The following is a 111549-nucleotide window of genomic DNA, read 5'->3' as shown; positions in this document are numbered from 1 at the left end:
TTTCAGAACGTTTCAGACGCCGAGTTGCCGCCGCCCTCGACGCAGGACGAGGAAGGACATCTCAACGATGAGGCGTCGACTGACCGGCGCGTTCGTCGCACTAGCGGTGGTCGTGGCACCGGTGGGCGTGGCGAAGGCGGCCAGCTTCAACGTCAAGGACTACGGCGCGAAGGGCGACGGCAAGGCGATCGACTCGGTCGCCATCGACAAAGCCATCGCCGCGGCGTCGGCGGCGGGCAACGGCGTGGTCGAGATCCCGCCGGGCACCTACCTGTCGCGCTCGATCCACCTCAAGAGCAACATCACGATCAACATCCAGCAGGGCGCGCGGATCGTGGCGTCCGGCAGCGGCATCGACGCGCCGGAGCCGAACCCCACCTACCGCAAGTACCAGGACTTCGGGCACAGCCACTTCCGCAACGCGCTGCTGTGGGGCGAGAACGTCGAGAACATCAACTTCACCGGCAAGGGCGTGATCGACGGCGCCAACAAGCTGGAAACCGGTGAGAACATTCCCGCGGGCAAGGGCGACAAGATGCTGTCGCTCAAGTTCTGCAAGAACGTCAACATCACCGACGTGACGTTCCGCGAGGCCGGCCACTTCGCGATCATCACCAACGGCTGCAACGGCATGAAGCTCGACCGCATCACGGTCGACTCCCCTGACGACCGCGACGGCATCAACTTCATCAACAGCTCCAACGTCGAGCTGTCGAACTCGACGATCATCTCCAGCGACGACGCGGTGGCGTTCAAGAGCGACTACGCGACCGGCAAGACCTTCCTGAGCGAGAACAACATCGTCCGCGACTCGACCATCCAGTCGACGGAGAACAACGCCATCCAGTTCGGCTCGGAGACCTGCGGCAGCTTCAAGAACATCCAGTTCCGCAACCTCAAGGTCACCGGCGCCTCGAAGGCGGGCCTCGGCATGGTGTCGATGGACGGCGCGGTCATCGAGGACGTGCTCTACGACAACATCCAGCTCACCAAGACCGCCTCGCCGATCTTCATCCACATCGGCAAACGCGGCCGCTGCCCCGGCAACCCTCCCGCGGGCAAGATCCGCAACATCACCTACCGCAACATCACCGGCACGAACCTGACCGCACCGCGCGACATCCCCGGCGACCCCGAGTACGCGTCGACGATCTCCGGCCGCGCGGAGTCCAAGATCACCGGTCTGACGTTCGACAACGTGCGGCTGACGGTGCCGGGCAACCACAAGGAGTCGGACGCCTCGCGCGTGCCGCCGGAGGTGTCCGGTGAGTACCCGCCGCGGATCTTCGGCGTGCGGCCGGCGTTCGGGTTCTGGATCCGCAACGCTTCCGACGTGAAGTTCGTGAACAGCACTCTGGAGTTCGACAGGGGCGACGGGCGTCCCGCGTTCACGACGGACAGCGTTTCCGGCATCTCCCTGAACGGGGTGAAGGTGGAACGCAGCACCGGCGCGAGCGACCTGCTGTGGCGCAAGAGCAGCGGAATGTCGGTCACGGACAGCACGTCGACGTCGGGGCAGGCGCTGCGGGCGAGGACGAGCTAGTGGCGCGACCCGGAACGTTGGCTGGGTGATTCACGCTCAGCAGGGCACCTCGCGGCACCGCGAATTCGCCCGGCAACGTTCCGGGCCACGCCACTAGATGATGACGCCGACAGCGCCGTAGGTGGAGGCGTCCGCCGCCGCAGACGTACCGGGCAGCTCGCCGTCCGCCCTCCAGTGGGCGGCGAGCACCAGCCCCGGCTCCAGCAGCTTGAGCCCGCAGACGAAGTCCTCCACGTCATGCTTGGTGCGGGGCACGATCTCGGAGCCCATGCCGTCGGACAGGTCGACCAGCTGGTCCACCAGAGCCGGCTCGACGTCCTTCGTCAGGTGCGTCAACGCCAGCACGCTGCCCTCGCACAGGGCGGCTCGGTAGCGCGCCACCATCCCGGCGGGCTCGTCGGTGATGTACGGGAGGATGCCGACCATCAGCACGGCGGTCGGCTTCGTGAAGTCGATCAGGCGGCGCGTTTCCGGGTGGCGGAGCACCGCGCCCACGTCGCGCACGTCGGCTTGGACGATGGCGGCACTCAGGTTGTCGCGCAGCATCGTGCGGGCGTGGGCCACGGTAACCGGGTCGTGGTCGACGTAGACGACGCTGCAGGACGGGTCGATGGACTGGGCGACCTCGTGGACGTTGCCGGCGGTCGGGATGCCGCTGCCGAGGTCCAGAAACTGGCGGATGCCCATCTCCTCCACGCACAGGCGTATGACGCGGCGGGAGAAGGAGCGGATCGTGCGGGCCATCTCGGCTACCGGAAAGCGCTTGATGCTCTCCTCGGCCAGGGCGCGGTCAACCGCGAAGTTGTGCGCGCCGCCGAGGTAGTAGTCGAACAGGCGGGCAACATTTGGGCGTTCTGAATCGCCGTTTGTCGTCACCCGCTTCGGGCCGTCCTGCACTGCGCACCTCACCCTGCTCCCGAGCGGCGCGAACGCTGGCAGCACGGTAACCGGCTACTCCGTTCGTGTCCATCCACCATTTAGTGAACACGCACGGTGATGGCCCCCGGCCGGAGCCGAGGGCCATCGCAGGGTTACCGCTGATCAATCAGGGTGTGTCACACGCCCGCGGTCCGCCGGATCCAGTCGCGGTAGGGGGCGTGGTTGATGCTGGTGTAGTTCGAGACGGTCTCACGGTTCGAGGTCGACGCCACGCCGACCTGACGGCCGTTGGCGAACATCGGGCCGCCGGAGTCTCCACCTGCAGCGATGCCGTCGATGCGGTACACGCTGATCGCGACGCCACCGCGGTAGTCCCGACCGTTGGTGCTCGTGACCCGCGTGTTCGCGACCTTCAGGTAGCGGGACTGGCAGTTGATCTCCGGCTGGTTCCTGCAGGTGGCGCCCCAGCCGTAGAGCTGCACGGTCTGGCCGTTCTGAACGCTCGCGACGAGCGGGGAGAACGGGCCGGACATCGACGGCGTCACCTTGACCAGTGCCAGGTCGGCCGACGAATGCTTGATGACCTGAGTACCGGTCACCATCTCGCCGCCGGACGTCTGGTCCAGGCTGCCCGCGCGGAACGTGTACCTGGCGGAAGTCGACGCCACGCAGTGCTCAGCGGTCAGGATCCACTGAGGTGCGATCTTCGTCGCCGAGCAGTTCTCCCGCCCGTTGGCGAACAGACGCGCCGCGTAGGGGAAGTTCGACGCGTAGCTGCCACCGATGATCATCGGCGACATTTCCGGGTCCTCGGGGGCGGCCGAGGCCGTAGCAGGGGCGAGGGAGAGCGCCGCCAGGAGGGCGCCCGCGATCGCGGTCAACAAACGCATGGTTGGTCACCTCTTGAGTGCAGGGAGTGGTTAAGCAACCACGCACAGCTTCACTCGATCGTGTGACCGTGACCACCCTCCGTTAGTCGGCTTTGTCGCCTTCGTTCACATCGGCGAGGCCCATGGCCCACTGACGACCGTCGCGGGTGAACAGCAGCACGAGCACGACCACGCAGTAGATGCCGCCCAACGAGCCGAGAAGCTGCTGTTCGGACGGCCCGTACGCGTACCAGGCACAGCCCAGAAGCAGCAGCTGCGTGACGATGACGGGCGTGCGCGCGCCGTGGTGACCGCAGAACAACATGACCGACGCGAAGATCACCCCGCCGAACCAGAGCACGAGCACACCGGCGGCCCCGAGTATCGGGGCCGCGGACGGGGCACCCTGAATCACCCGCACGACAAGCGCAACGGCCAGCGCGATCCCGCCCAGGCCCTGCAGCAAGGTGAGCACGGCGGCGGTGCGCACAGCGCGCGGCGGCGCCGGGGTCCCAGTGGTCACAGGAGACCTTTCCTCACGTTCTGTACTGGTCACGGATCGTAGGCCACCCGGTTGGAGGTCTCACTTGGCACGTCCGGCGAGGGAAGATCAAGGGGCCTTCAGCGAGCCGGCGGTCGTCCGGGGTGCACTCGGCTGCGGGCCTACGCGCTGCGAGCGGAAGGGAGATTTGCGCCACTTTCGTGAAGCTGGGGCCACCCTGAGGGAGGACATGCGCGCCGCTGACGGTCACGCACTGTCTTACTCTGCAGTAGTGCGCGCTCTTCTCGTGGTGAACCCGCAGGCGACTACAACCACGCCGGCAGGCCGTGACGTGTTGGCGCACGCACTCGCCAGCGACGTGAAGCTGGAGATCATCGAAACCTGCTACCGCGGCCACGCGGCGGACGCCGCGAGCCATGCTGCGGAGGACGGGTTCGACCTGGTCATCGCCCACGGCGGCGACGGCACGGTCAACGAGGTGGTCAACGGCGTCCTGCGTGGTGGCCCACGGCCCGACAAGCCGATGATCGGTGTCGTGCCGGGCGGTTCGGCGAACGTCTTCGCGGGCGCCCTCGGGATCCCGCGCGACCCCGTCGAGGCCACACACGTCCTGCTTCAGTCGATCGAGCACGGCACCCGGCGCCGGATCGGGCTCGGCCAGGTCTTCGCGGACGTCATCGAGGGCGACAAGAGCCGCTGGTTCACCTTCAACGCGGGCATGGGCCTGGACGCCGACGTCGTCGCCGGTGTGGAGAAGAAGCGGGCCAAGGGCCGCAATGCGAGCCCCGCTCTCTATCTGAGCGTCGCGGTCAGGGCTTATGCGCAGAACGTCCGAAAGCCGCAGCACTTCACCGTCGAAGTTCCCGGAGAGCCGCCGTTCGACGATGTCGGCATGGTGTTCGTCTCGAACACCGACCCGTGGACGTACTTCGGCGACAGGGCGATCCAGCTCAACCCCAGCACGTCGTTCGACGGAGGCCTGGGTCTGAGCGCGCTCAAGACCCTGCGCGTGCCCACCGTCGGCCGCTACATCGCCCAGGTCCTCGCCACCGGGAATCCAAAGGGCGGGAATCTCGTTCGGCGCGACGACGTCGGTTATGTAAGAGTGAAGTGCGAGGAGCCCGCCAACCTCCAGGTCGACGGTGATTTCCTCGGCACGACCACTGCGGTGGAGTTCCGGGCGGTCCCGGACGCGTTGACTGTTGCCGTATAAGCGGCTTGACGGTCCGTGATCGGTTCGTGACTGTCTCGGTACCCACCCGGGATGTACTGCAATCGAGCGACAGCAGAGCGTTAAACCCCAGGTGAACGCTGTCGATCTTTTGGGTGAGTTCACTCACCGGGTCAGTGCTAACCCCTTGACATCCCAGCCGTTCGTGAAAGCATTCACAAGCACCCCAAAACGACCGCTGACAACCGGCGTGCCCTTGTGCGCGCCTAGCTGAGGAGTAGTTCCAATGGACTGGCGCCACCGCGCGATCTGCCGCGACGAGGACCCCGAGCTGTTCTTCCCCGTTGGGAACAGTGGTCCCGCGCTGCTTCAGATCGCCGAGGCGAAGACCGTCTGCCGCCGCTGCCCCGTCGTCTCCGACTGCCTCGCGTGGGCGCTCGAGAGCGGCCAGGACGCCGGCGTCTGGGGCGGGATGAGCGAAGACGAGCGCCGCGCTCTCAAGCGCCGCAACGCCCGTACGCGGGCTCGCAGCAACGCCTGACCAGGCAGTTAGCCGCGAAGTTCAGCTAAAAAAGTAGAGCCCGACACCGTGCCAGGTGTCGGGCTCTTCTTTTGTTTGCACACCCTCCCGCATGACCACGTGAGACCGCTGAGGCTGGTCGTCACGTGTGCACGGCGTTAGTTTAGCGCCGCCCTCTGAGCGGTACGCGCAGGACCGCCTCTGTACCGCCTCGGGGCCTTCGCCGCAAGCTCAACGAGCCTCTCAATTCGGAATCAACAAGGGTCCGAACGATCTGCAAACCGAGACGATCGGTGCGCTCCAGGGAGAAACCGGGCGGAAGCCCCTTCCCGTCGTCGGAGATCGTCACGTCGAGCCACTTGGCGGACCGCTCGGAGTGCACGACGACCTCCCCGCGCTGGCCAGGGGCGTAGGCGTGCTCGAACGCGTTCTGCACGAGCTCGGTCAGGACCATCACCAGCGGGGTCGCGATCTCGGCAGGGACGATCCCGAACCCGCCTTCGCGGCGGACCTTCACCTGGGTCTCGGTGACCGCCACGTCGCTCATCATCGGGATCACCTTGTCGACCACGTCGTCAAGATCGACTCGCTCGTCGACCGACATCGACAACGTCTCGTGAACCAGTGCGATGGAAGTCACACGGCGGACCGACTCGGCCAGCGCCTCCTTCGCCTCCGGGTTCGTCAACCTGCGGCTTTGCAACCTGAGCAACGCCGCGACGGTCTGCAGGTTGTTCTTCACCCGGTGGTGGATCTCGCGGATCGTGGCGTCCTTGGACATCAACGCGCGGTCACGCCGGCGCACCTCGGTGACGTCGCGGCACAGCACGATCGCACCTGCGGCCTGGCCACGTGGCCGAAGGGGCAAGGAACGGAACAGCACTGCGGCACCGCGCCGTGACTCGGCCTCCATGCGCATGGACGGCTGACCGTCCAGTGCCTGCCTTATGCGCTGAGCGACCTCGGTGGCGTCGAACGGGTCCCCGATCAGGCTGCGGGTCAACGGCGCCAGGTGCACGCCGACGAGGTCCGAGGCGTGCCCCATGCGGTGGTACGCCGACAGCGCGTTCGGCGACGCGAACACCACCGCACCGGACGGATCGAGCCTGATCAGGCCATCACCGACGCGCGGACTGGTGTGCACGTCCGGCGACGGCTCGGGCGCGGGGAACGTTCCGTCCGCGATCATCTGGCACAGGTCGGCCGCACTGCCGAGGTACGAGATCTCCAACGGCGACGGCACCCGCGGCACCGCCAGGTTCGTGCTGCGGCTCAGCACCGCGATGACCTGGGCGCCCAGCCGCACCGGGATGGTTTCGCGCCGCACCGGCACACCCAGGTGCCAGCGCGGGTCCTCCTCGCGGCAGATTCGCGACTCGTCGATGGCCCGGCGCAGCTGCGGGTGCTCCTCGGCGGCCACCTCGCTGCCGACGACGTCCTCGGGGTGCGCGGTCGGTGCCGTCGTCGGACGGGCCTGCGCGACGCAGAGGAACTTCTGGTTGTCCAGCGGCACGTACATGAGGAAGTCCGCGAACGACAGGTCGGAGAGGAGCTGCCACTCGGCGACGACCAGCTGGAGGTGGTCGACGGCGGCACCGGAGAGCTTCGTGTGCTCGGCCAGCAGGTCCGTGAGCGTGCTCAGAACTCCTCCATGTCAAGATGTCACTGTGTTCGACTGGTCGGCTGGGCCGACCATTTTGAATCAGTGACCAGCAGGTCGGCCCAGCCGACGTGTGGGTGAAGCAGTTCGATCCTAGGAGACACAGATGTCGAAGCGTGCCCGCAAGCGCCGCGACCGCAAGAAGGGTGGCGCGAACCACGGGAAGCGCCCCAACGCCTGAGTGCTGCGAAAAGGCCTGGTCACCAGCTCGGTGACCAGGCCTTTACGTTTGCGGGCGAGAGCTCAGCCCTCGCTGCGGATCTCCACGATCGTGGCGCGGATGCGCGCCTTCAGGTCCGACGGGGCGAGATCCCCGCCGCACTTGCGCGCGAGCAGCGCCTTGAGGTGCTCCTCCAGCCCGAACTGCTCCAGGCACGGATGGCACTCGTCGAGGTGCGTCTGCAGGGCCTGACGACGCTGCTGGTCGCACTCCTGGTCGAGGAACAACCAGACCTCGGACAGGACCTCTGAGCAATCGGTGTCGTGGGGTTCGCCGCAGTTCATGACCCGTCTCCGTTGTTGCCTCGGAGGAAACCACGCTCACGTGCGACGTCGGCCAGCATGTCGCGGAGCTGGCGACGGCCCCGGTGCAACCGGGACATCACCGTGCCGATCGGGGTGCCCATGATGTCTGCGATCTCCTTGTACGCGAAGCCTTCGACATCGGCGAGGTAGACCGCGATCCGGAACTCCTCCGGCAACCGCTGCAATGCTTCCTTGACGTCGCTGTCGGGCAGGTTGTCGAGTGCCTCGACCTCTGCGCTGCGCAGCCCGGTCGAGGTGTGGCTCTCCGCCTGCGCCAGCTGCCAGTCAGTGATCTCGTCCGTAGGCTGCTGGAGAGGCTGACGCTGCTTCTTGCGGTAGCCGTTGATGTAGGTGTTGGTGAGGATCCGGTACAGCCACGCCTTGAGGTTCGTGCCCTCCGAAAAGGACTCGAACGCCGAGTAGGCCTTGAGGAACGTCTCCTGCACCAGGTCCTCGGCATCAGCCGGGTTGCGCGTCATGCGCAAGGCCGCCGAGTACAGCTGGTCGAGCATCGGCATCGCGTCGCGCTCGAAACGCGCGGCACGCTCCGCCGTCGTCTCCGTTGTGCCGGTGGCGGGCACCGCGCTCCCTTCCCAATGGTCCTGGGTCGGTAGTGATGCTACGCGGGGCCGCTCGAGCATGTTCGTCACCACGTCCTGGGTAACAACGGAAGTGCTGGTAGTAATTCCGCATGGCCGGACGTGGGACGCCCGCCACAGCGCTGCTGGACAAGCAGCGGGTGGCGCACACCTTGCACTCGTACGAGCACGACCCCCGCCACGAGTCCTACGGGCTCGAGGCGGCGGAGGCGCTCGGGCTGGTGCCGGAACGCGTTTTCAAGACGCTCGTGGCCGAAGTGGACGGCAAGCTCGCGGTCGGCGTCGTGCCGGTGACCGCGCAGCTCGACCTGAAGGGTCTCGCCGCGGCGTTGAAGGGCAAGAAGGCCAAGATGGCCGTCGTCGCCGACGCCGAACGCGCCACCGGGTACGTCGCGGGCGGGATCTCCCCGCTGGGGCAGAAGAAGCGGCTGCCGATCGTGGTGGACGAGTCGGCGCTGGGCTTCGACACGATGTTCTGCAGTGCCGGGCGGCGCGGACTCGAGGTGGAGATCGCGCCGGCCGAGCTGGTGCGGCTGACCGGTGCCGTGGTGGCGTCGATCAGCGCCTAGCGTCCGACCCAGGTGGCGATGCAGACCTCGTTGCCCTCGGCGTCCGCCAGCACCCACCAGCTCGGCGCGTGGCTGTCGTCCTTGAGGGTGCCGCCCGCTCGCAACGCTTGCTGGACGCGTTGCTCAGCCTGGTCGTGCGGTACCGACACGTCGATGTGCAGGCGGTTGCGGTCTGTTCGCGGCACGTCCATGTCCTGGAACCAGATGCCGGGTCCCTGCCCGCGCGGGTCGACGACGTCCTCGTCGCCTTCCGGCTCGTACCCGAGCACCGCCAGCCAGAACGGCATGACGCCGGCGCTGACCAGTGCGTCGAGGGTGAGGCCGACGTGCTGGAGCCGGACCGGTTCCGGAGTGGCACCGAGCTCGCGCGCCCTCGCGGAGATGCGCCGGGCCTCGTCGATGCTCGCCTCGGTGAGCGGAAGGCGGACGGTGATGCCGTCCGGCCGGATGTCCGCCGTGTCCGTGACCAGGTGCTTGATCTGGTCGAACGTGCCGCGGAAGTACGCACACGCGCCCGAGGTGAGCACCCGCCAGTCGGCAACGCCCTCGGCCGCGTGGAACTCCGCCGCGGTGATCGGCCTACTCACCGACCTGGCCGTCGATCGCCTCGCGGATCAGGTCGGCGTGGCCGTTGTGCCGCGAGTACTCCTCGATCATGTGGGTCAGGATCCAGCGCAGGCTCGGCACCCGGCCGTCCCGCCACGGCGCACGCTTGGCCAGCTGGCCGAGGTCACCGGTTTCGAGGGCTTCCGCGACGGCCTTGCGGGAGCGGTCGACCTCCTCCTGCCACAGAGCGATCAGCTGCTCCGGGGTGTCCTGAGCGGCGGAGTGCCAGTCCCAGTCGTTGTCGGCCTTCCAGTCGACGCCCGCCCACGGCTCCAGCGGCTCGCGGTCGTGCAGCACGACGTGGAACCACTGCTGTTCGACGTACACGAGGTGCTTGAGCATGCCGCCGAGCGTCATCGACGACTTCGCGGTCGTCGCGTTGAACTGCTCGGCGGTGAGGCCTGCGGTCTTCCACGCGAGGGTGGCGCGCTGGAACTCCAGGAAGCCGCTCAGGGTGGCGAGCTCGTCGCCGTCCATCGGTGGTTCCGGGCGGCCCTGCTCGTCGAAGTCGGTCATGGGCGTGATCACAGCCCATTGCGTACAGTGCCACCAGATGGTTTAGACCATTCAGGGAGGCAGGCATGCGCATCCTCGACCTCGACCGCACCGGGCTCGCCGCCCTCCGCGGCCAGGACCTCACCAGGGCGGTGGCCGCGTCCGAGGGACGGACCATGGTCGCCGAGGTGTTCGCGGATCGCGCCGCGCTGTCGTTCGACGGCCAGACCGGCGTGCACAACGCCGAGCTGATGGCCGCGTTCGGTGCCGACGTCATCGTGCTGAACATGATCGACCGGGTCTGGGACGGCACGACGTTCCGCTTCCCCGGTCTCGGCGAACTGCCCGGCCTGCACGCGCTGGCTGAGAAGATCGGCCGTCCGATCGGCGTGAACCTGGAGCCGGGCACCGTTCCCGAACTGCGCAAGGCCACTCGTGCCAACGCTCAGCGGCTCGCCGACGCCGGTGCCGCGCTCATCGTGCTGACCGCCAACCCCAGCACCGACGGTTCGCTCGGCGGCATGGCCAGGGCGACCGAGGAGATCCGGACCGACGCCGCGCTCTGGGTCGGCAAGATGCACCACGCGGGTCACCCGGAGCCGATCACCGCGCGGAAGCTCGCGAACCTCGTCGACGCTGGCGCGGACGGCGTCATCCTCCCGATCCCCGGCACGCTGCCCGGTGTCACGAGAGAGGCCGCCGCCGAAGCCGTCGCGGCCGTCCACGAGAAGAACGCGATCGTCATGGGCGCGATCGGTACGTCACAGGAAGGCGCGCACACCAACGTTGTGCCGCAGCTGGCCCTGACGGCCAAGGAGATCGGCGTCGACGCGCACCACATCGGCGACTGCTTCCTGCCGGGCATGGGCGACCCCGAGCTGCTCTACGCCTACTCGGTGGCCGTCCGGGGCCGCAGGCACACGTGGACCCGGATGGCGCGCTAGTCCAACGGCCTGAGCACGCGGTCCAGCCACTCGCCGACGGACCGGCCCACGTCCGCGACGGACGCCTTCAGCGAGTGGTCACCCTTCAGCAGCACCACTTCGCGATGATGGCCTCGCGGGGGCAGGCCGAACGGGTCGTTCTCGCCCTGCACGACCAGGGTGGCGACCTCGACACCGTCCAGCTCCGCCAGGCGGGACTTCTCCGGCTTGCCCGGCGGGTGCACCGGGAACGCCAGGCACAGCACCGCCACCGCCTGCCCCTCGACCGACGTCCGGCAGGCCACCCGCGCGCCCGACGACCTGCCCCCGAACACCAGGGGAAGGCCGTCGAACCAGCGCTCGCCCAGGTCGTCGACGACGGACAGCCAGGCGGTGTCGAGCTGCGTGGCCGGTGCGGGGGCACGACGGCCCGCGACGCGGTACGGCTGCTCGATCAGCGCCACGTGCACGCCGACGGCGTTCGCGGCGTGGCACGCGGCGACCAGATCCGGGGCTTCGACGCCACCGCCGGCGCCGTGGCCCAGCAGCAGTGCCGCGCGCGGTTCGTGGGCACAGTGCAGTGAGGCCCGCGCCGGACCGTGCGGGGTGTCCACCAACAGCGTCGTCACGACAGCTCGAACAACGTGGGTGAGGGCTTCTCTTCTTCGTTGAGAGAGACGCGTTCCATCAGAGACGGATTGTTGTTCTTCACGCTGTTCACCGCCATCGACACAGGACGCAACTCCAGCGCGTCGACAATCGAGGGATCCGGGGCCAGCAGCTCGGACGGGTCCTGCGACGTCGGGTCGAGCCACGCCGACCAACGGTCCTGAGGCAGCAGCAATGGCATGCGGTGGTGCACCTCGGTCATCGCGCCGATGGCGTCCGTGGTGAGCACCGCGCACGTGACCGTCGGGACGTCGTCCTTCCACCACACCGACCAGATGCCGGCCATCGCGAGCGAAGCGCCGTCGCCGAGGGTGATGAAGTACGGCTGTTTGCGCCCCTCGCCCGGCTGCCATTCGTACCAGCCGTCGGCGGGCAGGATGCAGCGGCGCTTCATCGCGGACTGCTTGTAGGCGGGCTTCTCCAGCACGCTCTCCGCACGGGCGTTGATCATCTTGGCCGCGCCGGAGAGGTCCTTGGCCCAGTGCGGGACCAGGCCCCAGCGCATCACGCGAATGCTGCGCTCCACCTCGGCAGCGTCTTCTGCGGGTTTGCGCTCGACCACCGCCATGACGTGCTTGGTGGGAGCGATGTTGTAGTCCGCCCCTGGCGCCTCGTCGCCGGTTCCGTCCACCGCGTCGAACTCGGCCGCCAGCAGCGCCGGGTCCTTGGTGGAGGCGTACCTACCACACAAAACCGATCACCTCCGAAGTCGTCATCGTCGCACGTCGGGAACACCTGTGCGAGCCACGCCACCGGCCATGCGGGATCATTCACGCATGACTCAGCACTGGTCAGCCCCCAGCGCAGCCGGCCCAGTCCACGCGACCGTGCCGGTGCCCGGCTCGAAGTCGATCACGAACCGCGTTCTGGTGCTCGCGGCACTGGCCGACGGGCCCTCCGCGGTGCACGCGCCGTTGCGCAGCCGGGACACCGTGTTGATGGCTGCCGCGCTCTCCTCCCTCGGGGTGGGTTTCGCCGATCGCGAGGACGGTGGCTGGGACGTGACGCCCGCCCCGTTGCGCGGACCGGCCGACGTCGACTGCGGCCTCGCGGGCACGGTCATGCGGTTCCTGCCGCCCGCCGCCGCGATCGCCGAGGGTGAGATCCGGTTCGACGGCGACCCGCACGCACGCAAGCGGCCGATGAGCACCGTGCTGGGTGCGTTGCGCTCGCTGGGTGCGGACGTCGAGGGCGACGCGCTGCCGTTCACGTTGCGCGGCACGGGATCGCTGGCCGGTGGCGAGGTGACGATCGACGCGTCGGGCTCGTCGCAGTTCGTGTCGGGGCTGCTGCTGTCCGGTGCGCGGTACGACAAGGGCGTGACGGTGCGCCACGACGGCAAGCCCGTGCCTTCGTTGCCGCACATCGACATGACGGTCGAGACGCTGCGTTCGGCCGGCGTCCGGGTGGAGACCGAAGCGAACCTGTGGCACGTCGAGCCGGGCCCGATCGCCGCGCGCACGTGGCACGTGGAGCCGGACCTGTCGAACGCGACGGTGTTCCTCGCGGCGGCCGCGGTGACCGGTGGCGAGGTGACGGTTCCGCATTGGCCGGCCAGGACCACGCAGGCCGGCGACGCGGTGCGCGACATCCTGCAGCGGATGGGCTGTTCCGTCGAGCTGTCGGACGAGGGTCTGACGGTGCGCGGCCCCGCGAAGCTGTCCGGTCTGGACATCGACCTGCACGACGAGAGCGAGCTGACGCCGACGGTCGCGGCGCTGGCGGCGCTGGCCGAGGGGCGGACGGTCATCCGCGGTGTCGCGCACATCCGCGGCCACGAGACGGACCGGATCGCGGCGCTCGTCAACGAGATCAACGCGCTGGGCGGCAACGCGTCCGAGACCGAGGACGGCCTGATCATCGAACCCGCGCCGCTGCACGGCGGGGTGTGGCAGGCCTACGCCGACCACCGGATGGCGACCGCGGGCGCGATCGTCGGGCTGGTGGTGCCGGGCGTCTCGGTGGACGACATCGGCAGCACGACCAAGACGATTCCCGATTTCCCAGGCATGTGGAACGCCATGCTCACGGAGGCGCGTTGAAGTGAGCAAGCGGGACTGGCGCAAGCTCGACGAGTCCGACGTTCGCGTGCGCCCCGGCAAGGGCACGCGGCCACGCAGCAAGAGACGGCCCGAACACGCCGACGCCGAGAGCGCGATGGTGATCGGCGTGGACCGGGGCCGCTGGACGTGTGCGCTGGAGTCCGGTGTCATCGTCACCGCCATGCGTGCGCGCGAACTCGGCCGCACGCCCGTGGTGGTGGGCGACCAGGTCGGCATCGTCGGTGACACGTCGGGTCAGCCGGACACGCTGGCCCGGATCGTGCGCGTCGAGGAGCGGACCTCGGTGCTGCGCCGGACCGCGGACGACACCGATCCGTTCGAACGCGTCGTCGTCGCGAACGCCTCCCAGCTCATCATGGTGGTCGCGCTGGCCGATCCCCCGCCGCGCACGGGTTTCATCGACCGGTGCCTGGTCGCCGCCTACGCGGGCGGCCTGGAACCGGTGCTGTGCCTGACGAAGTCGGACCTCGCTTCCGCGGACGAGCTGCTGGCGCTGTACACCGAGCTCGACGTGCCGGTGATCGTGACGCGGTTCGACGAGGAGCCAGCCGCCCTGCGCGCCAGGTTGACGGACACGGTGTCGTGCCTGATCGGCCACTCCGGCGTCGGCAAGTCCACTTTGGTCAACAAGCTGGTGCCGGACGCGAACCGGGCGGTGGGCGTGGTGTCCGGCGTCGGCAAGGGCCGGCACACCTCGACGCAGGCCGTGGCGCTGCGGCTGCCGGAAGGCGGCTGGGTCGTGGACACCCCGGGCATCCGCTCGTTCGGCCTCGCGCACATCACGCCGGACGACATCGTGAAGGCGTTCCCGGACTTCGCGGAGGCGGCGGAGGAGTGCCCGCCCGGCTGCGGCCACCTGGGTGCGCCGGAGGACCCCGGCTGCATGCTGGACGAACTGGTGCCGGACGCGCCCGGCCGCCTGACGTCGTTGCGGCGGCTGCTCGCGTCCCGCGCGGGGCTGGACGACCACGCGGATTGAGCTTGCGCCCGTCAGTCACACTTCCGGCGTGAACAGACAGCTGGGGGTTCTCTCGCTGGTGGCCGGGGTGGTGGGGCGTGACGTCCGACCCGCGGAGTCAGACGAGCACCGGTGTCGTGGTGACCGAACCGTCGGCCGACCGGGTCCTCGCGGTGAGCGCCGAGCGGACACCGCCCGGGTACGACATCGGGATGGTCGCTCGCACCAAGACCGTCGCGATCCTGCGAGAGTTGGTGTCGTGATCAGGTACCTGGGACTCGTCGCGCTGGTGGCGTTGACGGCGTGCACCGCGGAACAGCCCGCTCCCCCGAAGTTCGAGGACACCGACCCGTGCACGCTGCTCGCGTCCGGCGACGCGGGCAACCTCAAGGGTGCGGCCAAGGGCGAGCGGGCGTGCGACTTCACGTTCGACTCGCTGACCGTGCGGCTGACGCTGCGGACCGAGAAGTTCGCGGACGCGTCGCAGCCGTTGCTGTCCGACGGTGGCTACGGCGCGGTGGTCAACGACCACCCGATGACCCGCCGTTGCACCGATGAGTCCGGGACGGTGACGTGCGAGGGCGTCGTCGAGGCGCGGGACGGTCAGCTGATCGGGCTGAAGGTGGTCCAGCGCAGCCACGACCTCAACGTGGTCGGACAGGTCACCCAGGGTCTCGCTGCCAAGGCACTGGAAAGGCTGCCGAAGTGAGGCGCTGGCTGCCCTTCGTGCTTCTGCTCACGGGCTGCAGCGCCGCACCGGTGGCGACCGCGCCCTCCAGCACCACGACCGAGACGACAACGACGACGGTCGCCACGACCTCGCCGCGCATCGACACACCGCGCAAGCTCGCCGGCGCCGACCCGTGCCAGATGCTCACCGCCGCGGACCTCGGCGGGACGTTGTTCGGCAGCCCTCAGCCGCACCCGGCCGTCCCGCGGTCCTGCCTGATGCAGGTGGGTCCCGGCACGGAGAAGGACATGATGGTCCTGGTGGCGTTCGGGGACGCTTATGTGCGGCCGGACAAGGCCGTGGAGATGCTGATCGGCGACGGTCACTCGGCAGCGACGTCGTGTGCCGCCACGCCTCAAGGCATGGAGTGCACGACGCTCGTGGCGATCAACGCGACCGAGTCGCTGAAGGTGGTCGTGCGCCTGCCGGACGGCAACGCGGACCAGGTCGCTTCCATCGTGCAGGAACACGCGAAGGATGCGTTCGCCCGAGTGCCTGTCACGTCCTGACGCGCTGTCTCGTCCACTGGTCATGAAGGTATTCGTGATCGGTGCGACGGGTGTGCTCGGACGGGAAGCGGTGCCGCGGCTGCGGGCGGCGGGACACGAGGTGGGGGTGCTGGACCGGCACACGACCTCGATGTTCGACGCAGGGCAGCTCGTGAAGGCGCTCACGGGCTACGACGCCGTCATCAACCTGGCCACCCGCATCCCGCTCACCGCGAAGGCGGTCATGGCCAGTGCCTGGGCGGAGAACAACCGCATCCGCACCGAGGGCAGCGCCGCGCTCGTCGAGGCGGCTCAGCGCGCGGGCGTCGAACGGATCGTGCAGGAGGGCATCTCGTTCGTGTACGCGGACGGCGGCGACCGCGAGCTCGACGAGACAGCGCCCATCGAGCCGGTCGGGCACGTCGCGAGCTCGGTGCAGGCGCAGCGGAACGTGCTCGGGCACCCCGGCGGGGTGTTCCTGCGCATCGGGCTGCTGATGGGCGGCGAGGCCATGTCGCCGCCGGTGCTCGTGGGCGACGGGTGGATGTCGGTCGTGCACCCCGGAGACGCGGCAGCCGCGGCCATCGCGGTGCTGGACGCGCCTCCGGGCATCTACAACGTCGGGTCGCCGGTGTTGAAGCGCGACCTCGGGATCACGCGGCTGCCGAAGTTCATGGGCAGGTTCGCCGCGTCGTTCGAGGTCTTCGCGCGGTCGCAGCGGGTGGTGAGCACGAAGCTCACCGACGCCACCGGCTGGAAACCACGGGTTCAGCCCATGTGCGGATAGGTGTGATCCGTCGGCGGCGCCAGCGTTTCCTTGATGGCACGCGGGCTCGTCCAGCGCTGCAGGTTGTAGATCGAGCCCGCCTTGTCGTTGGTGCCGGAGCCGCGCGAGCCACCGAACGGCTGCTGCCCGACGACCGCGCCCGTCGGCTTGTCGTTGACGTAGAAGTTGCCCGCCGCGAACCGCAAAGCCTTGTGCGCCTGTGCGACCGCCGCCCGGTCGCGCGCGAAGACGGCGCCGGTCAACGCGTACGGCGTGGAGTTCTCGATGGTCTCCATGATGTTCGGGAAGTCCGCGTCCTCGTAGACGTGCACGGCGAGGATCGGGCCGAAGTACTCGGTCGTGAAGATGTCGTGGTGCGGGTCGGTGCCCAGCAGCACCGTCGGGTCGACGAAGTAGCCCACCGAGTCGTCGCACGTGCCGCCCGCCAGCACCTCGACCGAGGTGGACGCGGACGCCATCAGCAGCGCGTCCTTGTGCTTTGCGAACGCGCGGTGGTCGATCACCGCGCCGCCGAACGCCGACAGGTCCGTCACATCGCCGTACGACAGGGACTTCGTGACGTCGAGCAGCCGTTCACGAACCTCGCTCTCCCACAACGACTGCGCGACGTACGCCCGCGACGCCGCCGAACACTTCTGGCCCTGGTACTCGAAAGCGCCGCGAACCAGCCCCGTGACGAGAGCCTTGGGATCAGCGGAAGCGTGCGCCAGCACGAAGTCCTTGCCACCGGTCTCGCCGACGACGCGCGGGTAGGCGCGGTAGTGGTCGAGGTTGCTCGCCATGGTCTGCCACAGCGCCTTGAACGTGCGCGTGGACCCGGTGAAGTGCAGTCCCGCGAAGAACCTGTCCCGCAACGCCACCTCGCTCACCGCCTGGCCGTCACCGGTGACGAGGTTGATCACGCCCGGCGGCAGACCGGCCTCTTCGAGCATCCGCATGGTGTAGTGCGCGGCGAGCTGCTGCGTCGGCGACGGCTTCCACACCACGGTGTTGCCCATCAGCGCGGGCGCGAGCGGCAGGTTCCCGGCGATGGCCGTGAAGTTGAACGGCGTGATCGCCACGACGAACCCGTCGAGCGGCCGGTGGTCCATCCGGTTCCACACGCCGGGGCTGCTCGCCGGCTGCTCCTCGAGGATCCGCCGCCCGAAGTGGACGTTGAACCGCAGAAAGTCGATCAGCTCGCACGCCGAGTCGATCTCGGCCTGCTGCACGGACTTCGACTGCCCGAGAATCGTGGCGGCGTTGAGCGTGTCGCGCCACGGCCCGCTCAGCAGCTCGGCCGCCCTGAGCAGCACCGCTGCGCGTTCGTCGTACGGCAGCTCCTGCCAGCCCGGCGCAGCGTGCTGGGCAGCTCGCATGGCCTCCGCGACATCGGACTTCGTCGCCTGTGCGGTCACACCGAGCACGTGCCGGTGATCATGCGGCTGAACCACGTCGACGCGATCGCCACCAGCCATGCGCTGCTGACCGCCGATGGTCATGGTCAGCTCGTGGGTGATGCCTTCAAGCTCTGAGATGCGCGCCTGCAGACTGGCGCGTTCTGCGCTACCAGGAGCGTAGGTGTGCACCGGCTCGTTGACCGGTTCGGGTGCAGACGTTACGGCGTCCATTCCCCCATCGTGGCACGCGGTAGTAGGGTCCGTCGGGTGGCGCGGGTGACTGGCATCGGCGGGGTTTTCCTGCGTTCCCGAGATCCTGCGCGCCTGGCCGCCTGGTACCGCGACAACCTGGGCGTGCCGATGAGCGAAAAGGGCACCGTCACCTTCCACTGGCTCGACACGGCGACGTCCGAACGTCCGGGCACGACGACGATGGCGTTGTTCGCCCAGGACACCGACTACATCGGCGAACCCCACCAGCGCACCATGCTGAACCTGCGCGTCGACGACCTGCCGTCGTTGATGGCGAAGCTGCGGGCGCGCGGGGTTGAGGTGCTGCCGGACACCGAGGACTCGGAGTTCGGGCGGTTCGGGTGGTGTGTTGATCCGGAGGGGAACCGGATCGAGCTGTGGGAGCCCGCCGAGGGCATGTAAAACCGGGTGCGGCTGGACAGCCCGTGGTGTCTGATCGGCCCTGTGTTGCGAACGCCGGAAGTCGACGAGCTGACCGCGGCCGTGCAGGCCCTCCGCGAGTGGCAGCACGACGACGCGCCCATGCAGCTGCACCCGGGGGACATCGGCTGGGCCTGGCGGCTCGGCGCCGAGGCGACAGCCGCCACGGTCCGCACCTGGAGCCGTGACGGCCGGATCCTCGCGGTCGGTTTCCTGGACCAGCCGGACCTGCTCCGCTTCACCATCGCCCCGGACGCCCACCACGACGAGGAACTGGCTCAGCGGCTCGCCGCCGACGTGAGCGACCCGGCCCGCGGCGTGCTCCCGGCGGGCAAGGTCTACATCGAGTCCCCCAAGCACACCCGCTTCCAGGAGCTGATGTTCCAGAACGGCTGGCAGTCCGACGTACCGTGGACCCCGCTGCGCCGCGACCTCTCGTCGCCGGTCGAAGATCCCGGCGTGGAGATCGAGGTGATCGGCCCCGACCGGGCCCACGTGCACGCCGACGTGATCAGGGCGTCGTTCGAGAGATCGACCTTCACCGCGGACCGTTGGCACAACATGGCGAACGGCCCGTACGAGGACGCGCGCAGCCTCGTCGCCCACGCCGGGAACCAGCCGGTGGCAGCCGTGACCGTGTGGTCGGCAGGCCCCGGCAAACCCGGCCTGCTCGAACCGATGGGCGTGCACCGGGACCACCGCGGCCAGGGCTTCGGCAAGGCCATCACCATCGCGGCGGCGAAAACCCTCCAGGAGCTCGGTTCGTCCATCGCGCTCGTCTGCACGCCGAGTTCCAACGTCGGTGCGGTCGCCACCTACCGGGCAGCGGGGTTCCAGCCGATGCCGGAGGTGTTCGACCAGCGCCGCGACTAGAGGAGTTCGAGCACGAAGGCGAGCTCCTGCGGGGCGTACCAGGCCAGCTCGTGGTCCTCGGCGCTGCCCAGCGTGAACTCGGCGTCCGGGTCGCCCATGTCGGCGGCGTCGACCACCTCGGCGGCCGCTCGGACGTCCTCTTCGGCCTCGGACGTGTCCAGGTGCACGGATGCGACGTCCTTCAGCGTGACGGAGCCGGCGACCTTCACGACCGAGTGGTCGAGGTCGGGGCGCAGCGTCACGTCGTCGGCGTCCACGGCGATGACCGCGCGGCGCGGCTCGGTCTTCTCGTCGCCCGCCAGCAGCCTGAGCGAGGCTCGGGCGGCGTCGAGCATCGCGGCGTATTCGAGCTCCTCGGTGTCGCCCGCCGCGTAGGACTCGCGCAGGGCGGGCGTCAGCGCGAACGCCGTGCCGCCGATCGGGGTCAGCTCGCCGCTGTCGACGAATGTGCGCAGCATCGACACCGTGGCCGGGATGTAGACCCTCATGAACCGCTCGCCGTCCCCATCAGTTCCTCCACCGACTCCTCGACCATGGTCGCGAGAACGTCCACATCGGACATGGCGTCGCGGTCGCCGTTCAGTCCGAAGTAAACACCGCCGTCGTACGACGTCACCCCGATGGCCAGTGCCTGGTTCTTGGCGAGCGGGACGACCGGGAAGATCTCGGTCATTTTCGCGCCCGCCGCGTACAACGGCACCTGCGGGCCGGGAACATTTGTGACGATCACGTTGAACAGGCGGCGCGAGAACGACGAAGCCGCCCGCGCGCCCAGCGCGTGCAGCGTCGGTGGGGCGAAGCCGGAGACCTTCACCAGGGCGTCTGCGGCGACGGACTGGCCGGACTCCTTGTGCGCGCGCATCGCGTGGCTCACGTGGTGCAGGCGCACGACAGGGTTCGGTTCGCCGACCGGCAGGTCGACGAGGTAGGCACTGACGTTGTTGCCCGAGTCCGGGTCGGCGTCGCGGACCGAGAGCGGCGCCATCGCGCGGATGGTGGTGCTGCCGGTGACGTTCTCGCCGCGGCTGAGCAGCCAGTTCCGCAGCGCACCGGACAGAGCCGCGAGCACCACGTCGTTGACCGTGCCGCCGTGTGCCTTGCGGACGGACCGCAGGTCGTCGAGCTGAGCACGCGCGACGGCGAAACGGCGCTGCGGCGACGTGATGCGGACGTTCAGCGGGCTGCCGGGCGCTGGGGTCGCGGCGGTGCGGACGGCGGCGGCCACGGCACCGAAGGCGTTGAAGACCTTCTCGACCGTGGCGACGGTGTCGAGCGCGGCGCTGCGGACGTTCTCGACGAGTTCGCCGGGGCGCTGCACGATGTCGGTGACCGCGTCGGCCACGAGCTGCAGCGAGCTGGGCTCCGGCTGCGGCATCCAGAGGTTCTCGACGTTCGTGCGCGGCGACGGCGACACGTCCAGCATGACCTGGCCGATCTCCAGCGACGCGATGCCGTCGATCATGGCCTGGTGGGTCTTGGTGATGACGGCGGTCTGGTTCTTCGCGAGGCCCTCGACCAGGTAGATCTCCCACAACGGGCGGGAGTGGTCGAGCGGGCGGGACATCAGGCGCGCGACCAGGTCGTGCAGCTGGGTGTCGTTGCCGGGCTTGGGCAGCGCTGACCGGCGCACGTGGTAGGTGACGTCGAAGTCCGGGTCGTCGATCCAGACCGGGCGCGCGATGCGTCCCGGGACGTGCACGACCTTCTGCCGGTAGCGCGGCACGAGGCTCAGGCGTTGCTCGATGAGGTCGACGAGCTTGTCGTAGTCGAATCCCGCCTTCGGCCGTCGGAAGACCGCCACTCCGCCGACGTGCATCGGCGTCGTGGAGTCCTCCAGGTACAGGAACGAGGCGTCCAGCGCTGACAGGCGGTCCGGCATGCCCGCCAGCCTAGTGGCGATCGGGGTCCATGAGTTTTTGAAGTGCGGCACGTTCCACGGGGTCGCGGTCGTGGCGTTCGAGCCGGATGCGCGCCGCCTCCGGGATCGCCTCGCGCGCCTTCGGGTCCACGTTGGCCATGAACGCCTTGAGGAACCGCCACCGCGTGAGCTTCTTGACCGGCGCGAGACGGGCGACGGCCAGCGACACCCAGCTCAGCGCGACGTCGAGCCTGCGGTCGCCCTTCGTGGCGCAGGCCCAGTCGAGGACCACGGGCCCTTCCGGACCGAGCACGACGTTGCCGGGGTGCAGGTCGAGGTGCAGGAGGTCGCCCTCGCCGCTGAGGAAACCGGGCGCCGGGATGACGTCGAGACAGTGGTGGAGCTCGGCCAGATCCCGTCCGAGCTGACCGGCGAGCCAGGGCCTGCGGCCGATCTCCTCGGACATCCGCGGGCCGGGCACGTACTGCATGACGAGCTCGTCGGCGGTGGCCTCGTGCACGCGCGGAACGGGGATGCCGTGGCCGCTCAGGTACACCATCATCTCGGCCTCGCGCCGCAGGTCACGGCCGGTGCGCGTGCGCTTGACGAGCAGGCCGTCGGACCGGATGAACACGTCCGAGTCCTGGCCGCTCGCAATGTGTTGACGTTGCGCGACGCTGCGCATACCTGCCGTCATGTGACGATCATCATTGATATGATCCGAAACACAAGGGCCGAACGGCTCTATCGCACCTCGTCACCCGTTTGAGCCGAGCGTGCCGGGCTCTGTCACCCTCTTGCTGTGGAGATCTCGCCCAAGGACCGTTTCGTCACCGTCTACGGCCGCAAGCCGGTGCTGGAAGCGCTGGACGACCCGGCGTTGTCGGTGGACAAGGTGGTGCTCGCCGACACGGCCCGCGGCCCGGCGGCTCGGGAGATCATCGACGCGGCACGTTCCCGCGGCGTCGCCGTGCAGCGCGCCACCGCGCAGCGCGTGAAGGTGCTGGCGGGCAACGGAAAGCAGGACCAGGGCGTGCTCGCCGACGTGGTCGCGCCCCGCATGAAGCCGCTCGCCCTGGCACTGGAGGAGGGTTCGCTGCGGTCCGTGCTCGTGCTGGACGGCATCACCACGCCCGCCAACGTCGGCATGATCCTGCGCACCGCGACCGCCGCCGGCATCGACGGCATCGTGGTGCCGCGCCGAGGTGTCGCGTCGATCGACCCGCTCGTGGTGAAGGCCTCCGCCGGGGTGGCGTTCCGAGCGCCCGTGCTGCGCTGCGGCACCGCGGCGGAGGCCTCGGCATTGTTGCGCGCGTCAGGCTTTCCGCTTTACGCGTTGGATTCCCACGCGTCCGACACGATTTATTCTGCTTCTTTCGAGGCGCGTGCCGCCTTCGTCCTGGGCAGTGAAACGTCCGGAATCACCGACGACGTGCGTCCGCACATCACGTCGTGGCTGTCGATTCCGATGGCGGCAGGCGTGGAATCGTTGAACGTGGCATCAGCCGCAGCCGTGCTCTGCTTCGAACTGGTGCGCCGCGCTCAGAGCCAATAGACGTGATACCCGTCGACTCGGGGATACCCGAGCAACGACGTGCACACCGCGACCGAGGACGCGCCCCTGACCCGGCCGATGCTGCCGGTCTGGCCCCAGGTGCCCAGGCCGTTGGAGCAGTGGGCGACGGCCCGGAAGCGTCCTGGCCGCCCTTCGTCGCAGAAGACCTCGACGCTGCGCCCGTCCCTCAGGTATTCCTCGTAGCAACCACGCTCCTGCGCCTGGGCGGGTGATGCAATTGCCGTGGCTGCAATGGCGACTGCAACACAAGCGACAATTCTTCGCATTTTCTCCCCTAAGCATTCGGCTACTTGCCCAATTGACGGTAGTGCGCAGCCGAATAATGGACAATTACGCTGCGGGGTGAAACCTCAATCGCAGAGCGCTATCGCTAGCAGGATTTCCAGCTCCTCGAGGGTGGACCGTGTCGACCGATGGTGGACACCGACCATGCCCGCTTCCGCCGCACCCCTGACGTTGATCGCGAGATCGTCGACGAAGACGCACTCGCCCGGTTCGAGGTTCAGCCTCGTCGCGGTGAGGAGGTAGATCTCCGGGTCCGGCTTCGCCAGACCCACCTCGCCGCTGATGATCGTGGCGTCGAAGAGGCCCTGCCACGTTCCCGGCGGCTGCCACCAACCGTCCGCGTTGGACAGCAGGGCGGTTTTCAGACCCTGTTCCCTGGCCTTGCGCAGCGCGGTGAGCAGCGGGGGTTCCGCGGCGTTGTCCTCGCCGGGATCGGTCAGGACGCCGCCGTAGTCGAGCACCAGGGCTTTCAACACCTTGTGGACGGTACCCACTTCCGGGTGGACCGTGTCCCGATGTCGCCTGGTGTCGCGCCTGGTTCGGCATGCCCCCAGTTGTTCGTCGCCTGCCCGCCTACGAGCCGCCGGTCGGAATGCCGGCTGTCATCCCCCGGCCTCGGCCACGGCCGGTCTGGGTTCCGGTACCGGAACCGCCGTCGCCTGAACTGGATGCCGTTCGGTTGGTGTGGGTGGTTCTGGAAGTGCTGGACGGCCGGCGGTCCAGGCGGTTGCTGCGGGAGGTCGCGGTCCCCGGGCTGGCTGCTCGGCTGGGCGGAACGGTCCGGGTGCGGGCCACCCGGATGGTTCGGGCTCCTCGGGTTTGTCATCCGTCTCGGTTCGTCGCGGAGATTTCCGTGACGATTCGGCGGGAGGGCCGGGCGTTTGCCGTCGCGGCTCGGGCTGAGCATCGGAGTGGCCGATGGTGGCTGACCACGTTCTCGGTGCTCGAGTGAAGCAGCCTCCGAAACGACGCGTGGGCCGCGCTCCCGGAGGAACGCGGCCCACGTGGTCGTGCTGCGGTCAGCGACGCTTGTTGCGGTTGCCCTTGGCCGCCTGACGCGCCGCCTCGCGACGCTCCTTGCGGGTGCCGCCCTGCTGGCCGGCACCGTTGGACTCGCCGTGCTGCTCCACGCCGCCGTCTTCCGCCGGGCCGCTGTAGGTCAGGTGCTGCTCGCCGGGGCCGCCGAGGCCCTTGCCGCGCAGGGCGGGCGGGATGGCGTTGCCGCTGGACAACTGGGCCATGGCCGGACCTGCCGGAGTCTGGGCCTGCTGCTCACGCTGCTGCTGGGCCGCTGCCGCCGCGCGGGCACGGGCCCGGGAGCCGCTCTGCGGGGTCTGCGGAAGCGCCTGCGGGGCGGTGCTCAGGGAGACCGGGACCTCGGGCTGCGCGGGCTCCGGTTCTGCCGCTTCCACCTGGAGGTTGAAGAGGAAGCCGACGGTCTCTTCCTTCAACGCGTCGAGCATCGCGTTGAACATGTCGAAGCCCTCGCGCTGGTACTCGATGAGGGGGTCGCGCTGCGCCATGGCGCGCAGGCCGATGCCCTCCTTCAAGTAGTCCATCTCGTACAGGTGCTCGCGCCACTTGCGGTCGAGGACCGACAGCAGGACGCGGCGCTCCAGCTCGCGGGTGGCGCCTTCGCCGACTCGGCTGTCGATGTCGGCCTCGCGGTTGCGGTACGCCTGCAGGGCGTCCTCGACGAGGACCTCGCGGAGGTGCTCGCGAGTGATGTCCTCATCGGACTCGAGGAGCTCGTCGGGGTCCAGCGAGACCGGGTAGAGGGTCTTGAGCGCCGTCCAGAGCTTGTCGAAGTCCCAGTCCTCGGCGTAGCCGTCGGCCGTGGCGCCGTTGACGTACTCCTCCACGACGCTGACGATCATGTGCTCGACCTGTTCCTTCAGGTCTTCGCCCGCGAGGACGCGGTGGCGCTCGGCGTAGATCACCGTGCGCTGGCGGTTCATGACCTCGTCGTACTTGAGGACGTTCTTGCGGATCTCGAAGTTCTGCTGCTCGACCTGGGTCTGCGCGCTGCGGATGGCGCGGGTGACCATCTTGTGCTCGATCGGCACGTCGTCCGGCACGTTCAGGCGCGTCATGACCATCTCGACCATGGACGCGTTGAAGCGGCGCATCAGCTCGTCCTGCAGCGACAGGTAGAAGCGCGACTCGCCGGGGTCGCCCTGACGGCCGGTGCGGCCGCGGAGCTGGTTGTCGATGCGGCGCGACTCGTGGCGCTCGGTGCCGAGCACGTAGAGACCGCCTGCCGCGCGGACCTCGTCGGCCTCGGCCTTGCCGGCGATCGTCAGCTCCTCGACGACCTTGGCCCACTCGGCCTCGTACTCCTCCGGCGTCTCCACCGGGTCGAGGCCGCGCTCGCGCAGCTCGTGGTCGGCGATGATGTCCGGGTTTCCGCCCAGCACGATGTCGGTACCGCGACCGGCCATGTTCGTGGCGACCGTGACGGCGCCCTTGCGACCGGCCTTGGCGATGATCAGCGCCTCGCGGTCGTGGTGCTTCGCGTTCAGGACCTCGTGCGGGATGCCCTTGCGCACCAGCAGCTTCGAGAGGTACTCGGAGCGCTCGACGCTCGTGGTACCGATCAGGACCGGCTGGCCCTTCGCGTGCTTCTCGGCGATGTCGTCAGCGACGGCGTCGAACTTCGCCTCCTCGCTCTTGTAGACGAGGTCGGGCATGTCCTTGCGCTGCGGCGGGCGGTTCGTCGGGATCGGCACGACGCCCAGCTTGTAGGTCTGGTGGAACTCGGCCGCCTCGGTCTCGGCGGTACCGGTCATGCCGCCGAGCTTCTCGTACAGGCGGAAGTAGTTCTGCAGGGTGATCGTGGCGAGAGTCTGGTTCTCCGCCTTGATCTCCACGCCTTCCTTGGCCTCGATGGCCTGGTGCATGCCCTCGTTGTAGCGGCGGCCGGCGAGCACACGACCCGTGAACTCGTCGACGATCATGACCTCACCGTTGCGCAGGATGTAGTCCTTGTCGCGCTTGTAGAGCTCCTTCGCCTTGAGGGCGTTGTTCAGGTAGCCCACCAACGGCGTGTTGGCCGCCTCGTAGAGGTTGTCGATGCCGAGCTGGTCCTCGATGAACTCCACACCGAGCTCGGTGACGGCGACGGTGCGCTTCTTCTCGTCGTACTGGTAGTGGTACGACTTCGACTTCTCCTCGACGACCTCGATGCGGTCCTTCTGGGAGAGCTGCGTGACGTCGATGCCGCGCATGCGCGGGGCGAGCCGGGCGAACTCCGTGTACCAGCGCGCCGACTGCTCGGCGGGGCCGGAGATGATCAGCGGGGTGCGGGCCTCGTCGATGAGGATCGAGTCGACCTCGTCGACGATCGCGTAGTAGTGGCCGCGCTGCACGCACTCGTCCAGGCTCCACGCCATGTTGTCGCGCAGGTAGTCGAAGCCGAACTCGTTGTTCGTGCCGTAGGTGATGTCCGAGTTGTACGCCGCGCGCCGCTGCTCGGGCGTCATCTCGGAGAGGATCGCGCCGACGCTCAGTCCCAGGAACCGGTGGACACGGCCCATCCAGTCCGCGTCGCGCTTGGCGAGGTAGTCGTTCGTCGTGATGACGTGCACGCCCTTGCCCGCGAGGGCGTTGAGGTAGACCGGCATGACCGAGGTCAGCGTCTTGCCCTCACCGGTGCGCATCTCGGCGATCTGCCCGAGGTGCAGCGCCGCGCCACCCATGAGCTGCACGTCGTAGGGGCGCTGACCCAGCGTCCGCTTCGCGGCCTCGCGGGCGACGGCGAACGCCTCCGGCAGCAGCTCGTCGAGCGACTCGCCGTCGGCATGGCGCTTCTTGAACTCTTCGGTCTTGGCGCGCAGCTCGGCGTCGGAGAGGTCGACCACGTCATCTTCGAGGCCGTTGATGGCGTGTGCGATGTTGCGGAGGCGCTTGAGCATCTTGCCCTCGCCGGAGCGGAGCAGTCGGGACAGCACCATCTGGATAGACCTCATCACCTGTATCGCGGCGCGCCCACGTCGGACGCCTTTCCCCTGCCCATCGTAGGCAAGTCGCCAAGATGTGCGCACAGACACAGGCGGATTGGGCCTTGTGACCTGGTATACGCAGGTCAGCCCCATCCGCGAGGGCCTGCCGCCACCTCGGCTACTGGTGTGGTGAACGCATGAGGCCCGCGTGAAGGTTCCTGGTCCGGCCAACTTCACCTTGACGGTGAACGCCCATGAGTGGAATGCGGCCGACCGGCGGTAGACGCACGCCGCCGCCCCGCACGCGAGGGGTGCGGGGCGACGGCGGTCGAAGGTGGGTGTGTAGTTACCGGGTCAGGCCAGCCTGATCACGCCGTAGTCGAATCCCTTCCGGCGGTAAACGACGCTCGGGCGCCCGCTGTCGGTGTCGGCGAACAGGTAGAAGTCGTGTCCGACCAGTTCCATCTCGTAGAGAGCCTGGTCGACGGTCATCGGTTTGGCGGCGTGCTCCTTTTCGCGTACGACGCGTCCGGGCAACTTGTCCTCGAGGCCGTCGTCCCACCGCTGCGCGGGCACTTCCGCCATGCCCTCGTAGTCGGCCTCGGGTGCGTCGAGCACCGCGGTCTTCGCGCGGCGTGACGTCATGCTTTCGCCAGCGGAGGAGAGATCCCCCAGTCCGCTTGTCGCTTCTGCCACCGAGATCGGGGCGCGCGCCCCGTGGTGGACTCGCCTGCGGTCGTGCGACCGACGCAGGCGGTTCTCGAGCTTCGCGACCGCAGAATCGAGCGCGGCGTAGAAGTCACCCGCGCAGGCTTCGGAACGGACCACGGGTCCACGTCCCTTGCCAGTGATTTCGACCCGCTGGCAGTTCTTCGACTGTCGGCGGTTCGGCTCGTGGAAAAGCTCCACGTCGAAGCGGATGACCTTGCGGTCGTAGCGCTCAAGCCGGGCCAGCTTTTCGGCGACGTGAACCCTGTAGTGATCGGGCACCTCGACGTTGCGGCCCTTAACGACGATGTCCATACACGACCTCCCTCGCTTTGCTGCGAGCTATGGCTGGACTGGTTTCGGGCGCCGTGGCGATCTTGGATCGCGGCTGTGTCGCTGAGGGTCGTCCTCGGCAGGTCTCACGGCGCCAGGGTCATGGGCTGTTCGCCTCCTCCCCGTGGGCCGGGAACGCTGATAGCGGTGCACGTTAGCTTGGGATTCACCGTCGCGTAAGCCCCCTTGCCGGGGGAACGACGAGATTTTTTGGTGACTACGCAGCGCGACGACAGCGCGTTGCCAGTCGTGTCCCGAGCGTGCCACGAACCCTGCCCACCGGCATGTTGCTCACCCGTACGGCCCAGCGCCAGACCGGCACTCGACAGCAGTCTCGCTGCGTCGAACGGGTCCAGTCGTGGCCTCATACCCAGCCAACGGCCGGCCCCCGCGTCATGTTCCCGAAACCTCGAAGAGATCGATTCCGAAGCATGAACGGGGACGGGACCGCACTTCTTGCAACCGAACTGATGGGTGCCGATGCCTGATCACGACCCAGTCACTCCTGGCCGAACGGGCGATTTCGCCCAATCACGGACAAGAGCGTTGATCAACGCAGCGCCGGGCATACCCAGCATTTCCAGTAATAACCGCTGGTCAGATCCACATGTGAATAATCGTTAACTCGGACCGGCCGATCGGGTCGTCCCGACGCCCCCCACAGCGCCGCGCGCCGCATGTGCACCCACGGCCGGTCCCGGCACCAGCTGAGACGGCGACGTGTGGACCCCTCAGTTCCGAAACATCCGCTCAACAGAGGCCGGGCCGAACGGACGAAACAGGTTTCCGGATCTTGGGACGTCGTTACAGAACTGGCGCCGAGCTGGGCTGATGCGTCCAACCTGGACCCATCAGTGATCGACAACGCGACAGGAACTTCACCCTTGTGGGCGGTGCCGAAAGTCCCCAGTCGAGACACCGGAACGCCGGCAGCGTTTTTTGTCAGACCCCGTCGCCATGCTTGTGCCATGACCGCTTTCGATCTGCTCCTCCCGTCCTCCTGCGCCGGCTGCGACCGCCCCGGCACCGCTTGCTGCGCCACGTGTCTCGACGAGTTCGGGCCGCCGGCACGGATCCAGGTGCCCGGTGTCGGGCCGCCTGTGTGGGCGCTGGCCGCCTATCGGGGCGCGGCAAGGGAACTCGTGCTCGCCTTCAAGGAGCGTGGCGCACGGGCGCTTGTGGCGTGGTTCGGCGCCATGGTGGCGGTCGCGCTGGTGTCCGCGGGCCCGCGGCCGTGGACGCTCGTGCCCGCACCGTCCCGGCGCAGCGCGGCGCGCGACAGGGGCGGCGACCACATGCTGAGAATCGCGCGGGCCGTCCAGATCGCGAACGTGGCTCAGGTCCTCCGGCTCGCTGCCGGAGTGAGCGACTCGGTCGGACTGAGCCCCGCCGAACGAAGACGGAATCTCGAAGGCAGGGTCGAGGTCCACGGCAGACCGCAACCGGGCACCACGGTGCTGCTCGACGACGTGATCACCACGGGCGCGACGGCGTCGGCCTGCGTTCGTGCCTTGCGCCGGGCAGGAGTGCGCACGGACGCCGTGCTCGCACTGACCTCCGCCCGGCCGAACCAGCCCCGGTGAATCAACCCGGGTAGAAGACCTGCGCGCCCGTTGACACCCGGATCGAGCTCGACTTCCACACGTCGGTGATGTCCGACGCGGACCACAGGCCGGTCGGGTCGATCACCTGCACCTGCCTGGCCGGCGCCGCGGCCACCGAGGTCACCGGCACGGTGAGGTTCGACTGGCTGTAGCGGTCCAGCCTGGACCCGTCCGCGTAGACCTTGGTGACCGGCAGCGAGGGCAGAGAGGAGGAGACCACCAGCACGTCCTGGGAGAGCCAGTCGACCGACTGCACGCCCGACGCCAGCGCGGACGGCTGCACCGGCCGCGGTGACCGCAGCGCCACGTCCTGGTTGTTGCGCACCACGGAGGCGACGTAGAGCTTGCCACCGATCACCAGCGCCGCCCGCGCGCCGTCGCGCGACAGCCGCAGTTCGCTGATCCGGCCGAGCGGCTCGATGTCGGTGGTGTTGACGCCCTTGGCGGACCAGCTGCCGTTGTCGGACCGGGTCACGCGGGTGACGGAGGCTCCGTCGACCGCCGTCCACACCTCAGCGGCCGGCTCCGTCGGCCCGCTGGAGAGCAGCCACGTGGGTCTGCTGAGCGTCGTCGCGCGGAGGTCCACTTCGGACAGGTCCTGCTCCAGCTCCCCCACGCGCAAGCGCATTCCGCCGCCCGCCCGCGAGACCACGGCCAGCCTCGAACCGTCGAGCGACTGCGCCGCGCTCACCACGCCGTACGAACCGCTGCCCGCGGGTCCCTTGATCGGGTTGCCGTCGGACAGCGACTTGATCGCCCCGTTCATCACGACCATGCCCTGGAGGTTCGCATTCAAAGCCAGCAACGATTCGCCCGCGGTCGCCGACACGTCGGACGGCCGGTAGTCGCGCTGGTCCGGCAGGATCTGCTGACCGTCGACGAGCACGCGCACCCGCGAAGTCGTGACCCCGGAGAACGACTTCACCACCTGCGCCACGATCTGCTTGCGCTTCTCGGGCGTCAGGTCCTTGCCCACCTTGGTGAGGTTGACCTCCAGCGCCCCGTCGTCGGCTTCCTGCGTCTCCGCGAAGACGTCGGTGTCCGGGCTGAGCGCGCTCACGAGCGTGTCGCGCACCGCGTCCCCGGGGCCCTTGATGAGCAGTTCCGTGACGCGCGAAGGGATGCTCGTCGCGGGAGGCACGACCACGTAGCGCGGATCCGGCACCAGGACGGTGAACTCCGGGTTGTAGAAGTAGAGCGTCACCCTGCGGTAGTTGTTGTTGAAAACGCTCATCGGCAGGTACACGCCGGGTGGAGCCTCGGAGATGCGCCACTGGTTCTCGCTGTTGCGCTCCAGCTTGATCGGCAGCTGGACGTCACCGAGCTCCGGTACGAACGCGTTGTCGTTGCCCAGGCGGCCGACGGCCTTGCCTTGAAGCAACACGGTGGTCGTCTTGTCCTGCGGTGCCTGCGCCGGCGGCACCGTCGAGTAGGACGTCTCGATGATGTACGGGTTCTTGGTGTTCCACTTCTCGCCGGCCTCGGGCGTCAGGTACGCGCGGGCGGCCGCGTAGTTGCTGTCCGGGTTCGAGGTCGCTTCGATGAAGTCGCGCACGAGCACGATCGGTTCGATGTTCTGCCGCGGTTCCGGAGCCTTGATCGTGTTGGTGACCTTGCTGTCCTTCGACCCGATCGGCTTCGGCTGGGTGTTCGTCGGGATCGCGGCGCACCCCGTCAAGGTCACGAGGACGAGCACCAGCAACGCCAGTCGCTTCACCGCACTTCCTCCGAAACCTCGTCCGCCGACTTCTCCGCGGGTGCGCCGTCGACGGGCTCCGCGGGCTGCCAGGTGATCTCCTCCGGGGTCAGCTCGACCTCGTCCAGCTCATCCGCGACGACCGGTTCCTCAACCACCGCAACGGGTTCGAGCGCGATCGCGGGCGCGAGCGGCAGCGGGCTCTCGCGCACCTCCTCGCCGTGCCTGCGCGGCAGCGTCAAGCGGAACACGGCGCCGTGGCCCGGCTCGCCCCACGCCTCCAGCCAGCCGCCGTGCAGCCGCGCGTCCTCCAGCGAGATCGACAGCCCCAGACCGGTGCCGCCGGTGCGGCGGTTGCGCGACGGGTCGGCACGCCAGAACCGGCTGAACACCAGCTCGGCCTCGCCCTGGCGGAGTCCGACCCCGTGGTCCCGCACGGTGATCGCGACGGCGTCGTCGTTGCCGCGCATGGTCAGCTCGACCGGCTGGCCCTCGCCGTGGTCGATGGCGTTGGCGAGCAGGTTGCGCAGAATCCGTTCCACGCGCCGGGAGTCGAGCTCTGCGGTGAGCTCGGAGTCCGGCAGGTCCAGCACCACCGGCGAACCGGCGGTCGTCGCGATCGCGCGCACCGAGTCGTGTGCCCGGCGCGCCAGCACGCGGATGTCGACCTGTTCCGCGGTCAGCTCCTCGACACCGGCGTCCAGTCGCGAGATCTCCAGCAGGTCGCCGAGCAGCGACTCGAACCGGTCCAGCTCGTCGACCAGCAGCTCGGTGGAGCGGGCGAGCCCGGCGGGGAACTGCTCGCGCGAGGCGTGGAGGACGTCCGCGGCCATGCGCACGGTCGTGAGCGGTGTGCGCAGCTCGTGCGAGACGTCCGAGGTGAAGCGGCGCTGCAGCTGGCCGAACTCCTCCAGCTGTTTGAACTGGGCCTGGATCGACTCGGCCATCTCGTTGAACGACTCGGCCAGGCGCGCCACGTCGTCCTCGCCGACGACGTGCATGCGTTCGTGCAAGGTGCCGTCCGCGAACCGTTCCGCGACCTCGGCCGCCTGTCTGACCGGCCGGACCACCTGGCGTGTCACGAGGTTCGCGATGAGCGCGAGCAGGATCAGCAGCACGATGCCGCCGACGGCCAGCGTCGACTGCACGACCTCGGCGGTGCGCTGCTCCGCGGTCAGCGGGAAGATCAGGTACAGCTGCATCGAGCGGGCGGACGTGCTGATCGGCAGGCCCACGACGAAGAGCGTGGTCGGCGTGCCGTCGCGCTGCACCGTGTGGATCTGGGTGCCCTCGGCGCCGTTCTCGACCATGTCGCGCAGGGCGCGCGGCACGTCCTCGAGCTTGCCGACGAACGGCACCCGCCCGGCACCGGCGGACCCGAGCCCGTCGGCCAGGACGGGCTCGAACGCACCGGCACCCGCCGTCGTGGCGTCCGTACCGGAGCCACCGACAGCGAGCTTGTTGATGGCGCTGGTGAACCGCGTCTGCACGCTGTCCGGGCCGGGGTTCAGGCCGACGAGGTCCGACTGGATCAGGGCGCGCGAGGCCATCGCCTGTCGCACCGCGGCCTCGTCCTTGGTGCTCAGCAGCTGGTTGGTGATCTGCATCTGCAGGACCATGCCCAGCACGAACACCACGGCGGACGACAGCGCGAGCGTGGACACGACGACGCGCAACTGCAGCGAACGACGCCACAGGTCACCAAACGCGGCCCACCGCTTGCGCGCCTCCTCGACGAGGAACTGCGCCTTCGCGACGACCGGCCGAACGAACCTCATACGCCACCTGTCACGGAGGGCCGGCCTTGTACCCGACACCGCGAACAGTCAACACCACCTCAGGGTGCTCCGGGTCCCGTTCGACCTTGGAGCGCAGCCGCTGCACGTGGACGTTCACCAGGCGCGTGTCGGCGGCGTGGCGGTAGCCCCACACCTGCTCGAGCAGCACCTCGCGGGTGAACACCTGGCGCGGCTTGCGGGCCAGCGCCACGAGGAGGTCGAACTCCAGCGGCGTCAGCTGGATCGGCCTGCCCTCGCGCAGCACCTCGTGGCCGGGGACGTCGATCGTGAGGTCGCCGATCTGCAGCACCTCGGACGGCTCGGCCTCGGTCCGCCGCAGGCGCGCCCGGATGCGGGCCACCAGCTCCTTGGGCTTGAACGGCTTGACCACGTAGTCGTCGGCGCCGGACTCGAGGCCCAGCACCACGTCGACCGTGTCGCTCTTGGCGGTGAGCATCACGATCGGCACGCCCGACTCGGACCTGATCGCCTTGCAGACGTCGATGCCGTTCATGCCCGGCAACATCAGGTCGAGCAGCACGAGGTCGGGCTTGAGCTCGCGCAGCGCGGGCAGGGCACGGGCACCGTCGGCGACAACCGCGGTGTCGAAGCCCTCCCCGCGCAACACGATCGTCAGCATCTCCGCCAGGGCGGGGTCGTCATCGACGACGAGCACGCGTGCCTTCATACTCAATATCGTCGCACTGCCGGTCGCGCGTTCGCGCACCGCCCACGTTCCGTTGCCGCTGGTGGCGGTGTGCGCTCGTTCGGTAACTGGCCGGAACCCTCGCTCCACGTGCCCCACCTCGCCCGATTTGGCCTGCTCGTCGCGGGAGTATCCGCACGACGCTCACCTTTCGTTACCTGGTGTTGTCAGACCGTGCGGACGGCGGAGGCCAGCCAGATGCGCGCATCACCCACCTTCCGCGGGTCGGCGATCGCCGGTACCGGGCGTTCGTGCCGGGCGGCGAGGTCGACCTGGTGCGTCACGGTGGCGTCCCAGCCGTACCCGTCCAGCCACTCGACCGGGTCCTCCACATCGGAGCGCCAGCGGGCGTCGAGCGCGTCGAACCGCTCGTGCACGGCTCTCATCTGCGGCAGGTCACGGAAGGCCCGGTTGACGTGTTCGAGCGCGAGCGTGCTGCCGCGGGCGGACAGCGCGCTCACCCAGTACATGAGCTGCTCGCCCGCGTCCGGCGGCAGAAACATGAAAAGGCCCTCCAGCAGCCATGCCGTGGGCCTTTTCGGGTCGTGTCCAGCGTGGATCAGCGCTGTCGCCCAGTCCTCACGCAAGTCGCAGGGGACGACGACCCGGTCGCAGGTGGGCTGGGCACCCAGGTCGTGCAGAGCGTCCTCCTTGAACTCGAGAAGACCGGGTAAGTCGAGTTCGAAGAGTCTTGTGCCTGGTGGCCACTTCAGCCGGAACGCTCTTGTGTCGAGGCCGGCCGCCATGATCACGACCTGGGGCTGGGCCGTACCGAGGAGCTGGTCGTCGAAATACCGGGTGCGCAGGACGAAGTGGTCGCCTGCGAGGGTGCGGACGCCGTTGAGGTCGTTCGCGGAGCCGGCGGCCTCCACGAGTCCGGCGGCCAGGGGATCGTCGAAGAGGCGGTGGAGATGACGTTGCTCGTTGGCGCGGGCGGCAGCGATCAGGACCGCCGTACGGGCGACTCCCACCGGGGAGCACTGCAGAACACGCTTCAAATTGTAATCTCCTATACACTCACAGTGACGTACCGGATCCACGATCGTGTCAACCGGTACGCACGTGAGCGACCACTCAAGGAGTGAAGAGTGGTTCCAGAAGCGAATGAAACTTCACGTTTGACCGCCCGTCGACCACTTGCCACGGGGCCAGCCAGTTGATGTTCGCCAATCCGTCGTAAACGACCCCGCACCGCGTCTGGAGGTCGCTATTGGATTCGTAAATGTCGCGGGCGCGGGTGTCGTCGTCCTGCTCGCGTTTGGCGGCGCGTTCGGCCGCGACCTCGACGGGCACGCGGAGCAGCAGGTGCAGGTCCGGAACGGGCAACCCGAAGCGGTCGATCTCCAGCGCGCGCACCCACTCGACGAACTCGCCGTTCTCGTCCTGGTGCAGCCGCGCGGCGTTGTAGGCGGCGTTGGAGGCCACGTAGCGGTCGAGCAGCACGACGTCGTACTGCTCGAGGTCCTTGCGGATCTGGTCGGCCGCGCCGCGCCGGTCGAGCGCGTACAGCACGGCCATGCCGTAGACGGAGTCGCTGAGGTCGCCGATCCTGCCGTAGAGGGCGTCGCGGACCAGGTCAGCGTGCACGCTCTGCCCGTAGCGCGGGAACGCGTGGCTGGTCACGGTCCTGCCCTGAGCGTGCAGCGCCTCGGTCAACCCGTTGGCGAGAGTGCGCTTGCCGGCCCCGTCCAGGCCTTCGATCACTACGAGCTTTCCCACGGGCGAACCCTAACGGCCACTCACACGGCCGCAGCACATCCCCCACACGGGCGAAATCCGATCTTTCGATCACCAGAACGAGTGACTACGGTGAACAGTCACACGGCGCGTGTGTGAAGGGTAGGTGCCGCGGTGGCCGCGGAATCCGGGCACGCCGAATCGGTCGACGAACCGATCGGTCACCCGACCGGGGGTCTACCGACCCCGCTCGCCGAGACGCTGCGCTACGGGCCGTTCCACCGCGCCCTGCGCGAGGCGATCGCCCACCGGGGCCTCTCGCTCGCCCGGCTGCGCGCTCACCTCGAACAACTCGGTGTCCAGGTGGGCCAGTCAACGTTGTCGTACTGGCAACGCGGCCTGCGTCATCCCGAGGTCCCGCGCGCCATCAGCACAGTGCGCGCGCTCGAATCCGTGCTGCGCCTGCCGCCGTCGTCCTTGCTGGACCTGATCGGCCCGCGCAACGCCAACACCTACGCACCCCGCCCGGTGGCGACCTGGCCGGAGCCCGCGCCGCTGCTCGCGACGTTCGACTCCGTACCAGAGGCCGCGCGCGGCAACGCCGACCTCGAAGTGCTGTCCGTGCACGACACCGTGCAGCTCGGCATGCACCGCGAACAGCGCTCCATCACCACACGGCTGGTCGTGCGCGCGGTGCGGCAGGGCCCCGATCGCTATCTGGCCGTGCACCACGGCGACGACGGTTCGTTGATCGAGAACGCGATGGTTCGCGCCGGCGAAGGGTGCCGGCAGGGTCGTCTGCGCCGGGAAAGCGCTTCCCGCAACCTGGCCGTGGAAATGCTGTTCGACCGGCGCCTCGCGGCCGGTGAGGAACACGTCTTCAGCTTCACGATCGTCGACGACACCGGCGGCGCGACTCCCGGCCACCACCGGACGTTCCGCGACGTCTGCGGCTCGTACCTGGTGCAGCTGTCGTTCCACCGGCGTGCGATGCCCGCGCGTTGCATCAAGCAGTTCCGGGCCTCGGCCGACGCCACACCGGTCGACGTCGAGGAGCTGGTGTGCGGGCTCGGCGGCGTCGTCAGCGCGTACTTCGGCGATGTGGGGCCCGGCATCGCGGGCATCGCCGTCGAGTGGTCCTGACTTCGCCGATCAACGGTTCGTGAGGGCGCACAGCGCCCGAACCTCGGGGGTCTGGGGGTCGTCCCCCAGAAGACAGGCGACCGACATGGTCCGCGCATTCCGCGGACACATGTCGCCGGAGGGAAGCGAGAGGGCTAAATCTTTACAGGAGTTGTGTAGAAGGAAGCACTCTCATGGCCTCGCGTTGTCCACGCTAGCAGTGATGTCCAGCAGGTTGTCCAGCGTCAAGTGCAGCTTCGCGCCGTCCTGATTGGACTTCCGCCTGATCAGTTCGGCAAGCCGCGCGACCGTGAAGTACTTGCGGCTCAACACACCTGCGATGGTCTCGCGGAGCACACCGCGGTTGGTCTCGATGCGGTTACCCCACGACGCGCCGCGCAGGTACAGGTGCAGCCACGTCGCGACCCAGCCGTCGCCGGCGCGTTCGAAGACGACCGGCAGCGCGACGCGACCGGTGCCGCGCATGGCACTGCGCGCCCGGACGGTGCTCGGCTCGAACGGCTTGCCCCTCTGGTCCCGGTCGCGGGTCATGAAGCCGAACATCGACTCGGCGACCTCGTTGAACCCCTCACCCGAGTAGACGTTCACCTGCGGCACCACAAACCTGGAGGTGGAGGCGTCGCGCGGGATGTCGATGAACTCGGTGGCGCCTTCGGAGGCGTCGGTGAGGTCACCGGAGTAGTAGGCGCCGTCGTGGTGGTAGTTCGTCCACGACACGTGGCCCTGGAAGTCGAGGTCCGGACCGAGCAACGCCGCCGTCAGGTCGTAGTCGGTGCGCATCTCGGTCTGCCGCCAATACGTGAAGAACCGCAGCAGCTCGCCTTCCACCCACGTCCTCGACCCGCGCGGCAGCACCCCGAAGCCTTCCTCGGAAGCCTTGCCGGACAACGAAACCGTGACGTCGAGCAGGTCCGGGTCGACGGTCAGTTCCGAGACTTCCGGCAGCCTGCGGACGATCTCGTCCTCCAGCACCGCGGTGATGGACTCGACAGCTTCCTGGTCGAGCGGAGGCCGCGAGTCCTCGGTGATCCACGCGCGGCGGGAGCGGTTGGCGAACACCCGCGCTGCGTCGGGCGCGGTGCGGTTCTCCAGGTGTTCCAACAGTGAGCACAGGACGCGGCCCGAGGTCTCGGGCGCGGCTTTGCTGATGGCATCGACGATGTGCGGAACGTCCTCTTTGGTCCCGTGGCGGAGCAGCCTGTCGACCTGCCGCACGAGCATGCCCGGTGCGGTACTCAGGATCTCCGCGGCTTTGCGGATGTCGTTGTCCTGGAACGCGATCTCGACGCGCCCGGCCAACGACCGCACGGTCTTCTGCTTGCGCGCCACCGCGAAGACGTCCTGCGCGTGCGGCCACTGCTCGTGCTCGTGCGGGTGCAGCCGCTCACCGAGCCGCTTCCACTGCTCGCGGTGCTTGAGAACGTCGCCGAGCTTGCCGGGGCTCTCCTCGACGGTGCTGTCGAGCGCGGCCAGCAGCAGACGGCGTTCGGGGCGGCGGAACGACCTGAGACGGGCGGGTTCGAGCAGCGTCACGTCACCGCCGGACGCCTGGCACGCGAGCCGGAGGACGTCCGTCACGGTGTCGACCACCGGCGCGGCGCCGCGGGCGAGGCGCGCGGCGTTGATGACAGCGCGGTTCTCCCGCACGGGGATCGGGTCCGGCAGCTCGCCGGTCTGCTCCGCGAGTTCCGCGAGCAGCGTCAGGTCGGCCTCGTTCAGCGGCGTCGGACTGGTCGCCAGCTCCAGGAAGAGGCGGCGGGTCTCCTCTTCGAGCGTGCCGCCGAGCTGCAGGACCGTGAGGTGGTCCTTGATGGACGGCAACAGCTCGTCGTGCGCCCCGAGCATCTCCTCGTAGGTGTGCTGGACGCGCCCGTAGCGCGGCAGCGCGAGCAGGTTGCCGCGCCCGATCTCGTGGAAGTCGGGCACGCGCCGCGCCAACGCGTCACGCACGCAGTCCGCCCAGAACTCGACGGTGTCCGGGACGCCGTGCGGGAAGTCCTTGAAGTAGGGGTTGTGCTGCACGTCGTCACCCACGAGCCCGCGCACCGCGTCCACGATCGTCTTCGCGTAGGCGGTGGGCTGCGCGAGCCCCTCGACGTGGCCGAGCAGTTCCTTCGACGCCTTGAACCCGACCTGGAGCAGCGCGCTGTCGAGCTGCCTCGCGGCGGCGCGGCCGTCACCCGCCGCTCCCGTCGACAGGGGTACGCGCAGGGTTCTCCGGATCAGGGTGAGCACGAAATCAGTCAACCTCGCACGTCAACCGAGTTCCGCGAGCGCTTTCTCGTATTGATCGCGGTCGAACCGGAACGGCCCGAAGCGGCTGTAATCGCGGCCTTTGCGGCGTGGCTGACGGAACCCGTCCCAGACGACCGTGTCGCCTTCGACCGCGATGTCCGCGAGCAACGGCCAGCAGCCGGTGTCGCCGCACGAGCAGGCGAGCACGAATCGCCCTTCGCCGGGCTGGAACGAGTGGGCGTCTCGTGCGTCCGCGATGAAGCCGGCGTACATCTCGCCCGTGGGCTGCATCTTGGCCCGAGCCTCGAAAACGTCGATCAGCTCGGTGAGCGGCGTACCGTCGACCAACGGCACGACGGCATCGCACGACCAGACGTCGTGCGTCTCCACCGCGAAACCGAACTCGTTCACGACCGCAGCGTAATTCCACCCGTTTGGGCACGCTGTTGTTTTTCCTCCATCACCTAACGTCGGGTCCATGAACGGCGATCCGTCCACTCCGTACAGCCGTGACCTGGGCGACGAGTTGCGCCAGGTGCGGGAGCGCTTCACGACGTTCCGCGCGCGGCGGATCGCCCGGATGCTCGGGTGGGATCCGGGCAAGGTCTCCAACATCGAGCACGGCAAGGTGCGCGCCAGTGAGATCGACATCGTCCAGTACCTGGGCCGGTGCGGACGCCCGCAGTCGTTCATCGAGGACTTCCTCAATCGCTACCGGTCTGCGTTCAACCTCTACTTCGTGCAAGTGCCCACCAACTTGCGCACGGTGACGATGGCGGAGTCGAGCGCCGACAAGATCACCAGTTACAGCATGACCACCATGCCTGGCCTTGCGCAGACGAAGGATTACGCATCCGCCCTGTTCCAAGCCCGCGGTATGACTGCTCAGGAAGTGATCGAGCGAGAAGTCCGCTTCCGCATGGAACGGCAGGCGATCCTGCTGCGCCCCAATCGCCCCAAAGCCACCTTCTACGTTCATGAATACGCGCTGCGGCTCAAAGTCGGCAGTGACAAGGTCATGGAAGACCAGCTCATGAGGCTGCTCTTCCACACCCATGTCATCCGGATCGTGCCCGAGGCAACCGGCGCGGCGGGTGCCCTGAACGCCGAGTACCAGCTGTGGGAGTACGAGAAGCGCGGCAGTGTGGCCTACACGGAGTCTGACCTCGCCCAGGTGTTCGTTCAGGACCTCGCCGGAGTCAAACGCTGTAAGGCGATCTTCGCGAGCCTGGATGCGGTCGCGCTCGATGAGGAACAATCGCGGTCGATGGTGGCGGATCTCGCCAGTCGATCGCGGGAGGACCTCAGTGGCCGGAAACTGCACCTGGCGTAAGAGCAGCTACAGCGGAGGCACCGAAGGGACCGCGTGCGTCGAGGTGGCGTTCGCCCAGGTCGTGCGCGTGCGTGACTCCAAGAACACCGCAGGTCCCGAGTTGGGGTTCAGCGCTGGGGCCTGGCAGGTGTTCGTCAGCTCTGCGGCAACCGCACAACAGTAGGGCCCGCGCCGACGTTGACCACGAGTTCCCACTGAAGAGCGGCGGTGGGTTCGGGTGCAGTGACGAAATCCGCGTGGATCAGTGGGGCGCCGGTCAGCGTCCGGTAGAAGCGCCGGGGCCTCGTCGGGCTGGTCACAGGCCAGGACCATGCGGCCGGGAGGAACCTTCCACCCGGTGAAGGTGCGTGCCTGCCACAGCGAGACAGCGGCACCGAACGGGTCGACCAACGTCGCCATGCGGCCCTGATCGCCGGCCTCGAAAGGCGGCACGACGAGGCGAGCGCCGTTCGCCACCGCCGCTTCGGCACGACGATCGACGTCGTCGACCGCCAGGTAGAAGGCGATGTGGTCGGGCGTGTCCGGCGGGTAGACCGGGTTCGACAGGTCGCTCACTCCGCCGATCAGGTGGCCGTCGACGGAGATCTTGGTGGCCTTGCGCCAGTCGTCCTCGTCCACCGCGAAGTGCCAGCCCAGGGACTGCGAGAAGAAGGCGGCGGTGCCGGCCGGGTCGTGGGTTTTCAGGTCCATCCAGCAGAACTCGTTCATCCTGCGCTTTTCAGGTCGTAGGGCACCGGAAGTCCGAGCGCGGCGAGGAACCTCGCCGTCTTGACCTCGACGAACACCTCGGCGTCGTCGATGGCGTCGACATCCTCCCCCTCGTCCCACTCGAAGTCGTCAGGATTTTCGTCCGCGGCCAGGTAGCCGAGAAGTTCTGCCTGCTTGGCGGTGACATCACCCGAGTTGTGGAGGGCCCACCACGCGGCCAGGCCCGCTGCCTCGCGCAGGACGTCGGTCGGGTCGGAGGCGTTGGGGTTTTCGAAGTAGGTGCGCGGCGTCAGGCCGAGGTAGGCGACTCCACTGCCTGGTCCGGCGGGCGCGTAGACGACCGAGGCGATGTCGCTGTCGTGGATGTCGATCCACAGCGACGGCTCGTCCAGCGGCGGCAGCTCGCCCTCGGACAACGTCTTCCACTGGCCGTGCTCGTAGGCGTAAGTGCCGAAGAATCCCACGACGGACATGAAACAGGGGCCTCCCACACAGCGCACGGGAGGCCCCTGTCAACTAGTCCTCGTACTGCAAAGCGGCGATCTCCCACGCGGACGCCGCACTTTCCCGAGTGGCGATGTGTGCGGCGGGCAGGTCGAGCACCTGCATCAGGCTCGGGTCCATCTCGATGACGTGGCCGAGGTGGAAGAGTCCACAGGCGTCGTCCACGTTCGGGTCGTTCACGCCGTCCCCGATGAGCCAGTCCCCCTCGTCGTCGTGCACCACGACCAGAGCAGGCATCTCCCCGTTGGCGACCGTGCGCTGCACGATGGCGCCGACTTCCGGGCAGCAATCCGACGGTGTTGCTGTCACGGCGTTCGCTCTACTCCTCAGGTGCGAAGAGGGCGCCCCGGCCGCGTGGTGCGCAGCCGGGACGCCCCCGACGACTTGCAGCTCAGTAGCGGTAGTGCTCCGGCTTGAACGGGCCCTCGACGTCGACGTCGATGTACTCGGCCTGCTCCTTGGTCAGCTTCGTGAGCTTGCCGCCGAGCGCCTCCAGGTGGATGCGGGCGACCTTCTCGTCCAGCACCTTGGGCAGGCGGTAGACCTCGTTGTCGTACTCCTCGTGCTTGGTGAACAGCTCGATCTGCGCGATCACCTGGTTGGAGAAGGAGTTCGACATGACGAACGACGGGTGGCCGGTCGCGTTGCCGAGGTTGAGCAGACGGCCCTCGGACAGGACGATGATCGACTTCCCGTTGGGGAAGACCCACTCGTCGACCTGCGGCTTGATGTTGTTGCGGCGGATGCCGGGATAGCGGGCGAGGCCGGCCATGTCGATCTCGTTGTCGAAGTGGCCGATGTTGCCGACGATCGCCTGGTGCTTCATCTGCGCCATGTGCTGGACCATCACGACGTCCTTGTTGCCGGTCGTGGTGATGATGATGTCGGCCTTGTCGAGGACGTCCTCGAGGCGCTGGACGTCGTAGCCGTCCATGGCGGCCTGCAGGGCGCAGATCGGGTCGATCTCGGTGACGATGACGCGACCGCCCTGACCGCGCAGGGACTCCGCGGCACCCTTGCCGACGTCGCCGTAGCCGCAGACGACCGCGACCTTGCCGCCGATCAGGACGTCGGTGCCGCGGTTGATGCCGTCGATCAGCGAGTGGCGGATGCCGTAGCGGTTGTCGAACTTCGACTTGGTGACGGCGTCGTTGACGTTGATGGCCGGGAACAGCAGCTCACCGGCGGCGGCCAGCTGGTACAGGCGCATGACGCCCGTGGTGGTCTCCTCGGTCACGCCGCGGATGCCGGACGCGATGTTGGTCCACTTCTTGCCGTCGGCGGCGAGCGAGTTGCGGAGCGTCTCGAGGACGATCTTCCACTCCTCTGGGTCGTCGTCCTCGGCGTTCGGGACCACGCCCGCCGCCTCGTACTGGACGCCCTTGTGGACGAGCAGCGTCGCGTCGCCGCCGTCGTCCAGGATCATGTTCGGGCCCTTGCCGTCGGGCCAGGTGAGCATCTGCTCGGCGGTCCACCAGTACTCCGGCAGCGTCTCGCCCTTCCAGGCGAAGCAGGAGATGCCCTTGGGCTCCTCCTCCGTGCCGTACGGGCCGACGACGACCGCCGCGGCCGCGTGGTCCTGGGTGGAGAAGATGTTGCAGGAGGCCCAGCGCACCTCGGCGCCCAGGTCGACCAGCGTCTCGATGAGCACGGCCGTCTGGATGGTCATGTGCAGCGAGCCGGAGATGCGCGCGCCCTTGAGCGGGTACACCCCGGAGTACTCGCGGCGGAACGCCATGAGGCCGGGCATTTCGTGCTCGGCCAGGCGGATCTCCTTGCGACCGAACTCGTGAAGCGACAGGTCGGCCACTGCGAAGTCGATGCCGTTGCGGGTCTGCAACCGGTCCGCGGTCATTGCGAAGTCCTCCAAGGCACTTCAGAGAGGGTGTCGTCCGACCATACCGCCCGCTGATGCACCACTATGACCCCTACTTCGGGTGAGGGAGGTCATCGGGTGTTGATCGCGGGCCCGGACACACGTGTCGTCGAGCTGCGGGTCCACGGTGTGCAGGGCACAACGCCGCAGACGCTGGTCGACGCCGTTGCGGCCGTGGACGTTGCGGGGGACGGGGTCGGGCGCATCGTGCGCCCCGCCGACAGACTCCGCAGGCCCGCGCCCGGTCCGGTGTTGCAGACCGAGGGACGGCCCGTGACCAGGGTCGTCGAGGGGTATCTCTGGGGTGGCATGACGTCCGGAGGTGTGGCCAAGGCCACGTGGGCGCTGCTCTTCCCGTTCAGCATCGCGAACGTCGCGCACTGGATGCTGCCTCCCGTTCCCGAGCGGAACCTGCCCGCTCACCTGCTCGGACTCGGTCTGCGGTCGCTGCTGCGGGTGTTCGCGCTGCTCCTGACAGCACTGCTGGTCGCGCAGGTCTCCGTGGTCAGCCTGGACCTGCTCGCCGCCCAGTGTCTCCGCCCCGGTGCCGAGTGTCTGACCAGCATTCCGACCGATGTGCGACTGTTCCCCTGGTTCCGCACCTTCCTGGGACTTCTGCCGATCGTCGTGCTGATTTCGGTGATGCGACGCATCTCGCACGTCGACTGGCGCATCGAACGCAAGGAGATCGCCGAGGCGGAGGACGAGGAGCGGCAGCCGGCGTCCGGTCTGCCCGGCGCGCACGTCGCCACCGATCCGGACACCCCGGCGTTGCGGTCGCTGCACGTCGTGGCGTCGCTCGCGGTGGCGTCGCTGATCGCGCTCGGCGGGCCGTTGAAGCAGCTCACGGCCACCGGCTCGATGGGTGTGGCGATCACGGTGGCGTGGATCGTCTCGCTGGTCTTCATCGGGCTGTCGGTGCTCGGGGTGTTCCTGCTCGACGACCCGACCGGCGGTGCTCCCCACCGCGGTGGGCGCTGGCTGCGGGCGGCTCTGTCCCGACGGCCTCGCCGGGTGTTCCTGGCTCTGTCGGCGGTGCTGGTGCTGACGACGCTGGGCCTGCAGGAGCAGCTGCCGGCGCGGGTGCCGGGCGCCGATGTGACAGTGCAGGTCATCGCGTTGCTGATGGCGTTCGTGGTGGTGTTGTTCGGCCTGTTGCTGGTGCCCGCCGCGCTGCTGGCGCGCAAGACGTGGACCTCGTTGCCGCGCGAGCTGCGGCCGTGGGCGGGTGGCTGGTTCGCGACGCCGGTGCTCGCGATCGCCGGACTGCTCGGTGGCGGGTTCGGTGCCGGGGTCGCGCTGCCGGTGCGCAAGGCGCTGGGCGAACAGCTGAAGCTCCCGGAGGGATACGCCTACATCACCCTGCTGTGGGGTGTGGCCGGGGCGTTGGCGCTGCTCAGCACGTTCGCGGTGGCGTCGTTCACCGGCGCGGTGCGGTGGCGGGCGTTCCGCAAGGGCAAGGAGTGGGCGCGGGAGGCTTCCGTGCTGCACTCCGGGCGGATGCGTGATCTTCGCGCCGCCACCCGCGCGTGGTGGTGGGCGCGCTGGGAACGCAACCACGGGCACCACATGATCATGATCATCGCGTCGGTGCTGGTCGTCGGCGCCGTGCTGGCGACGTTGCTGCGCGTGCAGAACGTGTCGCGCCCGTCCTGGACCGAGCCGTTCTCGGCGTTCGGCGTGTTCGTGCTCGGTTTACTGGCCGTGTCGCTGTTGCGGGCGGTGTACCTGGCGGCGCGGCAGCCGGAGTCCGGGCGGCGGCTGGGGATCATCGCGGACATCGCGCAGTTCTGGCCGCGCGAGGCGCACCCGATCGTGCCGCCCTGCTACGCCCTGAAGGTCGTGCCGGAGCTGGTTTCCCGCGTGCAGGACCACCTCCGTGATCCCGGCACCCGCGTGGTCCTCTGTGGACATTCACAGGGCTCGCTGCTCGTCGCCGTCGCGGCGGCTCGGCTGCTGGAGGAACTGCCCGCGCACGACCGTGAGCGGATCGGTCTGGTGACGGCGGGGTCGCAGCTGCAGTGGGCCTACCCGCGGGCGTTCCCGGCGGTGGTGCCGCACGCGTCGCTGGCCCGGCTGGCCGGCGGGCTGGACGGGCGCTGGCGGGCGTTGTGCCGGGGCACGGACCCGTTGGGCGGCGCGGTGATGACGTGGCGGCGGCAGGTGTTCGACGGGATGCTGCTCGGCGTCGGCTACCGCGAGGACGGGTCGGAGGGCGCGCTGGCGCCGGCGTTGCGCGGGCCCACCGGAGCCCTGGTGCTGGGTGGCGACCACTGGCTGCCGGATCCGCAGCGGGGGCCGTTCCCCGGACGGCGGTGGCGGTCGGGGGTGTCGGCGCACTCGGACTACACGTCGGATCCGGAGTGGGACCGGGCGGTGGCGATCGCGGCGGGGTTGCTGGACGTGGACGCACCGGAGTCGCCCCCGCTGCCGTTCGCGCGAAAGCCCGAAACCCGGTCGCGGGATGCACTCGGGGGCTCCTAGTCTGCGGTTCATGTTGACCGGTGATCTCGTCCGACTGCGGCCCGTCGAGCCCGAGGACGCCGACGCGTTCTACCGCTGGCACAACGACGAGGAAGTCATGCGGTGGCTGCAGGCCTACTTCCACGAGTCGCTGGCCTCCCTGCGCAAAAGGCTCGCCGACCGCAGGGAGAACTCGCACGAGAAGGTCACCTTCTGCATCGAGACGCTGGAGGAGCGCAAGCTCATCGGTGTCGTCACGTTGCGGGACGCCGACCCGGTCAACGCGCGGGCCGAGGTCGACATCTACATCGGCGAACAGGAGTACTGGGGCGGCGGCTACGGCACTGATGCCCTGCGGACTGCCTGCAGATACGGGTTCGACACCATGCGGCTGCACTCGATCGAGCTCGGCGTCGTGGAGGAGAACACCCGCGCCATCCGGTCCTACGAGAAGGTCGGGTTCCAGGTCGACGGGCGGCTGCGACAGTCGTTCTTCCGCGACGGCAAGTGGCACGACTCGCTGCTGATGTGCGTCCTCAGGGACGAGCTCACCTGAGCGCCGGCGCGAGGTGACCGATCGCCTCGCGCAAGTGGTCCTCAACGGACGCCGCCGGCACCACGACCAGGCCGGACGGCCTCAGATCCACCCACCGCCGCACGGCGATCCGCGCGGCCGCCGACACCGCCGCCGCCAGCACGGCGGCACCGAGCGGGTCCTTGCCCGTGCGGTCCGAGATGACGGAGGCGATCGGCGGTTCCATGGACGACGTCGAGTCCAGGTAGGCCTCGCGCAACGACGGTGTCGAGGTGATCAGGGCGAGCGCTTCGGACGGCGGTTCGCGGTACTGCTCGGCGAACGCGGCGATGATCGACTCGACCAGTGGCTCGTCGGCAGGGCGGGAACGCAGGGCGGAGGCCACGGCGAGGGCGCGCGTGGCCGTGATGCCCGCGACGATCGCCTGGTCGCGGCTCGCGAAGTAGTTGTTGTAGGTGCGCGGCGAGACGTTCGCCGCCTCGGCGATCTCGTCGACCCGCACGTTGTCGGCGCCCTTCTCCAGCGCCAGCCTCAGCGCGGCGGCTGCCAGCGCCGCTCGGGTCTCGGTCTTCTTGCGCTCACGCAGTCCCACGGCGATCACTGTAGAGAGCTGTTGCGACACGATCACTACCGATTGACTTTCGATAGATTACTACCGATACTCGGCGCATGATTGTTGAGCGTTGGGCGGTGACCGCCCTGCGGGTCTTCCTGGTGGTCCTGTTCGGGATCCTGGTCGTGTTCGAGACGATGTCGCTGCCCGGGCAGTGGGCCCACATGGCGCAGCAGAACCCGAACGACGCCCACCTGAGGTGGCCCGCGACGATCATCACGGTGTTCTGGGTCGTCTGCGTGCAGGTGGTGGTGGTCGCCACGTGGAAGCTGCTGACACTGGTGCGCAAAGATCTGATCTTCACCGAAGCCGCGCTGAAGTGGGTCAACGTGATGGTGTGGGCGATCGCTGCCGGGTGGGTCGTGCTCGTGGGCGTGTTCCTCTGGGTCGGCTTCAACGCGGACGATCCGGGGCTGCCGATGGTGCTGTTCCTGCTGACGACCGGTGTCACCGTGGTGGGACTCGTGATGATCGTGATGCGGGCGCTGCTGCAGCGCGCCACGACGTTGCGTTCCGACATGGAAGCGGTGATCTGATGCCCATCGTCGTGCGCATCGACGTCGAGCTCGCCAAGCGCAAGATGAGCGTCGGAGAGTTCGCGGAACGGGTCGGGCTGACGCCCGCCAACGTCGCGGTGCTGAAGAACGGGCGGGCGAAGGCCGTGCGGTTCAGCACGCTGGAGGCCATGTGCCGGGTGCTGGAGTGCCAGCCCGGCGACCTCCTGGAGTTCGTCCCGGAAGAGGTCGCCGAGGAAGCCTCCTAGGCGAGTCGCTTCGCCAGTCGGTCGGCGGCTTCGAGCCGCCCCGACTCGGCGAGCAGGCCGACCGGCGCCAGCACGTAGTCGCGGTCGACGGTGATCTCGGCGGTCCGGAGCACGGGTCGCAGCACCGAGTCAGTCCGCAAAGCCTCCACCACGGGCGTGATGTCCGGGGTGTGGCGGAAGACGCCGCCGGAGAGCACCAGCAGTCCGGCGCCGTGCGGTCCGAGCTGACCGTCCACCTGCCGCAAATGCCTGCGCACAGCCAAGATCGCCGCGAACGACGCCAGCCGCACGTCGACGGCCGGGTCGTCGGGCAGCCAGCCGACGTTCTCGGCCCGCATCCGGGCCTGGTCGGACAGGTCCTCGGTGGTCAGGCGTTCGGCGAGCGCTTCGGCCACCACGCCCGGCGCGGACCAGCGCATGCCGAGGTCGCCCTCGACCGTGCGGCGGTCCGGTGGCAGCGCGACAGTCCGTTCCAGACCTTCGCTGTCCGCCGTGGACACCGCTGAGTAGACGTCCGTGGTCGCGCCGCCGACGTCCACCACCAGCACGGCACCCTCACGGTCCTGCGCCGCCAACCGCGAGACGCCCGCCAGCACGGCGTCCGGCGTCACGGCGCGCACGAGCTGCCGGAACCGCGGGCCGCGCGAGAGTCCCTTGCCGCCGATCACGTGCTGCAGGAACGCCGCGCGGATCGCCTTGCGGGCAGGTTCCGGGTCGAGCTGACCGACGTCCGGCAGCACGTTCGGGCAGGCCACGACGGTCCTCGCGGCCAGCAGCCGCAACGCCTCCTGCTGGGCCTCGACGTTGCCCGCCAGCACGATCGGCACGGCGACGCGGGCGAGCTTCGCGGCGTTGTGCAGCAGGACCGACTGGTCGCCGCCGTCCGTGCCGCCGACCAGCAGCACCAGGTCGGGAGCCGACGCCCGCAGCGCTCGCACGTCGACCGGACCGGCGCTGACGTGCACGATCTTGGCACCTGCCGACAGCGCGACCCGGTAGCCGGCCTCGGCGCTCACGACGCGTTCCTGACCGACGACTGCCAACCGCAGCCCTCCGCCCGCCGACGAGCACGCCAGGATCTCGCCGTCGCCGACGCTCTCCCGCAGTGCGTCGATGCCGCGCAGCACCTCGGGAGGAGTGGTCGGGTGCTGTCCGGTCCGGACCAGCTCGCCCTCGGGTGTGATGAGAGCGGCCTTGGTCCAGGTCGAACCGACGTCGAGACAGAGGATCACAAGGCAAGCTAACAGCATGAAGCTCACGCCCAAGGTGATCCTCGAAGGCACGCGGCTGACCGGCAAGACGGATCTGGCCTACGCGCTCAACGAGCACCCCCGCCTCGTCGGTCACCGCAAGTACCGCTACCACTCACCGTTGATCTCGGCCGAGTGGAGCGCCTTCAGCAACGAACCGTGGGGCCGTGGGTTGCTGAACTTCGCGCCGGAGGAGACAGAACTGGCGATGGAGACCTACGAGACATGGGTGCGGCTGTTCGAGCTGCAGCGCTACTACTCGTGGATCGTCGACCGGTTCCACCTGTCCACGATGGCCCATCAGGCGACGCAGGGGCGTGAGTTCGACTTCACGTGGCTGGAGGAACGGCTGAAGCCGCTCAACTTCGCGATCGTGCTGTGCACGCGTACTGAGGACACCTTCGAAGAAGCACGAGCGGAACGGCTGAAGATCAGCGCGAACCCGAAGCAGTACGTCTCGCTGGAGCCGTTCATCGAAGAACAGCAACAACTCCGGGTCCTCGCGGCGAAGTCGCTCCTGCCGGTGTTCGAGTTCGACGTGACGAGGCACAACCCGGACGACGTGGCCGACTGGCTCGACGAGAACGACCTGCTGACCCTCTAGCTTGAGTTTCAACCAGTGGGTTGTGGGAGGGCGCACCTGGTTGATCATGGGTGAAGCCCTTGGTCGATCATTCTTCTTGTCTAGGGAAGAAGATCGCTACCAAGGGCTTCAGTTGATCAGTGTGCAGGATGCCGGTGAGTCCACGCCACTAGTCGTCCGCCTTCTCGTGCACCACCTGCATGAACGACGCGAGCTGCGCGAGCTGCTCCGGCGTGAACAGGTCGATCAGGTACGCGCGGACCGTCTCGACGTGACCGGGCGCGGTGGTCTGCAACAGGTCCTTGCCCGCGTCGGTGAGCACGGCGAGGATGCCGCGCTCGTCGGACTCGTGCGGCTCGCGCCGCACGAGTCCGGCCTTCTCCAGCTTGCCGATCTGGTAGGTCAGCGAGCTCTTGGAGACCACGACGCGGCGGGCCAGTTCGGTCATGCGCATGCGGTTGCCCGGCTGTTCGGACAGGACGACCAGCACGTTGTACTGCGCGTGCGAAAGGCCCGCATCGCGCTGCAACTGCTGTTCGATCTGCCTCTCGAGGAGGTGGTACGCCTGGACGAAGTGGTGCCAGGCGTGCCCCTCCTCCTCAGAGAGCCACCGTGCGTTTCCCATGGCCCGCAGGTTAGTTGGTGCGCTCAGATTCCCGGCTCTTCGCCGTGCTTGATGACCGGTTCCGGTTCGACCTTCGCGTGGCCGGTCTTCCCGAGCAGGGAGTTCCGGCGGCTGTAGACGAAGTAGACGACCACGCCGAGCGCCATCCAGATGAGGAACCGGACCCAGGTGAGCGCGGTCAGGTTCAGCATCAGCCACAGGCAGGCGAGGATCGCGAGGATCGGCACCAGCGGCACGAGCGGCACCCGGAACCCCCGCGAGAGGTCCGGCCGCGTCTTGCGCAGCACGAGAACACCAGCCGAGACGAGGATGAACGCGAACAGCGTGCCGACGTTCACCATCTCTTCCAGCTTGCCCGCCGGGAAGAAGCCCGCCGCGATCGCGACCAGCACACCGATGATGATCGTGATGCGGGTCGGCGTGCCGTGGCTGCCGGTCTTCGCGAGCCCGCGCGGCAGCAGGCCGTCGCGCGACATCGCGAACAACACCCGGCTCTGGCCGAGCATCAGCACCATGACGACGGTGGTCAGACCGGCGAGCGCGCCGACCGAGATCACCGTGGCAGCCCAGTCGACACCGTTGTCCGCGAACGCACTCGCGAGCGTCGCACGCGTGCCGTCCGGCTGCGTCTTGAGCTTCTCGTACGGCACCATGCCGGTGATCACCAGCGTGACGGCGACGTACAGCACGGTGACGATCGCGAGCGAACCGAGGATGCCGCGCGGCACGGCCTTCTGCGGGTTCTTGGTCTCCTCCGCCGTGGTCGCCACGACGTCGAAACCGATGAACGCGAAGAACACGATGCTCGCCGCGGCCAGCATGCCCAGCACACCGTACGTGCTGCCCGAGTAGCCGGTGAGGAGCGAGAACAGCGACTGCTCGATGCCCGTGTGCGCGGCGCCGGAGCCCTCGGCGGCCGGCGGGATGAACGGGCTGTAGTTCTCGGCCTTGATGTAGCTGATGCCGAGCACGATCACGAGCAGCACCACCGCGACCTTGATGGCCGTGATGATCGCGCTGACCCGCGACGACAACTTCGTGCCGAGGACCAGCAGCACCGTCAGCACGCCGACCAGCAGCACCGCGCCCCAGTCGAACTTGAAGCTGCCGACGGCGACCTCGGTCTTGGTCTCGACGCCGAGCAGTCCCAGCGTCGTCTGCAGGTAGGCCGACCACCCCTTGGCGACCGCGGCCGAGCCGACCGCGAACTCGAGCACCAGGTCCCAGCCGATGATCCACGCCGCGAACTCGCCGAACGTCGCGTAGGAGAACGTGTACGCGCTACCCGCCACCGGCACCGTCGAGGCGAACTCGGCGTAGCACAACGCCGCGAGCGCGCAGGCGATCGCCGCGAGCACGAAGGACAGCGACACCGACGGGCCCGCGATGTTGCCCGCGGTGCTCGCGGTGAGCGTGAAGATGCCGGCACCGATGACGACCGCGACGCCGAAGACCGTGAGGTCCCAGGCGGTGAGATCCTTCCGGAGCCTGGTGTCCGGCTCGTCCGTGTCAGCGATCGACTGCTCGATCGACTTGGTGCGCCACAACCCGTTCCCCGGCACGGTGCATACCTCCTTGATGGACCTGTTCAAGCCACCCTAGAGGTATCCAGCATGTGGAACTCCTACAGCTGTGTTCGGCGGTTGTCCGGAGTTTCGGCGGCGCCGGGCTCGACACGCTCACGGCCTGCGAACGAGCGGATTTCGTGGCCGAAGATCACGAGACGAGAACCTGGAATGCCACGACGAGCGCCGGTACGGCACCGAGCAACAATGTGAGTGCCACCACCACACCGGCGATCTTCTTGGCGTTGCCGTCGGCAAGCCGATGAACCACGAACCCCACAAGCACGAACAAGGCGAGCACCAGCACGCCCACCACCAACGGCGCGAGGCTGTTCACCTGCATCGAATTCTCCCGGCGGAGGACCCCACTTCACCAGCAACGCGGCGATCGTACGACAGGAAAGCGATTCCACCCACCAATTCCGCAAACAAAGGAAAAATGGCTAGTGGCCACAAATTGGCCGGTGGACAGAAGTTGGCAAGTGGCCACATTCCACAGTTGTACGGATTGTGGATCAATCGCTCTACCGATGGCTGGAACAGCCCTGAACGCGACGAGGCCGCCCCGGCGACACCGGGACGGCCTCGAAGCAAGTGCGGATCAGGAGCTGGCGACCGTCGACCGGTCCAGGTCCGGCTCCAGGTAGATCAGCCGAGCGTGCGGCACCCTGTTCCGCACCCGCTGCTCGGCGTCGTTGATCGCCTGAGCCACGTCGTCCAGCGACAGCTGGGGCTCCAGCGCGATCTTGGCGGCGACCAGGATCTCCTCCGGCCCGATGTACTGCGTCTTGATGTGGATGACCCGCTGCACCTTGCCCGCGGCCAGCTCGTCGCAGATCACGTCGAGGTCGGCGTCGGACGCGCCCTCACCGATCAGCAGCGACTTCATCTCGATGATCAGGATGATCGCGATGATGCCCAGCAGCACACCGATGCAGATGGTGCCGAGGGCGTCGAAGACCGGGTTGCCGGTGATCATGCTGAAGCCGACACCGAGCAGAGCCAGCACCAGACCGACCAGCGCGCCGAGGTCCTCCAGCAGCACGACCGGCAGCTCCGGCGTGCGGGAGTTGCGGATGAAGCCCCACCAGGAGGCGTCACCCTTGATCTTCTTGGACTCGCTGATCGCGGTCATGAAGCTGTAGGTCTCCAGGCCGATGGCGACCACGAGGATGCCGACCGCCACGAGCGGGCTGGTCAGGGCCTCGGGGTGCTGCAGCTTGTGGATGCCCTCGTACAGCGCGAACACCGAGCCGAGGCTGAACAGCAGCAACGCCACCACGAACGACCAGAAGTACCGGTCGCGGCCGTAGCCGAACGGATGCAGCCTGGTCGCCTTGCGCTGCGCGGTCTTCTGACCGAGCAGCAACAGCCCCTGGTTCGACGTGTCGGCGACCGAGTGCACCGACTCGGCCAGCATCGACGACGACCCGGTGATCAAGAATCCGATGAACTTGGCCACCGCGATACCGGCATTCGCCACCAACGCCGCGACGATGGCCTTGGTCCCGCCCCCTGCTGACACGCCTGTCTCCTCGCTGAAAACCAGTCCTGCCCAGAATCAGTCAGGTTTGTCCGGTCGTGAACCTTAGTCCGTTCCCGCTGTCGCGCGGAAAAGCTGGGCGGATTCAACACCATCCGGTCGGACGATCACCGCCGGGTCCGACGCGGGCAGCCACACGGACTGGCCGCGGGTCAGTCGCAGCTCGTCACCGCGGACGTTCGTCAGCACCGCCGCGCCCGAGGTGCAGATCAGGATCTGCGGGCCGTCGTGGTTGATCCTGGCCTCGCCGGTCAGGTCCAGCCGCGACAGTTCGAACTCCGGCGCGGGCGTGCGGTAGACGCGGACGCCGGGCGAGATCTCCTCGCCGGTCATCACGTCCATGTCGCCGCACCTGAAGTCCAGCACCCGCAACAGCTCCGGCACGTCGACGTGCTTGGGCGTGAGGCCGCAGCGCAGGACGTTGTCCGAGTTCGCCAGGATCTCGATGCCGGTGCCGCGCAGGTACGCGTGCAGGTTGCCGGCCGGCAGGTGGATGGCCTCGCCGGGCTGCAGCACGATGCGGTTCAGCAGCAACGCCGCGAGCACGCCCGCGTCGCCGGGGTAGGACTCGCCGAGCTCCAGGATCGTGCGGCATTCCAGGTCGAACTCGCCGTGCTCCTTCACGTGCAGCACGCACGCGTCGAGCACCTGCGGCAGCAGTGAGCTCAGGGACGTCTGCGGCAGCGTGATCAGCATCGTGAACAACGCCCGCAGGCCCGACGAGTCCGGCTGCGCGACCAGCATCTCGGTGTACGGCGCGAGCGCGGGCGCGTCGAGCGTGCGCAGCAGCGCCACCGTCCGCGACGGCTCGCGGAAGCCCGCGAGGGCGTGGAACTCGGTCAGGGCGCAGATCAGCTCCGGCTTCGCGGCCGGGTCCTTGTAGTTGCGAACCGCGGCGTCGCGCGGCACGCCGGCGGCCTCCTCGGCGGCGAAGCCCTCCGCCGCCTGCCTGGCGGACGGGTGAGCCTGCAGGCTCAGCGCCTCCTCGGCGGCGAGGACCTTGAGCAGGAACGGGAGCCTGCTGCCCCAGCGCTCGGCCAGGCGCGGGCCGAGCTGGCCGTCGGGGTCCACCGACAGCAGCTCCAGGAGCGAGCGCTCGGCACCGTCCGCGCCGACGACGCGGGACGGGTCGCCGGGATGGGCGCCCATCCACAGCTCTGCCTCGGGATGGGGTGCGGGCACCTCCTTCCCGAGCAGCTCGGCGATGGCCGTGCGCGATCCCCACGCGTACGGCCTGACCGCGTTGTGCAGCAGGTCCACTTCTCAGTCAGCTCCCAAATCAGTACGGGTTGCCGCCGAGCGTTCCGGCGGCGAGCCCGAGATAAAGCGCGGCCAGTTCGAAGCGGAGTGCGAGCAGCGCGGCGCTGACCGCGTCGCCGCCGGCCACTTCGACGGCCGGTTCCAGCACGTCCGCTCCCGGCAGTGCGTCCTCGGCGGCGTGCCGCACAGCATCGGCCACCGGGCCCTGGCGCACGGCCAGCAACAGCACGCGCAGCAGTCCGCCGCCAGGTTCGTCGTCCGGGTCGGCGAAGAGATCGGCACCCGAGGTCCCCTGGACCGCGCGGCGGTGCAGCACCGGGCGGGTCAGCGCCTGCGGGTACGCGGCGACGTCGGAGGCGACGCCGGCGAACGCCGCCAGCACGCCCGCGCCGTGCACGCCCACCGACGTGGCGACCTCGTCGAGGCCCCACAGCAGCGGCGTGCGGTCGGCGACGCGCAACGCGAGCGACTTCGCCGGGTTCACGAACGACTCGTGCATCGGATGATCGCGCTCGGCCTCGCGGTCGAGCTCGTCCGCGATGAGGTCCACGTCGACCTTGAGCAGCCCCAGCGAGTTCAGCACCACGAGCCACGCGGCAAGGGCGCGGTGGAAGCTGAAGCCGGGCGGCACGTCGACGCGTGGCGCGAGCAGCACGGCCTGACCGGCTGCCGCGGCCGCGACCGGACCGGAGTCCGGCGCGGTCAGCAGAGTCCGCGCGCCACGGCGGCAAGCGCGGTCGATCGACTCGGCCAGCACCCGGTCGCCGGGGTCCTCGGTGTGCGCGAGCACCACGTCGAGCGCGCCGACCCACGGCGGCACCTCGTCGGACACCACGACGGGCACCGAGCAGCCGGGACCGAGCAACGCCATGACGACGTCGGCCACCGCGACCGCGTGGCCGGGCCGGGTGACCAGCACGACCGCGCGCGGGCGTTCGGAGAAGATCCGCTCCACCCCCGCCTCGGCCGCGGCCTCCGCGGTGGAACGGACCTGTGCTCCCGCCCGTGCGGCAGCGCGCAGCCAACCACCGGTGTCGGCGTCGGCGAGGCGGCCCGGGTCGTCGAGCAGCGTGTCGTCGAGCACCGGATCACCCAGCCGAGGACGGCTCGACCGCCTCGTCCAGCAGCAGTACCGGGATGCCGTCACGCACCGGGAACGAACGTCCGCACGCGGTGCACGTGAGGAAGTCCGCTTCCGGGTCGTCCGGCGTCCCGACCTGCAACGGCGCGTGCTCGGGGCACGGGCAGGCGAGAATTTCCAGCAACTGCTCTTCGAGCTTGACGGCCACGGTGTTCTCCTCAGGCCCGCACGATCGCGAGGACGTCGCCGCTCAGCGCGGCGACAGCCTCTGGAGTGGCGGCTTCGACGTTCAGGCGCAGCAGCGGCTCGGTGTTCGAGGCGCGGAGGTTGAACCACGACCCGTCCGGCAGCTGCACGGTGAGACCGTCCAGCTCGTCGATCGTGACGCCGTCCTTCGAGCCGTACGCCTCCTTGATGGCGGCGATGCGGCCGGCCTGGTCGGCGACGGTCGAGTTGATCTCACCGGACGCGGCGTAGCGGTTGTAGACCGCCGTCAGCTTCGACAGCGGACCCTCCTGCTCACCCAGCGCGGCCAGCACGTGCAGTGCGGCCAGCATGCCGGTGTCCGCGCGCCAGAAGTCGCGGAAGTAGTAGTGCGCGGAGTGCTCGCCGCCGAAGATGGCGCCGGTCTTGGCCATCTCCTCCTTGATGAACGAGTGGCCGACGCGCGTGCGCACGGGCTGGCCGCCGTGCTCCCGCACGATCTCCGGCACCGCGTGCGACGTGATCAGGTTGTGGATGATCGTGCCGCCGGGGTCCTTCGCGAGCTCGCGCACGGCCACCAGCGCGGTGATCGCGGACGGGCTGACCGGGTCGCCGTTCTCGTCGACGACGAAGCAGCGGTCCGCGTCACCGTCGAACGCCACACCGGCGTCGGCGCCCTCAGCCTTCGTGCGGGCCTGGAGATCGACGATGTTCTTGGGGTCGAGCGGGTTCGCCTCGTGGTTGGGGAAGCTGCCGTCGAGCTCGAAGTACATGGGGATGATCTCGATGGGCAGGCCCTCGAAGACCTGCGGCACCGTGTAACCGCCCATGCCGTTGCCCGCGTCCACGACGATCTTCAGTGGACGGATGTTCTTCAGGTCGACCAGCTCGTTGAGGTACGCCGCGTAGTCGACGAGCATGTTGCGCTCCTCGAACGTGCCCGGTGTCACGCCCTCGGCGTCAGGCACCTGGTTCTCGGCGTCCTGGCGGATCTGCGCGAGACCGGAGTCCTGCCCCACCGGCGAGGCACCGGCACGGCACAGCTTGATGCCGTTGTACTGCGCAGGGTTGTGGCTGGCGGTGAACATGGCACCCGGCAGGTCGAGCTTGCCGGACGCGAAGTAGAGCATGTCGGTGCTGGCCAGCCCGATGCTGATCACGTTCACGCCCTGCGCCTGCGCACCCTCCGCGAACGCCCTGGAGAGCCCCGGCGACGAGTCACGCATGTCGTGACCGATCACAATGGCTGGTCCACCGACCAAGCGCGCGAAGGCGGCGCCGAAGTCGCGGACCACGCCGGCGTCCAGCTGCTCACCGACCACCCCGCGGATGTCGTACGCCTTGACGATGCCGGACAGGTCACGCACGCCGCACACTCCCAGGAAACTCGCTCTTGACGGCCACTGGTCAGGCAGCCTACCGGCGAGCGGATTAGTGATGCGTGTGGTCGTTCAGTCCTCGTGAGGATCGGGCAATACCCGCAGGTGACCACGCCTCTGCGTGCCCATCTGGGTGCCCAGCGGCACATCGGGCACCTTGGGGGTCACATCAGCCCGCCCAGCCTCACGCACGGCCTCGGCCAACGCCGTCAGGTCGTCCACACTCGGCTCGGGCGCCGCGAACTCACCCTGATGCCTCACGACCTCCCAGCCGCGCGGCGCCGTGAGCCGCAGGGCGTGCTCCTCGCACAGGTCGTAGCTGTGCGGTTCGGAGTACGTGGCGAGCGGTCCGACGACTGCGGTGGAGTCCGCATAGGCGTAGGTGAGCGTGGCGACAGCCGGGTTAGCACACCCGGTTCGCGAGCACCGTCTCACGCTCCGCACGATCGGGGACGATAGCGCGTCCACGCGAGGCTGTGTGTGAGGCACGCTGTGTTTGCTCGCCCGACGCAGCAACTAGGCTGCTCGGTTGTGGTGATGGCACGGGGTTCACGTCGACAGGACTCGCCTCGCCGGCGCAACCGCGACCGGCACGGCAGAGGGCTGCGCGGTCCGCTCTACCCAGCCACCCTCCCCGCCGCTCGTTCCAGGGCCGAGAGGTTCGACGCGCTGGTCATCGAGGCTTTGGAACCGATCGAGGCCCGCTGGCGCACCGAGCTCACGCAGCTCGACGTGGCCGTGGACGACGTGCCCGACGTCCAGGTCGAGGGCGAGGACGGCGTGGTGGAGGACGGCAACGTCCCGCTCGCCCGGCTGCTGCCCGCGGGTTCCGACCACCGTGCCCGAATCGTTCTCTACCGGCGTCCGCTGGAGGCACGCGCGAAGGACGGCGCGGATCTCGCCGACCTGGTGCACGACGTGCTCGTCGAGCAGGTGGCGAACTACCTGGGCCTCGACCCGGACGTGATCGACGAGGGCTGAGACCCCGCTCACACGCGGCGTCTGGTCGGGATCGCCGTCAGGAACGTGAACAACGCCGCGGCGGCCTGAGCCAGCAGCAGGAAGTCCCTCAGCGTCGTCGACATCTCCACCCGGACCTCGGCGGCGGACGACGGCAACGGCACCCCGACCAGGTGTCCCCAGGCCCTGATGACCGGTACCCGCTGCCCGTCCACGGTGACCGTCCACCCCGGCTCGTCCTCGGCCGCCAGCACCAGCACCCGTCCTTCCCCGCCGGCGGAGACCCGGACAGCCACCTCGGGCAGCGACACGTTGACCGGCGAGATCCCGGGAGCAGCCAGCTCTGCGGGCGGCTCCCCACCGGTCCGGGCCCGCCGGGCCAGATCCGGCGCCAGCAACACCCCGGTGTCCGCGGCCAGCCGCAGCCGCAGGACCGGCCGGCCGTCGGACGCGGGCGGCGCAACGGAAACCAGTTCCCCGGCCGCGCCCCGGACCCGTGCCGAGTCCTTCTCGGACGGCAGCACCAGGAACGAGACCCCGGAAGAGGCCGCCTGGGCCAAAGCCACCTTGACCGCCGGATCGGCCCCGTCCAGCAAGGCGGAGTTCCACCGCCGCAGCCGCGCGGGCGACGAAACGGTCGGCACGAGGTCGTCGTCCCCGAAGGCAGGCATCCGCCCGGCCACCTGACGAACCGGACCACCCAGGATCAGCACAGACCGCCCGGTCCGCTCCAGCTCGGCCGTCAACGACGACGACAGCCGAGTCCCACCGTCGGCCTTCAACGGCCCGGACCGCAGGTCCAGGAACCCGGCGACCCCGAGGCTGACCAACGTCACCACGCCGACGACGTAAACGGCCCGCCGGACCCGAGCCTGCCCCGCAACCCCTGGGGCGACCCCGCGCTGGCACCCGGCCAGCACCACCCAGACGAGCCCCCAGGCCAGGATCACCAACGGCGTCCCCGGCCAGGCCTGCACCGCGGCAACAGCAGCCAACGCGCCGATCGCCAGCACGATCACGAACAACCCCGGCAACATCGCGGCGTTCGGCCGCAACACGGCAGCAGCGAACGCGGCGGCCGCGAACACCGAGCACACGATCAGGTTCGGCGGAGGTGACTCGAAAGCCGCGCCAAGGCCGTTCAAAACCATCTCGGGGTGCTGCAGCAACACCGCGGGCCAAGGCAACAACAACGCCATGGGCAACAGCACGATGGCGAACAACGCGGCGATCCGACGTGCTCCGCCCGACACCGCGATGAACCCGCCCAACGCCCCGACGATCGTGACGACGTGGCTCAACGGCGAGAAGGCCCCAAGGACGGCAACGCCAAGAGCCGTGCCTGAAGCCATGGGCAACCAGGCGTGCGTAGACGACGCGCGCAAGACCGCATACACGCCGGCGAACACCACGGGCGTCACGACGTGGACGACGACGACGTCCAGCCGTCCCTCAGCCACAGCAGTGGTCGCCACCGGCAGCAGCCCGTAGAAGGCAGCCACCACCGCGCGCACGGACCGGCGCACGCGCATGCCCCGTGACGCGATGTAGGCCGACAACGCCGCGAGCGGGATGTCGCCGAGCAACAACAACGCGACCGAGAACGAGGGCCCGCCCGGAATCAGCCCCAAGACGGCTAAAGCGGCAGGAGCCGGAGCCGCGGTGCCACCGAACACCGGGTGCCACGACGCGAGATAGGTCGACCAGACCGAGCCCAGAGATCCGACCGGCAGCAGCCGGCCGCCGGCCAGCGAAAGCCCCAGGCGCGACCAGTTCGCCACCACCGCGACCGCCGAGAGTCCCAGCACCAGCAACACCGGAGGCGACAGCAACAGCGATCGCAGCATCCGGGTCTGGTCGACCTCGACGAAGACCATGTCCGGTCCACGTGGCCCGGGAGACGGACGCGGTCGCGGCGAAGGACGCAGCGCACCGGGCAGAGCCGCGTCGACCGGGACGACGACCGCGGGCCGGCGCAGACCGGCGACGCGCGGACGGCCACGGGAGGCACCGGCGGGCAGCGCCGAGGGGCCCACCGGACGCGTGTCCACTTCGGACGGTTCGAGCCACGCCGAACCAGAGTCGGTCGCGGGCAGACGCCCCAGCGCGGCGTCGGCCTCGACGCGACGGCGGATCAGGAACACGGCACCGGCGCGCAGGGCGTTGCGGAACCGGGTCAGCCGTGAGGTGAACAGGCCGCGGACCACGGCGGAACCGCGGCGTGCGCGGCGGCCCTCGAACAGGCGGCCTCTGGTCAGGAGGTAACGGGCGGCGCCCACTTCGGCGTGGGCGTCGGCGAAACGCCGGAGAAACAGGAAACCCAAAGCCCGCAGCAAAGACAGCAGGACCAGACGCGGAAGTCCGATGAGGAACGAAATGGCCGAGGTGTTGACCAGGAACGTGCGCATGCCGTGTGCGCGGTCGACGCCGCGAAACAACGGCCCGGGACGCGCCATCGCCGCGTCCAAACGGCGTGCACCTCTGGTCGCGGCACGGGCGTGGCGCATCCGGGCCACGGGAACGCACAGCACCAGATGACCGGCGCGGTTCACGCGCCAGCCGAAGTCGAGGTCGTCGCGCAGCAGCGGCATCGCCTCGTCGTAGCCGCCGAGCGCCTGCCAGACCTCGCGGCGGATCAACGAGCCCGCCGACGAGACCGCGAGGACCTCGGTGCTCTGCTGGAACGATGCGGAGTGCTCCGCCGACGAGAGGCCCGTCTGTCGATGTCCTGAAGAATCCGTCGACAAACCGGCCTCGACGACCAGCCGAGAATCCACCCAATCGAGGCACAGCGGACCCAGCACGGCAGCCGACGGCGACACCTCGGCCGCGGTCAGCAACGCGAGCAGGCAGTCGGGTTCGGGCGCGCTGTCGTCGTGCAGCAGCCACAGCCATTTGCCGGGATCGCCCCACCGTTCGACGGCGTGCTCGACCGCGAGGCGCACGGCGGTGCCGAAGCCCGTGCCGCGCGGCACGGTCAGCACGCCGTCCAGCAGATCCTCCGCCTCCGCCAGGATCTTGCCCGTGCGGTCGGTTGATCCGGTGTCGACCGCGATCACGTGCCTCGGGCGAATTCGCTGACGCCGCAACGCGGACAGCGCCGTGCTGAGCCACTGGCCGCCGTCGTGGCAGACCAGGACGCACAGCACCGGCGCGGTCCGGAGCCTCGGGTGAGGACTTGTCACGTCCTCAAGTTAAGGCACAAAGATCACACTTCGAGCGCGCTGATCACCAACCTCCGCCGCGTGTTTCACCGGTCAGACGGGTGCATCGGGGTGCCGGCCCCACGCCCCCATATCGGACATATGGGGGCGTCGGGCCGGTGCCGCGAAGCGCCCTGCTGAGCGGCGAAAGACGCGGTGGAGATTGTGGTCAGCGTCCTCTGACTAGACGGCTCGCTTCTTCAGCTTGCGGCGTTCCCTCTCAGAGAGACCGCCCCAGATGCCGAAGCGCTCGTCGTGCTGGAGCGCGTACTCAAGACACTCCGACCGAACCTCACAGCCCAGGCAGATGCGCTTCGCCTCCCTCGTCGAACCACCCTTTTCGGGGAAGAACGCCTCGGGATCCGTCTGCGCGCAGAGCGCACGTTCCTGCCAGTCTTGCTCGTCGGCGGGGTCGAACAGGTACGACAGCTCGCCCTGCACAACCGGCTGCGCGACGTGATCTTCTTCGAATTCCTGCATTTCGTCCGCCTCCTCGCCTTCCGCTCTCCCCGGTTGGCGGACGCCAGACGCCGTTCCCACAACGACGAATGACACCGATGTGATTACACCTGCGTCACAGCAGGGGGTCAAGTGGAGTCCACACGTCGGGGGATATTCGCGCAGATGGCCGCAAAAGCCTTGACTGGCAGCACAGACAGTGATTCACGTGTCGCAAGGGGTCCCCGAACGGCCCACCACGCCAGCCGACACGCCACACTGGAGGGGTGAAGCGATCAGCGGTGCGACCCAGTCCACTGTTCCTCGGCCTGCTCGCGGCGACTGCCGCCGGTGGCGCCCTCACCCTGCTCGAGGGCGACGTCGCCATCATCACGGGCACCATCCTCTTCGTACTCGCCGGGTGGGCGGTGACGCTGTGCCTGCACGAGTTCGGGCACGCCGCCGTGGCCTACAAGGGCGGCGACTTCTCCGTGCGGGACAAGGGTTATTTGACCCTCGACATCCGCCGCTACACCGATCCGGTGCTGAGCATCGTGCTGCCGCTGGTGCTGCTCGCGTTCGGCGGCATCCCCCTTCCGGGTGGCGCTGTGTGGATCAACCACCACGCGCTGCGCTCGAAGAAGATCGAGTCGCTCGTCTCACTCGCAGGACCGGTCATGAACCTCGTGCTCGGCGTGCTCCTCGCCGGAATCGTCACGGTGTTTTCGCCACCGGCCGCGCTCGCCGGCGCAATTTCGTACCTGGCTTTGTTGCAGGTGATCGCCTTCGTGCTGAACATCCTGCCGATTCCCGGTTTGGACGGCTGGGGTGTTTTGGAACCGTTCATGTCGTACCAGGCGCAGCAGTTCGGCGCGAAGGCCCGGCCGTGGGCGCCGCTGATCCTGTTCGCGGTGCTGATCGCCTTCGCCGAGGTGAACCGGCTCTTCTTCGCGCTGGCCTCGTCGGTCTTCGAGCTGGTCGGCGGCGACACGAGCTCGGCGGGCTCCGGTGTCGTCGCGTTCATGTTCTGGCGCTACCTGTGAAGCAACCCACCGCGTTGTGGAAGCATGGCGCGGCGTGAAGGTCGTAGCACTGGTCGGCGGGGTCGGCGGCGCGAGGTTCCTGCAGGGCCTCAAACAACTCGGGGCTGACGTCACCGCGGTGGTGAACACCGGCGATGACGTGTGGATGCACGGGCTGCGCATCTGCCCCGACCTCGACACCTGCATGTACACGCTGGGCGGCGGGATCGACACGGAACGCGGCTGGGGCCGTGAGAACGAGTCGTGGACCGTCAAGGAGGAGCTCGCGGCGTACGGCGCCGAGCCGACGTGGTTCGGGCTCGGCGACCGCGACATCGCGACGCACCTGATCCGCACCAGGATGCTGCGCGCCGGCTATCCGCTGTCGGCCGTGACCGAGGCGCTGTGCGACCGCTGGCAGCCGGGCGTGCGGCTGCTGCCGATGTCCGACGACCGGGTGGAGACGCACGTCGTCGTCGAGCTGGACGGCGAGCAGCCGAAGGCGATCCACTTCCAGGAGTGGTGGGTCAAGCACCGGGCCGGCGTGCCCGCGCAGTCGTTCGCGTTCGTGGGTGCCGAGGCCGCCACCGCCGGGCCCGGCGTGCTGGACGCGATCGCCGAGGCCGACGCGGTGATCCTGGCCCCGTCCAACCCCGTGGTGAGCGTCGGCACGATCTTGAACGTGCCCGGTGTGCGTGACGCGCTGCGCAAGACCGAGGCGGGCGTGGTGGGCCTGTCGCCGATCATCGGCGGGAAACCGTTGCGGGGAATGGCCGACGCTTGTTTGGACGCGATCGGTGTCGAGACCTCGGCCGAGGCGGTCGGGCGGCACTACGGCTCCCGCAAGTGCTCTGAAAACGGCATCCTCGACGCGTGGCTGGTCCACACCGGCGACCGCGCCGACGTGCCGGGTGTCGCGGTCCGCGCCGTCCCGCTGCTGATGTCCGATGTGGACGCCACGGCGCAGATGGCCCGCGTCGCGCTGGAAATGGCCGGAGTCGACGTTGACTGACCACGGCGCCGCGGCGCTGGAGCTGCTGCCGGTGCCGGGTCTGCCGGAATTTCGCCCCGGCGACGACCTGGCCGGCGCGATCGCGGCGGCCGCGCCCTGGCTGCGAGACGGCGACGTGCTGGTCGTCACGTCCAAGATCGTGTCCAAAGTAGAGGGACGGCTCGTCCGCGTGCCGGCCGACCCGGAGGAACGGGACAGGATCCGGCGCGAGCACGTCGACGCGGAGTCGGTGCGGGTGCTCGCCCGCAAGATGCGCACGCTGATCACCGAGAACAAGCTCGGCATCGTGCAGGCCGCGTCCGGCGTCGACGCCTCGAACGTGGCCGGTGACGAGATCGCGCTGCTCCCCGTCGATCCGGACGGATCCGCGGCGGCGTTGCGTGGTGCGCTGAAGAGCCTGCTCGGCGTCGAGGTCGCGGTGGTGATCACCGACACGATGGGCCGCGCGTGGCGGATCGGCCAGACCGACGCCGCGATCGGCGCGGCAGGCATCCGCGTCCTGCACGACTACGCGGGCTCGGTGGACCAGCACGGCAACGAGCTCGCCGTGACGATGGTCGCGATCGCCGACGAGATCGCGGCCGCCGCGGACCTGGTGAAGGGCAAGCTCGGCGCGGTGCCGGTGGCGGTGCTGCGCGGGTTCGACGTGGTGGACGACGGCTCCACCGCCCGCGACCTGACCCGGCCGACCGAGGAGGACCTGTTCCGGCTCGGCACCGAGGAGGCGCTGGCCCAGGGCCGTGCCGAGGCCGTGCTGATGCGCCGGTCCGTGCGGTTCTACTCGGACGAGCCGGTGGATCTCGCCGTTCTGAAGCGTGCCGTCGGTGCCGCGCTGACCGCGCCGGCGCCGCACCACACGAAGCCGCTGCGGTTCGTGCTGGTGCGGGAGAAGCGCGACGAGCTGCTGCGGGCGATGCGCGAGCAGTGGGAGACCGACCTGCGCGGCGACGGGTTCACGGAGGACCAGATCGCGCGTCGCGTGCGCCGGGGTGACCTGCTGGTGGAGGCGCCGGAGATCGTGGTGCCGTTCCTCGTCCGCGACGGCGCTCACGCGTATCCGGACGAACGCAGGTCCGCCGCCGAGAAGACGATGTTCACGGTCGCCGGTGGCGCCGCGGTGCAGGGCCTGCTGGTCGCGCTGGCGGCCGAAGGGCTCGGCTCGTGCTGGGTGTCGTCGACGATCTTCTGCGCGGACGTGGTGCGCACCGTGCTGGGTGTGCCGCAGGACTGGGAGCCGCTGGGGGCCGTGGCGGTCGGGCACCCGACCGAGCCGCTGACACCCCGCGAGCCGTTGGAAGGGCTGATCGAGCTGTGACATTGCACGCCGACGCGGTCTCGACCCTGAGCCGGTTCACCGGCCAGAACGCGTTGAAGGAGGCCTACCTGGGTTTCCTGGCGGCACGTGAGGACGCCTGCCGGCGCTCGTGCGAGCCGGGGCACATCACCGCCTCGGCGCTCGTGCTGGACGCCACGGCGGAGCACGCGCTGCTGACGTTGCACCCGCGGGTGGGCCGGTGGCTGCAGCTCGGCGGCCACTGCGAGCCGGGCGACGCGACGCTGGCCGCGGCCGCGTTGCGCGAGGCCACCGAGGAGTCGGGCATGCGCGGCCTGCGCATCGAGCCCACGCCGATCCACCTCGACGTGCACCCGATCACGTGCTCGCTCGGGAAGCCCACGCGGCACTTCGACGTGCGGTTCCTGGTGCGGGCGCCGGTCGGCGCGCAGCCGGTGCGGTCCGCCGAGTCGGTGGACCTGCAGTGGTGGCCGCTGGACTCGTTGCCGGACAACGTGGACGACCTGCACCCGTTGATCGAGTCGGCGCTGGCCCGCCTTCGCTAGCGCTTGAGCGCCCGGTAGCGCTTGAGCAGGGCGGTGATCCGCGCGGGGTCGGCGGCGCCGTTCAGCTCGGCGAGCAGGTCGTCGGGGCACAGTTCGTAGTGGTCGCCCCACCACCGCCGCGTCTTGTCGTTCCAGATCCGGTACCCGCCGGGCACGCCGCACGCCACGTACTGCCGCTTCGCCAACCAGCCCTCCCCTGGCGTCAGAACTTGCGGTAGTCGCGCGGCGAGAACCTCGGTGCTCGCCGCGGCCGCTGCACGCCCGCGGCCTCCAGGTAGCGGACGGCCCGGTGGCGCTGCGGCTTGTACGGCTCCAGCAGCTCCATCATGCCGTCGTCATCGGTCGGCGTGCCGGTCAACGCCCAGCCGACGTTCTTCGCGACGTGGTAGTCGCCGACGCTCACGGCGTCCGGGTCGCCCCATGACCGTTGCGCGACCTCGGCCGACGTCCACACGCCGATGCCGGGCACCTTCTCCAGCAGCTCGCGGCTGCGCATCTCGGCGGCCTTCTCCAGCCGGTGCGCGACCTGTGCGGCGTTGATCAACGTGCGCCGCCGGGCACCGTCGAGACCGCACTGGTGCCATTCCCAGTCCTGCAGGGCGAGCAGCCGGTGCGGCGTCGGCGGCACCTTCAGAGCGAGCGGTCCCGGCGCGGGCTCGCCGAACCTGCGGCCCAGCTCACGCCAGGTGCGGAACGCCTCCTTGCCGGTGACCTTCTGCTCCAGGATCGAGGCGAACAGCAGGTCCCAGACGCGGTTGGTCGCTCCGAGGCGCAGTCCGGGACGCTGCCTGCGCGCCTCGGCGACGATCGGGTGGTGCGCGACGAACTCGTCCAGCGGGTCGTCCGCGCCGAGCAGGGCGGGCAGGCCGTCCAGCAGCCACAGCCCGCCGTCGCCCCACGCTTCCGCCTCGACCGCGTCCGATGTGCGCCGGACGTGCAGAGTTCCCGGCCCGCACGGGGTGTTCGCCGCGAACCAGATGCCGCCCTCCGTCGAGAAGGACGGATCACCTGGTCCGCGGCGCAACGGTCCGAGCACCGCGCCCAGATCGAGGGGGAACGGTGGTGTCCAGGACCGACTAGGCATCCGTCGAGAAGCGCACGCCGGCTTCGGGCAGCACCACGCCCGGCCACACGCGCGCCCCGCCGATCAGCTCACACCGGGCGCCGATCACGGCAGAGTCGCCCACCACGGCGTCGCGCAGCACCGCGCCGGCCTGCACCAGGGCACCCGCGCCGACGATCGAGCGCTCCACCACCGCGTTCTCGCCGACGACAGCGCCGTCGAACAGGATCGCGCCGTCGAGCACCGCGCCGTCCGCCACCGTGCACCGAGCGCCGACGGTCGAGCCGCCGCGCACCGTGGCGCCCTCGTGCACCGCGGAGCCTTCGAGCACCAGGAAGTCACCCGGCTGTGCAACTGCGGCCGAGGGTGCGACGCCGCGCACCAGGTCGGCCGAGCCCTGCACGAACGCCTCCGGCTTGCCGAGGTCGAGCCAGTACGTGGCGTCGACGTGGCCCTGCAGGCGGCGGCCGGCCTCCAGCAGACCGGGGAACGTCTCGCGCTCCACCGACACCGGGCGGCCTGCCGGGATGGCGTCGATCACCTCGCGGCGGAACACGTAGCAACCCGCGTTGATCTGGTCCGTCGGCGGGTTGTCGGTCTTCTCCAGGAACGCCTGCACGCGGCCCTCGTCGTCGGTCGGCACGCAGCCGAACGCGCGCGGGTCCGCGACCTTCACGAGGTGCAGCGTGACGTCCGCCTCGTGCTTGCGGTGCGTGTCCATGATCCCCGTCAGGTCGACACCCGACAGGATGTCGCCGTTGAAGACCATCACGTCGGGTTCGCGCAGCTTGTCCGCGACGTTGCGGATGGCGCCCGCCGTGTCGAGCGGTACCTCCTCGACCACGTACTCGAGCTCCAGCCCGAGCCTCGATCCGTCACCGAAGTACTCCTCGAACACCTCGGCCTTGTAGGAGGTGCCGAGCACCACGTGGGTGATCCCGGCCTCCTTGATCCGCGACAACAGGTGCGTGAGAAAGGGCACCCCCGCGGTCGGCAGCATGGGCTTGGGAGCGGACAGGGTCAGCGGGCGAAGACGGGTGCCCTTGCCCCCGACCAGCACCACAGCTTCGACGCCGTGCACCTTTTTCCTCCTCCGCGTTACAGCGAGCCGTTCGACGGAATACTCTGACACGAAGCAGATCGTCATACGGGATCTGGTCCCGGCAAGGAGCTAAATCCGACATGGACCCCCGCGACCGGGCCGACGCCATGCTCGCCCGCGCCCGCGCACGTGGGCGGAACATCGTGACGCCGGACAACATGACGTCCCCCATGGACGCGTCCGACACCCTCCAGATCCCTCGGACGCTGGTCAACGCCATGGACCCGCGCCAAGACCCGGACTCGACGATGATCCTGCAGCCTTCCCAGATGGGGCAGCAGCAGCGTCCGCCACAGCAGCACCAGCAGAGGCCCGGCCAGCCGATGCCGACCCAGCCGATGCAGGTCGCGGATGACGCGGAGATCACTCAGGTCGTGCAGCCGGGCGTGATCCCGACGGTGTCCAACCACAAGCAGACGCGCAACTCGCTGTCCCAGCGCCTCAGCGGGAACATGTAGGGCTAGCGGCCTGCCCAGTCCCGCCAGACCCTCTGGCGGGTGACCTTCGAACGGGTGCCGATCACCAGTCGCTGGACCACGGTCACGGGCATCCTGATCAGCACCTCGCCGAGCACCCGCAGCCGCAGCCCGATCCGGAAGTTCGCGGCGTCCGGCACGTCCTTGCGCACCGGCAGCAGCGCCGTGATCACCAGGAACCGCGCGAGCTCCCGCACCGCCACCGAAGCCGGGGCGCACCGCAGCAGCATCAGCAGCCGGTTGCGCTCGTTCCACCGGTGGAAGAGCGGCGACCCCGGCCGCGTGCTCGCGCCGTGCCGATGACGCACCCGCGCCGGTCCGACCGAGATCACCCGGTGCCCGGCCAGCCGCAACCGCCAGGCCGTGTCGGTGTCCTCGTAGTAGCAGAAGAAACCGGCCGGCACGCCACCCGCGGCGCGCAGCTCGGACGTCCGCAGCAGTGCCGCACCACCGCAGAACCCGAACACCTCGCGCCCGGCGAGCACGACGTCCTTGCCGTAGCCGTCCGAGGTCAACGCCACACCGACGGACTGCGTCGAGCCGTCCGTCAGCAGGATCGACGAGGTGGCGGCGGCCGCGGCCGGTTCGGCCTCCAGCGCGTTCTCCAGCTCGCTCAGCCACGACGGGTCCGGCACCGCGTCGTCGTTGAGCCACGCGACGTACGGGGTGTCGACCAGATCGAGCACGGCCGCCAGCCCACCGGCGTAACCGCGGTTGCGCGGGAGCCGCACGACCTCGTGCCCGCTGATCAACTCGGCGGTGCCGTCGTCGGACGCGTTGTCGACCACGATCATCCTATGTGGACTCTTCTGGGCCGCGAGAGCGTCCAGGCACGCCGTGATGTGGTCACGGCCCCGCCACGTCACGACCACCACGGTGCTGAGTGCCGACACGGCGTGAGACGGTACGCGACGTGCCAGAGCTCGTAGTGCTGACCGAGCAACTCAACGCCCCCGTCCCCGGCGGCACCGGCCGCTACACGGCCGAGCTGCTGAAGGCCCTGAAGGAGACCGCGCCCGCAGGCTGGACAGTGACAACCGCGGCCACGGCGAACGCGGACCGCGTGATCAGGGTGCCGCGACGGGCGCTGGTGGCGTTGTGGGAACGGGGACTGCCGCCGAAGCTCGGCCCGCACGTGCACGCCCCCACGCCGCTCGCCCCGCTGCCGGGCGCGGTCGTGACCGTGCACGACGTGGTGCCGTGGACGCACCCGGAGACACTGACGCCGCGCGGCGTCGCGTGGCACCGCAAGGTCATCGAGAAGGCCGCACTGCAGGCGCGGGCGTTGGTCGTGCCGACGCAGGCCGTCGCCGGCCAACTGCGCGACCGCGTGCGCGTCGAGGTTCCGGTGCACGTGGTGCCCAACGGAGTCACCAGACTCGAAGGCCCGAAACCCGACGACCTTCCCGAACGGTATGTGCTCGCCATCGGCACCATCGAGCCGCGCAAGGGCTTCGACCTGCTGGTGCGGGCGACCGAACGGCTGAAGGCCCGGCTGGTCGTGATCGGGCCGCAGGGCTGGGGCGGCGTTGATCTGCGCGCACCGCACGTGACGTTGCTGGGCAAGGTTTCCGACGAACGGCTGGCGTCGGTGCTGGCCGGTGCGACCGTGCTCGCCGCGCCGAGCCTGGCCGAGGGTTTCGGGCTGCCGGTGCTGGAGGCGATGGCCGCGGGCGTCCCCGTCGTGCACTCCGACGACCCCGCTCTGGTGGAGGTCGCGGGCGGTGCGGGGACCGTCGTCCGGCGAGGAGACCTGACCTCGTTGACGGAAGGACTGCGGGCTGTCCTCATGGATCCGCATCACACCATCGAGGCCGGCGTCACCCGCGCAAGTGAGTTCACCTGGGAAAAGACCGCACGGGGTGTCTGGGAGACACACACGTAACAACCGGATTAGCGCATTCCCGCTAAACGCTTTCGCAAATGACATTACGCTAGCTGATCGTGCCGACCGTCGAACCCAACGTGCTGATCGACGCCACCGCGGTTCCCGCAGACCGTGGTGGCGTCGGCCGTTACGTGGATTCGCTCGTCGCCGCACTGGATGCCGACGGCGCCAGACTGTCCGTCGTGTGCCAGCCGCGCGACGAAGAACTCTTCACCAAGATCGCGCCGAACGCCCGTGTCGTGCGCGCCGCCGACGCCGTCGCCACCAGGACGGCCCGGCTGGCCTGGGAACAGGCGACGTTGCCGCGCCTCGTGCGGTCGCTCGGCATCGACGTCGTGCACTCACCGCACTACACACTTCCGTTGGCCAGCAAGGCCGCATCGGTCGTGACGCTGCACGACGCCACGTTCTTCACGGACCCCGTGCTGCACTCGTCGGTCAAGGCGCGCTTCTTCCGCGCGTGGACCCGCGCCTCGTTGAAGCGCGCGGATCTGTGCGTGGTGCCGTCACAGGCGACGTCCGACGAACTGGTGCGCGTCGCCGGAGCCGACCGCCGCGTCCTGCACATCGCGCAGCACGGCGTCGACACCGAACGCTTCCACCCGCCGTCGCCGGATGAGATCACCGCCGTGCGGCGGGCGTTGTCGTTGGGGGACACGCCGTACGTGGCGTTCCTCGGCGCGCTGGAACCGCGCAAGAACGTGCCGGCGCTGATCCGCGGCTTCGCCCAGGCGATGGTCGGCCGCGCCAACCCGCCCGCGCTCGTGCTCGCCGGCCAGCCCGGCTGGGACAGCCAGGTCGAACGCGCGCTCGACGCGGTGCCGCACCGGATCCGCGTGATCCGGGCGGGCTACCTGCCGTTCGAACAGCTCGCCGGGTTCCTCGGCGGTGCGGAACTGGTCGCCTACCCGTCGCTCGGCGAGGGCTTCGGCCTGCCGGTGCTGGAGGCGATGGCGTGCGGCGCGTGCGTGCTCACCACGCGAAGACTGTCGCTGCCAGAGGTCGGTGGTGAGGCGGTCGCGTACTGCGGTGTCGGAGCGGGGGACATCGCGGCGGCGATCGCCGATCTGTTGGACGACCCCGCCCGCCGGTCGGCCCTGGCAGCTTCCGGACAGCGACGTGCGAAGGACTTCTCCTGGTCGGTGAGCGCCGACCGCCACCGGCTGGCCTACGAGCGGGCAGCGCTGGTGCGCCGATCCCGCTGAATCGCGAGCCACTACTGTGTCGCGCGTGAACTACGGCGACGGACTTGGTGTCGTGACGGTCACGTACTCGCCGGGCGAGACGCTGGCACCGTTCGTGGACACCCTCGCGAAGGCGACCACCCGGCCGGTGCAGGTGATCCTCGCCGACAACGGTTCCACCGACGGCGTGCCCGAGCAGGTCGCAGCCGAACGCGAGCACGTCACGTTCCTGCCGACCGGGGGAAACCTCGGCTACGGCGGTGGCGCCAACCGCGGGGTCGCGGCGCTGGGGCCGGACGTCGGCTGGGTGCTCATCTCCAACCCCGACATCGAGTTCGCGCCGGGCAGCGTGGACACGTTGCTCGAAGCCGCCTCCCGGTGGCCGCGCGGCGGGATGTTCGGGCCGCTGATCCGCGAGCCGAACGGCGAGGTCTACCCGTCGGCCCGCCTGCTGCCGTCGCTGGGCCGCGGCCTCGGGCACGCGGTGTTCGGCGCGTTCTGGAAGTCGAACCCGTGGACCCGCGCGTACCGGCAGGAGAAGACGCCGGTCGAGCGGACCGCCGGGTGGCTCTCCGGCAGCTGCTTCCTGATGCGGCGCGAGGCGTTCGACTCGGTCAAGGGCTTCGACGAGCGCTACTTCATGTACTTCGAGGACGTGGACCTCGGCGAGCGGGTCGGCAGGGCCGGCTGGCAGAACGTCTACGTGCCCGACGCCGAGGTCACGCACATCGGTGGCCACTCCACCGCGCGGTCGTCCGACCGGATGCTGCGCGAGCACCACCGCAGCGCCTACCGGTACCTGGCCGACCGGCACCAGGGCGTGCTGTGGGCGCCGTTCAGGTTGCTGGTGAAGGCCGGGCTGACGCTGCGGGTGAAGATCCTCACCAGAGGCTGAGCCGTGTCCAGCTCACCGGTACCGAGACGCACGGCCTGGCTGCTCATCGCGGGTGGCTTCGCGGGGCTGGCGGCAGGCGTCGGGTTCGGCGTCACCCTCACCACGGGCCTGGTGTTCGTCGGGCTGCTGGGCGGCCTCGCGTACGCGCTCGGGGTGAGCGGCCTCGCCGAACGCAAGTGGATCGCGTTGCCAGCGTTCGCGCTCGGGCTCGTGGCGCCGTTCCTGCTGACGTTCGGCGGGCACAGCGTGCTGATGCAGCGGATCGGGCACGTCGAGCACTGCACCATCACGCAGGCGGAAGAACACCCGTTCGCCAAGTACCCGTCGGTGGACTACGTGCTCGCCTGCCCGAGCGGTGAGGTCGAGCTGAGCCGCGACTGGGACGACCGGCTCGCGATCATGGAGGCGGACGTTCTGGTCGGCTCGCCGCTGCGGCCGGTGTTCGCCGACAACGCCCGATGGAACCTGGTGCCGGTGACAAGCGTCCCCCTGGCGATGACTCTTCTCGTTCCCGTCGCCAGAGCACTCAGGAAGGTGCCGTGAGGCGACCGACGCCACTGATCGTGATCGGGCTGATCGCGATGGCCACCGCCGTCGTGCTGGGCGCCATCGTGCCGGTGCGGTACGACCTCGCGGTGCTGGTGCCGTGCTGCCTGCTGTCGCTCGCGTTCGCGTGGGGTGTCGGCAAGCTCGGGCCCGCGTGGCTGGTGCTGCCCGCGTTCATGGTCGTGATTCCCGGCACAGCCGTGCTGGTCAGCGACGGTCACCGCGCGTTGATGGACGCCCTCGGCACTCCGCAGACGTGCGTGATCTCCAGCGTCGAGGACCTCCCCCGGCCCGACAACCCGGCGTTCGCGCACCACATCACCTGCCCCGACGGCGCCGAGCTGCGCATCGTGGTGCTGGGTGAGCAGGACAAGAAGATGCAGCCGGGCCCGGCAACCGTGCTGCGGCACCCGTGGATGCGGCCGCTGCTCGCCGACCGCAACAACTGGTCCGTCGAGTGGGTGTTCGGAGTACCAATCGCGATCTTGCTGTTGCTGATCTGTGCAACCACACTGCGGGCGCGCAGAGTGATGAGGCAGGCTTAGCACGTGGATCGCGCATCACTGCCAGTCGTGTCCGTCGTCGTCGTCAACTACCGCGGCGCGGAGGACACCATCACCTGCGTGCGCGGACTCGCCGAGCTGGACTACCCGGCCGAGCTGCTGCAGGTGATCGTCGTCGACAACGAGGCGCACGACAGCGCGCGGCTGAAGACGGAACTGCCCGGCGCGAAGATCGTCACCTCGGACCAGAACCTCGGCTTCGCCGGCGGCTGCAACCTCGGTGTCGAGCACGCCACGGGCAGTGTGCTGGCGTTCCTGAACAACGACGCGCGTGCGGACCGCAACTGGGTCAGGACAGCGATCAAGGTGTTCCACGCCGAGCCGACGGTGGGCGCGGTCGCGAGCAAGGTGCTCGACTGGGACGGCCAGAAGATCGACTTCGTGGACGGCGGACTGACCTGGTTCGGCATGGGTTACAAGCGCCACGCCGGTCAGGACGACACCGGCGCGTACGACGCCCCGCAGGACGTGCTGTTCGGCACGGGATCGGCGCTGTTCGTGCGCGCGGAGGTCTACCGCGAGCTCGGCGGGTTCGACGACCGGTTCTTCATGTTCTACGAGGACGTCGACCTCGGCTGGCGGCTCAACCTGCGCGGCTGGCGGGTGCGCTACGAGCCCGCGTCGCTCACGTTCCACCGCCACCACGCGTCGATGAGCTCGATCGACCACAGCCGCGAGCTGTTCCTGCTGGAGCGCAACGCACTCGCGGCGCTGTACAAGAACTTCTCCGACGAGACGCTGGCCAAGGTGCTGCCGGCCGCGCTGGCGCTGTGCGTGCGCAGGGCCACGGCTCGCGGTGAGATCGACCCCACGCAGCTGGAGATCACGCGCAGGCCGTCGGATCCCGCGCTGGACCGCGAGCCGGTCGAGATGTCCCGCCAGGCGCTGGCCGGGTTCCTCGCGATCGACCAGTTCGTCGAGCTGATGCCGTCGCTGGCCGAGTCGCGCAAGGCCGAGCAGGCCGCGCGCCGCAGGTCCGACACCGATCTGGTGCCGTTGATGCGCAAGGCGCTGGAGCCCGCCTATCCCCTGCCCCGCTACCTCGCGGCGCACGACATCCTCGTCGACGTGCTCGGCCTGGACGAGGTGTTCGGCAGGCCGCGCAAGATCCTGGTGATCACCGGCGACGCGATCTCCGACCGGATGGCCGGTCCCGCGATCCGCGCCTGGCACATGGCCGACGTCCTGTCCGGCGAGCACCAGGTGCGCCTCGTGACGACCAACCCGCTGTGCCTGCCACCGGACGCGCCGTTCGCCGTCGAGCGGGCCCGGCCGAAGGAGCTGCCGCCGCACGTCGCATGGGCGGACGTGATCGTGCTGCAGGGCCACGCGCTGGAGATGATCAGCGAGCTGAAGAAGCAGTCGTCGACCAAGATCGTGGTCTGCGACATGTACGACCCGATGCACCTCGAACTGCTGGAACAGGGCAAGGACGACACGGACGAGAAGCGCGCCCTCGACCTGGAGACCGTCACGCGGGTGCTGAACACCCAGCTCGAACGCGGCGACTTCTTCCTGTGCGCGTCGGAACGGCAGCGGCACTTCTGGCTCGGCCACCTCGCGGCCCTGGGCAGGCTGACGCCCACGTTGTACGACAACGACCCCACGACGCAGTCGCTGCTCGGTATCGTCCCGTTCGGACTGTCCGGCAAGCCGCCGCAGCGCACCGGCCCGGCGATCAAGGGTGTGGTGCCCGGCATCTCGGACACCGACAAGGTCGTGATCTGGGCCGGTGGCGTCTACAGCTGGTTCGACCCGCTGTCGCTGATCCACGCCATGGACCGGCTGCGCGCGCGGCGTTCCGACGTGAAGCTGTTCTTCCTCGGCATGAAGCACCCGAACCCCGAGGTGCCGGACATGGACATCGCCGGCCAGACGCGCGGGTTGTCGGCGTCGCTGGGGCTGACCGGGGAGCACGTGTTCTTCAACGACGGGTGGGTGCCGTACAACGAGCGGCAGAACTTCCTGCTCGACGCTCACTGCGGTGTCACCACGCACTACGAGCACGTGGAGACCACGTTCGCGTTCCGCACGCGGGTGCTCGACTACCTGTGGGCGGGCCTGCCGATCGTCACCACGTCCGGCGACTCGTTCGCGGACCTGGTGCTGCGGGAAGGTTTGGGTGTCGTCGTGCCGCCGGAGGACCCGGAGGCACTGGCCGACGCTCTGGAGAAGGTGCTCTACGACGAGGAGTTCGCGGCCGCGTGCCGTGAGCGCATCGCCGTCGTCCGTGAACGGTTCACCTGGGAGACGGCGCTCGCGCCGCTGGCGGAGTTCTGCCGCGATCCCAGGCCTGCCGCGGACCGTCTGCCCGGCTCGTCACCACTGGTGCGCACACCGGGGTTGAGCAAGGCGGACAAGGTGAAGCGGGACCTGCGACTGGTGCGCGAGTACCTGGACGCGGGTGGCCCGACCGAGTTGGCCAAGCGGGCGACGGGGCGTCTGCGCAAGATCGCGCGTGGTGGACTTAATGGCTAGAGCCCCGAAACCTCTCTCCGTGCTGCTCGACGGCACGCCTTTGCTCGGACTCCGCACCGGAATCGGCCGCTACACCGCGGCATTGGCCGAAGAACTGGCTTCCATGACGGAGGAGGTCGACGTACGGGCGGTGGCGTTCACGTTGCGCGGCTGGCGCGCGTTGCGGACGGTGTTGCCGCACGACGTCATCGCGCGCGGTCTGCCCGTCTCGGCACGGGCGCTGCGGGAAATGTGGCTGCGCGCGCCGTTCCCGCCGGTCGAGATGCTGGCCGGGTTCACCGACGTCATGCACGGCACGAACTTCGTGCTGCCGCCGACGATCCGGGCAGGCAAGGTGGTGACGATCCACGACCTCGCCTTCCTGGACTCGCCCGGTGACCTGCCGCCGTCGGACCGCCGGTTGCCCGAGCTCGTCCGGCTGTCGGCCCAGCGAGCGGATGTGATCTGCACGCCGACCGCGGCTGTCGCCTCCGTGGTGGCCGACCGGTTCTCGGTGCCGCTGGACAAGATCGTGGTGACGCCCCTGGGTGTCGACCCTGCCTGGTTCGCGTCGCGGCCGCCGTCTCCGACGTTGCGCGGCCGGTTGGGACTGCCGTCGGAGTACCTGCTGTTCGTGGGTGCGGACGGGCCGCGCAAGGGGCTCCAGTACCTGGTGAAGGCGCACGCCGTCGATCCGTCGCTGCCGCCGCTGGTGATCGTCGGGCCCGGTCAGTCCGGAGTGGACGGCCGGGTGCTGCGGACCGGATACCTGTCGGACGTGCACCTGCGGTCGGTCGTGGCGGGGGCCACCGCGCTGGTGCTGCCGTCGCGCGACGAGGGCTTCGGGCTGCCGGTGCTGGAAGCGTTGGCGTGCAACGTTCCCGTGGTGTGCTCGGACGTGCCCGCGCTGCGCGAGGTCGCCGGCGGACACGCGTTGCACGTGCCGGTCGGTGATGTCGAAGCGCTGGCCGAGGGCCTGGCTCAGGCCGTGGCCGCTCCGGCCACTCCCGCGGCTCAGGCGGAGCGGCGGGCGTACGCGTCCGGGTTCACCTGGCGGCGGTGTGCGGAGAAGACCGTCGAGGCGTACCGGAGGAGCAGGGCCTAGCGCTGTGAGGCGTCAGGAATCGCTGACGCCTCAACGACTTCACCGAGAGTGCGGCCTCGGCGAGTACTTGTCCAGCTGGCTCATCGACACCTGTCGCGAGCCCGTGACAACGGCAACGCACCTGAGGAAGCGTTGCCGATCGGAATCCGCTGTCGCGGGACGCTGAGGATTGCGCCCGGAATCGAACATGCCGAACAGGTTCCCGCACTTGGAACGGCCGTGCCAGACCGGTCACTCCAATGGCGCAGCACCTGTACGCGGAGCTACCACCCCTGCCTTGAATGCCTCCGAAAGGGCGCTGCGCCAGTGCGGCAACGGGCGCAACCCCGCTGCTGCCCACGCCGCACCCGACAGCACCGAGTAGGCGGGTCGCGGGGCCGGCCGCGGGAAGTCTGCCGTGGTGCACGGCTGCACGCGGGCCGGATCGGCGCCCAGTTCCTCGAAAATCGCCTGCGCGAAGCGGAACCACGTCGTCTCGCCACCACCGGTGGCGTGCAGCAGGCGCTGCGACGGCAGGACCGAGACCAGCTCCAGCAGTCCGGCAGCGAGGTCGTGCGACCACGTCGGAGAGCCGAGCTGATCGTCCACAACGGACAGCGAGGGACGCGAGCTTTCCAGCGCGGCAATGGTTTTCACGAAGTTCGAGCCGTTCACGCCGTAGACCCACGAGGTGCGCACGACCCAGCCGCCCGCGTCCAGCACACGGCGTTCGCCTTCGAGCTTCGTGCGCCCGTACGCGGATTTCGGCCCGACCGGGTCGGACGGCTCGTACGGCCGCGTGCCGTCACCGGAGAACACGTAGTCCGTCGACACGTGGATCAACGGGATACCAACGGAAGCGCACGCCTCGGCGAGCAGACCAGGGCCGACGGCGTTGACCTCGAACGCGCGGTCCTCGTCGGTCTCGGCCGCGTCGACAGCGGTGTACGCGGCACAGTTGATCACCGCGGCGGCGCCTGCGAGATCAGCCGGGGAAACCGCGGTCACGTCGAGCTCGGCGGAGGACACCGCGCGGACGTCGGAAGACAGGGCAGCGAGGTCGTGGCCGAGCTGGCCGCGGCCACCGGGAACGAGGATCAACGCTCAGCCCTTCGCCAACTCGGCGCGCTCCTTGAGCGGCTCCCACCACGCGCGGTTCTCGCGGTACCACTCGACGGTGTCGGCGAGACCGACGGCGAAGTCGACCTGCGGCGCGTAGCCCAGCTCGGACGAGATCTTGGAGATGTCGACCGAGTAGCGGCGGTCGTGGCCCTTGCGGTCGGTCACCGGCTCGACGAACGACCAGTCACGGCCCGTCGCGGCGAGCAGCTTCTCAGTGAGCTCGCGGTTGGTGAGCTCGGTGCCGCCGCCGATGTTGTAGATCTCACCGGGCCGGCCGGCCTCGGCGATGAGCTGGATGCCGCGGCAGTGGTCGGCCACGTGCAGCCAGTCGCGCACGTTCAGGCCATCGCCGTAGAGAGGCACCTTCTTGCCGTCGATCAAATTGGTGACGAAGAGGGGAATCACCTTTTCAGGGAACTGGTACGGCCCGTAATTGTTCGAACACCGAGTGATGCTCACGGGCAGTCCGTGAGTGCGGTGGAACGCACGCGCGAGCAGATCCGAGGAGGCCTTGGAAGCCGAGTACGGGGAGTTCGGTTCCAGGATGTGCGTCTCCGACCACGAACCGTTCTCGATGGAGCCGTAGACCTCGTCCGTCGACACGTGGACGAACCGGCCGACGCCCGCGTTCAGGGCGCCCTGCAGCAGCGTCTGCGTGCCCAGCACGTTGGTGAGCACGAAGTCGGCGGAGCCCGTGATGGAGCGGTCGACGTGCGACTCGGCCGCGAAGTGCACGACCACGTCGACGCCGCGCATCTGCTCGGCCACGACCCCGGGGTCGCAGATGTCGCCGCGCACGAACTCGAACTTGCCGGCGACCGGCGCGAGGTTGGTCTCGCTGCCCGCGTAGGTGAGCTTGTCGAGCACCACCACCTCGGCACCCGCGAAGGCCGGGTACGAGCCGCTCACCAACTCCCGCACGTAGTGCGAGCCGATGAAGCCGGCCCCACCTGTCACCAGTACGCGCATGCTCATTTCCTCCTGTGGTGTTCCCGCTCGCAGTCTGTCACGTACCTAATCGCTGCAACCCACAGCAACGTCACGTCGTGTGTCTTATAAACGACTAAACTCGGCGTGGTGGGGGAGGAAACGGCTGTGGAAGGCAGGAGTCTGCCGGTCAGGGTGGAGGGAACCCGGCCGTCTGCGACCTTCCGCGCGTTCCTGGTGACCGGGAAGATCTTCGTCGCGCTCGTCTCGACCGCTGTGCTTCTGCTCACGTCGTACGGCTGGGGCAAGCTGCGGGCGGCGGACGACGGCATCGTCAAGACCAAGGTCATCGAGGACGACATCGCGAAGGACGCCGGGCGCAAGCCGCTCGACGGCGCCGTCGACATCCTCCTCGTCGGCCTGGACAGCCGCACAGACGCGCAGGGCAACCCGCTGTCGAAGGAAGCGCTGGCCCTGCTCAACGGCGGGTACGCCGACGGCGAGCAGAACACCGACACGATGATCCTCGTGCACATCCCGGTGGACGGCACGCGCGCGGTCGCGATCTCGTTCCCGCGCGACTCCTACGTGGAGATCGCCGACGGGTTCGGCAAGCACAAGCTCAACTCCGCGTTCGCCCGCAAGCGCAACACCGCCGACCAGGAGATGCGGAACAAGGGCGAGACCGACGAGCAGAAGATCCGCACCGAGTCGATGGCCGCCGGCCGCAAGACGCTGATCAAGACGATCGAGAACATGGCCGGCGGATCGGTGCGCATCGACCGGTACGCCGAGGTCAACCTCGCGAGCTTCTACGAGGTCACGAAGGCCATCGGCGGCGTGGAGGTGTGTGTGAAGGAGGCCACCTCCGACAGCGACTCCGGCGCGAACTTCAAGGCGGGCCCGCAGACGATCGAGGGTGCCCAGGCGCTGTCGTTCGTGCGGCAGCGCAAGGGTCTCCCCGGTGGCGACCTCGACCGCATCGTGCGGCAGCAGGTGTTCATCGGGGCGCTGGCGAAGAAGGTGCTGTCGACCGGCACGCTGACCGATCCGAGCAAGCTGAACGGGCTGGTCGAGGCCGTGCAGAAGTCGGTGGTCCTGAGCGACGGCTGGGACATCACCACGTTCGCCGAGCAGATGCAGGGCCTGGTGGGCGGCAACATCGAGTTCCGCACCATCCCGGTGGGTGACCCGACGGACACCTACGGCGACGGAAACGTGCTGCCGGTGAACCCGGCCCAGGTGCGGCAGTTCCTCACGAGCCTCGCCGCGGACAAGTCCCCGTCCAGCTCGTCGTCGCCGACACCCACCACGACGCTGCCCGCGCCACCGAACTCGTCGATCACCGTGCAGGTCTACAACGCGGCCGGGATCCAGGGTCTCGCGAGCCAGGTGCAGAACACGTTGGCCGCCAAGGGTTTCAAGCGCGGCGTCGTCGACTCGGCGCCGCAGAACAGCGACACGACCGTCGTGAGGTACGCGCCCGGTGAGGAGGGGTCCGCGCGCAAGGTCGCGGCCGAGCTCGGGCAGAACGTCACGGTCGAGGAGAACGCATCCGTCCGAAAAGGACAGGTGCAGGTCTTCGTCGGCACCGACTACTCCGCACCGGCCGGCAACGACGAAGGCGTCGACCCGCAGGGCGTGCCCGGCACGTCGTCGGCCGGCCCGTCGAGCAGTGCCCCGCCGATCACGGCGGGCGGACTGGTCTGCGTGAACTGAAACCCTCGGCGTAACGAGCATTCGGTAGTTACGCTGAGCACGCAAATCCAGCACACGGAGGACCAACGTTGAGCGCTGCCGCACGCGCGAAGAAGACCGCACTGGTCGTCGGCCGGACGGTCGTCGCGCTGGTCGCCGTGACAACGTTGGCGTTCTCCGGCTGGTCCTGGTCGACCCTGCGGCGCGTCGAGAACAACCTCAACACCACCCAGATCCTCGAGGTGCTGGACGACATCCCGAACTCGCCACCCGTCGAGGACGGTGCGATCGACATCCTCCTGGTGGGCAGCGACAGCCGGACGGACGCACAGGGCCGGCCACTCCCCCCGGACGTGCTGCGCAAGTTGCGCACCGAAGGCACGGACACGGTGAACACGGACACGATCATCGTGATGCGGGTGCCGCGCAACGGCGGCAAGGCGAGCGCGATCTCGATCCCCCGCGACACGTACGTGCCGATCGCCGGCTATCGCGAGGACAAGATCAACTCAGCGTACGGCGCGGTGAAGTACCTGACCGCCGAACGGCTGCAGGCCGAGGGCGTGCGGGACCAGCAGGAGCGTGAGCGCAAGTCCGACGAGGCGGGCCGCCGCGCGCTGGTGCAGGCGGTGCAGGACCTCACCGGGATGCGCGTCGACCACTACGCCGAGGTCAACCTCTACGGGTTCTACCTGTTGACCGAGGTGATCGGCGGCGTGAAGGTGTGCCTCAAGGCCGGCACGTCGGACCCGAACTCCGGCGCGAACTTCCGCGCGGGCGAGCAGGTGATCTCCGGCGGCGACGCGCTGTCGTTCGTGCGGCAGCGGAACATGCCCGGCGGCGACCTCGGCCGCATCACCCGGCAGCAGGTGTTCATGTCGCAGGCGATGAAGCAGCTGCTGTCCGCGGGCACGTTCACCGATCCCGGACGGATGAACGGCCTGCTCGACGCCGTGTCGAAGTCGATCGTGGTGGACGAGAAGCTCGACCTGGCCACGCTGGCCACGCAGGCGCAGGGCCTCGCGTCGGGCAACGTGGAGTTCGCCACGATCCCGGTGACGAACATCGACGCGCGCAACGAGCGCGGCCAGAGCGTGGTCACGGTGGACCGCGAGGCGGTGAAGGCGTGGGTGGCGCAGCTGATCGGCGAGACCCCGAAGCCCGTCCCGTCGTCTGTGTCGTCCCCTGGGACCCCCGGTACGCCCTCGCGGTTCGGTCCTGAGAAGCTGCTCTCGCTGGACGGCGCGCACGCCGTGGCAGCGCAACAGGATGTGCCCTGCGTCGACTAGGAGTGCCGCGTGAGCGTGACCGAGATCCTCTTCACGCCGTTGCTGAAGGCCGATCCGGGCCGTCCGCTGATCACGCACTACGACGACGCGGCGGGCTCTCGCATCGAGCTGTCCCGCGCGACCGTGAAGAACTGGGCCGCCAAGACGGCGAACTGGCTGCGGGACGAGCACGACGTCGAGCCGGGCGACCCGGTGGCGGTGCTGTTGCCCGCGCACTGGCAGACCGTCGGCGTGCTGCTGGGCGCGTGGTGGTGCGGCGCCCACGTGGTCGGTGCGGGCGAAAGCGCGAAGGTGGCCGTGGTGCCGCCCGGTGGCACGGCGGACGCCGACGTCGTGGCCGTGGCGTCGTTGCACCCCATGGGCGCGGGTTCCGGTGCCCCGGTCGACTACAACGACGACGTGCGCGTGCACGGTGACGACTTCATGCCGTGGGAACCGGTTCCTGGTTCGACGCCGGCCCTTGGCGAGTCCACTGTGGACGAGGTGGTGACGCGGGCACGGGAGCTCGGCGCGGAGATGGGCAGCGAGCCGCGCGTGATGTCCACTGTGGAGTGGGACACGCCTTCCCGTCTGCTGGAAGGGTTTCTCGCCGTGCTGGCGGTCGGTGGCTCACTGGTGCAGGTGACCAATCCCGACGCGGGCCTGATGGCCGCGCGCCGGGATACCGAGAAGGTCACGCTGCAGCTCGACTAGGACTGCCACTTCAAGCCGTAGGCCGCGGTGACCTTGTGAGTGGTGAAGCCCGTGGTGAGCATTCCCGAACCTTTCCTGTTCTTGCTGTTGTCCACTCGCACCTGGGTGTGGAGCGTGAGGACGACGGAATCGCCTGGAATCGCGGAGAACACGGGCTGATCCACCACGTCGGACGCCTCGTAGCTCTCCGAGGGCGGACCTGCGAAGGCCGTGGTGAACGTTTGCGACTCCTGGGCGTCCACAACCTGGGCTTCGGTCTTCACGACCGCGGTCACGTCCTTGTCGAGTTCGGCGTACCCGCGGAACGTGGCACTGTGCATTGCGACGCGTCTTCCCGCAGCGCCGACGTTGAGGGTGATTTCGCCTCGCAGAGCTTCCGCGTCTCGGTGACCGGAACACCCGGTCCCGCCGACGCGACCAACTTGTCGTAGGACAGCACCAGCTCTGCATCGGCATCGTCGATTGCGACGTCGAGCGACCCGGCCGGACATCCGGCCCCCGCGTAGACGACCTTCTCGATGACCACTTCCGGCGCGGCGTTCGCCACCGGATGGCATCCGAAGAGCACCAACAACGCCGTCGCGAGCAGCTTCCTTCTCATTCGCCTCCCCCTTCCGCGTTCCTTCGACGCTGGGGAAAGGCGGACCTGCCGCCCGGCCCGTACCACGATCGTGGACACGGGCCGGACGAGGAAGGTCACGCCGCAGCTGGGTTGAGCACCTTGTTGTTCTTGAACAGCACGCGGTCCAGCGAGTAGGCACCACCGTTGAAACCGAGCGCGAGCGCGGCCGCGCCGAGCGCCACGACGAGCTCGCCGCCGCCCTCGCCGAGCAGGCCGTTCGGCAGGTGGACGATGAGCAGCGCGCCGAGCATGTTGGCGGCGAGCAGCACGCCGACGACCGGCAGCAGGACACCGGCGATCAGCGCGAGACCACCGACGAGCTCGACCGTCGCGGCGAACGTGGCCGAGACCGAGGGCAGCGGCACGCCCATCTTCTCGAAGGACGCGCTGGTGCCGGCGATGCCCCACTCGCTGAACTTCTGCCAGCCGTGCGCGACGAACACGATGCCGATGCCGATGCGGCCGATGAGTGCGGCTACGTCCTTGACCATGGTGTTTGCTCCCCGATCCTGTCGTTCTGCTGTCGGTCGTTCAACTTCGAACCAAACCTAGTACAGGTTCGAACAACCTCATGAAAACGACAGGAACCCAACAGCTACTTCTTAAGGTGCACGCCGTCACCCTTCGTGTTGGTGAGGGACAGCTTCTGCCGGTCGATCTTGTACGTGACCTGGCCGTCCAGCGCTGCCAGCAGGGCCTTCTCGACCAGCGTCTCGTCCGGGCCGCACGCCTTGTCGGTGTGCAGCAGCGACTCGAACGTGATCGTCTGGCCGTTCACCTTGTAGGACGCCGAACCCGAGTTGCAGCCGGTGAACACGTTGACCTTGCCGTCCATGAACGCGAGCGTGGCGGCGACCGCGCCGGGAACCGAGGACACCGCGTCGCCGGTGACGAGGCTGTCGACCGTCCAGGTGCCGCCTTCGAGGACCGCGGGCGCCTCCGTGCCGAGCACGATCTCCGTGTCCGATCCGGTGACCACCAGGTTGGCGCCGTCCAGCTGCCATGTCGGCGTGGCGCCGAGCAGCTTCATCAGCCACTCGTCCTGCTTGTGCAGGTCCGGACTCGGACAGCCCATCGCGGTGCTGCTGAGGTCGGAGACGGTCAGCTTCCCGTCCCCGAGGGAGACCGGGCCCTGCATCATGTTGCAGCCCGCCCTGGCGATGAGTCTGCCGTCGTCGGTGAAGTTCAGCTCGATCGACGTGCCCTCGACCAGGGCGCGCGGCTTGCCCTGCTCGGTGACGGACGTGGAGACGAACACCTTGCCACGCAGGTCTTTCCCCTCTCCCCCGCCCGCCGGCCGGTTGCCGCAGCCTGACGCGACGGCGAGCAGCGAGACGACGAGTGCGGCGAGGAGGATTCGGTTGCTCATGACCCTAGGACGGAACACGCTCACTCCCGGGTTGCCCGAAGGCCGGACACGGAGTTCTCCATGCCCGGCCGACGGAATTCGACGTCACGGGGACAGGGACTCCGCGAAGTCGTAGAGGCTCTTGATGTCGTTGTCGAAGTACGGCCCGTCCATCTGGTTCGGGTCGGAGTGCCGGTGGCTGACCACGCTGTTGATGTAGCCGAGCCCGTTCTGGTCGTTGTACTCCTGCAGCCACGGACCGCCACTGGAACCGCCGGTCATGTTGCACCACGCCCTGACCTGCTGGCCGTGGCCGTTCCAGGTCGTGCCCTGGCAGAAGTACTGCAGCTCGCCGGTGAACGGCGCACCCGCGGGGTAGCCGAGGATCGTGACCGCCACCGAGTAGCCCCAGTTCCAGCGCAGGCCGTTGCCGCCCACGACGTTCACGATCGAGTTGCCGCCGAGGGTCTGCATGATGACGATGCCCATGTCCTCGTCACTGCTGCTGGAGTTGGTCCACGCAGTGCGAGCCGTGAGCTGGTAGGCGCTCCACGTGCCGAACGGGCGAACCCCGTTGCGGTAGCGCGGAACGAAGACCCAGTTGCGCATCCACTGGCCACCGGCACCGCCGTGCACGCAGTGCCCCGCCGTCTGGACCAGCTTCTTCTTGCCACTGTTGACAGTCGCGCCCGAGCACACGTAGTTCAGGCCGTTGGCCGGGTTGGTGAAGTACACCTTTCCGACCGTCTGCGACTCGTTGAGCATGATCCCGATGCCCTGGGCCTGCTCGGTGCGGACCTTCGCCGACGGCGCGGCACCGTCGATGCTGCCCGCACGACCCGAGGGCTGGGGTGCGGACGAGGCCTTCACCGTGGCAGGACCGTGCGCCGGGATCGCGTTCGCCATGCGCTCCGGGGTCCAGTAGGACTCGGCTGCGGCAGCCGACTGGATCCTGTTGTCGGAGGTTCTGGCAAGGCTGGCCGAGCTGCCGTTCGGTGCCGCCTGCGCGGTCGGCACGAACACAGAAGCAGCCAGCACGAATCCAAACGCCAACGAAACAGTTCTTTTCGCTCTCATTCGAAATACCCCATTTAACGAGGTTAACTTGCGGCTTTGCGAACGTAGCGACGCCTCTGACCTGCTGTCCAGCCGTTCGTTTGAAATTGCTCTGTTCAGCAGACTGCGATTCCACACCCTCCAGAAAAAAGGTCCGTCCGGGTCATTTCTCAATTTGATGTGCAGGATCGGAAAGCGCTATCCAGGTAGTTGATCTTGAAGTTGGGACTTGACAGGTGTGAACAACGGCGCTGTACTTAACCCAGAGGTTAGATAACCAAGTGGTTAGGTACGAGATGGACCAGCTGAGCGCCACCTTCGCCGCACTGGCGGACCCGACCCGCCGGGCGATCCTCGCGCGGCTCACCGAGGGCCCCGCGACGGTGAAGGAGCTCTCCGAGCCGTTCGACATCAGCGGCCCGGCGATCTCCAAGCACCTGCGCGTGCTGGAGAAGGCAGGCCTGATCACCCGCGGCAGGGAGGCCCAGTGGCGCCCCTGCCAGCTCGACGCGACACCGTTGAAGGAGGTCGCCGTGTGGGCAGAGAACTACCGCCGCTTCTGGGATGCGAGCTACGCGCGCCTGGACGCACTCTTGACCGAGATGAAGGAGACAGAGCAGTGACCACCGTCAAGTTCGGCACGACCGTGACCCTCCCGTCCGACACCGAGATCGCAATGTCCCGTTCCTTCGACGCCCCGGCCTCGCTGGTGTGGGACGCGTTCACCAAGCCCGAGCTCATCAAGCGCTGGCTGCTCGGTCCCGACGGCTGGGAGATACCGATCTGCGAGGTCGACCTGCGGGTCGGCGGAAAGTGGCGCTACGGCTGGGCGATGCCGGACGGCTCCGGCGCCTTCGAGATGTACGGCGAGTACTCCGAGGTGACGCCTCACTCGCGAATCGTCCACACCGAACACTTCGAGGACAACCCGCCGGCGGTGACGACGGTGGAGTTCGTCGAGTCCGGCGGGCAGACGACGATGACCACCACGATGCGGCTGGTGTCGCAGGAAGCCCGGGACGCGGTGCTGGCGACCGGGATGGCGGACGGCGCGGGGCGCAGCTACGAACGGCTGGGCGAGGTTCTGTCCACGCTGTGACCCGTTCAGCGGAGTAATACGGGTCTTGTTCTGGGCGATGCTCCGCGTGACAGGTCACGCGGAGGGTTGCTGCTCATGACCATGTTCAACCTGGCGCTTCTCGTGCTGACCGTTCTCGCGGTCAGCGCCGTCATCTGGTCGTCACGGCGAACCGCCAGACGTGCGGAAAGCAGGAGCACCACCGCCGTGGAGGCCGCGAAGCTGGCCATCGTCACCGCGACGACCCACCAGCGCCCGGACCCGGCCGACATCGAACAGGGGCGCATCCGCACGTTCCTGATGCTCGACGAGAGCTCGATCATGAGCATGTACAGCCAGACCCCGCAGGCCGCCGCCGAGGCCAGGATCCGAGAGGTCGAACGCGGCACCCACCGCGAGGGCTCGCTGGGTCTGACCGGCTCGCTGGTCGAGGCAGGCGGCAAGCGTTCGCGTGGCGAGACCGTGCGGGAGACCTTCGAGGCGGAGACGAACGCCGCACGCGCCCTCGACGTCGTCCTCCGGCACCTCACCGCCGAGGGCGAGGTGGGACAGTTCGACCTGACCGTGCAGCCGCTCCCCGCTTCCGCGCAGGGCTACGTGAAGATCAAGGCGTCTTACCAGATCACGATGGGAGACAACGACATCACGGTCTCCGCCGCCGGGGTCAGGTTCTCGCTGCGACGATCACAGGTGGTGGATTCCGCCGCCGGTGCCTTCGCGGACGGCGAATCCATCACCGCGATCTGTTTCGGCCGCACGGCGCGGTGGGAGGGATCCACACTGGTCGTCCTTCCCACCGCACTCTACCTCGCCTGATCCGTCCACTTGGGACGTTTGCGCGGAGCGTAGTCACCGGCCGTGGTCGTGGTTCGCCCGGTTGGGGTCGTTTTGGGCGGTTACGTTCGGGCTCATGGGACGTCTTCTCGGTTTCGTCGCAGCCCTGGCCCTCACGGTCGGCTTCGTGGTGTTCTCCGGTCCACCGGCCAGCGCTTCCGCTCCTACCCGTTGGCAGATCGCGCCGTGCCCGGCCGGGTCGAAGGCGTTGTGGCTGCCGCGATTGGACAAGTTCGGCACCGACATCAGCTGCACCACGGAGGAGGCGCGTGCGACGGCGGTGAAGGAGGCGGTGGACAGTGGCAGTCCGACGCGGATGATGAACGTGGCGATCGCGTTCGCGCAGCAGATCTCGGACAAGTCGCTGACGCCGGAGTCGCCTTGCGTGTTGGGGGCCAAGGGGGCGATCGGTGAGGCGATCGGCACCTGCGTGGCTGCCTGAACTGGTGCGGCTAGGGGCTGATCGGCAACCGGAGGAGACGCTCACGCACGGCGGATCCGGCGCGAGCGCTTTCCTCGGCGAGCAGGCTTAGCGCGGCACCGAGCGGCACCGACATGCGGGAGCGATGCCCGTTCGGCAGCATCGCGGCAGGCTTCGCCGGATTCCACTCCCGCAGCGGCTGAGCGAACCGCAGAGAGTCTGTCCGCGCGGTGTAGGCCTTTTCGGACCGCCGAAGGCGTTTCTGCCGCACCGCGTGCGAGTCGATGCTCAAGAACGTGACGCACAGCAGCTCGCCTCGACCCGCCATGTCCAGCCACCGGCCGAACCCGAGCAGATACGACTGCGCCATCTCGCTCGGCTCGACACCACTCTCTTCGGTGAGCTCCCTGGTCGCGGCGTTGATCGCGAGCTGTGACAAGGGCAGCCGACGCTCACCCTTGAAGTCCTTCGGCTCGACCCCACCGGAACCACTCGGAGCCAGCAGCTTCGGGCTCGCGATGTTCGCCTCGGACTGCATCGTGCCGACCAGCCTGCCATCGCACGTGATCGCGAGCGTCGAAGCCCCGATATGGTTGAACAGCCAGCTGTCGCGGAAGTTGCGGACTGCACCGTCACGGCTCACGAACAGGGCACGGCCGAACTCGGGCAGCACTCTGCCGTCCACCTCGACATCCTTTGTGGACAGTTCGTCGGACTGCACGAAGCGAAAGTGGTCGCCTGCGACGACCTCGATGTCACCGCTCTCCCACGCCGGGTCGGTGAAGTTGGTGTTCCAGCCGAGGCACGGGCCGTTGAACCGGTGCGGGTGGTTCGCCAGCACGTGCTTGAGGAACCTCCTGGCGTGAGGTTGCAGCTGCGCCGGCACGACGTACGACCGATCCGCCATCCGCACGTGCTGTTCCGGCGACCGCATCCGTTCGCTCGTGCGGCGATCGTGAACGAACGTCCCCGCTTGCGTGGCGAGCACTCGGAATCCGTCATCGTTCGCGAGCCGCGCGACCACGTCCTCGAAACCGTCGATCGGCCTCGGCAAGAACGAGGTCTTCTTGGCCTCGCGCACGTTCTTGCGCACCTCCAGCGTGATCAGCAGCACCGAGAGAACGGCTTCGACCATCAGCACACTGGACGGGATGACGACGAAGGTCGACACGACACCGACCACCACGACGATCAGGCCGAGCAGCGTCCAGCGATATTCCTTGGTAAATCGGAATATCCGGTAGGACGCGGTGCGCGCGGTACGCATCGAGATGGCCACGCGAAGTCATCGCGCGGCCACAGGCCGATGTTACCCAGCTCACATGCGAACTAGCCGTTGAGCACGGCGCGCGACATCACGACGCGCTGGATCTGGTTCGTGCCCTCGTAGATCTGCGTGATCTTCGCGTCCCGCATCATCCGCTCGACGGGGAAGTCCCGCGTGTACCCGGCCCCGCCGAACAGCTGCACCGCGTCCGTGGTGACCTCCATGGCCACATCGGAGGCGAAGCACTTGGCGGCAGCGGTGATGAAGCCGATGTTCGGCTCTCCACGCTCAGCCTTGGCGGCGGCGACGTAGACCATGTGCCGGGCAGCCTCGATCTTCATGGCCATGTCGGCGAGCATGAACTGCACACCCTGGAAGTCCGAAATGGACTTTCCGAACTGCTTGCGGTCCTTGACGTACGCGACCGCGGCTTCGAGGGCACCCTGCGCGATACCCACGGCCTGCGCACCGATCGTCGGACGCGTGTGGTCCAACGTCTTCAAAGCGGTTTTCAAACCGGTGCCCGGCTCGCCGATGATGCGCTCAGCAGGAATCGTGCAGTTCTCGAAGTAGATCTCGCGGGTCGGCGAGCCCTTGATGCCGAGCTTGCGCTCCTTCGGGCCCACCGAGAAGCCGGGGTCGTCCTTGTGCACGACGAACGCGGAGATGCCGGCGGACTTCTTCGCGGCGTTGGGGTCGGTCACGGCCATGACCGTGTACCAGGTGGACTCGCCGGCGTTGGTGATCCAGCACTTGGTGCCGTTCAGGACCCAGTGGTCGCCGTCCAGCACCGCGCGCGTGCGCATGGAGGCGGTGTCGGAGCCCGCCTCGCGCTCGGACAGGGCGTAGGAGGCCATGGCCTCGCCCGAGGCGATGGACGGCATGACGAGCTGCTTCAGCTCTTCGGAGGCCGAGAGCAGGATCGGCATGGTGCCCAGCTTGTTCACGGCCGGGATCAGCGAGGAGGAGGCGCAGACGCGGGCGATCTCCTCGATGACGATGCACGTGGCGACGGAGTCCGCGCCCTGGCCGTCGTAGGACTCCGGGACGTGGACGGCCGCGAAGCCGGACTTGACGAGGGCGTTGTGGGCCTCGACCGGGAAGCGCTCGTTCTCGTCGACCTCGGCCGCGAACGGCTTGATCTCCTTCTCGGCGAGCGAGCGGACGGCCTCTCGCAGCGCCTCGTGCTCCTCGGCGAGCTGGTAGGTGCCGAAGCTCGGGTTCACCTTGTTACCTCCCGGTAGCGAGTACTCGGCACGATGTTAGCGCCCGTTTACCAGAGGCGCCGGTGTGCTGTTGAGCACTCAGAGGGACTTCTGCAGCGCCGCGTCCTTGTCTAGTACGAGCTGCTCGAGTTCTGCCTGGAAGCGGGCGATGCGCTCCTGCAGGGCCGGGTCCGACGCGGCCAGCACCCGGACGGCCAGCAGACCGGCGTTGCGGGCGCCACCCACTGAGACGGTGGCCACGGGGATGCCTGCGGGCATCTGCACGATCGAGAGCAGGGAGTCCATGCCGTCGAGGTACTTCAGCGGCACGGGGACGCCGATGACCGGGAGCACGGTGGCGGAGGCGACCATGCCGGGCAGGTGGGCGGCGCCGCCGGCACCCGCGATGATCACGCGGAGGCCGCGCGAGGCCGCGGAGGTGGCGTAGTCGAGCATGCGCTGCGGGGTGCGGTGGGCCGAGACGACGCTCACCTCGAACGAGACGCCGAACTCGGTGAGCGCTTCGGTGGCGGCCTTCATCACCGGCCAGTCCGAGTCGCTGCCCATGATCACGCCAACCTGAATCACTCCGCACTCCCGTGAATGTCGTATCCGTCTGACCACGTACCGGTGGACAGCCAGTCCGCGGCCAGGCGGGCGCGGTGGCGGACCTCGGTCATGTCCTTGCCGAGGAACGTCACGTGGCCGATCTTGCGGCCCGGCCGTTCCTCCTTGCCGTAGAGGTGCACGTGCGCGTCGGGGAAGCGCGCGAACAGGTGGTGCACGCGCTCGTCGGGCCCGATCGCCGACGGTTCGGCGGCGCCGAGCACGTTCGCCATCACCACGGCGGGTGCCATCAGGTCGGTGCGGCCCAGCGGGTAGTCGAGGACGGCGCGCAGGTGCTGTTCGAACTGGGAGGTGCGCGCGCCCTCGATCGACCAGTGGCCCGAGTTGTGCGGGCGCATCGCGAGCTCGTTGACGACCACGCCGTCCGCGGTCTCGAACAGCTCGACGGCCAGCACGCCCACGACGCCCAGCGCTTCGGCGACCTTCAGGGCCAGTTCCTGGGCCGCGGCACCGTCCAAAGCGGGCGCCGGGGCGAGGACCTCGACGCAGATGCCCTCGGACTGCACGGTCTCGACGACCGGCCACGCCGCGCCCTGCCCGAACGGTGAGCGCGCGACCACGGCCGCCAGCTCGCGGCGCATCGGCACGCACTGCTCGACCATCAGCGGCGTGCCGGCCTCCAGCAGCTCCGGAACGACCAGCTCGGCGCTGTGCGGCTGATTCAGCATCCACACGCCGCGCCCGTCGTAGCCGCCGCGGACCGCCTTCAGCACGCACGGCCAGCCGTGCTCGGCACCGAAGCGCATGACGTCGCGCACCTCGTGGACCTCGGCGAACGGCGGCACCGGCAGGCCCAGCTCGGCCAGCCGCACGCGCATCTTCAGCTTGTCCTGCGCGTACTGCAGCGCGTCCGGGCCGGGGTGCACCTTCACGCCCTCCGCGACCAGCGTGCGGAGGTGCTCGGACGGCACGTGCTCGTGGTCGAACGTGACGACCTCGCAGCCCTTCGCGAACGCGCGCAGCGCATCCAGATCGGTGTGCTTGCCGAGCATCACGTCCCGTGCGACCAGCGCGGCGGGGTCGTTCTCGGAGACGGCGAGCACGCGAAGCGACTGGCCGAGCGGGATCGCGGCCTGGTGCGTCATGCGGGCGAGCTGCCCGCCGCCGATCATGCCGACGACGGGGAGACGGGTACGGGAGTCCACGGTTCAGGCAGCCTACCTGCAGCTTCTGCAGAGCTCACCAGCAGAGTCAGCCCTGCACCGGCTCGGGCGTGCTCTGCACCGGCTCGGGCGTGCTCTGCACCGGCTCGGGCGTGCTCTGCACCGGCTCTGGCTCGGAGGTGATGCGGCGGTGGCGGCGGGACGGCTTCCACCCGCCGCCGTGGCGCAGCAGCCGGAACGTCAGCGCGAACAGCACGGCGGCGAGCAGCACGTACACGCCGAACTCGATGTAGCGGAAGGCCTCGATCCGCTCGACCGGCTGGTAGTCGACGTACGTGCCCACAGCGCTGCCAGAGCTGCGCACGCAGCTGTTCGGGTTCGCCATTCCGACGCACGCCTCCGGCACCTCCACCGGGCGCAGGTCCGAGCCGACCAGACCGCTGCCGAGCTCGAGTGCACCCCTGGGGACGTCCGGGGTGCTGTACCAACGGGCAACAGCTCGTTCCGCCGGCAGGTAGTGGTCGCGCACCAGCGCGGACAGCAGCACGCGGGACAACGTGTAGAAGACCAGCGTTGCCGCGATCGCCGTCACCACGTGCCTGGCGAGCATGCCGATGAACACGCCGAGGGCGAGTCCGTAGAGCGCGTAACCCACCTGAACGGCCGGGTGCGCCTCGAACGCCGACCACGCCTTCTGCGTGCCGACGTGCCCGTCGCCGAGCCCGACCACGACAGCCAGCACGGCGGCCAGACCGGCGAGCACGAGTGCCTTGCCGCGCAACCACGTCGTGGGTGTCACGTCCTGCCCCCACGCCACGAAGTAAGTGCGTTCCTCCAGCTCGCGGGCGATCAGAGGGGCGCCCCAGAACATGCCGATCACGCCACCGAACGCCATCTGCACCATGAGCCCGTAGAAGCCGCTGATCGGCATCGAGGCGATGCTCGCGCCCTTCGTCTCCGCGGCGATGAGCCCGCAGGCGGCGAGCAGGGAGAGAACCACGGTGGGGATGATCGTCCACCGGTGCTGACGCCAGGTCAGCCAGGCGAGTGCCTTCACGCTGCACGCTCCAGGTGCGCCACGACCAGCTCCTCCAGCGTCACGAACCGCGCGGTCCACGGCTCGTCGATCTGCGTGCCGCCCGAGCGCACGAGGTACGAAGACTGCGACTTGCTGTGCTTTGCGAGCACCACACGTCCTTCCACCGGCGGTTCGGTCACCCGCGGTCCTGTGTAGAGAACGTGCTCTTCCAGCAACTCGTCGGTGTCGCCGTCCACGATCAGCCGTCCGTCGGCGAGCAGCAGCAGCCGGTCGGCCACGCCACCGATCTCCGCGACGACATGGGTGGAGAAGACAAGCGTCATGCCGTTGTCGTTCACCTCGGTCAGCAACTCCCGCATGACTTTCCTGCGCGCCAACGGGTCCAGTTCGGACAGTGGCTCGTCGAGCATCAGCACGTCCGGGCGGGATCCCAGTGCCAGCGCGAGAGTCACGTGCGTGCGCTGACCGCCGGACAGATCGCCGATCTGCAGCCGGCGCGGCACCTTGAACCTGTCGAGCCACCCGTCGGCACGGTCGTTGTCCCAGACCTTGTTCATGCGGCGGCCGAACTGCAGGACGTCGGCGACCTTGAAGTTCCGGTACATCGGCTTGTGCTGCGGCACGTACGCGACACGGCCCGCGATCGCCGTGTGCCCCGAGTCCGCGGGCAGATGCCCTGCCAGCACGTTCAGCAACGTCGACTTGCCGGAGCCGTTGGCCCCCACGAGTGCCGTGACGCTGCCCGGCGGCAGCTCGAAGGAGACGTTTCGCACCGCCCACTTCGACACTTCGGCCGCGACCACGCTCATTGCGCTCCCCCACTCAGCACCTCGCGCACCAGCGCGTAGATGTCCTCGTCCTCCAACCCGGCGGAGCGTGCCTCCGCGACCCAGCCGGCGAACGAGGCCCGCAGCGGGTCGAGGTCCTCGGGGGCGGCAGACCCCAGGGACGACTTCACGAAGGTGCCGGAGCCCTGACGGGCTTCGACGAGGCCCGCGAGCTCCAGCTCGCGGTAGGCCTTGAGCACGGTGTTCGCGTTCACGCCGCTGGTCGCGACGACATCCCGGACCGTCGGCAGGCGGTCTCCCGGTTGCAGCCAACCGAGCCTCATGGCCTCCCTGACCTGCTGCCCCAGCTGCAGGTACGCGGGAAGACCGCTGCCACGGTCGATGTGGAACTCGACCACACACGCTCCCCAGATTGTTCTACTGAACTAAGACAATAGAACACTTCTGCGGACGTTGGGAAGCGACCCGGTGGGGACGGGGAAGCACCCAGGCGCGGGACAGGGGGAGATCAGCGCCCAAGCGAGCTCAGCAGCGCGCACGCCTCTGCGTGCGTGTCCGGCAACCTCTCGGTCCAGACCTTCGCGGGCCCGACCGGCCGCACGCTGGGGTCGTCCGCGAGCCGGTCCGCGGCGAGAACACGCAGGTTGGAGACCCTGCGCGCGAGCAGTTCGTCGCGGCGCACCAGGACCGCGGCCACGCACGGGCCGAGCGTCGCCAGCGTCTCGCCGCCGTCGAACACGGTGCGCAGGGCGTCCGAGACGAGGGTCATCGCGACGACGCGGGACCAGCCGGAGGCGCGGTGCACGTCGAGGCGCAGCAACACGAGTGCGTAGTCCAGGGGCGCGACCGGCGTCTCCCGGTACACCTCGCCCAGCCTGGTCCGCAGGTACGCGGCCGTCGCCAGGCCGGTCAGAGCATCCTCGGCCGCGCAGTCACCGGCCTGCTTCGTCACCACGTCCGCCCATCCCAGCGCTGTCATGCGCAGCATTCGCGAAGGGAGCGCGTCGACGTCCGGCGACACGATGTGCGACGCGTCGGTCAGCACGGCGTGCAGCGCTGCCAGGTCGAGCAGCGTCTCGCTGAGACCGGCGCCCGCCTCGGCACGTGCCCGGCCCAGCCGGACCAGCGCGTCGCCGGGATCGGCGTTCCCGAGCACCGCCGCGCACACCTCGTCGACCTCGGCGAGCGGCCAGTCTGCGGGGAACGCCCAGCCTGCGGCCATGGTGGCGGTGCGCCACCTCGACTTCAGCAGGCGTTCCGCTTGTGCGACACCCACCCGGTCTCCCTTCAGCTCTCCCGATTCCAGGTGGGAGACGCAGCCACCTCCGGTTCGTGACGCAACCCGCGTGGGGGATTGAGATGACTCTGCGAGGCGTCGTGCGTCACACTGAGCGCCACGAGGAGGGACACGAGACTTGGCGACCGTTCCTGCAGACGTCCAGGGGCCCAGCGACGCGGAACTCATCGAGTCCGTGCGCGGAGGGACCATCGACGCCTACGGCCAGTTGTACGAACGGCACGTCTCGGCGGCCTACAACCTCGCCCGCCAGTTGGCCCGCTCCCCGGCCGAGGCCGACGACCTCGTGTCGGAGGCGTTCGCGAAGGTGCTCGACACGCTCCGTGCCGGCCGCGGCCCCGACTCGGCGTTCCGCGCGTACCTGCTCACGGCGCTGCGCCACACCGCGTACGACAAGACCCGCCGCGACAAGAAGATCGACCTCACCGAGGACATGACCGACGTCGCGCCCGCCGTGGCGTTCAGCGACACCGCGGTGGCGGGGCTGGAACGCTCGATGGCCGCCCGCGCGTTCGCCGCGCTGCCCGAGCGCTGGCAGATGGTCCTCTGGCACACCGAGATCGAGGGCCAGTCGCCCGCCGAGGTCGCGCCGCTGCTCGGACTGACGGCCAACGGCGTGTCCGCGCTCGCCTACCGGGCCCGTGAGGGCCTCAAGCAGCAGTACCTGCAGATGCACCTGGCCGAGACCAGCGCGGAACGCTGCAGGGCGACGGTCGACCGGCTCGGCGCGTGGACGCGGGCCGGCCTGTCCAAGCGCGAGGCCACCCAGGTCGAGGCCCACCTCGACGAGTGCGGCCGGTGCCGCCGGCTGGCCGCCGAGCTCGCGGACGTCAACGGCGCGCTGCGGATCTTCGTCGCGCCGCTGGTGCTCGGCGCGGGTGCGGCGGCCTACCTGGTCACCGCGGGCACGACCACGGCTGTCGTCGGTGCCGGTGCGGCCGCCGGTGGCGCGGGTGCGGTCGGTGCCTCGATCCCCCGCCAGCTGGTCACGGTCGGCGGCTCAGCGGCTGCCGTGGCCGCCGCCGTGGTGATCGCGCTGACCGCGGGAGGCGGAGAGCAGCAGGCCCCGCAGGTGCAGGCTGCCGAACCGCCACCAGCGGTGACGCAGGTCCAGCCGCCGCCGTCCCCGCAACCTCCGCCGCCCTCGCCGCAGCCGCCGTCGCCGCCGTCCGTCCCGACGCCGTCACCCGAGCCGCCGCCACCGGCACCGCCCGCGCCTCCGGCACCTGCGCCGGAGCCGGAGCCGGAGCCGGAGCCGCCGCCCGCGTCGCTCACGCCCACCACGCCGAGCGGGTACACGCTCACGCCCGGCGAGGAGCCCAAGGACTTCCCGGTCACCGTCCGGAACACCGGCGGCACCGCGGCCCCGCCCGCGAGCATGGTGCTGAACCTGCCGCCGGGCGTGCTGTCGACCGGCGGGCCGTCGTCGTTCACCGCGCGCCTGCTGCAGCCCGACGGCTCCGCGGACCAGACGGTGAACTGCCCGGCGGGCAGCGGCACGATCACCTGCTCGACGCCGCAGGGCATCGCACCCGGCGGGCAGGCGACGTTCCTGTTCCGCCTGCGCGCGACGGAGGACGCTCAGCCGGGCACGATCACGGGGACGATCTCCGCGGGCACCGCGATCTCGGTCAGCGTCAGCGTCACGGTCGACGTGCCACCGGTGAACGACGACATCGAGCTGACCGTGTCGACGTGGCACGAGGTGTTCTGGGACCCGCGCGTGGACGTGAAGGTGCGCAACAAGGGACCGCGCGCCGGCACGCTGAAGCTCGACGTGTCGTCGTCGGAGAACATCGTGGTGTTCACGCCGTGCCGGGAGTGCTCGCGGACGGACAAGAACTCCATCCACTGCGTCACCGACCTCGACAAGGGCGCCAGTTTCCGCATGTCGATCTGGGCGTTCGGACTGCCGCACCGCGGCGGGACGATCACCGTGACCGCGGCGCTGGGCAACGCCCGCAAGACCGTGACCGTGCCGGTGAAGATGCGGCCGGAACATCCGCCGGTCGACGACGTGGTGAAGCCGCCCACGACGTCCGAACCCGCACCGACCACCGTTCCGCCGACCACGACGACCACGACGACCACACCACCGGCGAAGCCGAAGCCGGTCGAGCCGACGAAGCCGGGCACCCCGACGCCGGCGTTGCCGCCGGTGCTGCCGCCGTCCACCACGGAGCCGCCGCCGTCCGTGCCACCGTCGTCGCCGGTGCCGACCACACCGCCGCCGACCTCGGAACCGTGCGAGCCGTGGCCGGGCTGGCGCCCGCCGCTGATCCCGGATCTGCTCGGGAGGCCCTGCGAACCGCGGCGAAGTTGATCAAAAGTTGATCTCCCCAAGATTGACGCCGTCACTGAACGTGCAGGTCAGCTGCCTCTCAGTTGCCGAAGGTAACACCCGGAGGCAGGCGCCGTTACCTTGATCCGTAAGCTGGCGCGGTGCTGCCAGTCGTTCGCCGCGCCATGAGCCGGTTGCCAGAACCACTCCAGTTTCTGCTGCACAAGCACCGCGAGATGCTCCGGTTCGCAGTGGTCGGCGGCACAACGTTCCTCATCGACAACGGTGTCTGGTACGCGCTGAAGCTGACCGTGCTGACCGACAAGGTGGTCACGGCCAAGGTCATCGGCGTGCTGGTGGCGATCATCGCGTCGTACGTGCTGTCCCGCGAGTGGTCGTTCCACACCCGTGGCGGCCGCGAGCGACACCACGAGGCTGCCCTGTTCTTCCTGGTCAGCGGCACGGGCGTGGCGATCAACGTCATCCCGCTGTGGTTGTCGCGGCACCTGTTCGGCCTGCAGGCCCCGTTCGTCACGGTCATGACCGAGGAGATCGCGGACTTCGTCTCCGGCTCGATCATCGGCATGCTGCTCGCCACGGGCTTCAAGTTCTGGGCGATGCGACGCTGGGTGTTCCCGGACGCCGGCGCTCGTCCTGACCGGCGTGTTCACCCGATCTCCGTAGACTCGTCCCGTGTCTCTAGCCGAAACAGTGGTCTCCCGATTTCCGGAGCCGATCCGGTCGATCGCGCTGAAGCATCGTGAACTGGTCAAGTTCGCCCTGGTCGGGGGCACGTGCTTCGTGATCGACACGGTCCTGTTCTTCGGGATCAAGACCATCATCCTGCCGAACAACCCGGTGACGGCGAAGATCATCGCCACCCTGGTCGCGACGATCGTGTCGTACATCCTCAACCGGGAGTGGTCGTTCCGCACGCGCGGCGGGCGTGAGCGTCACCACGAGGCAGCGCTGTTCTTCCTGGTCAACGGCATCGGCATCGTGCTGAACTCGGCACCGCTGTACATCGCGCGCTACCTGTTCCACCTGCAGGAGCCGCACGTGTCGCGCCTCACCGAGGAGATCTCGGACTTCCTGAGCGCGCAGATCATCGGCACACTCGTCGCGATGCTCTTCCGCTGGTACGGCTACAAGAAGTGGGTGTTCCCCGAGGAGAACGCGCGCGGACCGCGACCGTTGAACGAGGAAGAGGCGCTGGGCCACTCGTGACGTGGCAGCGTGATCGGATCGGATCGGCGTTGCGCGGGGAGAACCCCACGGTGCTGCGCCGGCTGAGCGCGGGGTTCGCGAACATCGGCGACGTGCAGTTCCTGCCGGGGTACTGCGTGCTGCTCGTCGACGACCCGGAAGTGCAGCGGCTGACCGATCTGCCGCGCGACCGGCGGGCCCGGTTCCTCGCCGACATGGACCTGCTCGGGGAGGCCGTCGAACTTGTCTGCGGCCGGCGCGACCCCGGCTTCCGGCGCGTCAACCTGGAGATCCTCGGCAACACGGATCCCTACCTGCACGCGCACGTCTGGCCGCGCTACGACTGGGAACCCGAGCATCTCGTCGGCCGTCCGGTTTGGCTGTACCCGGTCGAACGCTGGTCCGACCCGGCCACCGCGCTCGGCGCGGAGCACGACGCACTCCGAGCCGAGCTGACGGTCGAGATCGACCGGCTCCGCGGCTGAGGGATCAGCGCGGCGTGCTGGGCGCCTTCCAGGGGATGCCGACCACGTCCTGAGCCTTGGGCACCGGCAGGAACACCGCGAACGTCGCAGGCCTTGCCGTCGACAGCTCCAACCGGCCGCCGTCCGCGTCGACCAACGCCCTGGCCAACGCCAGCCCCACACCGGTCGAGCCGCCACCGGACACCCCGCGCTCGAAGATGTGCGCCGCGAGCTCCTCTGGCACGCCGTCCCCGCCGTCGCTGACCTCCACCACCACCGTGCCCTCTTCGCTGCGTGCGGAGACGACGACTGAGCCCTCGCCGTGCATCAGCGCGTTGTCGAGGAGCACCCCGATGGCTTCTCTCAGACGAGCTGGGGTGGCGCGGGCGAGAAGTCCGTCCGGTACCCGGACCCTGAGCGTACGACCAGCGCTTTTGATCTGTTCCCTCCACTCCTCGGCGATGGCGTTCAGGGCCGGCCGCAGTTCCAGCGGCTCCGCGCCCACGGCCCTGGCCGCGCGGGCGGCGGCGAGGAGTTCGTCCAGGACCGCGGCGAGGCGTTCGGCCTGTTCGAGGGCCGCTCGGGCCTCGGTTGCGGTGTCCGGCTCCGGGTGTTCCGCCAGGGCTTCGAGGCGGAGCTGGAGGGCCGTCAGGCGGCTGCGGAGCTGGTGGGAGACGTCGCCGACCAGTTCGCGTTCGCGTTGGACGAGCCGGGCCAGCGCCGTGGCCGAGGTGTCGAGCGCCTCGGAGACGGCGTCCAGCTCCTCGATGTCGTAGCGCTTCTCGTCGGCACGGAAGTCGCCGGCGCCGAGACGGGACGCGCGGGCGGCGACGTAGCCGAGTGGCCGGGCAAGTGTTTGCGCCGTCACGAGGGCCACGACGGTGCCGGTGCCGACCGACAGGGCGAGCAGGAGCAGGACCACGCCCGCGACCTGGGCCTGGGTGGTGCGCATCGGGCCGGACGGGATCTCCAGGCGCACGGTGCCCTGCTGGGCGATTCCCAGTTCGACGATCAGCGGGTCGTTGCCGGGCGAAGGGCCGGTGACGCTGGTGTTGCCGCCCAGCGTCACGGTCAGGCGGCCATCGGTGGGCATGACGATCTTGACGGCCTCGATGTCGATGTTCTGGCGGTTGGCGAGCTGGTCGTCGAGGAGGGTCGCGATCTTCTGCGCGTCCTCGGTCAGGTCGCCGCGCGCGTTGTCCTCGACCAGCTGCAACGCGGAGTAGCCCAGCGGGAGGCCGAGCACGAACCCGGTGACGGCGACGGCGAGCAGGATCGCCCGCAGGATGCGGCGGCGCATCAGTCGGCGTTGAAGCGGAAGCCGCGGCCGCGGACGGTCGCGATGCGTTTCTCGGCCGAGTTCGGGGTGCCGTCGCCGAGTTTCCGGCGCAGCCACGACATGTGCATGTCGAGCGTCTTGCTGCCCTTGAGGTCCGGGTCGTTCCAGACCTCGGAGAGGATCTCGTCGCGGCTCACGACCTGGCCCGCGCGCTGGATGAGGACCTTGAGGAGTTCGAACTCCTTGTTCGCGAGCTGGATCTCGCCGCCGTCGACCGTGACGCGGCGGGCGGCGAGGTCGACGCGCACGCCGTTGACCTCGAGCGTGCCCGGTGCGCGGCGGCGGAGCAGTGCCCGGATGCGGGCCATCAGCTCGGCGAGCCGGAACGGCTTCGCGACGTAGTCGTCGGCACCCGCGTCGAGCCCGACCACGAAGTCGACCTCGTCGGCGCGTGCCGTGAGCATCAGCACGGGGATGCCTCTGCCGTTCTGCCTGAGTCTGCGGCACACCTCCAGGCCGTCCATGCCCGGCAGGCCGAGATCGAGCACCAGGAGGTCGATGCCCCCGGCGATGGCCGCTTCGAAAGCACTCGGCCCGTCACTCACGACCTGCACCGAATAGCCCTCCCGCGTCAACGCGCGGGAGAGCGGTTCCGCGATGGCCGGATCGTCCTCGGCCAGCAACACCACGCTCACGGTGCCCAGCGTATTCGTGGAACGATCGCCGCGTGTCACGCCACGATGCTGATCTCGAACTCGCCCTCCGGCTCGCCGACGCCGCCGACGCGATCACCTCTGACCGGTTCCGCGCCCACGACCTCGCGGTGGAGCGCAAGCCGGACCGCACCCCCGTCACGGACGCCGACGTCGCGGTCGAGGACACAGTGCGCGCCGTGCTGGCCGAGGAGCGCCCCGACGACGTCGTGATGGGCGAGGAGCGCGGCGGCACGCTCGACGCCTCGCGCGTCTGGGTGCTCGACCCGATCGACGGCACCAAGAACTTTCTGCGCGGCGTGCCGATCTGGGCATCGCTGATCGCCCTGGTCGTCGAGGGCGTGCCGGTCGTGGGTGTCGTGTCGGCACCCGCACTCGGCCGCCGCTGGTGGGCGGCTGCCGGTGGTGGCGCGTTCGCCTCGGACGCGTCCGGTTCGCGCCAGATCTCCGTGTCCGGGGTGCGTTCTCTCGAGGACGCGTACGTGTCGACCACGGACATCAAGTCGTGGGTCGAGTACCACTCCCGCGAGGCGTACCTGCGGCTCGTCGACGCGACCTGGGAGAGCCGCGCGTTCGGCGACTTCTACCAGCACTGCCTGGTCGCCGAGGGTGCCATCGACCTCGCACCCGAGGCCGTGGCGAACCCGTGGGACATCGCCCCGTTCCAGGTGCTGGTGACCGAGGCGGGTGGCCGTTTCACCTCACTTGAGGGCGAGGAGCGTTACGACGGCGGCAACGTGCTGACGTCGAACGGCCACCTGCACGAGGCAGCGCTCAAGCTGTTGGCACGCTGAGCGTTCCGCGCGCGACCTGGGCCCAGGCCAGCCGGCCGAAGAGGTAGTGGCACGCCACGCTCTCGTCGTCGAACCGGGCCCAGTCGTAGCGGTTGCCCTGCTCCTGCCAGAACACCTCGTGCCCGGTCTCGTCGGTGAGGAGGCACCAGCGCTGGTCCGCCTCCTCACCGAGGCTGACGACGTCGCCGGGCACGCCGATCTTCGTCAGCCACTCGGGCAGCGTCTCGACGTTCATGCGGTGATCTCCGTGAGGTAGCCGAGCGCGACGAGGTCAGCGACCGGGTAGGTGGTGCGGTAACGACTTCCGCCACCGGGCTGGCCGAACCACGGCGCGCTGATCGTGCGGTGGACGGGCAGGTCCCGCTCGACGCGGTACCTGCGGTAGCCGGCCTCCGCCGCCTGCGGGGGCAGCGAACGTTCCTTGAAGGGCGTGCCCGCGGTGGACAGGACGCGGCCCTCCGGCGTGCCGAACCGGTCGAGCTCCGCGCCCGCCTCGAGGATCTCCGGCCGGCTGTCCTCGTAGCCGCCTTCACGTTCGACCGGCCAGCGCGGGGTGCCGTCCTCGTGCTGGAAGAGGCTCTCCCAGTCACGTTCGTGCATGCCCGCGAGCGGGTCGTAGTCCTTCAAGAGCTCCTGCACGACCGGGTGGTCCTTGCCGAGGCCCTCGGACTGGTTCGCCGGCTGCGCGGAGGAGGCGTCGACCAGGTCCGCCTGCGGGTGATCCTGCGGGGTGAACCTCGGGATCACGTGCTCGTCCTGCTGGGCTGGTGCGGGGAGCTGCCTGGCCGGCTTCGGGGCGAGGCGCGGCGCTTGGCCGGCGCTGAGGAACACGGCCATGAACCAGCTGCCCGCGGCGGCCGCGGTGTAGCCGTAGCGGGCGATGTCGTGGGCGATGCCAGGAACGCCGGACAGAGCCTGGTTCTGCTCGCGGTTGTCCAGGCGGTCGAGGCGGTCGGTGAGGGCTCCGCTCTGGTGGGCGCCGAGGTCGACGCCGGCCAGCGGGGCCGACGGCGCGGTGATCGTCTCGCCGACCTTCTGGGTGCCGGGGGTCGAGGCCTCGCCGGCATCGCCGAAGGCGGGATCCTTGAGCAGCGCGTCCTTCAGAGCGTCCTTGGCCGGGTCCTTGGCGAGAGCGTCCTTGCCGCCTGCCTGCCCCTGCCCGCCCTGCTGACCTTGACCGGGCACCTGGTTGCCGCCCTGGGGCTGCCCCGGCTGGTTGCCGAACTGGCTCTGGCCGGAGGGCTGGTTGCCGAGCGCTTGACCGGCCTGACCGACGAGTGCCTGGGCCGCACCCGGCACGCCCGTCTTGGGCGCCACCGCCTGCGGGCCCGCCTTGGCGTCGCCGGGCTTGGCTTCGGCCGCCTTCGCGTCCGCTGCCTTGGCGCCCTGCTGAGCCTGCTGTGCCTGGCCCTGCTGGCCGGACGCCTGCGCGCCACCCTGCTGGCCGGCGACCGCACCGACCTGGGCACCCGCCGCGGGAGCCGCCGACGGGACACCGCCGACAGCACCACCCACGGCACCGGCAGCGGCACCGATCGGGCCGCCGACCGGTCCACCGCCGGGCGCGCCGCCGAGCGTCGGCCCGGTGGGAGCGGCCGGGGCAGCGGGTGCGGCCTGCGGTGCGGGGCCTGCCTGGCCCGGCATTTCGCCGCCGCGGATCAGCGGCTGGTCGAGGACCGCGGCCGAGGCCTGGGTCGTGCCCTCGGCGATCGGGCCGAGGGTGCCCTGGACGCTCGGGATCACCTCTGCCACCGCGGCCACGGGCGGCACCACGTGAGCGGCCGCCTGGCCCGTCTCGGCCACGAGGCCCGGAAGCACCTGGGGCTTGCCCTCGCCACGGCCGGGTCCCTCGCCGTTGCCGGGGCCTTCGCCGTGGGGACCCTCGCTCCTGCCGTCGAACACCTGGCCGACGGTGTCGCGGGCGCCGGGCACCGCGTCGAGGCCCGGCTGCACCACGGCAGCGGCAGGAGCGGTCACGGGAGCGGCGGCGTTCAGGACCGGGGCTGCGGCCTCCGTCGCGGCACCGACGACGGGCGCGACCGGAGCGGTCACGGCACCGACCACGGGAGCCACCGGAGCGGTGACCGCGCCGACGACAGGAGCGACCGCTTCGGTGACCGGCGCGACCACGGCGGCGACCGGCTCGACGACCGGGGCGACGGCTCCGGCGACCGGGGCCACCACGCCACCGACGATGTCCGTGACCGGGGACAGCAGGCCGCCGGGGCCGTGGGCGCCGGGCGCGGTGTTCACCGGCGGGGAGGCGTGGCTCATGTCCACGCCGCTGTCCAGGCGGACGGCGGAGGACAGGGTGTTGTGGAGGTTCGCGACGTTGGCCGCGGTGCCTCGGGTCAGCGTGTCGAGGCCCAGCAACGCGGTGGGATTGCCGGCGGTGGCGGAAGCCTTGGCGGCGTCGTTGTTCTTGGCCAGCGTCACGAGCTCGCGGACGATCTCGACCTTCGCGGCACCCACCTGCTTGGCGGCGTGGTCGAGGCGGTCGGCGGCGGCGTGGCAACCGCGCGCGGCGCGCTGCAGCTCACCGTCCGGGGCCACGACCTTCGCCCAGCGGCCGCGCGCGGCGTCGCCGGTCGCACCGGTCAGGCCGTCCAGAGCACGCGTCGCGGCGCCGTCGGAGGAGGTGCCCAGACCCTTGATCTTGTCGCCCGCCTCGCGCCACGCGGCGGCGCTGGAACGCATGGCGTCCTCGTCGGCCTTGGGCCACGAGACACCTGCCTTCGCGGCGACCTCGGTGAGTTCGACGGGAAGCTCGATTCCCATGTCAGCCGTCCAACCTTCTCATCGCGGTCGCGTTGCTCGCCTCGACGTGCCGGTAGGCCTCGGCCGTCGCGGCGAGCTTGTCGCCCACGTCCCCCAGCGTCGTCGCGAGTCCCGACAACGCTCCTGCCGTGTCACCGGAAGGCTTCTCGTGCGAGTTGGCGAAGCTGCGGCCCACCGCGTCGTCGCCCCAGCAGGCCCCGAACGCCGCCAGCGCCCTGTCCAGGCTTCCCGCGATCTCCTTGGCCTGACCGGCGAACCCGCGCAGCTCCCGCGCACCGGCGTCCAGCCGTTCGAGGTCGGCCTTGTACCCGGTCATCGGACCCTCCTGTCGATGAGCTCGGAGTCGAGCCAGCTCTCCCGTTGCTCGTTGTCCTCGTCGTCGTCGACGCGACGGCGGGCGGGCTGCCGCCCCAGATCCACGGTCTCGGTGTCGTCCGGCGCGTACTCGGCGGGCCGCAGGTCGGCGGTGCCGGCGACCAGCGCGGCGGGGTCCGTCGAGGCCGGCAGCACCGTGCTCAGCGTCTTGTAGGTGTCCTCGGCAGCGGAAGCCGCGGCCGCGGCGACCGTCCGCACGATCAGCTCGGCCAGCTGCTCCGGGCGGTGCCGCCGGTACGCCAGCTCGGACAGCTCCAGCGCTTTGAGCTGTCCCCCGGCGCCCACGAGCGCGGTGACGGTCCCATCAGGACTGGACGCCTGACCGGAGACGGCAGCGAGCTCCCGCTGGACCGACGCCAGCTGCTCGCGGCTGCGCCGGTAGTCGGCGAGCAGCTCCTCGACCTGCGCACGGTGGTCGTCCACCGAGTCCCCCTCACACACGCATAGCCCTGGGCTCGGGCTCTTGGACGCCGTCGCCCTTAGATCGGTTCCCAGCGAATTCAGTTACGTACGATCAACGACGTGATCGCGTTCGAGGATCTGCCCGCAGGCCGAATCATCCCGCTCGGAGAGGTAATCGTCGACCGGGACGACATGGTGGACTTCGCGAGGAGGTTCGACCCGCAGCCGTTCCACCTGGACGAGGAAGCGGGACGGAACTCGATTTTCGGCGGTTTGTCCGCCTCTGGCTGGTACACGGCGTCGTTGTGGATGCGCCGCTGGGTCGACGAGGTGCTGTCCGACTCGACGTCGCAGGGCTCGCCCGGTGGTCGCGAACTGTCCTGGCTGGCGCCGGTCTACGCGGGTGACAAGCTGACGTTCGCCGCCGAGGTGCTGAGCGCCCGGCTGTCGAAGAGCAGGCCGAACCTCGGGCTGGTGGAGTTCGCGGGCACGGCTCACCGCGGGGACGAGCTGGTCTACCGGTTCGTCGCCACGGGGATGTTCACAGCGCGCGGCTGACCAGCGCCCGCCGCGTTCCCCGGCGTTCGACCAGTTCGAAGCCCGCGTCGAGGAACATCGCCAACCGGCCGTGGTACAGCTCGCCCGCCTGCAGCGACCGTCCCTCGGTGTCGATCGGATAGCCCTCGACGGACTTGGCACCGGCGTCGGCGGCGTGCTGAACGGCCGCGTCCAGCAGCAACGAGGTCACGCCCTTGCCGCGCGCCGACCGGCGCACGTAGAAGCACGTCACCGACCACACTCCGGAGATGTCGTCGGAGATCGGCGCGGTGATCTTCGACCGCGCCAGCCGCGAGTACGACGCCCGCGGCGCGACGGCGACCCAGCCGACGGCCTCCGCACCGTCCACCGCCAGCAACCCGATCGGCGAACCGAGCCGCGCCCGCAACACCTCGCGGTTGTCGTTCACCTTCATCTCGGCGTTGGTCTGCATGAACCACGTGCAGAAGCACCACTCGACCGTCTTGCTCGTGCTGAACAAGGCCTCGGCGAGCGGCCAGGTCTCCTGCGTCAGCTCGACGACCTTCACTTCGCCAGCGCCCTCACGACGCGCGACGGGCTCGGCCGGCCGAGCTGTGCGGCCATCCACACCGAGCACTCGACCAGCTTGTCCAGGTCGACGCCGGTTTCGATGCCCAGACCGTCGAGCATCCACACCAGGTCCTCGGTCGCGAGGTTGCCCGTCGCCGACTCCGCGTACGGGCAGCCGCCGAGACCGCCCGCCGAGGAGTCCACCGTCGTCACGCCACAACGCAGAGCGGCCAGCGTGTTCGACAGCGCCTGCCCGTAGGTGTCGTGGAAGTGGACGGCCAGCCGGGTCACGTCGCGGAAGCCCTCCAGCAGCGACTCGACCTGGCCCGGCGTCGCCACGCCGATGGTGTCGCCCAGCGACAGCTGTGAGCAGCCCATCTCCAGCAACCGCTCGCCGACGGCCACGACCTGGGACCGCGCGACAGGGCCTTCCCACGGGTCGCCGAAGCACATCGAGACGTAGCCCCGCACGTCCATGCCGGCCGACAGCGCCCGCTTGACCGTCGGCTCGAACATCTCGAACTGGGAGTCCAAGGTGCGGTTGAGGTTGCGGGAGGCGAACGTCTCCGTCGCCGAGGCGAAGATCGCGATGTGCTTGACCCCGGCCTCCAGCGCACGGTCGAGGCCGCGCTCGTTCGGCACCAGCACCGGGTAGCTCACGCCGGGCCGCGCGTCCAAACCGGACAGCAGCTCGGCGGCGTCGGCCAGCTGCGGCACCCACTTGGGGTGCACGAAGGACGTCGCCTCCAAAACGGACAGACCCGCGTCGGCCAGGAGGGACAGGAACTCCAGCTTCACCGACACCGGCACGACGGTGGACTCGTTCTGCAACCCGTCCCGCGCACCGACCTCCCAGATCGTCACCCGCGAGGGGAGCGAACCGGACGAGACCACGTCGGGCAGGCCGGCCTCACGCGCGCCCATCGGACGTCCTCGGGTGGAAGTCGTCGCCGGGGTTGTCGTTGATCTCGCGGTACAGCAACGAATGCACCTTTTCCACGGACGGGATGTCGTCGAACGGAGGAATCGGCTCGTCCGAGGCCGAGTCGATGATCAGGGTGCCGCAGCCGAGCACGCGGTCCATCAGACTGCGCTCGAAGCGGACGGTGTTCACGCGGGACAGCGGGATGTCGAGGCCGGTGCGCTTGAACACGCCCTCGCGGTACATCACGCGGTCCGAGGTGATGGCGAAGTGGGTCGTGCGCCAACGGGCCAGCGGCACGAGCGTGAGCCAGATGATCAGCACCGAACCCACGACGGCCAGCACGATCCACGCCGCGGTGGCCCACGACTGGTCCCCGACGAGCCCGGCGAGATAGGTGCCGAGCGCGACCACCACCAGCAGCCAGAACACCGGGAAGATCAGCATCTTCCAGTGGGGGTGCTTGTGGATCACGACGTGCTCGCCTGAGCTGAGCAGGTCGTCGGGATAGGCCATGGGCCAACCCTAACTACGCAGGACGCAAATGCACCACGTCACCAGCGGACACGCCGTGATCAACGCCGTCGCTGCCGCGCACGACCAGGGTGCCGTCCGGCTCGATGCGTTGCGCCGTGCCGAGCACCTGCACGCCACCTGACAACTCCACGCGCACGCGCTCGCCGACGGTCGCCGAGTGCTCCTGGTACTCCTCCAGCAGACCCGACTCCACCGCGTCGCCGCCGTTCTTGCGCCACACGCCTTCCAGCACAGCGAGCTCGGTCAGCAGCCGGAACGCCAGCTCGCCTCGATCCAGCTCCGCGGCACCCACGTCCTCCAGCGACGTCGGCGCCAGACCTCCCGGCGCGGGCTGCACGCCGTCCGGCAGCTTGGCGACGTTCAGGCCGATGCCGACGACCACGGCCTGCGCGACGCCGGCGGTGATCTCGGACAGGATTCCGGCGCCCTTCTCCGCCTTCGGACCGAACAGCAGGTCGTTCGGCCACTTCAGGGACGCTTCAACACCAACCGATCGGGCGACCCGCACCAGCGCCAGACCGGCGATCAGGTTGAGCCACGGCAACTGCTTCGGCGGCACGCCGCTCGGGCGGAACAGCACGCTGACGTAGAGCCCGCCGGGCGGCGACGACCAGGTGCGGCCGCGGCGGCCCTGCCCGGCGCTCTGCTCCAGAGCGATCAGGACGGTGCGGTCGGCGGCGCCTTCGGTGGCGGCCTTGGCCAGGTCGGCGTTGGTGGACGCCGTGGACGCCACGACGTCGAGCGCGGCGTACGGACCGTTGGGTGCGACCAGCCGTGCGCGGAGCGCCTCGGCGTCGAGTGCGGTGTCCATCAGGCCAGGCTATTGGAACGGGAGAGGGTACGTGCGATCAGTGATGACCAACAGGTTGCCGTGACCTGGACAACTGCACGGGGCAGTTCAGCAATGCTCTCGTTAGGCTGCGAGCCCATGAGCAGTGCGACCGAGCCGATCGGGACCGTCCCCGCGGACGCCCCGGACGTCCACACCACCGCGGGCAAGCTCGTTGACCTCTACCGGCGCAACGACGAGGCGGTTCACGCCGGGTCGGCACGCGCTGTCGAAAAGCAGCACGCGAAGGGCAAGAAGACAGCCCGCGAGCGCATCGACCTCCTGCTCGACCCCGGCTCGTTCGTCGAGCTGGACGAGCTGGCGCGGCACCGCTCCACCAACTTCGGCCAGGAGAAGAACCGCCCGTACGGCGACGGCGTGGTGACCGGCTACGGCACCGTCGACGGCCGTCCGGTGTGCGTGTTCTCCCAGGACGTCACGGTCTTCGGCGGCTCGCTCGGCGAGGTGTACGGCGAGAAGATCGTCAAGATCATGGACCTGGCGATCAAGACCGGCCGCCCGATCATCGGCATCAACGAGGGCGGCGGCGCGCGCATCCAGGAGGGCGTCGTCTCGCTCGGCCTCTACGGCGAGATCTTCACCCGCAACGTCCGCGCGTCCGGCGTGATCCCCCAGATCTCGCTGATCATGGGCTCCAACGCGGGCGGGCACGTCTACTCCCCCGCGCTGACCGACTTCGTGGTGATGGTCGACCAGACCTCGCACATGTTCATCACCGGCCCCGACGTCATCAAGACGGTCACCGGCGAGGACGTGACCTTCGAGGAGCTCGGCGGCGGTCGCACGCACAACACCAAGTCCGGCAACGCGCACTACCTCGGCAGCGACGAGGAAGACGCGATCGCGTACGTCAAGGAACTGCTGTCGTACCTGCCGTCCAACAACCTGAGTGACGCGCCGGCGTTCGACGGCACGCTGACCGAGGGCTCCATCACCGACGCCATCACGGACACGGACCGCGAGCTCGACACGCTCATCCCGGACTCGGCGAACCAGCCGTACGACATGCACGAGGTCATCAGCCGGGTTCTGGACGACGGCGACTTCCTCGAGGTCCAGCCGCTGTTCGCGCCGAACATCCTCGTCGGCTTCGGCCGCGTCGATGGCCACTCCGTCGGTGTCGTCGCGAACCAGCCCACGCAGTTCGCCGGCTGCCTCGACATCGACGCCTCGGAGAAGGCCGCGCGGTTCGTGCGCACCTGCGACGCGTTCAACATCCCGGTGCTGACGTTCGTCGACGTGCCCGGCTTCCTGCCCGGCACCGACCAGGAGTGGAACGGCATCATCCGGCGCGGCGCCAAGCTGATCTACGCCTACGCCGAGGCCACCGTTCCGCTCGTCACCGTCATCACGCGCAAGGCGTACGGCGGCGCGTACGACGTCATGGGCTCCAAGCACCTCGGCGCGGACATCAACCTCGCGTGGCCGACCGCGCAGATCGCCGTCATGGGCGCTTCGGGCGCGGCGAACATCGTGCACCGCAAGACGCTCGCGGCCGCCGCCCAGAACGGCGAGGACGTCGACGCCCTGCGCGCGCAGCTCCAGCAGGAGTACGAGGACACGCTGTGCAACCCGTACGTCGCCGCTGAGCGCGGGTACGTGGACTCCGTGATCCCGCCGTCGTACACCCGCGGTTACGTGGCGCGGGCGCTGTCGATGCTGAGGGACAAGCGGGAGACGCTGCCGCCCAAGAAGCACGGGAACATCCCGCTGTGACCGCGCCGGACGAGAAGCCCCAGGAAAGGCCACTGCTCAGGGTCGTCAAGGGCGAACCGGACGACTACCAGCTCGCGGCACTGACCGCTGTCATCGCCGGGCTGGCAGCGGCCTCGCCCGCCGAGGACAAGCCGAAGCGACGCTCGGAGTGGGCCAACCCGGCCCGCCGGGTGCGCAGGCCGCTGCAGCACGGGCCGGGCGCCTGGCGGGCGTCCGGTTTCCCGGGCTAGAAGCAGTCGACCCGGCGGCTCGTGACGTTCAGGCCGACGGCGACCTCGCGACAGCGGGTCTCGCCGTCGACCTTGAGCTTCAACGTCCAGAACTCGCTGCCGTACGCGTCGGTCTTGCGCAGCACCTGCACGTTGGCGTCGTTCAGCGGCGTGTTTGCGCGGACGGCGGTGACGACCCTGCCGAGCAGCGCGTTCTCCGCGCGGTCGACGGTGTCGGCGAACGGCCAGATCGGCACGCCGTAGCCGATGGGGTCGCTCGCGAGCACGCTTCCCACGGCCCACGATCCGACGAGCCCGCCGAGCACGGCGAGGACTGCGGCGATCCGTCTGCGCTTGCCTTCGCGATCGGAACCGCGTTCGGTGAGGACAAGCACCCAGCGCTTCACTCGGTCGAGGGTGCCTACGGACGGGGTGATCGCGCATCAGTAGTACTACTCGATCCGACCGCACGGCGTGGCGGGC

At 69.1% G+C, this 111549-nt stretch carries 125 protein-coding genes and 1 pseudogene (1 of these 126 only partly in view); 54 read left to right on the top strand and 72 right to left on the bottom strand.

Annotated elements, in window-relative coordinates; translation table 11 throughout:
* Positions 1-67: 67 nt before the first annotated feature.
* Positions 68-1543, top strand: coding sequence for a glycoside hydrolase family 28 protein (locus ABFX45_RS10980; protein WP_346129389.1), 1476 nt, complete (start codon positions 68-70; stop codon positions 1541-1543).
* A gap of 93 nt (positions 1544-1636) precedes the next feature.
* Here the strand turns inward: ABFX45_RS10980 and ABFX45_RS10975 are convergent, their stop codons facing one another.
* From ABFX45_RS10975 to ABFX45_RS10965, 3 genes are all read right to left on the bottom strand, one after another.
* On the bottom strand, positions 1637-2440 hold the full coding sequence (locus tag ABFX45_RS10975) for an SAM-dependent methyltransferase (RefSeq protein ID WP_346129387.1): 804 nt from the start codon (positions 2438-2440) through the stop codon (positions 1637-1639).
* A 158-nt stretch (positions 2441-2598) separates the two neighbouring features.
* Complete coding sequence (locus ABFX45_RS10970; protein WP_109639262.1) at positions 2599-3312, bottom strand: S1 family peptidase; 714 nt, start codon at positions 3310-3312, stop codon at positions 2599-2601.
* A gap of 82 nt (positions 3313-3394) precedes the next feature.
* Complete coding sequence (locus ABFX45_RS10965; RefSeq protein WP_346129384.1) at positions 3395-3814, bottom strand: hypothetical protein; 420 nt, start codon at positions 3812-3814, stop codon at positions 3395-3397.
* A 250-nt stretch (positions 3815-4064) separates the two neighbouring features.
* Between ABFX45_RS10965 and ABFX45_RS10960 the strand changes: the two genes are divergently transcribed.
* Positions 4065-5006 carry a diacylglycerol/lipid kinase family protein gene (locus ABFX45_RS10960; protein WP_346129382.1) on the top strand — a complete coding sequence of 314 codons (942 nt, stop codon included), beginning with the start codon at positions 4065-4067 and terminating at the stop codon, positions 5004-5006.
* 244 nt (positions 5007-5250) lie between these two features.
* On the top strand, positions 5251-5505 hold the full coding sequence (locus tag ABFX45_RS10955) for a WhiB family transcriptional regulator (RefSeq protein ID WP_015104912.1): 255 nt from the start codon (positions 5251-5253) through the stop codon (positions 5503-5505).
* Between the two features lie 142 nt (positions 5506-5647).
* Here ABFX45_RS10955 and ABFX45_RS10950 read toward each other — a convergent pair whose 3' ends face one another.
* On the bottom strand, positions 5648-7126 hold the full coding sequence (locus ABFX45_RS10950) for a sensor histidine kinase (RefSeq protein WP_109639259.1): 1479 nt from the start codon (positions 7124-7126) through the stop codon (positions 5648-5650).
* A gap of 124 nt (positions 7127-7250) precedes the next feature.
* Between ABFX45_RS10950 and ABFX45_RS46405 the strand changes: the two genes are divergently transcribed.
* The gene (locus ABFX45_RS46405) at positions 7251-7325 is read left to right on the top strand and encodes a 50S ribosomal protein bL37 (RefSeq protein WP_096498094.1); all 75 of its coding nucleotides are present in this window, start codon (positions 7251-7253) and stop codon (positions 7323-7325) included.
* A gap of 62 nt (positions 7326-7387) precedes the next feature.
* Here ABFX45_RS46405 and rsrA read toward each other — a convergent pair whose 3' ends face one another.
* Together rsrA and ABFX45_RS10940 are read right to left on the bottom strand one after the other, a co-directional pair.
* Positions 7388-7648: a mycothiol system anti-sigma-R factor gene (gene rsrA / locus ABFX45_RS10945; protein WP_109639258.1), complete on the bottom strand. Its 261-nt coding sequence runs from the start codon at positions 7646-7648 to the stop codon at positions 7388-7390.
* Complete coding sequence (locus tag ABFX45_RS10940; RefSeq protein WP_109639366.1) at positions 7645-8310, bottom strand: sigma-70 family RNA polymerase sigma factor; 666 nt, start codon at positions 8308-8310, stop codon at positions 7645-7647. Before ABFX45_RS10940 ends, rsrA begins: the two co-directional genes overlap by 4 nt.
* A 50-nt stretch (positions 8311-8360) precedes the next feature.
* Here ABFX45_RS10940 and ybaK point away from each other — a divergent pair, with 50 nt between their 5' ends.
* A complete protein-coding gene (ybaK, locus tag ABFX45_RS10935) occupies positions 8361-8837 on the top strand; it encodes a Cys-tRNA(Pro) deacylase (RefSeq protein ID WP_109639257.1) in 477 nt (158 codons plus the stop codon).
* On the opposite strand, the gene ABFX45_RS10930 is transcribed toward ybaK, so the two are convergent.
* Positions 8834-9424 (bottom strand): VOC family protein, encoded by a 591-nt coding sequence (locus ABFX45_RS10930; protein ID WP_112226955.1) that lies wholly within the window; start codon positions 9422-9424, stop codon positions 8834-8836. The genes ybaK and ABFX45_RS10930 overlap by 4 nt on opposite strands.
* Positions 9417-9959: a DinB family protein gene (locus ABFX45_RS10925; protein WP_346129378.1), complete on the bottom strand. Its 543-nt coding sequence runs from the start codon at positions 9957-9959 to the stop codon at positions 9417-9419. The genes ABFX45_RS10930 and ABFX45_RS10925 overlap by 8 nt, the downstream gene beginning before the upstream one ends.
* Positions 9960-10024: 65 nt before the next feature.
* Here ABFX45_RS10925 and ABFX45_RS10920 point away from each other — a divergent pair, with 65 nt between their 5' ends.
* Complete coding sequence (locus tag ABFX45_RS10920) at positions 10025-10882, top strand: DUF7916 family protein (RefSeq protein WP_346129376.1); 858 nt, start codon at positions 10025-10027, stop codon at positions 10880-10882.
* Here ABFX45_RS10920 and ABFX45_RS10915 read toward each other — a convergent pair.
* Together ABFX45_RS10915 and ABFX45_RS10910 are read right to left on the bottom strand one after the other, a co-directional pair.
* On the bottom strand, positions 10879-11490 hold the full coding sequence (locus tag ABFX45_RS10915) for an alpha/beta hydrolase family protein (RefSeq protein WP_346129374.1): 612 nt from the start codon (positions 11488-11490) through the stop codon (positions 10879-10881). The genes ABFX45_RS10920 and ABFX45_RS10915 overlap by 4 nt on opposite strands.
* On the bottom strand, positions 11487-12221 hold the full coding sequence (locus ABFX45_RS10910) for an SOS response-associated peptidase (protein ID WP_346129372.1): 735 nt from the start codon (positions 12219-12221) through the stop codon (positions 11487-11489). Before ABFX45_RS10910 ends, ABFX45_RS10915 begins: the two co-directional genes overlap by 4 nt.
* An 85-nt stretch (positions 12222-12306) precedes the next feature.
* Here ABFX45_RS10910 and aroA point away from each other — a divergent pair, with 85 nt between their 5' ends.
* From aroA to ABFX45_RS10880, 6 genes are all read left to right on the top strand, one after another.
* Positions 12307-13572, top strand: coding sequence for a 3-phosphoshikimate 1-carboxyvinyltransferase (gene aroA, locus ABFX45_RS10905; RefSeq protein WP_346129370.1), 1266 nt, complete (start codon positions 12307-12309; stop codon positions 13570-13572).
* 1 nt (position 13573) lies between these two features.
* Positions 13574-14572: a ribosome small subunit-dependent GTPase A gene (rsgA, locus tag ABFX45_RS10900; RefSeq protein ID WP_346129368.1), complete on the top strand. Its 999-nt coding sequence runs from the start codon at positions 13574-13576 to the stop codon at positions 14570-14572.
* A 77-nt stretch (positions 14573-14649) separates the two neighbouring features.
* Positions 14650-14814: a hypothetical protein gene (locus ABFX45_RS10895; RefSeq protein WP_170155133.1), complete on the top strand. Its 165-nt coding sequence runs from the start codon at positions 14650-14652 to the stop codon at positions 14812-14814.
* The gene (locus ABFX45_RS10890) at positions 14811-15260 is read left to right on the top strand and encodes a hypothetical protein (RefSeq protein WP_109639249.1); all 450 of its coding nucleotides are present in this window, start codon (positions 14811-14813) and stop codon (positions 15258-15260) included. The genes ABFX45_RS10895 and ABFX45_RS10890 overlap by 4 nt, the downstream gene beginning before the upstream one ends.
* The gene (locus ABFX45_RS10885) at positions 15257-15790 is read left to right on the top strand and encodes a hypothetical protein (RefSeq protein WP_109639248.1); all 534 of its coding nucleotides are present in this window, start codon (positions 15257-15259) and stop codon (positions 15788-15790) included. The genes ABFX45_RS10890 and ABFX45_RS10885 overlap by 4 nt, the downstream gene beginning before the upstream one ends.
* Before the next feature lie 22 nt (positions 15791-15812).
* Positions 15813-16556, top strand: coding sequence for an NAD-dependent epimerase/dehydratase family protein (locus ABFX45_RS10880; protein WP_346129365.1), 744 nt, complete (start codon positions 15813-15815; stop codon positions 16554-16556).
* On the opposite strand, the gene pruA is transcribed toward ABFX45_RS10880, so the two are convergent.
* On the bottom strand, positions 16538-18166 hold the full coding sequence (gene pruA, locus ABFX45_RS10875; RefSeq protein WP_346129363.1) for an L-glutamate gamma-semialdehyde dehydrogenase: 1629 nt from the start codon (positions 18164-18166) through the stop codon (positions 16538-16540). The genes ABFX45_RS10880 and pruA overlap by 19 nt on opposite strands.
* A 36-nt stretch (positions 18167-18202) precedes the next feature.
* Here pruA and ABFX45_RS10870 point away from each other — a divergent pair, with 36 nt between their 5' ends.
* Both ABFX45_RS10870 and ABFX45_RS10865 read left to right on the top strand, forming a co-directional pair.
* Positions 18203-18589 (top strand): VOC family protein, encoded by a 387-nt coding sequence (locus tag ABFX45_RS10870; protein WP_170155132.1) that lies wholly within the window; start codon positions 18203-18205, stop codon positions 18587-18589.
* 33 nt (positions 18590-18622) lie between these two features.
* Positions 18623-19480: a GNAT family N-acetyltransferase gene (locus ABFX45_RS10865; protein ID WP_112227092.1), complete on the top strand. Its 858-nt coding sequence runs from the start codon at positions 18623-18625 to the stop codon at positions 19478-19480.
* Here ABFX45_RS10865 and ABFX45_RS10860 read toward each other — a convergent pair.
* From ABFX45_RS10860 to ABFX45_RS10850, 3 genes are read right to left on the bottom strand one after another with little or no spacing between them, the layout of a single operon-like run.
* Complete coding sequence (locus ABFX45_RS10860; RefSeq protein ID WP_109639245.1) at positions 19477-19968, bottom strand: DUF6912 family protein; 492 nt, start codon at positions 19966-19968, stop codon at positions 19477-19479. The genes ABFX45_RS10865 and ABFX45_RS10860 overlap by 4 nt on opposite strands.
* Complete coding sequence (locus ABFX45_RS10855; RefSeq protein ID WP_346129360.1) at positions 19965-21359, bottom strand: WS/DGAT/MGAT family O-acyltransferase; 1395 nt, start codon at positions 21357-21359, stop codon at positions 19965-19967. Before ABFX45_RS10855 ends, ABFX45_RS10860 begins: the two co-directional genes overlap by 4 nt.
* A gap of 10 nt (positions 21360-21369) precedes the next feature.
* Complete coding sequence (locus ABFX45_RS10850) at positions 21370-22035, bottom strand: phosphotransferase (RefSeq protein WP_346129358.1); 666 nt, start codon at positions 22033-22035, stop codon at positions 21370-21372.
* Positions 22036-22140: 105 nt separating this feature from the next.
* Here ABFX45_RS10850 and ABFX45_RS10845 point away from each other — a divergent pair, with 105 nt between their 5' ends.
* Positions 22141-22893, top strand: a complete 753-nt coding sequence (locus tag ABFX45_RS10845) for a TrmH family RNA methyltransferase (RefSeq protein ID WP_109639242.1) — start codon at positions 22141-22143, stop codon at positions 22891-22893.
* Here ABFX45_RS10845 and ABFX45_RS10840 read toward each other — a convergent pair.
* Together ABFX45_RS10840 and ABFX45_RS10835 are read right to left on the bottom strand one after the other, a co-directional pair.
* Positions 22881-23180: a hypothetical protein gene (locus ABFX45_RS10840; RefSeq protein ID WP_146231712.1), complete on the bottom strand. Its 300-nt coding sequence runs from the start codon at positions 23178-23180 to the stop codon at positions 22881-22883. The two genes, ABFX45_RS10845 and ABFX45_RS10840, sit on opposite strands and share 13 nt — an antisense overlap.
* 84 nt (positions 23181-23264) lie before the next feature.
* The gene (locus tag ABFX45_RS10835) at positions 23265-23675 is read right to left on the bottom strand and encodes an HAD-IA family hydrolase (protein WP_109639363.1); all 411 of its coding nucleotides are present in this window, start codon (positions 23673-23675) and stop codon (positions 23265-23267) included.
* A 68-nt stretch (positions 23676-23743) separates the two neighbouring features.
* Between ABFX45_RS10835 and ABFX45_RS46400 the strand changes: the two genes are divergently transcribed.
* Positions 23744-24151: an Rv3235 family protein gene (locus tag ABFX45_RS46400; RefSeq protein WP_428834116.1), complete on the top strand. Its 408-nt coding sequence runs from the start codon at positions 23744-23746 to the stop codon at positions 24149-24151.
* Between the two features lie 67 nt (positions 24152-24218).
* Here the strand turns inward: ABFX45_RS46400 and secA are convergent, their stop codons facing one another.
* Both secA and hpf read right to left on the bottom strand, forming a co-directional pair.
* Positions 24219-27152 carry a preprotein translocase subunit SecA gene (gene secA / locus ABFX45_RS10830; RefSeq protein WP_346129355.1) on the bottom strand — a complete coding sequence of 978 codons (2934 nt, stop codon included), beginning with the start codon at positions 27150-27152 and terminating at the stop codon, positions 24219-24221.
* A 342-nt stretch (positions 27153-27494) separates the two neighbouring features.
* Complete coding sequence (hpf, locus tag ABFX45_RS10825; protein WP_109639239.1) at positions 27495-28163, bottom strand: ribosome hibernation-promoting factor, HPF/YfiA family; 669 nt, start codon at positions 28161-28163, stop codon at positions 27495-27497.
* Positions 28164-29149: 986 nt separating this feature from the next.
* Here hpf and ABFX45_RS10820 point away from each other — a divergent pair.
* A complete protein-coding gene (locus ABFX45_RS10820) occupies positions 29150-29764 on the top strand; it encodes a ComF family protein (RefSeq protein WP_346129352.1) in 615 nt (204 codons plus the stop codon).
* Between the two features lies 1 nt (position 29765).
* Here ABFX45_RS10820 and ABFX45_RS10815 read toward each other — a convergent pair whose 3' ends face one another.
* The 5 genes from ABFX45_RS10815 to ABFX45_RS10795 form a co-directional block, all read right to left on the bottom strand.
* Positions 29766-31502 (bottom strand): LpqB family beta-propeller domain-containing protein, encoded by a 1737-nt coding sequence (locus tag ABFX45_RS10815; RefSeq protein WP_109639237.1) that lies wholly within the window; start codon positions 31500-31502, stop codon positions 29766-29768.
* Positions 31499-33259, bottom strand: a complete 1761-nt coding sequence (mtrB, locus tag ABFX45_RS10810; protein WP_109639236.1) for an MtrAB system histidine kinase MtrB — start codon at positions 33257-33259, stop codon at positions 31499-31501. Before mtrB ends, ABFX45_RS10815 begins: the two co-directional genes overlap by 4 nt.
* A gap of 10 nt (positions 33260-33269) precedes the next feature.
* Positions 33270-33947 carry an MtrAB system response regulator MtrA gene (gene mtrA, locus ABFX45_RS10805; RefSeq protein WP_030471262.1) on the bottom strand — a complete coding sequence of 226 codons (678 nt, stop codon included), beginning with the start codon at positions 33945-33947 and terminating at the stop codon, positions 33270-33272.
* 185 nt (positions 33948-34132) lie between these two features.
* Positions 34133-34963 carry an SAM-dependent methyltransferase gene (locus tag ABFX45_RS10800; RefSeq protein WP_346129349.1) on the bottom strand — a complete coding sequence of 277 codons (831 nt, stop codon included), beginning with the start codon at positions 34961-34963 and terminating at the stop codon, positions 34133-34135.
* 76 nt (positions 34964-35039) lie between these two features.
* Positions 35040-35684 (bottom strand): dTMP kinase, encoded by a 645-nt coding sequence (locus ABFX45_RS10795; RefSeq protein ID WP_346129347.1) that lies wholly within the window; start codon positions 35682-35684, stop codon positions 35040-35042.
* Positions 35685-35816: 132 nt separating this feature from the next.
* On the opposite strand from ABFX45_RS10795, the gene ABFX45_RS10790 reads away from it, so the two are divergent.
* Positions 35817-36785, top strand: coding sequence for a hypothetical protein (locus ABFX45_RS10790; protein WP_109639234.1), 969 nt, complete (start codon positions 35817-35819; stop codon positions 36783-36785).
* Between the two features lie 171 nt (positions 36786-36956).
* Here ABFX45_RS10790 and ABFX45_RS10785 read toward each other — a convergent pair whose 3' ends face one another.
* Complete coding sequence (locus tag ABFX45_RS10785) at positions 36957-39020, bottom strand: TerD family protein (protein WP_346129345.1); 2064 nt, start codon at positions 39018-39020, stop codon at positions 36957-36959.
* 21 nt (positions 39021-39041) lie between these two features.
* A complete protein-coding gene (locus ABFX45_RS10780) occupies positions 39042-39431 on the bottom strand; it encodes a hypothetical protein (protein WP_346129343.1) in 390 nt (129 codons plus the stop codon).
* Positions 39432-39498: 67 nt separating this feature from the next.
* Between ABFX45_RS10780 and ABFX45_RS10775 the strand changes: the two genes are divergently transcribed.
* Together ABFX45_RS10775 and ABFX45_RS10770 are read left to right on the top strand one after the other, a co-directional pair.
* The gene (locus ABFX45_RS10775; protein ID WP_346129341.1) at positions 39499-40353 is read left to right on the top strand and encodes a helix-turn-helix domain-containing protein; all 855 of its coding nucleotides are present in this window, start codon (positions 39499-39501) and stop codon (positions 40351-40353) included.
* Positions 40253-40516, top strand: a complete 264-nt coding sequence (locus tag ABFX45_RS10770; protein WP_346129339.1) for a DUF397 domain-containing protein — start codon at positions 40253-40255, stop codon at positions 40514-40516. Before ABFX45_RS10775 ends, ABFX45_RS10770 begins: the two co-directional genes overlap by 101 nt.
* Positions 40517-40728: 212 nt before the next feature.
* Here the strand turns inward: ABFX45_RS10770 and ABFX45_RS10765 are convergent.
* The 4 genes and pseudogenes from ABFX45_RS10765 to ahcY all read right to left on the bottom strand — a co-directional run.
* Positions 40729-41043: pseudogene (locus ABFX45_RS10765) on the bottom strand (VOC family protein); the annotation flags it as partial.
* Between the two features lie 14 nt (positions 41044-41057).
* A complete protein-coding gene (locus ABFX45_RS10760) occupies positions 41058-41534 on the bottom strand; it encodes a hypothetical protein (protein WP_346129337.1) in 477 nt (158 codons plus the stop codon).
* A 43-nt stretch (positions 41535-41577) separates the two neighbouring features.
* Positions 41578-41874 (bottom strand): hypothetical protein, encoded by a 297-nt coding sequence (locus ABFX45_RS10755; protein WP_346129335.1) that lies wholly within the window; start codon positions 41872-41874, stop codon positions 41578-41580.
* Between the two features lie 82 nt (positions 41875-41956).
* Positions 41957-43420 (bottom strand): adenosylhomocysteinase, encoded by a 1464-nt coding sequence (ahcY, locus tag ABFX45_RS10750; protein WP_346129333.1) that lies wholly within the window; start codon positions 43418-43420, stop codon positions 41957-41959.
* A gap of 99 nt (positions 43421-43519) precedes the next feature.
* On the opposite strand from ahcY, the gene ABFX45_RS10745 reads away from it, so the two are divergent.
* The gene (locus tag ABFX45_RS10745) at positions 43520-45925 is read left to right on the top strand and encodes a hypothetical protein (RefSeq protein ID WP_346129331.1); all 2406 of its coding nucleotides are present in this window, start codon (positions 43520-43522) and stop codon (positions 45923-45925) included.
* Positions 45926-45935: 10 nt separating this feature from the next.
* Positions 45936-46460, top strand: a complete 525-nt coding sequence (locus ABFX45_RS10740; RefSeq protein ID WP_109639226.1) for a GNAT family N-acetyltransferase — start codon at positions 45936-45938, stop codon at positions 46458-46460.
* Here ABFX45_RS10740 and ABFX45_RS10735 read toward each other — a convergent pair.
* Positions 46453-47031, bottom strand: coding sequence for a TetR/AcrR family transcriptional regulator (locus ABFX45_RS10735; RefSeq protein WP_346129329.1), 579 nt, complete (start codon positions 47029-47031; stop codon positions 46453-46455). The two genes, ABFX45_RS10740 and ABFX45_RS10735, sit on opposite strands and share 8 nt — an antisense overlap.
* Positions 47032-47108: 77 nt before the next feature.
* On the opposite strand from ABFX45_RS10735, the gene ABFX45_RS10730 reads away from it, so the two are divergent.
* Both ABFX45_RS10730 and ABFX45_RS10725 read left to right on the top strand, forming a co-directional pair.
* Entirely contained in the window at positions 47109-47588 is a 480-nt protein-coding gene (locus ABFX45_RS10730; protein WP_109639224.1) for a DUF2975 domain-containing protein, read from the top strand.
* Positions 47588-47815 (top strand): helix-turn-helix domain-containing protein, encoded by a 228-nt coding sequence (locus ABFX45_RS10725; protein WP_109639223.1) that lies wholly within the window; start codon positions 47588-47590, stop codon positions 47813-47815. Before ABFX45_RS10730 ends, ABFX45_RS10725 begins: the two co-directional genes overlap by 1 nt.
* Here the strand turns inward: ABFX45_RS10725 and ABFX45_RS10720 are convergent.
* Positions 47812-49047, bottom strand: coding sequence for a glutamate mutase L (locus ABFX45_RS10720; RefSeq protein WP_346129326.1), 1236 nt, complete (start codon positions 49045-49047; stop codon positions 47812-47814). The genes ABFX45_RS10725 and ABFX45_RS10720 overlap by 4 nt on opposite strands.
* A gap of 16 nt (positions 49048-49063) precedes the next feature.
* Between ABFX45_RS10720 and ABFX45_RS10715 the strand changes: the two genes are divergently transcribed.
* Positions 49064-49669, top strand: coding sequence for a hypothetical protein (locus ABFX45_RS10715; RefSeq protein WP_346129325.1), 606 nt, complete (start codon positions 49064-49066; stop codon positions 49667-49669).
* A 148-nt stretch (positions 49670-49817) separates the two neighbouring features.
* Here ABFX45_RS10715 and ABFX45_RS10710 read toward each other — a convergent pair whose 3' ends face one another.
* The 9 genes from ABFX45_RS10710 to ABFX45_RS10670 all read right to left on the bottom strand — a co-directional run bounded on the left by ABFX45_RS10710 (position 49818) and on the right by ABFX45_RS10670 (position 57749).
* Entirely contained in the window at positions 49818-50273 is a 456-nt protein-coding gene (locus ABFX45_RS10710) for a MarR family winged helix-turn-helix transcriptional regulator (protein ID WP_109639221.1), read from the bottom strand.
* 23 nt (positions 50274-50296) lie between these two features.
* The gene (locus ABFX45_RS10705; protein ID WP_346129322.1) at positions 50297-51835 is read right to left on the bottom strand and encodes an amino acid permease; all 1539 of its coding nucleotides are present in this window, start codon (positions 51833-51835) and stop codon (positions 50297-50299) included.
* A 154-nt stretch (positions 51836-51989) separates the two neighbouring features.
* Positions 51990-52181 carry a hypothetical protein gene (locus ABFX45_RS10700; RefSeq protein ID WP_346129320.1) on the bottom strand — a complete coding sequence of 64 codons (192 nt, stop codon included), beginning with the start codon at positions 52179-52181 and terminating at the stop codon, positions 51990-51992.
* A 258-nt stretch (positions 52182-52439) separates the two neighbouring features.
* On the bottom strand, positions 52440-53363 hold the full coding sequence (locus tag ABFX45_RS10695; RefSeq protein WP_346129318.1) for a cation diffusion facilitator family transporter: 924 nt from the start codon (positions 53361-53363) through the stop codon (positions 52440-52442).
* Between the two features lie 63 nt (positions 53364-53426).
* The gene (manA, locus tag ABFX45_RS10690; protein ID WP_109639218.1) at positions 53427-54641 is read right to left on the bottom strand and encodes a mannose-6-phosphate isomerase, class I; all 1215 of its coding nucleotides are present in this window, start codon (positions 54639-54641) and stop codon (positions 53427-53429) included.
* A gap of 19 nt (positions 54642-54660) precedes the next feature.
* Entirely contained in the window at positions 54661-55725 is a 1065-nt protein-coding gene (locus tag ABFX45_RS10685) for an SIS domain-containing protein (RefSeq protein ID WP_109639217.1), read from the bottom strand.
* Positions 55726-55729: 4 nt separating this feature from the next.
* Positions 55730-55930: a Trm112 family protein gene (locus tag ABFX45_RS10680; protein WP_109639216.1), complete on the bottom strand. Its 201-nt coding sequence runs from the start codon at positions 55928-55930 to the stop codon at positions 55730-55732.
* 10 nt (positions 55931-55940) lie between these two features.
* Complete coding sequence (locus ABFX45_RS10675; RefSeq protein WP_109639359.1) at positions 55941-57293, bottom strand: phosphomannomutase/phosphoglucomutase; 1353 nt, start codon at positions 57291-57293, stop codon at positions 55941-55943.
* A gap of 84 nt (positions 57294-57377) precedes the next feature.
* Positions 57378-57749, bottom strand: a complete 372-nt coding sequence (locus ABFX45_RS10670; protein ID WP_109639358.1) for a DUF3499 domain-containing protein — start codon at positions 57747-57749, stop codon at positions 57378-57380.
* A 93-nt stretch (positions 57750-57842) separates the two neighbouring features.
* Here ABFX45_RS10670 and ABFX45_RS10665 point away from each other — a divergent pair, with 93 nt between their 5' ends.
* Positions 57843-58286 (top strand): metallopeptidase family protein, encoded by a 444-nt coding sequence (locus ABFX45_RS10665; RefSeq protein ID WP_109639215.1) that lies wholly within the window; start codon positions 57843-57845, stop codon positions 58284-58286.
* Between the two features lie 8 nt (positions 58287-58294).
* On the opposite strand, the gene ABFX45_RS10660 is transcribed toward ABFX45_RS10665, so the two are convergent.
* Both ABFX45_RS10660 and ABFX45_RS10655 read right to left on the bottom strand, forming a co-directional pair.
* Positions 58295-61450, bottom strand: coding sequence for a glycosyltransferase family 2 protein (locus ABFX45_RS10660; RefSeq protein WP_346129314.1), 3156 nt, complete (start codon positions 61448-61450; stop codon positions 58295-58297).
* A gap of 201 nt (positions 61451-61651) precedes the next feature.
* On the bottom strand, positions 61652-61948 hold the full coding sequence (locus tag ABFX45_RS10655) for a WhiB family transcriptional regulator (RefSeq protein WP_045315329.1): 297 nt from the start codon (positions 61946-61948) through the stop codon (positions 61652-61654).
* A 245-nt stretch (positions 61949-62193) separates the two neighbouring features.
* Here ABFX45_RS10655 and ABFX45_RS10650 point away from each other — a divergent pair, with 245 nt between their 5' ends.
* From ABFX45_RS10650 to ABFX45_RS10635, 4 genes are read left to right on the top strand one after another with little or no spacing between them, the layout of a single operon-like run.
* The gene (locus ABFX45_RS10650) at positions 62194-62949 is read left to right on the top strand and encodes a site-2 protease family protein (RefSeq protein WP_109639213.1); all 756 of its coding nucleotides are present in this window, start codon (positions 62194-62196) and stop codon (positions 62947-62949) included.
* A gap of 34 nt (positions 62950-62983) precedes the next feature.
* Positions 62984-63940 carry a 2-phospho-L-lactate transferase gene (cofD, locus tag ABFX45_RS10645; protein ID WP_109639212.1) on the top strand — a complete coding sequence of 319 codons (957 nt, stop codon included), beginning with the start codon at positions 62984-62986 and terminating at the stop codon, positions 63938-63940.
* On the top strand, positions 63933-65255 hold the full coding sequence (locus ABFX45_RS10640) for a coenzyme F420-0:L-glutamate ligase (protein WP_109639211.1): 1323 nt from the start codon (positions 63933-63935) through the stop codon (positions 65253-65255). Before cofD ends, ABFX45_RS10640 begins: the two co-directional genes overlap by 8 nt.
* The gene (locus ABFX45_RS10635) at positions 65252-65779 is read left to right on the top strand and encodes an NUDIX hydrolase (protein ID WP_109639210.1); all 528 of its coding nucleotides are present in this window, start codon (positions 65252-65254) and stop codon (positions 65777-65779) included. The genes ABFX45_RS10640 and ABFX45_RS10635 overlap by 4 nt, the downstream gene beginning before the upstream one ends.
* Here ABFX45_RS10635 and ABFX45_RS10630 read toward each other — a convergent pair.
* The 3 genes from ABFX45_RS10630 to manB are packed head-to-tail and all read right to left on the bottom strand — an operon-like array spanning position 65776 to position 67923.
* Positions 65776-65964, bottom strand: a complete 189-nt coding sequence (locus ABFX45_RS10630) for a hypothetical protein (RefSeq protein WP_346129310.1) — start codon at positions 65962-65964, stop codon at positions 65776-65778. The two genes, ABFX45_RS10635 and ABFX45_RS10630, sit on opposite strands and share 4 nt — an antisense overlap.
* 17 nt (positions 65965-65981) lie before the next feature.
* Positions 65982-66863, bottom strand: coding sequence for a DNA-3-methyladenine glycosylase family protein (locus ABFX45_RS10625; RefSeq protein ID WP_346129308.1), 882 nt, complete (start codon positions 66861-66863; stop codon positions 65982-65984).
* Positions 66856-67923 (bottom strand): mannose-1-phosphate guanylyltransferase, encoded by a 1068-nt coding sequence (gene manB, locus ABFX45_RS10620; RefSeq protein WP_346129306.1) that lies wholly within the window; start codon positions 67921-67923, stop codon positions 66856-66858. The genes ABFX45_RS10625 and manB overlap by 8 nt, the downstream gene beginning before the upstream one ends.
* A gap of 101 nt (positions 67924-68024) precedes the next feature.
* Between manB and ABFX45_RS10615 the strand changes: the two genes are divergently transcribed.
* A complete protein-coding gene (locus tag ABFX45_RS10615) occupies positions 68025-68402 on the top strand; it encodes a hypothetical protein (RefSeq protein WP_109639207.1) in 378 nt (125 codons plus the stop codon).
* A 2-nt stretch (positions 68403-68404) separates the two neighbouring features.
* Here ABFX45_RS10615 and ABFX45_RS10610 read toward each other — a convergent pair whose 3' ends face one another.
* Positions 68405-69313, bottom strand: a complete 909-nt coding sequence (locus ABFX45_RS10610) for a glycosyltransferase family 2 protein (RefSeq protein ID WP_346129304.1) — start codon at positions 69311-69313, stop codon at positions 68405-68407.
* Positions 69314-69333: 20 nt separating this feature from the next.
* Here ABFX45_RS10610 and ABFX45_RS10605 point away from each other — a divergent pair, with 20 nt between their 5' ends.
* The 7 genes from ABFX45_RS10605 to ABFX45_RS10575 all read left to right on the top strand — a co-directional run bounded on the left by ABFX45_RS10605 (position 69334) and on the right by ABFX45_RS10575 (position 77058).
* The gene (locus ABFX45_RS10605; RefSeq protein WP_346129302.1) at positions 69334-70305 is read left to right on the top strand and encodes a glycosyltransferase family 4 protein; all 972 of its coding nucleotides are present in this window, start codon (positions 69334-69336) and stop codon (positions 70303-70305) included.
* An 80-nt stretch (positions 70306-70385) separates the two neighbouring features.
* On the top strand, positions 70386-71513 hold the full coding sequence (locus ABFX45_RS10600) for a glycosyltransferase family 4 protein (protein ID WP_346129633.1): 1128 nt from the start codon (positions 70386-70388) through the stop codon (positions 71511-71513).
* 25 nt (positions 71514-71538) lie between these two features.
* Positions 71539-72387 (top strand): glycosyltransferase family 2 protein, encoded by an 849-nt coding sequence (locus tag ABFX45_RS10595; protein ID WP_211337517.1) that lies wholly within the window; start codon positions 71539-71541, stop codon positions 72385-72387.
* 3 nt (positions 72388-72390) lie between these two features.
* Entirely contained in the window at positions 72391-72930 is a 540-nt protein-coding gene (locus tag ABFX45_RS10590) for a hypothetical protein (RefSeq protein ID WP_346129299.1), read from the top strand.
* Positions 72927-73478 (top strand): hypothetical protein, encoded by a 552-nt coding sequence (locus tag ABFX45_RS10585; protein ID WP_109639203.1) that lies wholly within the window; start codon positions 72927-72929, stop codon positions 73476-73478. The genes ABFX45_RS10590 and ABFX45_RS10585 overlap by 4 nt, the downstream gene beginning before the upstream one ends.
* A gap of 3 nt (positions 73479-73481) precedes the next feature.
* Positions 73482-75974 carry a glycosyltransferase gene (locus ABFX45_RS10580; RefSeq protein WP_233439986.1) on the top strand — a complete coding sequence of 831 codons (2493 nt, stop codon included), beginning with the start codon at positions 73482-73484 and terminating at the stop codon, positions 75972-75974.
* Positions 75967-77058: a glycosyltransferase family 4 protein gene (locus tag ABFX45_RS10575; RefSeq protein ID WP_109639201.1), complete on the top strand. Its 1092-nt coding sequence runs from the start codon at positions 75967-75969 to the stop codon at positions 77056-77058. The genes ABFX45_RS10580 and ABFX45_RS10575 overlap by 8 nt, the downstream gene beginning before the upstream one ends.
* Positions 77059-77289: 231 nt before the next feature.
* Here the strand turns inward: ABFX45_RS10575 and rfbD are convergent, their stop codons facing one another.
* Both rfbD and rfbB read right to left on the bottom strand, forming a co-directional pair.
* A complete protein-coding gene (gene rfbD, locus ABFX45_RS10570) occupies positions 77290-78138 on the bottom strand; it encodes a dTDP-4-dehydrorhamnose reductase (protein WP_346129296.1) in 849 nt (282 codons plus the stop codon).
* Between the two features lie 3 nt (positions 78139-78141).
* The gene (gene rfbB, locus ABFX45_RS10565) at positions 78142-79128 is read right to left on the bottom strand and encodes a dTDP-glucose 4,6-dehydratase (protein ID WP_346129294.1); all 987 of its coding nucleotides are present in this window, start codon (positions 79126-79128) and stop codon (positions 78142-78144) included.
* Positions 79129-79236: 108 nt separating this feature from the next.
* Here rfbB and ABFX45_RS10560 point away from each other — a divergent pair, with 108 nt between their 5' ends.
* The 3 genes from ABFX45_RS10560 (at position 79237) to ABFX45_RS10550 (ending at position 82766) form a co-directional block, all read left to right on the top strand.
* Positions 79237-80805: an LCP family protein gene (locus ABFX45_RS10560; RefSeq protein ID WP_346129292.1), complete on the top strand. Its 1569-nt coding sequence runs from the start codon at positions 79237-79239 to the stop codon at positions 80803-80805.
* 68 nt (positions 80806-80873) lie between these two features.
* Positions 80874-82073 (top strand): LCP family protein, encoded by a 1200-nt coding sequence (locus ABFX45_RS10555; protein WP_109639199.1) that lies wholly within the window; start codon positions 80874-80876, stop codon positions 82071-82073.
* Positions 82074-82082: 9 nt separating this feature from the next.
* Complete coding sequence (locus ABFX45_RS10550) at positions 82083-82766, top strand: TIGR03089 family protein (protein WP_346129290.1); 684 nt, start codon at positions 82083-82085, stop codon at positions 82764-82766.
* Here the strand turns inward: ABFX45_RS10550 and ABFX45_RS10545 are convergent.
* The 5 genes from ABFX45_RS10545 to ABFX45_RS10525 form a co-directional block, all read right to left on the bottom strand.
* Complete coding sequence (locus ABFX45_RS10545; RefSeq protein WP_346129288.1) at positions 82763-83086, bottom strand: DUF4360 domain-containing protein; 324 nt, start codon at positions 83084-83086, stop codon at positions 82763-82765. The two genes, ABFX45_RS10550 and ABFX45_RS10545, sit on opposite strands and share 4 nt — an antisense overlap.
* The gene (locus tag ABFX45_RS10540) at positions 83038-83367 is read right to left on the bottom strand and encodes a DUF4360 domain-containing protein (RefSeq protein WP_346129286.1); all 330 of its coding nucleotides are present in this window, start codon (positions 83365-83367) and stop codon (positions 83038-83040) included. Before ABFX45_RS10540 ends, ABFX45_RS10545 begins: the two co-directional genes overlap by 49 nt.
* Before the next feature lie 95 nt (positions 83368-83462).
* On the bottom strand, positions 83463-83879 hold the full coding sequence (locus ABFX45_RS10535) for a DoxX family protein (protein WP_112226918.1): 417 nt from the start codon (positions 83877-83879) through the stop codon (positions 83463-83465).
* A gap of 104 nt (positions 83880-83983) precedes the next feature.
* Positions 83984-84757 carry an META domain-containing protein gene (locus ABFX45_RS10530; protein WP_109639194.1) on the bottom strand — a complete coding sequence of 258 codons (774 nt, stop codon included), beginning with the start codon at positions 84755-84757 and terminating at the stop codon, positions 83984-83986.
* A gap of 84 nt (positions 84758-84841) precedes the next feature.
* Positions 84842-85789, bottom strand: a complete 948-nt coding sequence (locus tag ABFX45_RS10525) for a trypsin-like serine peptidase (protein WP_211337516.1) — start codon at positions 85787-85789, stop codon at positions 84842-84844.
* Between the two features lie 299 nt (positions 85790-86088).
* Here ABFX45_RS10525 and ABFX45_RS10520 point away from each other — a divergent pair, with 299 nt between their 5' ends.
* From ABFX45_RS10520 to ABFX45_RS10505, 4 genes are all read left to right on the top strand, one after another.
* On the top strand, positions 86089-86415 hold the full coding sequence (locus ABFX45_RS10520) for an ArsR/SmtB family transcription factor (RefSeq protein ID WP_089949326.1): 327 nt from the start codon (positions 86089-86091) through the stop codon (positions 86413-86415).
* A complete protein-coding gene (locus ABFX45_RS10515; RefSeq protein WP_346129283.1) occupies positions 86412-86891 on the top strand; it encodes an SRPBCC family protein in 480 nt (159 codons plus the stop codon). The genes ABFX45_RS10520 and ABFX45_RS10515 overlap by 4 nt, the downstream gene beginning before the upstream one ends.
* A 75-nt stretch (positions 86892-86966) precedes the next feature.
* Positions 86967-87686, top strand: a complete 720-nt coding sequence (locus tag ABFX45_RS10510; protein WP_346129281.1) for a hypothetical protein — start codon at positions 86967-86969, stop codon at positions 87684-87686.
* Positions 87687-87780: 94 nt separating this feature from the next.
* The gene (locus ABFX45_RS10505; protein ID WP_109639191.1) at positions 87781-88146 is read left to right on the top strand and encodes a hypothetical protein; all 366 of its coding nucleotides are present in this window, start codon (positions 87781-87783) and stop codon (positions 88144-88146) included.
* Positions 88147-88156: 10 nt separating this feature from the next.
* Here ABFX45_RS10505 and ABFX45_RS10500 read toward each other — a convergent pair whose 3' ends face one another.
* The 8 genes from ABFX45_RS10500 to ABFX45_RS10465 form a co-directional block, all read right to left on the bottom strand.
* The gene (locus ABFX45_RS10500) at positions 88157-89404 is read right to left on the bottom strand and encodes a hypothetical protein (protein ID WP_346129278.1); all 1248 of its coding nucleotides are present in this window, start codon (positions 89402-89404) and stop codon (positions 88157-88159) included.
* A gap of 50 nt (positions 89405-89454) precedes the next feature.
* Positions 89455-90618: an acyl-CoA dehydrogenase gene (locus tag ABFX45_RS10495; protein ID WP_109639190.1), complete on the bottom strand. Its 1164-nt coding sequence runs from the start codon at positions 90616-90618 to the stop codon at positions 89455-89457.
* 78 nt (positions 90619-90696) lie between these two features.
* Positions 90697-91185, bottom strand: coding sequence for a 5-(carboxyamino)imidazole ribonucleotide mutase (gene purE / locus ABFX45_RS10490; protein WP_267900084.1), 489 nt, complete (start codon positions 91183-91185; stop codon positions 90697-90699).
* Positions 91182-92369: a 5-(carboxyamino)imidazole ribonucleotide synthase gene (locus tag ABFX45_RS10485; protein WP_109639189.1), complete on the bottom strand. Its 1188-nt coding sequence runs from the start codon at positions 92367-92369 to the stop codon at positions 91182-91184. The genes purE and ABFX45_RS10485 overlap by 4 nt, the downstream gene beginning before the upstream one ends.
* Positions 92370-92415: 46 nt before the next feature.
* The gene (locus ABFX45_RS10480; protein WP_346129275.1) at positions 92416-93384 is read right to left on the bottom strand and encodes an ABC transporter permease; all 969 of its coding nucleotides are present in this window, start codon (positions 93382-93384) and stop codon (positions 92416-92418) included.
* Entirely contained in the window at positions 93381-94175 is a 795-nt protein-coding gene (locus ABFX45_RS10475; protein ID WP_109639187.1) for an ABC transporter ATP-binding protein, read from the bottom strand. Before ABFX45_RS10475 ends, ABFX45_RS10480 begins: the two co-directional genes overlap by 4 nt.
* Positions 94172-94552: a GntR family transcriptional regulator gene (locus ABFX45_RS10470; protein ID WP_109639186.1), complete on the bottom strand. Its 381-nt coding sequence runs from the start codon at positions 94550-94552 to the stop codon at positions 94172-94174. The genes ABFX45_RS10475 and ABFX45_RS10470 overlap by 4 nt, the downstream gene beginning before the upstream one ends.
* A 110-nt stretch (positions 94553-94662) precedes the next feature.
* Positions 94663-95430 carry a GGDEF domain-containing protein gene (locus tag ABFX45_RS10465; protein WP_233439984.1) on the bottom strand — a complete coding sequence of 256 codons (768 nt, stop codon included), beginning with the start codon at positions 95428-95430 and terminating at the stop codon, positions 94663-94665.
* Between the two features lie 139 nt (positions 95431-95569).
* Here ABFX45_RS10465 and ABFX45_RS10460 point away from each other — a divergent pair, with 139 nt between their 5' ends.
* From ABFX45_RS10460 to ABFX45_RS10445, 4 genes are all read left to right on the top strand, one after another.
* Positions 95570-97774: a sigma-70 family RNA polymerase sigma factor gene (locus ABFX45_RS10460; protein WP_346129271.1), complete on the top strand. Its 2205-nt coding sequence runs from the start codon at positions 95570-95572 to the stop codon at positions 97772-97774.
* A 122-nt stretch (positions 97775-97896) separates the two neighbouring features.
* Positions 97897-98496, top strand: a complete 600-nt coding sequence (locus ABFX45_RS10455) for a GtrA family protein (RefSeq protein ID WP_411711379.1) — start codon at positions 97897-97899, stop codon at positions 98494-98496.
* Positions 98426-98959: a GtrA family protein gene (locus tag ABFX45_RS10450; protein ID WP_109639183.1), complete on the top strand. Its 534-nt coding sequence runs from the start codon at positions 98426-98428 to the stop codon at positions 98957-98959. Before ABFX45_RS10455 ends, ABFX45_RS10450 begins: the two co-directional genes overlap by 71 nt.
* Positions 98956-99423 (top strand): HIT family protein, encoded by a 468-nt coding sequence (locus ABFX45_RS10445; RefSeq protein ID WP_109639182.1) that lies wholly within the window; start codon positions 98956-98958, stop codon positions 99421-99423. Before ABFX45_RS10450 ends, ABFX45_RS10445 begins: the two co-directional genes overlap by 4 nt.
* A 4-nt stretch (positions 99424-99427) precedes the next feature.
* Here ABFX45_RS10445 and ABFX45_RS10440 read toward each other — a convergent pair whose 3' ends face one another.
* Together ABFX45_RS10440 and ABFX45_RS10435 are read right to left on the bottom strand one after the other, a co-directional pair.
* Positions 99428-100702 (bottom strand): ATP-binding protein, encoded by a 1275-nt coding sequence (locus ABFX45_RS10440; protein WP_109639181.1) that lies wholly within the window; start codon positions 100700-100702, stop codon positions 99428-99430.
* A complete protein-coding gene (locus ABFX45_RS10435) occupies positions 100702-101376 on the bottom strand; it encodes a response regulator transcription factor (RefSeq protein ID WP_109639180.1) in 675 nt (224 codons plus the stop codon). Before ABFX45_RS10435 ends, ABFX45_RS10440 begins: the two co-directional genes overlap by 1 nt.
* Before the next feature lie 32 nt (positions 101377-101408).
* On the opposite strand from ABFX45_RS10435, the gene hisN reads away from it, so the two are divergent.
* Positions 101409-102188 carry a histidinol-phosphatase gene (gene hisN, locus ABFX45_RS10430; RefSeq protein WP_109639179.1) on the top strand — a complete coding sequence of 260 codons (780 nt, stop codon included), beginning with the start codon at positions 101409-101411 and terminating at the stop codon, positions 102186-102188.
* Here the strand turns inward: hisN and ABFX45_RS10425 are convergent.
* From ABFX45_RS10425 to ABFX45_RS10410, 4 genes are read right to left on the bottom strand one after another with little or no spacing between them, the layout of a single operon-like run.
* Positions 102169-102423: a hypothetical protein gene (locus ABFX45_RS10425; protein ID WP_346129267.1), complete on the bottom strand. Its 255-nt coding sequence runs from the start codon at positions 102421-102423 to the stop codon at positions 102169-102171. The genes hisN and ABFX45_RS10425 overlap by 20 nt on opposite strands.
* Positions 102420-104966, bottom strand: coding sequence for a TNT domain-containing protein (locus ABFX45_RS10420; RefSeq protein ID WP_346129265.1), 2547 nt, complete (start codon positions 104964-104966; stop codon positions 102420-102422). The genes ABFX45_RS10425 and ABFX45_RS10420 overlap by 4 nt, the downstream gene beginning before the upstream one ends.
* A 1-nt stretch (position 104967) precedes the next feature.
* Complete coding sequence (locus ABFX45_RS10415) at positions 104968-105282, bottom strand: WXG100 family type VII secretion target (protein WP_109639176.1); 315 nt, start codon at positions 105280-105282, stop codon at positions 104968-104970.
* On the bottom strand, positions 105279-105764 hold the full coding sequence (locus ABFX45_RS10410) for a YbaB/EbfC family nucleoid-associated protein (RefSeq protein ID WP_346129262.1): 486 nt from the start codon (positions 105762-105764) through the stop codon (positions 105279-105281). Before ABFX45_RS10410 ends, ABFX45_RS10415 begins: the two co-directional genes overlap by 4 nt.
* A 99-nt stretch (positions 105765-105863) precedes the next feature.
* On the opposite strand from ABFX45_RS10410, the gene ABFX45_RS10405 reads away from it, so the two are divergent.
* Complete coding sequence (locus ABFX45_RS10405) at positions 105864-106301, top strand: MaoC family dehydratase (protein ID WP_233439983.1); 438 nt, start codon at positions 105864-105866, stop codon at positions 106299-106301.
* On the opposite strand, the gene ABFX45_RS10400 is transcribed toward ABFX45_RS10405, so the two are convergent.
* Genes ABFX45_RS10400 through ABFX45_RS10385 form a run of 4 tightly spaced genes read right to left on the bottom strand, consistent with a single transcriptional unit; the run spans position 106285 to position 109102 of the window.
* Complete coding sequence (locus tag ABFX45_RS10400; protein WP_346129260.1) at positions 106285-106830, bottom strand: GNAT family N-acetyltransferase; 546 nt, start codon at positions 106828-106830, stop codon at positions 106285-106287. The two genes, ABFX45_RS10405 and ABFX45_RS10400, sit on opposite strands and share 17 nt — an antisense overlap.
* Complete coding sequence (locus ABFX45_RS10395) at positions 106827-107756, bottom strand: hydroxymethylglutaryl-CoA lyase (RefSeq protein ID WP_346129258.1); 930 nt, start codon at positions 107754-107756, stop codon at positions 106827-106829. The genes ABFX45_RS10400 and ABFX45_RS10395 overlap by 4 nt, the downstream gene beginning before the upstream one ends.
* On the bottom strand, positions 107743-108270 hold the full coding sequence (locus tag ABFX45_RS10390) for a PH domain-containing protein (protein WP_109639172.1): 528 nt from the start codon (positions 108268-108270) through the stop codon (positions 107743-107745). The genes ABFX45_RS10395 and ABFX45_RS10390 overlap by 14 nt, the downstream gene beginning before the upstream one ends.
* 13 nt (positions 108271-108283) lie before the next feature.
* Positions 108284-109102, bottom strand: a complete 819-nt coding sequence (locus ABFX45_RS10385) for a biotin--[acetyl-CoA-carboxylase] ligase (protein WP_346129255.1) — start codon at positions 109100-109102, stop codon at positions 108284-108286.
* A gap of 117 nt (positions 109103-109219) precedes the next feature.
* On the opposite strand from ABFX45_RS10385, the gene ABFX45_RS10380 reads away from it, so the two are divergent.
* Positions 109220-110857 (top strand): acyl-CoA carboxylase subunit beta, encoded by a 1638-nt coding sequence (locus ABFX45_RS10380; protein WP_109639170.1) that lies wholly within the window; start codon positions 109220-109222, stop codon positions 110855-110857.
* On the top strand, positions 110854-111087 hold the full coding sequence (locus tag ABFX45_RS10375; protein WP_109639169.1) for an acyl-CoA carboxylase subunit epsilon: 234 nt from the start codon (positions 110854-110856) through the stop codon (positions 111085-111087). The genes ABFX45_RS10380 and ABFX45_RS10375 overlap by 4 nt, the downstream gene beginning before the upstream one ends.
* Here ABFX45_RS10375 and ABFX45_RS10370 read toward each other — a convergent pair.
* A complete protein-coding gene (locus ABFX45_RS10370) occupies positions 111084-111473 on the bottom strand; it encodes a hypothetical protein (RefSeq protein ID WP_109639168.1) in 390 nt (129 codons plus the stop codon). The genes ABFX45_RS10375 and ABFX45_RS10370 overlap by 4 nt on opposite strands.
* A gap of 35 nt (positions 111474-111508) precedes the next feature.
* Between ABFX45_RS10370 and ABFX45_RS10365 the strand changes: the two genes are divergently transcribed.
* On the top strand, positions 111509-111549 hold the start of the coding sequence (locus ABFX45_RS10365; RefSeq protein ID WP_346129630.1) for a DHA2 family efflux MFS transporter permease subunit. 1402 nt of this gene lie beyond the right edge of the window; the window shows 41 of its 1443 coding nt (coding positions 1-41); the start codon lies at positions 111509-111511; its stop codon lies off the right edge, out of view.

The sequence above is a fragment of the Lentzea roselyniae genome (genome assembly GCF_039537795.1).
GTDB lineage: Bacteria > Actinomycetota > Actinomycetes > Mycobacteriales > Pseudonocardiaceae > Lentzea > Lentzea atacamensis.
The sequence above is the reverse complement of the archived record's forward strand: the minus strand, read 5'-3'. Positions and strand labels throughout refer to the sequence as shown.

Coding starts and splice junctions, on each gene's coding strand:
- ABFX45_RS10980 (WP_346129389.1), top strand. CDS start 68: ATGAGGCGTCGACTGACCGGCGCGTTCGTCGCACTAGCGGTGGTCGTG.
- ABFX45_RS10970 (WP_109639262.1), bottom strand. CDS start 3,312: ATGCGTTTGTTGACCGCGATCGCGGGCGCCCTCCTGGCGGCGCTCTCC.
- ABFX45_RS10955 (WP_015104912.1), top strand. CDS start 5,251: ATGGACTGGCGCCACCGCGCGATCTGCCGCGACGAGGACCCCGAGCTG.
- rsrA (WP_109639258.1), bottom strand. CDS start 7,648: ATGAACTGCGGCGAACCCCACGACACCGATTGCTCAGAGGTCCTGTCC.
- ABFX45_RS10940 (WP_109639366.1), bottom strand. CDS start 8,310: ATGCTCGAGCGGCCCCGCGTAGCATCACTACCGACCCAGGACCATTGG.
- ybaK (WP_109639257.1), top strand. CDS start 8,361: ATGGCCGGACGTGGGACGCCCGCCACAGCGCTGCTGGACAAGCAGCGG.
- ABFX45_RS10925 (WP_346129378.1), bottom strand. CDS start 9,959: ATGACCGACTTCGACGAGCAGGGCCGCCCGGAACCACCGATGGACGGC.
- ABFX45_RS10920 (WP_346129376.1), top strand. CDS start 10,025: ATGCGCATCCTCGACCTCGACCGCACCGGGCTCGCCGCCCTCCGCGGC.
- aroA (WP_346129370.1), top strand. CDS start 12,307: ATGACTCAGCACTGGTCAGCCCCCAGCGCAGCCGGCCCAGTCCACGCG.
- ABFX45_RS10880 (WP_346129365.1), top strand. CDS start 15,813: ATGAAGGTATTCGTGATCGGTGCGACGGGTGTGCTCGGACGGGAAGCG.
- pruA (WP_346129363.1), bottom strand. CDS start 18,166: ATGGACGCCGTAACGTCTGCACCCGAACCGGTCAACGAGCCGGTGCAC.
- ABFX45_RS10860 (WP_109639245.1), bottom strand. CDS start 19,968: ATGAGGGTCTACATCCCGGCCACGGTGTCGATGCTGCGCACATTCGTC.
- ABFX45_RS10855 (WP_346129360.1), bottom strand. CDS start 21,359: ATGCCGGACCGCCTGTCAGCGCTGGACGCCTCGTTCCTGTACCTGGAG.
- ABFX45_RS10850 (WP_346129358.1), bottom strand. CDS start 22,035: ATGACGGCAGGTATGCGCAGCGTCGCGCAACGTCAACACATTGCGAGC.
- ABFX45_RS10840 (WP_146231712.1), bottom strand. CDS start 23,180: ATGCGAAGAATTGTCGCTTGTGTTGCAGTCGCCATTGCAGCCACGGCA.
- ABFX45_RS46400 (WP_428834116.1), top strand. CDS start 23,744: ATGCCCCCAGTTGTTCGTCGCCTGCCCGCCTACGAGCCGCCGGTCGGA.
- secA (WP_346129355.1), bottom strand. CDS start 27,152: ATGGTGCTGTCCCGACTGCTCCGCTCCGGCGAGGGCAAGATGCTCAAG.
- hpf (WP_109639239.1), bottom strand. CDS start 28,163: ATGGACATCGTCGTTAAGGGCCGCAACGTCGAGGTGCCCGATCACTAC.
- ABFX45_RS10820 (WP_346129352.1), top strand. CDS start 29,150: ATGACCGCTTTCGATCTGCTCCTCCCGTCCTCCTGCGCCGGCTGCGAC.
- mtrB (WP_109639236.1), bottom strand. CDS start 33,259: ATGAGGTTCGTTCGGCCGGTCGTCGCGAAGGCGCAGTTCCTCGTCGAG.
- mtrA (WP_030471262.1), bottom strand. CDS start 33,947: ATGAAGGCACGCGTGCTCGTCGTCGATGACGACCCCGCCCTGGCGGAG.
- ABFX45_RS10775 (WP_346129341.1), top strand. CDS start 39,499: ATGAACGGCGATCCGTCCACTCCGTACAGCCGTGACCTGGGCGACGAG.
- ABFX45_RS10770 (WP_346129339.1), top strand. CDS start 40,253: ATGCGGTCGCGCTCGATGAGGAACAATCGCGGTCGATGGTGGCGGATC.
- ABFX45_RS10760 (WP_346129337.1), bottom strand. CDS start 41,534: ATGTCCGTCGTGGGATTCTTCGGCACTTACGCCTACGAGCACGGCCAG.
- ahcY (WP_346129333.1), bottom strand. CDS start 43,420: ATGACCGCGGACCGGTTGCAGACCCGCAACGGCATCGACTTCGCAGTG.
- ABFX45_RS10740 (WP_109639226.1), top strand. CDS start 45,936: ATGTTGACCGGTGATCTCGTCCGACTGCGGCCCGTCGAGCCCGAGGAC.
- ABFX45_RS10730 (WP_109639224.1), top strand. CDS start 47,109: ATGATTGTTGAGCGTTGGGCGGTGACCGCCCTGCGGGTCTTCCTGGTG.
- ABFX45_RS10725 (WP_109639223.1), top strand. CDS start 47,588: ATGCCCATCGTCGTGCGCATCGACGTCGAGCTCGCCAAGCGCAAGATG.
- ABFX45_RS10715 (WP_346129325.1), top strand. CDS start 49,064: ATGAAGCTCACGCCCAAGGTGATCCTCGAAGGCACGCGGCTGACCGGC.
- ABFX45_RS10710 (WP_109639221.1), bottom strand. CDS start 50,273: ATGGGAAACGCACGGTGGCTCTCTGAGGAGGAGGGGCACGCCTGGCAC.
- ABFX45_RS10700 (WP_346129320.1), bottom strand. CDS start 52,181: ATGCAGGTGAACAGCCTCGCGCCGTTGGTGGTGGGCGTGCTGGTGCTC.
- ABFX45_RS10665 (WP_109639215.1), top strand. CDS start 57,843: ATGGCACGGGGTTCACGTCGACAGGACTCGCCTCGCCGGCGCAACCGC.
- ABFX45_RS10655 (WP_045315329.1), bottom strand. CDS start 61,948: ATGCAGGAATTCGAAGAAGATCACGTCGCGCAGCCGGTTGTGCAGGGC.
- ABFX45_RS10625 (WP_346129308.1), bottom strand. CDS start 66,863: ATGCCTAGTCGGTCCTGGACACCACCGTTCCCCCTCGATCTGGGCGCG.
- ABFX45_RS10615 (WP_109639207.1), top strand. CDS start 68,025: ATGGACCCCCGCGACCGGGCCGACGCCATGCTCGCCCGCGCCCGCGCA.
- ABFX45_RS10575 (WP_109639201.1), top strand. CDS start 75,967: ATGGCTAGAGCCCCGAAACCTCTCTCCGTGCTGCTCGACGGCACGCCT.
- rfbB (WP_346129294.1), bottom strand. CDS start 79,128: ATGCGCGTACTGGTGACAGGTGGGGCCGGCTTCATCGGCTCGCACTAC.
- ABFX45_RS10545 (WP_346129288.1), bottom strand. CDS start 83,086: ATGCACAGTGCCACGTTCCGCGGGTACGCCGAACTCGACAAGGACGTG.
- ABFX45_RS10540 (WP_346129286.1), bottom strand. CDS start 83,367: ATGAGAAGGAAGCTGCTCGCGACGGCGTTGTTGGTGCTCTTCGGATGC.
- ABFX45_RS10535 (WP_112226918.1), bottom strand. CDS start 83,879: ATGGTCAAGGACGTAGCCGCACTCATCGGCCGCATCGGCATCGGCATC.
- ABFX45_RS10530 (WP_109639194.1), bottom strand. CDS start 84,757: ATGAGCAACCGAATCCTCCTCGCCGCACTCGTCGTCTCGCTGCTCGCC.
- ABFX45_RS10520 (WP_089949326.1), top strand. CDS start 86,089: ATGGACCAGCTGAGCGCCACCTTCGCCGCACTGGCGGACCCGACCCGC.
- ABFX45_RS10510 (WP_346129281.1), top strand. CDS start 86,967: ATGACCATGTTCAACCTGGCGCTTCTCGTGCTGACCGTTCTCGCGGTC.
- ABFX45_RS10505 (WP_109639191.1), top strand. CDS start 87,781: ATGGGACGTCTTCTCGGTTTCGTCGCAGCCCTGGCCCTCACGGTCGGC.
- ABFX45_RS10475 (WP_109639187.1), bottom strand. CDS start 94,175: ATGAGCGTGGTCGCGGCCGAAGTGTCGAAGTGGGCGGTGCGAAACGTC.
- ABFX45_RS10440 (WP_109639181.1), bottom strand. CDS start 100,702: ATGCGCCGCCGCATCCTGCGGGCGATCCTGCTCGCCGTCGCCGTCACC.
- ABFX45_RS10425 (WP_346129267.1), bottom strand. CDS start 102,423: ATGAACGTCGAGACGCTGCCCGAGTGGCTGACGAAGATCGGCGTGCCC.
- ABFX45_RS10420 (WP_346129265.1), bottom strand. CDS start 104,966: ATGGGAATCGAGCTTCCCGTCGAACTCACCGAGGTCGCCGCGAAGGCA.
- ABFX45_RS10415 (WP_109639176.1), bottom strand. CDS start 105,282: ATGACCGGGTACAAGGCCGACCTCGAACGGCTGGACGCCGGTGCGCGG.
- ABFX45_RS10395 (WP_346129258.1), bottom strand. CDS start 107,756: ATGGGCGCGCGTGAGGCCGGCCTGCCCGACGTGGTCTCGTCCGGTTCG.
- ABFX45_RS10390 (WP_109639172.1), bottom strand. CDS start 108,270: ATGGCCTATCCCGACGACCTGCTCAGCTCAGGCGAGCACGTCGTGATC.
- ABFX45_RS10385 (WP_346129255.1), bottom strand. CDS start 109,102: ATGGACACCGCACTCGACGCCGAGGCGCTCCGCGCACGGCTGGTCGCA.
- ABFX45_RS10380 (WP_109639170.1), top strand. CDS start 109,220: ATGAGCAGTGCGACCGAGCCGATCGGGACCGTCCCCGCGGACGCCCCG.